Annotated in this window: 99 protein-coding genes and 6 tRNA genes (2 of these 105 running past the window's edge); 40 read left to right on the top strand and 65 right to left on the bottom strand. The window is 73.2% G+C overall.

Features of this window, described 5'->3' with window-relative positions:
* Window positions 1-253, bottom strand: partial view of a TetR/AcrR family transcriptional regulator gene (locus tag K4S16_RS34700; protein ID WP_149263293.1) — the beginning only. 347 nt of this gene lie to the left of the window's left edge; 253 of the gene's 600 nt are visible here — the first part of the coding sequence; its start codon is at window positions 251-253; the stop codon falls past the left edge of the window.
* 108 nt (window positions 254-361) lie between these two features.
* Here K4S16_RS34700 and K4S16_RS34695 point away from each other — a divergent pair, with 108 nt between their 5' ends.
* From K4S16_RS34695 to ppgK, 3 genes are read left to right on the top strand one after another with little or no spacing between them, the layout of a single operon-like run.
* The gene (locus tag K4S16_RS34695; protein WP_149263292.1) at window positions 362-1,105 is read left to right on the top strand and encodes an SDR family NAD(P)-dependent oxidoreductase; all 744 of its coding nucleotides are present in this window, start codon (window positions 362-364) and stop codon (window positions 1,103-1,105) included.
* Window positions 1,105-1,425, top strand: a complete 321-nt coding sequence (locus tag K4S16_RS34690; protein WP_149263291.1) for a multidrug efflux SMR transporter — start codon at window positions 1,105-1,107, stop codon at window positions 1,423-1,425. The genes K4S16_RS34695 and K4S16_RS34690 overlap by 1 nt, the downstream gene beginning before the upstream one ends.
* Before the next feature lie 28 nt (window positions 1,426-1,453).
* Window positions 1,454-2,218, top strand: a complete 765-nt coding sequence (ppgK, locus tag K4S16_RS34685; RefSeq protein ID WP_149263290.1) for a polyphosphate--glucose phosphotransferase — start codon at window positions 1,454-1,456, stop codon at window positions 2,216-2,218.
* Here ppgK and K4S16_RS34680 read toward each other — a convergent pair.
* The 9 genes from K4S16_RS34680 to K4S16_RS34640 form a co-directional block, all read right to left on the bottom strand.
* Window positions 2,215-4,935, bottom strand: a complete 2,721-nt coding sequence (locus tag K4S16_RS34680; protein ID WP_149263289.1) for a glycoside hydrolase family 38 C-terminal domain-containing protein — start codon at window positions 4,933-4,935, stop codon at window positions 2,215-2,217. The genes ppgK and K4S16_RS34680 overlap by 4 nt on opposite strands.
* Complete coding sequence (locus tag K4S16_RS34675; RefSeq protein WP_149263288.1) at window positions 4,926-6,122, bottom strand: CehA/McbA family metallohydrolase; 1,197 nt, start codon at window positions 6,120-6,122, stop codon at window positions 4,926-4,928. The genes K4S16_RS34680 and K4S16_RS34675 overlap by 10 nt, the downstream gene beginning before the upstream one ends.
* Window positions 6,119-7,246, bottom strand: coding sequence for an ABC transporter ATP-binding protein (locus K4S16_RS34670; RefSeq protein ID WP_149263287.1), 1,128 nt, complete (start codon window positions 7,244-7,246; stop codon window positions 6,119-6,121). The genes K4S16_RS34675 and K4S16_RS34670 overlap by 4 nt, the downstream gene beginning before the upstream one ends.
* Window positions 7,246-8,073 (bottom strand): carbohydrate ABC transporter permease, encoded by an 828-nt coding sequence (locus K4S16_RS34665; RefSeq protein ID WP_141584916.1) that lies wholly within the window; start codon window positions 8,071-8,073, stop codon window positions 7,246-7,248. Before K4S16_RS34665 ends, K4S16_RS34670 begins: the two co-directional genes overlap by 1 nt.
* The gene (locus tag K4S16_RS34660) at window positions 8,070-9,035 is read right to left on the bottom strand and encodes a carbohydrate ABC transporter permease (protein WP_149263286.1); all 966 of its coding nucleotides are present in this window, start codon (window positions 9,033-9,035) and stop codon (window positions 8,070-8,072) included. The genes K4S16_RS34665 and K4S16_RS34660 overlap by 4 nt, the downstream gene beginning before the upstream one ends.
* A complete protein-coding gene (locus tag K4S16_RS34655) occupies window positions 9,007-10,431 on the bottom strand; it encodes an extracellular solute-binding protein (RefSeq protein WP_149263285.1) in 1,425 nt (474 codons plus the stop codon). The genes K4S16_RS34660 and K4S16_RS34655 overlap by 29 nt, the downstream gene beginning before the upstream one ends.
* Before the next feature lie 81 nt (window positions 10,432-10,512).
* Complete coding sequence (locus K4S16_RS34650; protein WP_235037254.1) at window positions 10,513-11,349, bottom strand: aminotransferase class IV; 837 nt, start codon at window positions 11,347-11,349, stop codon at window positions 10,513-10,515.
* Window positions 11,300-12,292, bottom strand: a complete 993-nt coding sequence (locus K4S16_RS34645) for a chorismate-binding protein (protein ID WP_149263362.1) — start codon at window positions 12,290-12,292, stop codon at window positions 11,300-11,302. The genes K4S16_RS34650 and K4S16_RS34645 overlap by 50 nt, the downstream gene beginning before the upstream one ends.
* A 20-nt stretch (window positions 12,293-12,312) precedes the next feature.
* Window positions 12,313-13,017 (bottom strand): helix-turn-helix transcriptional regulator, encoded by a 705-nt coding sequence (locus tag K4S16_RS34640; RefSeq protein WP_149263284.1) that lies wholly within the window; start codon window positions 13,015-13,017, stop codon window positions 12,313-12,315.
* A gap of 124 nt (window positions 13,018-13,141) precedes the next feature.
* On the opposite strand from K4S16_RS34640, the gene K4S16_RS34635 reads away from it, so the two are divergent.
* The 3 genes from K4S16_RS34635 to K4S16_RS34625 all read left to right on the top strand — a co-directional run bounded on the left by K4S16_RS34635 (window position 13,142) and on the right by K4S16_RS34625 (window position 13,429).
* Window positions 13,142-13,213, top strand: a tRNA-Gly gene (locus K4S16_RS34635).
* A gap of 41 nt (window positions 13,214-13,254) precedes the next feature.
* Window positions 13,255-13,325: transfer RNA gene (locus tag K4S16_RS34630), tRNA-Cys, on the top strand.
* Window positions 13,326-13,357: 32 nt separating this feature from the next.
* A tRNA-Val gene (locus K4S16_RS34625) sits at window positions 13,358-13,429 on the top strand.
* Between the two features lie 456 nt (window positions 13,430-13,885).
* Here K4S16_RS34625 and K4S16_RS34620 read toward each other — a convergent pair.
* Together K4S16_RS34620 and K4S16_RS34615 are read right to left on the bottom strand one after the other, a co-directional pair.
* Window positions 13,886-15,235 carry a M20/M25/M40 family metallo-hydrolase gene (locus K4S16_RS34620; RefSeq protein WP_149263283.1) on the bottom strand — a complete coding sequence of 450 codons (1,350 nt, stop codon included), beginning with the start codon at window positions 15,233-15,235 and terminating at the stop codon, window positions 13,886-13,888.
* Window positions 15,232-16,398 (bottom strand): MFS transporter, encoded by a 1,167-nt coding sequence (locus K4S16_RS34615; RefSeq protein ID WP_200842286.1) that lies wholly within the window; start codon window positions 16,396-16,398, stop codon window positions 15,232-15,234. Before K4S16_RS34615 ends, K4S16_RS34620 begins: the two co-directional genes overlap by 4 nt.
* A 103-nt stretch (window positions 16,399-16,501) precedes the next feature.
* On the opposite strand from K4S16_RS34615, the gene K4S16_RS46735 reads away from it, so the two are divergent.
* From K4S16_RS46735 to K4S16_RS34600, 3 genes are all read left to right on the top strand, one after another.
* The gene (locus tag K4S16_RS46735) at window positions 16,502-19,357 is read left to right on the top strand and encodes a helix-turn-helix transcriptional regulator (protein WP_160161129.1); all 2,856 of its coding nucleotides are present in this window, start codon (window positions 16,502-16,504) and stop codon (window positions 19,355-19,357) included.
* A gap of 174 nt (window positions 19,358-19,531) precedes the next feature.
* The gene (locus tag K4S16_RS34605; RefSeq protein WP_149263360.1) at window positions 19,532-20,320 is read left to right on the top strand and encodes a metalloregulator ArsR/SmtB family transcription factor; all 789 of its coding nucleotides are present in this window, start codon (window positions 19,532-19,534) and stop codon (window positions 20,318-20,320) included.
* A gap of 40 nt (window positions 20,321-20,360) precedes the next feature.
* Window positions 20,361-21,017: a hypothetical protein gene (locus K4S16_RS34600; RefSeq protein ID WP_149263280.1), complete on the top strand. Its 657-nt coding sequence runs from the start codon at window positions 20,361-20,363 to the stop codon at window positions 21,015-21,017.
* 15 nt (window positions 21,018-21,032) lie between these two features.
* Here K4S16_RS34600 and K4S16_RS34595 read toward each other — a convergent pair whose 3' ends face one another.
* From K4S16_RS34595 to K4S16_RS34545, 11 genes are all read right to left on the bottom strand, one after another.
* Complete coding sequence (locus K4S16_RS34595) at window positions 21,033-22,667, bottom strand: TerD family protein (protein ID WP_149263279.1); 1,635 nt, start codon at window positions 22,665-22,667, stop codon at window positions 21,033-21,035.
* 6 nt (window positions 22,668-22,673) lie between these two features.
* Window positions 22,674-23,243, bottom strand: coding sequence for a TerD family protein (locus K4S16_RS34590; RefSeq protein ID WP_149263278.1), 570 nt, complete (start codon window positions 23,241-23,243; stop codon window positions 22,674-22,676).
* A 94-nt stretch (window positions 23,244-23,337) separates the two neighbouring features.
* A complete protein-coding gene (locus K4S16_RS34585) occupies window positions 23,338-23,904 on the bottom strand; it encodes a G5 domain-containing protein (protein ID WP_149263277.1) in 567 nt (188 codons plus the stop codon).
* 112 nt (window positions 23,905-24,016) lie between these two features.
* Window positions 24,017-25,153, bottom strand: coding sequence for a S1 family peptidase (locus K4S16_RS34580; protein ID WP_149263276.1), 1,137 nt, complete (start codon window positions 25,151-25,153; stop codon window positions 24,017-24,019).
* A 133-nt stretch (window positions 25,154-25,286) separates the two neighbouring features.
* Window positions 25,287-27,977, bottom strand: a complete 2,691-nt coding sequence (locus K4S16_RS34575; RefSeq protein WP_160161128.1) for a sugar-binding protein — start codon at window positions 27,975-27,977, stop codon at window positions 25,287-25,289.
* A 19-nt stretch (window positions 27,978-27,996) separates the two neighbouring features.
* The gene (locus K4S16_RS34570; RefSeq protein WP_149263274.1) at window positions 27,997-28,788 is read right to left on the bottom strand and encodes a carbohydrate ABC transporter permease; all 792 of its coding nucleotides are present in this window, start codon (window positions 28,786-28,788) and stop codon (window positions 27,997-27,999) included.
* Window positions 28,785-29,756: a carbohydrate ABC transporter permease gene (locus K4S16_RS34565; RefSeq protein WP_149263273.1), complete on the bottom strand. Its 972-nt coding sequence runs from the start codon at window positions 29,754-29,756 to the stop codon at window positions 28,785-28,787. Before K4S16_RS34565 ends, K4S16_RS34570 begins: the two co-directional genes overlap by 4 nt.
* Before the next feature lie 89 nt (window positions 29,757-29,845).
* Complete coding sequence (locus tag K4S16_RS34560; protein ID WP_149263272.1) at window positions 29,846-31,204, bottom strand: extracellular solute-binding protein; 1,359 nt, start codon at window positions 31,202-31,204, stop codon at window positions 29,846-29,848.
* 61 nt (window positions 31,205-31,265) lie between these two features.
* A complete protein-coding gene (locus K4S16_RS34555; RefSeq protein ID WP_235037252.1) occupies window positions 31,266-32,462 on the bottom strand; it encodes a carbohydrate kinase family protein in 1,197 nt (398 codons plus the stop codon).
* Complete coding sequence (locus K4S16_RS34550; RefSeq protein WP_149263271.1) at window positions 32,459-33,832, bottom strand: 6-phospho-beta-glucosidase; 1,374 nt, start codon at window positions 33,830-33,832, stop codon at window positions 32,459-32,461. The genes K4S16_RS34555 and K4S16_RS34550 overlap by 4 nt, the downstream gene beginning before the upstream one ends.
* Window positions 33,829-34,590, bottom strand: coding sequence for a DeoR/GlpR family DNA-binding transcription regulator (locus tag K4S16_RS34545; RefSeq protein ID WP_200842285.1), 762 nt, complete (start codon window positions 34,588-34,590; stop codon window positions 33,829-33,831). Before K4S16_RS34545 ends, K4S16_RS34550 begins: the two co-directional genes overlap by 4 nt.
* Window positions 34,591-34,964: 374 nt before the next feature.
* Between K4S16_RS34545 and K4S16_RS34540 the strand changes: the two genes are divergently transcribed.
* Complete coding sequence (locus K4S16_RS34540; protein WP_235037263.1) at window positions 34,965-35,378, top strand: class II fructose-bisphosphate aldolase; 414 nt, start codon at window positions 34,965-34,967, stop codon at window positions 35,376-35,378.
* On the opposite strand, the gene K4S16_RS34535 is transcribed toward K4S16_RS34540, so the two are convergent.
* Window positions 35,351-35,956, bottom strand: a complete 606-nt coding sequence (locus K4S16_RS34535; protein ID WP_149263269.1) for a dihydrofolate reductase family protein — start codon at window positions 35,954-35,956, stop codon at window positions 35,351-35,353. The two genes, K4S16_RS34540 and K4S16_RS34535, sit on opposite strands and share 28 nt — an antisense overlap.
* A 197-nt stretch (window positions 35,957-36,153) precedes the next feature.
* On the opposite strand from K4S16_RS34535, the gene K4S16_RS34530 reads away from it, so the two are divergent.
* Entirely contained in the window at window positions 36,154-37,833 is a 1,680-nt protein-coding gene (locus K4S16_RS34530) for a sulfatase (protein ID WP_200842284.1), read from the top strand.
* A gap of 74 nt (window positions 37,834-37,907) precedes the next feature.
* Complete coding sequence (locus K4S16_RS34525; RefSeq protein ID WP_200842283.1) at window positions 37,908-39,587, top strand: glycosyltransferase family 39 protein; 1,680 nt, start codon at window positions 37,908-37,910, stop codon at window positions 39,585-39,587.
* Window positions 39,588-39,602: 15 nt separating this feature from the next.
* On the opposite strand, the gene K4S16_RS34520 is transcribed toward K4S16_RS34525, so the two are convergent.
* Window positions 39,603-42,443, bottom strand: a complete 2,841-nt coding sequence (locus K4S16_RS34520) for a conjugal transfer protein TraG (protein WP_149263268.1) — start codon at window positions 42,441-42,443, stop codon at window positions 39,603-39,605.
* Window positions 42,444-42,522: 79 nt separating this feature from the next.
* Between K4S16_RS34520 and K4S16_RS34515 the strand changes: the two genes are divergently transcribed.
* Entirely contained in the window at window positions 42,523-44,004 is a 1,482-nt protein-coding gene (locus tag K4S16_RS34515; RefSeq protein ID WP_149263267.1) for an NAD(P)/FAD-dependent oxidoreductase, read from the top strand.
* Here the strand turns inward: K4S16_RS34515 and K4S16_RS34510 are convergent.
* The 3 genes from K4S16_RS34510 to polA form a co-directional block, all read right to left on the bottom strand.
* Window positions 43,998-45,548 carry an FAD-dependent monooxygenase gene (locus K4S16_RS34510; RefSeq protein WP_149263266.1) on the bottom strand — a complete coding sequence of 517 codons (1,551 nt, stop codon included), beginning with the start codon at window positions 45,546-45,548 and terminating at the stop codon, window positions 43,998-44,000. The genes K4S16_RS34515 and K4S16_RS34510 overlap by 7 nt on opposite strands.
* A 12-nt stretch (window positions 45,549-45,560) precedes the next feature.
* A complete protein-coding gene (locus K4S16_RS34505) occupies window positions 45,561-46,061 on the bottom strand; it encodes an inorganic diphosphatase (protein WP_149263265.1) in 501 nt (166 codons plus the stop codon).
* Window positions 46,062-46,170: 109 nt separating this feature from the next.
* Window positions 46,171-48,804: a DNA polymerase I gene (polA, locus tag K4S16_RS34500; RefSeq protein ID WP_149263264.1), complete on the bottom strand. Its 2,634-nt coding sequence runs from the start codon at window positions 48,802-48,804 to the stop codon at window positions 46,171-46,173.
* A gap of 62 nt (window positions 48,805-48,866) precedes the next feature.
* Here polA and K4S16_RS34495 point away from each other — a divergent pair, with 62 nt between their 5' ends.
* A complete protein-coding gene (locus K4S16_RS34495; protein ID WP_149263263.1) occupies window positions 48,867-49,697 on the top strand; it encodes an LLM class F420-dependent oxidoreductase in 831 nt (276 codons plus the stop codon).
* 98 nt (window positions 49,698-49,795) lie between these two features.
* On the opposite strand, the gene K4S16_RS34490 is transcribed toward K4S16_RS34495, so the two are convergent.
* The gene (locus tag K4S16_RS34490) at window positions 49,796-51,310 is read right to left on the bottom strand and encodes a M28 family metallopeptidase (protein WP_149263262.1); all 1,515 of its coding nucleotides are present in this window, start codon (window positions 51,308-51,310) and stop codon (window positions 49,796-49,798) included.
* A gap of 481 nt (window positions 51,311-51,791) precedes the next feature.
* Here K4S16_RS34490 and K4S16_RS34485 point away from each other — a divergent pair, with 481 nt between their 5' ends.
* From K4S16_RS34485 to K4S16_RS34470, 4 genes are read left to right on the top strand one after another with little or no spacing between them, the layout of a single operon-like run.
* A complete protein-coding gene (locus K4S16_RS34485; protein WP_149263261.1) occupies window positions 51,792-54,239 on the top strand; it encodes a nitrate- and nitrite sensing domain-containing protein in 2,448 nt (815 codons plus the stop codon).
* Window positions 54,236-54,676: a roadblock/LC7 domain-containing protein gene (locus K4S16_RS34480; protein ID WP_308800931.1), complete on the top strand. Its 441-nt coding sequence runs from the start codon at window positions 54,236-54,238 to the stop codon at window positions 54,674-54,676. Before K4S16_RS34485 ends, K4S16_RS34480 begins: the two co-directional genes overlap by 4 nt.
* An 8-nt stretch (window positions 54,677-54,684) precedes the next feature.
* Window positions 54,685-55,059, top strand: coding sequence for a DUF742 domain-containing protein (locus K4S16_RS34475; protein WP_149263260.1), 375 nt, complete (start codon window positions 54,685-54,687; stop codon window positions 55,057-55,059).
* On the top strand, window positions 55,040-55,642 hold the full coding sequence (locus K4S16_RS34470) for an ATP/GTP-binding protein (protein ID WP_149263259.1): 603 nt from the start codon (window positions 55,040-55,042) through the stop codon (window positions 55,640-55,642). The genes K4S16_RS34475 and K4S16_RS34470 overlap by 20 nt, the downstream gene beginning before the upstream one ends.
* Here K4S16_RS34470 and K4S16_RS34465 read toward each other — a convergent pair.
* On the bottom strand, window positions 55,639-56,214 hold the full coding sequence (locus tag K4S16_RS34465) for a TetR/AcrR family transcriptional regulator (protein ID WP_149263258.1): 576 nt from the start codon (window positions 56,212-56,214) through the stop codon (window positions 55,639-55,641). The two genes, K4S16_RS34470 and K4S16_RS34465, sit on opposite strands and share 4 nt — an antisense overlap.
* A gap of 73 nt (window positions 56,215-56,287) precedes the next feature.
* On the opposite strand from K4S16_RS34465, the gene K4S16_RS34460 reads away from it, so the two are divergent.
* Window positions 56,288-57,430 (top strand): acyl-CoA dehydrogenase family protein, encoded by a 1,143-nt coding sequence (locus K4S16_RS34460; RefSeq protein ID WP_149263257.1) that lies wholly within the window; start codon window positions 56,288-56,290, stop codon window positions 57,428-57,430.
* Here the strand turns inward: K4S16_RS34460 and K4S16_RS34455 are convergent.
* A complete protein-coding gene (locus K4S16_RS34455; protein WP_149263256.1) occupies window positions 57,427-57,642 on the bottom strand; it encodes a hypothetical protein in 216 nt (71 codons plus the stop codon). The genes K4S16_RS34460 and K4S16_RS34455 overlap by 4 nt on opposite strands.
* Window positions 57,643-57,735: 93 nt before the next feature.
* On the opposite strand from K4S16_RS34455, the gene K4S16_RS34450 reads away from it, so the two are divergent.
* Together K4S16_RS34450 and K4S16_RS34445 are read left to right on the top strand one after the other, a co-directional pair.
* Entirely contained in the window at window positions 57,736-58,074 is a 339-nt protein-coding gene (locus K4S16_RS34450; RefSeq protein WP_149263255.1) for a hypothetical protein, read from the top strand.
* 12 nt (window positions 58,075-58,086) lie between these two features.
* A complete protein-coding gene (locus K4S16_RS34445) occupies window positions 58,087-59,736 on the top strand; it encodes a cyclic nucleotide-binding domain-containing protein (RefSeq protein WP_160161127.1) in 1,650 nt (549 codons plus the stop codon).
* 22 nt (window positions 59,737-59,758) lie between these two features.
* Here the strand turns inward: K4S16_RS34445 and K4S16_RS34440 are convergent, their stop codons facing one another.
* The 4 genes from K4S16_RS34440 to K4S16_RS34425 all read right to left on the bottom strand — a co-directional run bounded on the left by K4S16_RS34440 (window position 59,759) and on the right by K4S16_RS34425 (window position 64,865).
* Window positions 59,759-59,992 (bottom strand): hypothetical protein, encoded by a 234-nt coding sequence (locus K4S16_RS34440; RefSeq protein WP_149263253.1) that lies wholly within the window; start codon window positions 59,990-59,992, stop codon window positions 59,759-59,761.
* A gap of 61 nt (window positions 59,993-60,053) precedes the next feature.
* Window positions 60,054-61,469, bottom strand: coding sequence for a benzoyl-CoA 2,3-epoxidase subunit BoxB (gene boxB, locus K4S16_RS34435; RefSeq protein ID WP_149263252.1), 1,416 nt, complete (start codon window positions 61,467-61,469; stop codon window positions 60,054-60,056).
* Between the two features lie 3 nt (window positions 61,470-61,472).
* A complete protein-coding gene (boxC, locus tag K4S16_RS34430) occupies window positions 61,473-63,140 on the bottom strand; it encodes a 2,3-epoxybenzoyl-CoA dihydrolase (protein WP_149263251.1) in 1,668 nt (555 codons plus the stop codon).
* 120 nt (window positions 63,141-63,260) lie between these two features.
* A complete protein-coding gene (locus K4S16_RS34425; protein WP_149263250.1) occupies window positions 63,261-64,865 on the bottom strand; it encodes a benzoate-CoA ligase family protein in 1,605 nt (534 codons plus the stop codon).
* A gap of 181 nt (window positions 64,866-65,046) precedes the next feature.
* Between K4S16_RS34425 and K4S16_RS34420 the strand changes: the two genes are divergently transcribed.
* From K4S16_RS34420 to K4S16_RS34405, 4 genes are all read left to right on the top strand, one after another.
* On the top strand, window positions 65,047-65,904 hold the full coding sequence (locus K4S16_RS34420) for a PaaX family transcriptional regulator C-terminal domain-containing protein (RefSeq protein ID WP_149263249.1): 858 nt from the start codon (window positions 65,047-65,049) through the stop codon (window positions 65,902-65,904).
* A 172-nt stretch (window positions 65,905-66,076) separates the two neighbouring features.
* The gene (locus K4S16_RS34415) at window positions 66,077-66,913 is read left to right on the top strand and encodes a 4Fe-4S dicluster domain-containing protein (protein WP_235037262.1); all 837 of its coding nucleotides are present in this window, start codon (window positions 66,077-66,079) and stop codon (window positions 66,911-66,913) included.
* Window positions 66,910-67,950 carry an NrfD/PsrC family molybdoenzyme membrane anchor subunit gene (nrfD, locus tag K4S16_RS34410; RefSeq protein ID WP_149263247.1) on the top strand — a complete coding sequence of 347 codons (1,041 nt, stop codon included), beginning with the start codon at window positions 66,910-66,912 and terminating at the stop codon, window positions 67,948-67,950. Before K4S16_RS34415 ends, nrfD begins: the two co-directional genes overlap by 4 nt.
* Window positions 67,951-68,099: 149 nt before the next feature.
* Window positions 68,100-69,971, top strand: coding sequence for a carbohydrate-binding module family 20 domain-containing protein (locus tag K4S16_RS34405; RefSeq protein ID WP_149263246.1), 1,872 nt, complete (start codon window positions 68,100-68,102; stop codon window positions 69,969-69,971).
* Window positions 69,972-70,022: 51 nt separating this feature from the next.
* On the opposite strand, the gene K4S16_RS34400 is transcribed toward K4S16_RS34405, so the two are convergent.
* Window positions 70,023-70,841: an acyl-CoA thioesterase II gene (locus tag K4S16_RS34400; protein ID WP_200842282.1), complete on the bottom strand. Its 819-nt coding sequence runs from the start codon at window positions 70,839-70,841 to the stop codon at window positions 70,023-70,025.
* Between the two features lie 259 nt (window positions 70,842-71,100).
* Between K4S16_RS34400 and K4S16_RS34395 the strand changes: the two genes are divergently transcribed.
* On the top strand, window positions 71,101-71,736 hold the full coding sequence (locus K4S16_RS34395) for a hypothetical protein (protein ID WP_149263245.1): 636 nt from the start codon (window positions 71,101-71,103) through the stop codon (window positions 71,734-71,736).
* A gap of 134 nt (window positions 71,737-71,870) precedes the next feature.
* On the top strand, window positions 71,871-73,556 hold the full coding sequence (locus tag K4S16_RS34390) for a ubiquinol-cytochrome c reductase cytochrome b subunit (protein ID WP_149263244.1): 1,686 nt from the start codon (window positions 71,871-71,873) through the stop codon (window positions 73,554-73,556).
* Here the strand turns inward: K4S16_RS34390 and K4S16_RS34385 are convergent.
* The 6 genes from K4S16_RS34385 to K4S16_RS34360 all read right to left on the bottom strand — a co-directional run bounded on the left by K4S16_RS34385 (window position 73,548) and on the right by K4S16_RS34360 (window position 78,833).
* Complete coding sequence (locus K4S16_RS34385) at window positions 73,548-74,111, bottom strand: TetR/AcrR family transcriptional regulator (protein ID WP_149263243.1); 564 nt, start codon at window positions 74,109-74,111, stop codon at window positions 73,548-73,550. The genes K4S16_RS34390 and K4S16_RS34385 overlap by 9 nt on opposite strands.
* Window positions 74,112-74,115: 4 nt before the next feature.
* Window positions 74,116-74,820, bottom strand: a complete 705-nt coding sequence (locus K4S16_RS34380; RefSeq protein ID WP_149263242.1) for a Crp/Fnr family transcriptional regulator — start codon at window positions 74,818-74,820, stop codon at window positions 74,116-74,118.
* A gap of 49 nt (window positions 74,821-74,869) precedes the next feature.
* On the bottom strand, window positions 74,870-75,496 hold the full coding sequence (locus K4S16_RS34375; RefSeq protein WP_149263241.1) for a LysE family translocator: 627 nt from the start codon (window positions 75,494-75,496) through the stop codon (window positions 74,870-74,872).
* Between the two features lie 87 nt (window positions 75,497-75,583).
* Window positions 75,584-76,372: a DUF427 domain-containing protein gene (locus K4S16_RS34370; protein ID WP_149263240.1), complete on the bottom strand. Its 789-nt coding sequence runs from the start codon at window positions 76,370-76,372 to the stop codon at window positions 75,584-75,586.
* Window positions 76,373-76,390: 18 nt separating this feature from the next.
* The gene (locus K4S16_RS34365; protein WP_149263239.1) at window positions 76,391-77,701 is read right to left on the bottom strand and encodes an erythromycin esterase family protein; all 1,311 of its coding nucleotides are present in this window, start codon (window positions 77,699-77,701) and stop codon (window positions 76,391-76,393) included.
* A gap of 121 nt (window positions 77,702-77,822) precedes the next feature.
* On the bottom strand, window positions 77,823-78,833 hold the full coding sequence (locus tag K4S16_RS34360; RefSeq protein ID WP_149263238.1) for a helix-turn-helix domain-containing protein: 1,011 nt from the start codon (window positions 78,831-78,833) through the stop codon (window positions 77,823-77,825).
* A 235-nt stretch (window positions 78,834-79,068) separates the two neighbouring features.
* Here K4S16_RS34360 and K4S16_RS34355 point away from each other — a divergent pair, with 235 nt between their 5' ends.
* Together K4S16_RS34355 and K4S16_RS34345 are read left to right on the top strand one after the other, a co-directional pair.
* Window positions 79,069-79,767 (top strand): dioxygenase, encoded by a 699-nt coding sequence (locus K4S16_RS34355; RefSeq protein ID WP_149263237.1) that lies wholly within the window; start codon window positions 79,069-79,071, stop codon window positions 79,765-79,767.
* Between the two features lie 368 nt (window positions 79,768-80,135).
* Window positions 80,136-81,245, top strand: a complete 1,110-nt coding sequence (locus K4S16_RS34345; RefSeq protein ID WP_149263235.1) for a DUF2637 domain-containing protein — start codon at window positions 80,136-80,138, stop codon at window positions 81,243-81,245.
* Between the two features lie 92 nt (window positions 81,246-81,337).
* On the opposite strand, the gene K4S16_RS34340 is transcribed toward K4S16_RS34345, so the two are convergent.
* The 7 genes from K4S16_RS34340 to K4S16_RS34310 all read right to left on the bottom strand — a co-directional run bounded on the left by K4S16_RS34340 (window position 81,338) and on the right by K4S16_RS34310 (window position 89,154).
* The gene (locus K4S16_RS34340; protein WP_149263234.1) at window positions 81,338-82,093 is read right to left on the bottom strand and encodes an SDR family NAD(P)-dependent oxidoreductase; all 756 of its coding nucleotides are present in this window, start codon (window positions 82,091-82,093) and stop codon (window positions 81,338-81,340) included.
* A complete protein-coding gene (locus tag K4S16_RS34335) occupies window positions 82,090-82,944 on the bottom strand; it encodes an ABC transporter permease (protein ID WP_149263233.1) in 855 nt (284 codons plus the stop codon). Before K4S16_RS34335 ends, K4S16_RS34340 begins: the two co-directional genes overlap by 4 nt.
* The gene (locus tag K4S16_RS34330; RefSeq protein WP_149263232.1) at window positions 82,941-83,867 is read right to left on the bottom strand and encodes an ABC transporter permease; all 927 of its coding nucleotides are present in this window, start codon (window positions 83,865-83,867) and stop codon (window positions 82,941-82,943) included. Before K4S16_RS34330 ends, K4S16_RS34335 begins: the two co-directional genes overlap by 4 nt.
* A complete protein-coding gene (locus K4S16_RS34325; RefSeq protein ID WP_149263231.1) occupies window positions 83,857-85,038 on the bottom strand; it encodes an ABC transporter ATP-binding protein in 1,182 nt (393 codons plus the stop codon). Before K4S16_RS34325 ends, K4S16_RS34330 begins: the two co-directional genes overlap by 11 nt.
* Complete coding sequence (locus tag K4S16_RS34320; protein WP_149263230.1) at window positions 85,035-86,255, bottom strand: extracellular solute-binding protein; 1,221 nt, start codon at window positions 86,253-86,255, stop codon at window positions 85,035-85,037. Before K4S16_RS34320 ends, K4S16_RS34325 begins: the two co-directional genes overlap by 4 nt.
* Window positions 86,256-86,300: 45 nt before the next feature.
* Window positions 86,301-87,344 (bottom strand): LacI family DNA-binding transcriptional regulator, encoded by a 1,044-nt coding sequence (locus K4S16_RS34315; RefSeq protein ID WP_149263229.1) that lies wholly within the window; start codon window positions 87,342-87,344, stop codon window positions 86,301-86,303.
* Between the two features lie 97 nt (window positions 87,345-87,441).
* Window positions 87,442-89,154, bottom strand: coding sequence for an MFS transporter (locus K4S16_RS34310; RefSeq protein WP_235037251.1), 1,713 nt, complete (start codon window positions 89,152-89,154; stop codon window positions 87,442-87,444).
* Window positions 89,155-89,240: 86 nt separating this feature from the next.
* Here K4S16_RS34310 and K4S16_RS34305 point away from each other — a divergent pair, with 86 nt between their 5' ends.
* Window positions 89,241-89,642 (top strand): PPOX class F420-dependent oxidoreductase, encoded by a 402-nt coding sequence (locus K4S16_RS34305; RefSeq protein ID WP_149263228.1) that lies wholly within the window; start codon window positions 89,241-89,243, stop codon window positions 89,640-89,642.
* A 13-nt stretch (window positions 89,643-89,655) separates the two neighbouring features.
* Here the strand turns inward: K4S16_RS34305 and K4S16_RS34300 are convergent, their stop codons facing one another.
* The 8 genes from K4S16_RS34300 to K4S16_RS34265 form a co-directional block, all read right to left on the bottom strand.
* Window positions 89,656-90,084 carry a MerR family transcriptional regulator gene (locus K4S16_RS34300; protein WP_149263227.1) on the bottom strand — a complete coding sequence of 143 codons (429 nt, stop codon included), beginning with the start codon at window positions 90,082-90,084 and terminating at the stop codon, window positions 89,656-89,658.
* A 49-nt stretch (window positions 90,085-90,133) separates the two neighbouring features.
* Complete coding sequence (locus tag K4S16_RS34295; protein WP_149263226.1) at window positions 90,134-91,234, bottom strand: hypothetical protein; 1,101 nt, start codon at window positions 91,232-91,234, stop codon at window positions 90,134-90,136.
* A 61-nt stretch (window positions 91,235-91,295) separates the two neighbouring features.
* Window positions 91,296-93,494: a carbamoyltransferase HypF gene (gene hypF / locus K4S16_RS34290; protein WP_149263225.1), complete on the bottom strand. Its 2,199-nt coding sequence runs from the start codon at window positions 93,492-93,494 to the stop codon at window positions 91,296-91,298.
* Between the two features lie 94 nt (window positions 93,495-93,588).
* Window positions 93,589-94,218, bottom strand: coding sequence for an SRPBCC family protein (locus tag K4S16_RS34285; RefSeq protein WP_149263224.1), 630 nt, complete (start codon window positions 94,216-94,218; stop codon window positions 93,589-93,591).
* On the bottom strand, window positions 94,215-94,571 hold the full coding sequence (locus K4S16_RS34280; RefSeq protein WP_149263223.1) for a helix-turn-helix transcriptional regulator: 357 nt from the start codon (window positions 94,569-94,571) through the stop codon (window positions 94,215-94,217). Before K4S16_RS34280 ends, K4S16_RS34285 begins: the two co-directional genes overlap by 4 nt.
* A gap of 45 nt (window positions 94,572-94,616) precedes the next feature.
* On the bottom strand, window positions 94,617-95,210 hold the full coding sequence (locus K4S16_RS34275; RefSeq protein ID WP_149263222.1) for a CE1759 family FMN reductase: 594 nt from the start codon (window positions 95,208-95,210) through the stop codon (window positions 94,617-94,619).
* The gene (locus K4S16_RS34270) at window positions 95,207-96,286 is read right to left on the bottom strand and encodes an LLM class flavin-dependent oxidoreductase (protein WP_149263221.1); all 1,080 of its coding nucleotides are present in this window, start codon (window positions 96,284-96,286) and stop codon (window positions 95,207-95,209) included. Before K4S16_RS34270 ends, K4S16_RS34275 begins: the two co-directional genes overlap by 4 nt.
* Window positions 96,287-96,373: 87 nt before the next feature.
* Entirely contained in the window at window positions 96,374-97,525 is a 1,152-nt protein-coding gene (locus K4S16_RS34265; protein ID WP_149263220.1) for a TDT family transporter, read from the bottom strand.
* Window positions 97,526-97,618: 93 nt separating this feature from the next.
* On the opposite strand from K4S16_RS34265, the gene K4S16_RS34260 reads away from it, so the two are divergent.
* Entirely contained in the window at window positions 97,619-98,533 is a 915-nt protein-coding gene (locus K4S16_RS34260) for a LysR family transcriptional regulator (protein WP_149263219.1), read from the top strand.
* Window positions 98,534-98,565: 32 nt separating this feature from the next.
* Here K4S16_RS34260 and K4S16_RS34255 read toward each other — a convergent pair whose 3' ends face one another.
* Window positions 98,566-99,147 (bottom strand): YceI family protein, encoded by a 582-nt coding sequence (locus K4S16_RS34255; RefSeq protein ID WP_149263218.1) that lies wholly within the window; start codon window positions 99,145-99,147, stop codon window positions 98,566-98,568.
* A gap of 86 nt (window positions 99,148-99,233) precedes the next feature.
* Here K4S16_RS34255 and K4S16_RS34250 point away from each other — a divergent pair, with 86 nt between their 5' ends.
* The 5 genes from K4S16_RS34250 (at window position 99,234) to K4S16_RS34230 (ending at window position 101,468) form a co-directional block, all read left to right on the top strand.
* Window positions 99,234-100,037 (top strand): universal stress protein, encoded by an 804-nt coding sequence (locus tag K4S16_RS34250; protein ID WP_149263217.1) that lies wholly within the window; start codon window positions 99,234-99,236, stop codon window positions 100,035-100,037.
* 156 nt (window positions 100,038-100,193) lie between these two features.
* The gene (locus tag K4S16_RS34245) at window positions 100,194-101,168 is read left to right on the top strand and encodes a CHAP domain-containing protein (protein WP_149263216.1); all 975 of its coding nucleotides are present in this window, start codon (window positions 100,194-100,196) and stop codon (window positions 101,166-101,168) included.
* 42 nt (window positions 101,169-101,210) lie between these two features.
* Window positions 101,211-101,283 (top strand) — tRNA-Gly (locus tag K4S16_RS34240).
* Window positions 101,284-101,311: 28 nt separating this feature from the next.
* A tRNA-Cys gene (locus tag K4S16_RS34235) sits at window positions 101,312-101,382 on the top strand.
* Window positions 101,383-101,396: 14 nt separating this feature from the next.
* Window positions 101,397-101,468 (top strand) — tRNA-Val (locus tag K4S16_RS34230).
* Between the two features lie 416 nt (window positions 101,469-101,884).
* Here the strand turns inward: K4S16_RS34230 and K4S16_RS34225 are convergent.
* Complete coding sequence (locus K4S16_RS34225; RefSeq protein ID WP_149263215.1) at window positions 101,885-102,295, bottom strand: RidA family protein; 411 nt, start codon at window positions 102,293-102,295, stop codon at window positions 101,885-101,887.
* A gap of 206 nt (window positions 102,296-102,501) precedes the next feature.
* On the opposite strand from K4S16_RS34225, the gene K4S16_RS34220 reads away from it, so the two are divergent.
* Window positions 102,502-103,947 carry a serine hydrolase gene (locus tag K4S16_RS34220; protein WP_160161126.1) on the top strand — a complete coding sequence of 482 codons (1,446 nt, stop codon included), beginning with the start codon at window positions 102,502-102,504 and terminating at the stop codon, window positions 103,945-103,947.
* Window positions 103,948-103,967: 20 nt separating this feature from the next.
* Here K4S16_RS34220 and K4S16_RS34215 read toward each other — a convergent pair whose 3' ends face one another.
* The gene (locus K4S16_RS34215; RefSeq protein WP_149263213.1) at window positions 103,968-106,013 is read right to left on the bottom strand and encodes a right-handed parallel beta-helix repeat-containing protein; all 2,046 of its coding nucleotides are present in this window, start codon (window positions 106,011-106,013) and stop codon (window positions 103,968-103,970) included.
* 178 nt (window positions 106,014-106,191) lie between these two features.
* Between K4S16_RS34215 and K4S16_RS34210 the strand changes: the two genes are divergently transcribed.
* On the top strand, window positions 106,192-107,064 hold the full coding sequence (locus tag K4S16_RS34210; RefSeq protein ID WP_149263212.1) for a DMT family transporter: 873 nt from the start codon (window positions 106,192-106,194) through the stop codon (window positions 107,062-107,064).
* Window positions 107,065-107,086: 22 nt separating this feature from the next.
* Here the strand turns inward: K4S16_RS34210 and K4S16_RS34205 are convergent, their stop codons facing one another.
* The 3 genes from K4S16_RS34205 to K4S16_RS34195 all read right to left on the bottom strand — a co-directional run bounded on the left by K4S16_RS34205 (window position 107,087) and on the right by K4S16_RS34195 (window position 110,187).
* Window positions 107,087-108,067, bottom strand: a complete 981-nt coding sequence (locus K4S16_RS34205; protein ID WP_149263211.1) for an NAD(P)-dependent alcohol dehydrogenase — start codon at window positions 108,065-108,067, stop codon at window positions 107,087-107,089.
* Between the two features lie 177 nt (window positions 108,068-108,244).
* A complete protein-coding gene (locus K4S16_RS34200) occupies window positions 108,245-108,952 on the bottom strand; it encodes a TetR/AcrR family transcriptional regulator (protein ID WP_149263210.1) in 708 nt (235 codons plus the stop codon).
* Window positions 108,953-109,044: 92 nt separating this feature from the next.
* Window positions 109,045-110,187, bottom strand: a complete 1,143-nt coding sequence (locus tag K4S16_RS34195) for an FAD-binding oxidoreductase (RefSeq protein WP_160161125.1) — start codon at window positions 110,185-110,187, stop codon at window positions 109,045-109,047.
* A 114-nt stretch (window positions 110,188-110,301) separates the two neighbouring features.
* Here K4S16_RS34195 and K4S16_RS34190 point away from each other — a divergent pair, with 114 nt between their 5' ends.
* Window positions 110,302-110,688: a helix-turn-helix domain-containing protein gene (locus K4S16_RS34190; RefSeq protein ID WP_149263208.1), complete on the top strand. Its 387-nt coding sequence runs from the start codon at window positions 110,302-110,304 to the stop codon at window positions 110,686-110,688.
* Window positions 110,689-110,697: 9 nt separating this feature from the next.
* Here K4S16_RS34190 and K4S16_RS34185 read toward each other — a convergent pair whose 3' ends face one another.
* Window positions 110,698-111,300: a ClpP family protease gene (locus K4S16_RS34185; protein ID WP_149263207.1), complete on the bottom strand. Its 603-nt coding sequence runs from the start codon at window positions 111,298-111,300 to the stop codon at window positions 110,698-110,700.
* Window positions 111,297-111,926 carry a ClpP family protease gene (locus tag K4S16_RS34180; protein ID WP_149263206.1) on the bottom strand — a complete coding sequence of 210 codons (630 nt, stop codon included), beginning with the start codon at window positions 111,924-111,926 and terminating at the stop codon, window positions 111,297-111,299. Before K4S16_RS34180 ends, K4S16_RS34185 begins: the two co-directional genes overlap by 4 nt.
* 183 nt (window positions 111,927-112,109) lie before the next feature.
* Here K4S16_RS34180 and K4S16_RS34175 point away from each other — a divergent pair, with 183 nt between their 5' ends.
* Window positions 112,110-112,156: the 5' portion of a hypothetical protein gene (locus tag K4S16_RS34175; RefSeq protein ID WP_149263205.1), read on the top strand. Its footprint extends 337 nt past the window's final position; the window shows 47 of its 384 coding nt (coding positions 1-47); it begins with the start codon at window positions 112,110-112,112; the stop codon falls past the right edge of the window.

Genomic DNA, 112,156 nt, shown 5'->3' with positions numbered 1-112,156 from the left:
CCTGGATGAAGGCGGCCTGGAAGTCGCGCTCGCGGTCGTCGATCACGGCGTAGACGAGCCGGGCCCGGTCGCCGAAGCGGCGGTAGACGGTGCCGACGCCGACCCCGGCGGCCCGCGCGACCTCGTCCATGGAGACGGCCTCGGGCCCGCGGGTGGCGATCACCTCAGCGGCGGCGCGCAGGATGCGGCGGCGGTTGTGCGCCGCGTCCGCGCGCTCGGCGGGCGGCCGCCCGACCACGGGCAACTCCCGCATCCAGCCCCCTCTAGGCACGGCACACCAGCGTAACGGGTTTGTATCCGGAAAGTTCTCCGGTTAAGCTCGCTAACCGGAACTTTCTCCGTTTAGTGGACGGGAGTCGGGATGACAGCGGATCTGGCGGGACGGGCGGCGCTGGTGACGGGAGGCGGGCGCGGGATCGGGGCGGCGATCGCGCGGCGGCTGGCCCGGCACGGCGCCGACGTCGCGGTGACCTACGTGCGGGCCCCGGAACGGGCCGCGGATGTCGTCCGCGACATCGAGGCGGCGGGCGGGCGCGGGCTGGCGATCGCCGCCGACGCGGCGGATCCGGAGGCGGTCTCCGCGGCCGTCGACCGGGCGGCGGCGGAACTCGGCCGGCTCGACATCCTGGTCAACAACGCCGGGATCGCGCCCTACGGGCCGCTGGAGGACGTGTCGGTCGACGAACTCGACCGGACCCTGGCGATCCACGTCCGGGCGGCGTTCGTCGCGGCGCAGGCTGCGGCCCGCCACCTCGGGCCGGGCGGGCGCATCATCAGCATCGGCAGCAGCCTCGCCGAGCGCGTCCCCTATGCCGGCTGGACGCTGTACGCGACGAGCAAGTCGGCGCTCACCGGGCTCACCCGGGGCCTGGCCCGCGATCTCGGGCCGCGCGGGATCACCGCGAACGTGGTGCAGCCGGGCTCGACCGACACCGAGATGAACCCCGCCGACTCCCCCGACGCCGAGTTCGAGCGCGGGTTCACGGCGCTCGGCCGGTACGGGCGCGCGGAGGAGATCGCCGCGATGGTCGCGCATCTGGCGGGCCCGGGCGGGGACTATGTCACCGGTGCGGCGATCGCCGTGGACGGGGGGTATGCGGCCTGATGGCGTGGGTGTTCCTGCTGATCGCGGGGTTGACGGAGCTGGTGTGGGCGACGGCGCTGAAGCAGTCGGACGGCCTGACGCGGCTCTGGCCGACCGTGATCGGGCTGTCGGTGGCGCTTCTCAGCGTCGTGGTGCTGTCGCTGTCGCTGCGGACCCTGCCGGTCGGGACGGCGTACGCGGTCTTCGTCGGCCTGGGGGCGCTCGGCGTCGCGCTCGTCGGCATGGTCGCGTTCGGTGAGAGCGCGTCGCCGGCGCGGCTGGCGTTCCTCGCCCTGATCGTCGTCGGCGTGGTCGGGCTGCAGGTCCTGGAGGGCTCTTAGCCGGGGCAAGATCGGGCAGAGTGGGGGCATGGCGAGGGAGATGCTGGGGATCGACATCGGCGGCTCGGGGATCAAGGGGGCCGCGGTCGACCTGTCGGACGGCTCGTTCACGCGGGAGCGGTTCCGGGTGGACACGCCGCGGCCGTCCAGGCCCAAGGCGGTCGCGAAGGTGCTCGCGGAGGTCGTGGACCACTTCGGATGGGAGGGGCCCGTCGGGGTCACCTATCCCGGCGTGGTGATCGACGGCGTGACGATGTCGGCGGCGAACGTGTCCAAGCGCTGGCTCGGGCTGGAGGCGCGGGCGCTGATCGCGGACGCCACCGGGCGCGAGATCACGCTGCTCAACGACGCGGACGCGGCCGGGATCGCGGAGATGCGGCTCGGCGCGGGACGCGGCCGGCACGGCACGGTCGTCGTGCTCACGCTGGGGACGGGCATCGGCAGCGCGCTGTTCACCGACGGGGTCCTCGTCCCCAACACCGAGTTCGGGCACCTCCAGATCGACGGGGAGGACGCGGAGATCCGCGCGTCGGCGAAGGCGCGGGACGAGCAGGGCCTCGGCTGGAAGAAGTGGGCGAAGCGGCTCAGCGTGTACATGCGGCACCTGGAGGCGTTGATCTCCCCGTCGCTGATCATCGTGGGCGGCGGGGTGAGCAAGAGGTCCGAGCACTTCATCCCGCTGATCGAGGGCGTCCGGGCGGAGATCGTCCCGGCGCGGCTGGTGAACAACGCGGGGATCGTGGGGGCGGCGATGGCGGCGGAGGCAGCGCATCCCCTGGAGGCCGCACGCTAGGACCTCCTGAGCCGGACGGTCGCGATCTCCCAGGGCCGCAGCGCCAGCGCGACCGTCCCCTCGTGGACGTCGAGCGGGATGCCGGGGCGTCCGCGCAGGTCGACGCGGGTCGCCTCGACGAGGTCGCCCCGCAGGACGGCGGTGGTGGGGTGGGCGCACTGGGCGACCATCCGGGTCTCGATCCAGCCGTCGCGGAGGCGCATGGAGGTCATGGCCACGCCGTCGCCCGTGATCGAGACGCCCTCCCGGGAGGCCGGGAGAGGCGTGGCGGCCCGTCCGTAACCGGCGGCGGTGAGCAGGTCGTGGCGGTATGCCTCGGCCGCCTGGAGTACCTCGGTTCCTGGCGCTTCGCCGGAGTAGGGCATGACCGCGAGGCCGACCGTGCGCTCGCCCCGGCACTGGGCCTGCGGCGTCGGGAGCTGCGGCCCGGCGGGCTGGTCGCGGTAGGCGTTGCGGTCGCGCGACAGGTAGCCGATCGAGCGCAGCAGCGTGAGCGCCATCTCCCGCCCGCCGAGGACCTCGTACTCGGTGGCGTGCTCCAGCAGGACGGCGAGGCCGCCCGCGGCGACGAAGCCGGACGCGGGGAACGTCGGCACGGGGCGCTCCCCGAAGCCGCCCTCGGCGGTGAGCCCCCGCTCGACGATCGCGAACTGGCCCTCGGCGAAGGACGAGCCGGCCTGGCGCGGCAGTGACATGTGGAGCCGGACGCGATGGTCGTCGCACCGGTTGTCGAACGTGACGCGCAGCCGCAGGAAGGGCTCCCCGGCGCGCAGTTCGGCGCGGGTGGTGACGGTCACGTCCTCCTCGGCGGTGGACCGGGCGTCGCCGGGGACGTCCCCGGAGGCGGGCCACCGGTAGGTCCGGACGATGTCGAGCGCGGCGACGAGCGGCCCCTCCCACACGGGCCGGACGTCCACCGTCCGGGGGTCGCCGACGATCCGGTCCTCGGCGGGCGGCGCGTAGTTGTAGGAGTCGCCCAGATCGCCGCCGTCCACGATGCGGCCGACCCCCTCGACGACGTGGCCGGACGGGGTGCGCAGCTGGAGCGTGCCGTCGTCGCGGACGTCGGCGCGCAGCAGCCCGTTGTCCAGGACGCTCCCCTCGGCCCTCACCGGCGCTTCCGGGGCCCCGCCCGGGGCGGCGGGCCAGACGGCGGTCAGCCCGAGGGCCGGCACCTCCACAAGCGCGGCGACGGTGCGGCGCGGGTCGGCCAGGATCCGGACGCGCCAGTCGCCGTCCGCGCCGCGCAGCGCCTCCCGCACCTCGCCGATGTCGAACGGGACGTCGGCGCGGGCCGTCACATGGAAGGTGAGGGTGCGCTCCTCCCGGGACACCGACCAGTCGCGGATCTCCTGCCCGAACAGCACCCGCCCGTACACCCGCTCCAGCAGGACGGGCAGCTCGGAGGCCGGGTGGACGGCGTCGTCCAGCACGGTGGGGGCGGTGTCGAGCGTCTGGACGGGGACCGGCCGCCCGTCCCCCGTCTCCAGCCCGGGCTCCCCTTCGCAGGGGATGTCCAGGGTGACGAGGCCGGTCCGCGTGGCGGGGGTCGGGTTGAACACCAGGTGCGAACCGAGCGGCACCTTCCCGGCGCGTTCGGCGGTGACGAGGTCGCAGACCGCGCGGCCGAGCTGCTCGGCCTCGGCCATGCGCGCCGCGACCTGCTCGGCGGTCTCGTCGCTGCCGCAGCCGGTGACCGAGTCGTGGCAGCTCACCTCGATGAGGTTCCGCCACGCCAGGTCGAGGAAGCGCTGCGCGTCGCCGGTGTACCAGAGCGCGGTCAGCGGCTCGGCGTACCGCTCCACAAGCCGCTCGGCGCGTCCCATCAGCTGCTTGAGCCGGACGCGGGCCGACAGCACGCCGGGCAGGATGTTGGCGCGCGCGTGGGAGCGCAACTCGCCCCGCACGCGCGGCAGGCCGTCCACGGACGTGTCCTCCCCCGCGAAGTACCCGGCGAGGGTGTCGAGGCGCATCGCGAGCCCGGCCGAGGCGACCCGGTCGGCGAGGTCGGCGGCGGGCGCGGTGTGGTCGGCCCCGTACATGGCCAGCAGGGCGCCGCCGCCCGGGTACCAGCGGCCCATCGACTCGGCGAACCCGGCGACGCGGCCGGTCAGCAGCGACGCGCCGTCCTCGAACTCCTCGAACATCGACGCGGCGTTGCCGTAGCCGCCCTCGGGGAGGTACTGGGTGCGGATCGCGGTCCCGTCCGGCGCCTCCCAGGCGAACGCGCGGGTGCGGACGCGGTCCGGGACGCCGCGCCACACGCAGGCGTGCTCGATCCCCGCGAGCCTGAGGATCTGCGGCGTCTGCGCGCAGTGCCCGAACTGGTCGGGCAGGTAGCCGACCATCATGGCGGCGCCCAGCTCCTCCGCGCGGCGCAGCCCGAGCTCCAGGTTCCGGACGATGTTCTCCCCGGAGCACAGGAACTCGTCGTGCAGGATCTGCCAGGGACCGACGGCGAGCCGGCCCTCCCGGACGAGCGCGGCCACCCGGTCCCGCCGCTCGGGACGGATCTCCAGGTAGTCGTCGACGGCGGCCATCTGCCCGTCCAGCGTGAAGTGCCAGCGGGGATCGGCCTCCATGCCGTCGATGACGCCGTCCAGCAGCGACACCAGGCGGAGCCGGAAGCGCTGGAACGGCAGGTACCACTCGCGGTCCCAGTGGGTGTGCGGCACGACGACGATCTCGGAGTCCTCGGCCCGGCGTTCTACCCGCACAGTGCGATCACCTCGTTCTCGTGGGTCTCCAGGCGGTGCATGCCCGCCGTGTCCGCGGGCATCCGGACGCGGTCGCCCCGGACGGCGGCCCGCCGCCCGTCCGGCCGGACCAGCACGGTCCCGTCCGCGCCGATGGCGGCGAGCTCGTCGCCGAGCCGCAGCAGGACCGGCGCGTCCGGGCCGGCGGACACCGACGTCCGCCCGGCGGCGAGCCCGCCCATCACGTCCTCCCCCTCGGCGAGGACCCAGGTGACGGGCTCGCCGAGGGTCTTCTCCTGCGCCGGGTCGTGGAAGTCGCTGCCGCCCAGGGGGACGACGCCCTCGGGCCGCCACACGTCCGCCCAGGCCAGCGGGGCGCCCCAGCGGCGGTCCCACCAGGACGAGTGCCAGATCTCGGCGAAGCGCGGCCGGTGCTCGGCGGGCAGCGGGCGGCGCCAGGCGCAGTCGCCGCTCAGCGGGTGGTTGACGGACATGAGGCCGCCGCGCGCGGCGGCGGTGGCGGCCCAGTCGGCGCTCGGCCTCCGGAAGTCGATCCAGCCGGTGCCGCCGAAGACGTTCGCGTGGCCGAGGTCGGTGGTGACCTCCTGGCCGGGCAGCAGCAGGATCCCGGCGTGCGCGCCGGCGGCGGGCAGCTCGGGATGGTGGCTGACGGTGTTGTGGTCGGTCACGGCGAGGAAGTCGAGGCCGCGGGAGGCGGCGAGGCAGGCCAGCTCGGGGACGGTGAGCGTGCCGTCGCTGTGGACGGTGTGCGAGTGCAGGTCGCCGGCGAGCCACCGCATCCCGGGCGGGGCGGGGAGGTCCCGGCGGGGCGGCCGTTCCGGTCGTGGGGGCGCTGGATGGTCCGGACGGTCTGGGATCGACCCCGAGGTGGTGACGGTGACCTCGTACGGGACGCCGTCGGGCGGGATGCGGTGCAGCCCGAGCCAGACGTGCCAGACGCCGGGTTCGAGCTCACCGGGGAGGTATCCGGGCGTCGCCCGGTCGGCCGCGATCGTGAACCGGCGGCGCGCCCCGCCGGACCAGCCGCGGAACCCGTCCGGCCCGTGGCAGCCCAGGTCGATCACCCCGCCGTCGAAGGAGAGCCCGACCGTGACCGACGCGGTGCCCGGCGGCACCTCGAAGGGGAGTTCGCGCAGGCCCTGCTCCAGACGGTCTTCCAAGGTCCACCGCCCGCTGTGCACGGTCATCCACGCCTCCCCTCCCCGGCCAAGGGCTTCGCCGCCGGCCCGGCCTCGCCGCCTCCGCCGGTCACCAGCTCGCCGTCGCGGTAGAGCAGGACGCGGCCCGGACGCGGCAGCGCCCATCCCTCCGCGTGGAAGTGGGCCTCGAAGTCCTCGCCCACCACGGCCCGCACCGTTTCGCCGCCGACGTCCAGGGTCACGAGGGAGGCCCCGCCGAGGTTCTCCACGACCGAGACCCTCCCGCCGAACGCCCCGTCCACCGGCTCGGTACTGAAATCCATGTACTCGGGACGTACCCCGCACACGACCTCCTGCCCGTCCAGCACGAGGCCGCGCGCCTCCTCCGGGACGGGCAGCTCGACGCCGCCGACCGCGACCGCCCCGCCCCGGACCGTGCCGGGCAGCAGGTTCATGGGGGTCGAGCCTATGAACGAGGCCACGAACAGGTTCGCCGGGCGCCGGAACACCTCCGCGGGCGTCCCGATCTGCCGGATCCGACCCGACTCCATGACCGCGATCCGGTCGGCGAGCGCCAGGGCCTCCGCCTGGTCGTGCGTGACGAACACCGTCGTGACCGCGACGCGCTGCTGGAACCTCTTCAGGAAGGTGCGGGCCTCCAGGCGGAGCCGCGCGTCCAGGTTGGACAGCGGCTCGTCCAGCAGGAGGACCCGCGGGTCGGCCACCACGGCGCGGGCGAGCGCGACCCGCTGCTGCTGGCCGCCCGACAGCTCCCCGGGGCGCCGCCCCTCCATCCCCGTGAGACCGAGCTCCCGGACGGCCTCGGCCGCGCGCTTGTACCGGACGGCGCGGCTCTGCTTCCTGACGCGCAGCGGGTAGGCGATGTTGTCCATGACGGTCATGTGCGGGAACAGCGCGTAGTCCTGGAACACCATGCCGACGTCGCGCCGGCCCGGCTGGATCCGCGTCACGTCCTTCTCGTCGAGGCTGATCGTCCCGCCCGTGGCCGCCTCCAGCCCGGCGATCGTGCGCAGCAGCGTCGTCTTCCCGCAGCCGGACGGGCCCAGCAGCGCGAAGAACTCGCCCGTCCCGACGTCCAGGTCGAGCGCGTCCAGGGCCCGGACGCCGCCCGGATAGACCTTCGCCAGCTCCCGAATGGTGATGGACGCCATCAGCGCTTGATCCCTCCGTGGAAGCGGAAGCCGTACCGGCGGCTGACGAACAGGTACATGAGCACGACCGGCAGGGAGTACAGCAGCGAGAACGTGGAGATCAGCGGCAGGTCCGGCTGGCCGCCCTCGGTGTAGAACGTGTACATGATCACCGAGGCGGGGGCCTTGTCCGGATTGCGCAGCAGCAGGAACGGCATGAGGAAGTCGCCCCACACCTGCGCGACCGTCCAGACCGCCACGGTGGCCAGGCCGGGACGGATCACCGGGACGACCACGTGCCGCAGGACCTGAAGCGGCGAGGCCCCGAACACCCGCGCGGCCTCCTCGTAGGACGTGGGCGTGGCGTCGGTGAAGTCCTTCAGCAGGAAGATCGCCGCCGGCAGCAGCCCGCCGGTCAGCACCAGGACCACGCCGAGCCGCGAGTCGATCAGGTGCAGGTTGAAGGCGAGCAGGAAGACCGGCACCATCGCGGCCGTCCCGGTGATGATCGACGACAGCAGGAGCAGGACGTAGAGCAGCAGGTCCCGGCCGGGCACCCGGACCCGGCTCAGCGCGTAGGCGGCCAGCGACGCGGTCGTGACGACGAGCGCGGCCGTCCCGGCGGCCAGCAGCACCGAGTTGCGCAGCGAGGCGAGCGCGTACGGGTTGTCCATCAGGACCCGGAAGTTGTGCAGGGTGAACTCGGGCAGCGACGCCGCGATGCCCGGGTTCGCGTCGAACGGCGCGAAGGCGAGCCAGAGCAGCGGCAGCGCGAAGAACCCGAGGACGGCCGAGACGAACACGGCCAGGCCGATGCGGCGCAGCAGCTCGCGGACGGTGTCGTTCACGCGGCCGCCCCCGCCGCCGAACGGGCCTCCCCCTTGCGGGCGCGGTCGCGCAGCGCCCGCAGGTAGAGCAGCGCGATCACCAGGTTGACCAGGATCATGACCAGCGAGATGGCGGCGCCGAAGCCGAGCCGGCCGTCGCCGAGCGCCGTCCGGTACACGTACACCGACATGATCTCCGAGCGCCCGTCCGGGCCGCCGGCGGTGATCAGGAAGGGGGTGAAGTCGTTGAACGTCCACAGGCTGACCAGCAGCAGGCTCGTCAGCACGTGCCCCCTGATGCGCGGGAGCACCGCGTCGCGGAGCGTCTGCCACGTGGAGGCGCCCGCGAGCCGCGCCGTCTCCAGATGGGACGGTGGAACGTTCCCGATCGCCGCGCCGTAGAGCATCATCGAGAACGCGGTCCCGCGCCACACGTTGAAGACCACGATGCACGCCATCGGATGGTCGAGCAGCCACGCCGTGCCCGGCGTGCCGAGCACGGCGTTGAGCGTGCCGCCGTCGCGGTCGAGCAGCGCGATCCACAGGAACGCGATGACCGAGGACGGCAGGATCCAGGCCAGCAGCACCAGCCCCTCCACCAGGCGCCTGACCGGGCCGGACCGGTCGCGCATCACCCACGCGATCGCGAAGCCGAGCACGGTCTGCCCGATCACCGCCGACCCGAGGACGAACTGGAGCGTCAGCCACAGCGATCGGTGGAAGTCCCCGTCGCCGAGCACGTCCCGGTAGTTGTCCGCCCCGACGAACCGCGGCTCGCTGGCGGCGATGCCGGTGAGCCGGTAGTCGGTCGTGCCCAGGTAGAGCGTCCAGAGCGCGGGGAACACCAGGAACACCGCGACGAGGACCAGCGCGGGCGCGACGAAGGCGGCGGCGCGCCCCCGGCCCAGCCCGGCCGCGTCGTCCCCGGGGGACGGCGCGGCCGCGGGCGGGGCGTCAGCGCGGGGTGACGTGGGCGGCGCCACCGACGATCCCCTCCAGCTTCTTGGTGTACTCGGCGGCCGCCTGGTCCGGGCTCTTGCCCGACACCACGCTCGCGGTGGCCTCCTGCAAAGCCGTCGACACCTGCGGATAGGCCGAGAGCCCCGGACGGTAGGACGTGACGGGCAGGACCTTCTCCGACACGAACGTCAGGAACGGGTCGCCCGCGAGGATCTCCTTGTTCACGTCCGTCCTGGAGGTGATCTCGGGAGTGCCGGCCGTCCGCGCCTTGACCATCTCCGGGGAGTTCATGAAGGCCAGCAACTCGAACGCCTGCTGCGGGTACTTGGTGTTGGGGTTGAGGACGGTCACCGCGCCGCCCGACATGCTCACGAACGACTGCCCGCGCAGGCCCCGCCCCGGGGAGAGCGCGGGGATGAGCGCGTAGCCGACGTCCTGGTCGCGCGTCTTCATCTTCGCGACGCCGGTCTTCGGGTTGAGGACGTCCCGCCAGAAGTAGTCGCCCTCGAACAGGATCCCGATCTTGCCCGCGGCGAACTCCTCGAACGACTTGTCGCGCCCCTTGGCCTCCTGCTGGAGCTTGGGGTCGCCGAGGCCCTCGCGGCCGTAGACCTGCGCGTACAGGCCGAGGACCTGCTTGAGCGCCTCGCCGCCGCCCGTCCACTTGCCGTCCGCGTAGATCTCGGCGCCGGCTCCGGCCAGCAGCGGGAGCGCCCCCTGCATGCTGGTGGCCTCGCCCATCGCGGTGCCCGCGTTCAGCTGGATCGGCGTCACGCCGGGGAGCCTCTTCAGGGCGCGCCCGGCCGCGAGGACGTCCTGCCAGCTCTTCGGCTGCCAGTCGGCGGGCAGCCCCGCCTGCCCGAACAGCTCCTTGTTGAAGAAGATGACCCGGCCGTCGGTCGCGGGCGGGACGCCGTAGCGCTCGCCGTCGAACATCGCCAGCCGTTGGACCGATCCAGGGATCTTCGACCAGCCGTCCCACGCGTCGGCGGGGGCCCCGACCGCCTTCTTGAGGGGCAGCAGGTAGCCGGCCTGGGCGAACTCGCCCACCCAGATGCCGTCGATGTCCATGATGTCGGCACCCGAGCGCGACTTCAGGTCGAGCGCCAGCTTCGTCTTGTACGCCTCGTCGTCGACGCCCTGCCCGCGGAACGTCACCTTCGCGGTGACGCCCTTGGCCTTCTGCGCCGCGACGAACTTCGGGATCACCGTCCTGGTGATCCACTCGGCCTCTTCGGTGTTCTTGCCGCCCTCGATGGCGTTGCGGGTGATCGTCAGAGAGAAGCTCTTGGCGTCCTTGCCGCGGTCCGGGTCCGCCGAGGATCCGCCGCCGCACCCGGCGAGCGCCGCGCCCGCCAGCACGAGCGCGGCCGCCGCGCCGATCCGCCTCCTGGAGAAGTCCCTACTGGAGAAGACCATGGGTGACCTCCTACAAGCGTCACCACATAACGTGACCGAAGAATTCGATCACGTAAAGACTCCGGAGATCGTTTTCTTGGTTCAGGGGTCCATCAGCTCGGCGGAGCGGGCCGCGAACGCCTCCATGGCCTTCGCGGTGATGGGGCCGGGGGCCGCCGGGAGCACCGTTCCGTCCACGGCCCGGATCGGCTGGACGTCCCGGGTCGTGGACGTCAGGAACGCCTCGTCCGCCCGGTACAGGTCCTCCAGCGCGACGTCCTCCTCCTCGCCGCCGCACCACTCCAGCGTCAGCGCGCGCGTCACCCCGGCCAGGCAGCCGGACGACAGCGGCGGCGTCACGAGCCGCCCGCCGAACACGACGAAGATGTTGCTCCCCGTCCCCTCGCACAGGTTCCCGGCGAGGTTGCCGAAGATCGCCTCACCGCCGCCGCGCTCCTGGGCGTAGGAGAGCGCCAAAGCGTTCTCCGCGTAGGACGTGGTCTTGAGGCCCGCCAGCGCGCCCCGCTCGTTGCGCGGCCACGGCACGACCGTCACGTCGGTCGTCGGCGGGAACGGGTCCTGCGGGCCGACGATGATCGACACCGTCGGGCCCACGTCGCCGCGCGCGGAGCCGAGCGGGCCAGGGCCGCTGGTGTAGGTGATGCGGATGCGGGCCAGCGGCCACTTCGGGGCGGCGGCGAGCACCTCCAGGGTGCCCTGCGCGAGCGCGTCGTGGTCGGGCTCGGGCAGGCCCAGGCCGGCCGCCGAACGGGCCAGCCTGCGCAGATGCCGGGTCAGCGCGAACGGCTCCCCGTGCGCCGCCTTCACGGTCTCGAAGATCCCGTCCCCGACGAGCATGCCGTGGTCGAAGACCGACACCGTCGCCCGCTCAGGGTCGAGCAGTTCCCCGTTCAGCCAGATCCTGGCCCGCTCCGTCACCTGCCGCCACCTCCAAAAGCCGAGCCGCCTTCAGCTCGGTCTCGCGCCACTCGCGGTGTGGGTCGGACCCCCAGGTGATGCCGGCGCCGGTACCGAACCGCAGGAGGCCGTCCTCCGCCCAGAAGGTCCGGATGCCCACGGCGAGGGCGCCGCGCCGGGAGTCCGCGTCCACCCAGCCGATGGCCCCACAGTACGGCCCCCGGGGGACGGGTTCGAGCTCTTCCAGCAGCCCCAGCGCGCTCGACTTCGGGGCGCCGGTCACCGAACCGGGAGGAAACGTCGCGGCGACCAGCTCCGGCCAGCCGCCCCCCGCGAGCCGCGCCCGGACGGACGACACCAGGTGGACGAGCCCCGGATGCTCCTCCAGCGCGCACAGCTCCGGCACGCTCACCGAGCCGGTCTCCGCGACCCGTCCGAGGTCGTTGCGGACCAGGTCGACGATCATGACGTTCTCGGCGCGGTCCTTGGGCAGGAGGTCGTCCGCCGTCCGTCCCGTCCCCTTGATCGGACGTGACTCGACCACCTCGCCGTCCCGCCGCAGGTACAGCTCGGGCGACGCGGAGGCGACCTCCAGGCCCGGGATCTTCAGCGTCATCGCGTGGGGCGCCGGATGCCGCTTGGCGAGCCTCTCCCCCAGCCCCGCGATGTCGGCCCCGGCGGGCAGCTCCGCGGACAGCACGCGGCAGAGGTTCGCCTGGTAGACCACACCGTCCGCGATCGCGGCGCGGATGCGCTCGACGCCCGCGACGTATGCGGCCTCGTCCAGGGAACTCGCCCACTCCCCCGGCGCGGCCCACGCCCCCTCCGGATGCGGCGCGGGCCTCACCGACTCGAACCGGGCGCACGTGGCCTTGCCCTCGTAGGTCACCACGACCGCCCACCAGCCGCGCGAATCCAGCGCCCCCAGGTCGGAGGTCACATCGGCGAGACCGGTGGCCAGCATCCCCCCGGCATAGGCGAAGCTCACCCCAGCACGCACCCGAACGAGTCGGCCAGGCCCGCCAGCCCGGTGTCGGTCACCACGAGCGCCCGCCGCGTGCTTCCCCGCTCGAACCAGCCGAGCTCGATCATCCGGGTGGTCAGCGCCGCGCCCAGCGCCCCGTTCAGGTGCGGCCGCCGCTCCGTCCAGTCGAGGCATTGCCATGCGAACCTGCGCCGCGTCCTCCGCAGCTCCTCAAGATCCAGGCCCAGGCCCTGCAGCCGCTCCTCGCCCTTCTCCGTCACCTCGTAGGCGTCGCCGTCCGCCGCCTCGATCAGACCGCCGTCCACCAGCGCCGCGAACAGCGTCACCCCGGCGATGCCGGCGAGATGGTCGTAGCACGTCCGCGCCTCGTGCAGGCGCCGCGCGTCCCGCGACTGCCGCAGGCTGTTCACCCGCACCGGCGGGCTGATCCGCGACAGCGCCTCGATCACCTGCGCGACCTCGCTCCCGCGCAGCCGGTAGTACCGGTGGCGCCCCTGCTTCACGACCGTCACGAACCCGCCGTCCAGCAGCCGCGACAGATGCGCGCTCGCCGTCTGGGCGCTCACCCCGGCCGTCCTCGCCAGCTCCCCCGCCGCCAGCGGACGCCCGTCCAGCAGCGCCGTCAGCATCGCGGCCCGCGCCCGGTCGGCCAGCAGAGCCGCGATCGGCGCGAAGTCCACACTCACGACCTGTTCCGAGCCCATGCACCGAGCCTAGGCGACCCGCCCTTCGACCAGCGTCGAAGCGTCCGCCCACCGCCCCGCGGGAAACCGGTTCGCGGAACCGTCCCGGACGCGCTAATCTTTTCCCCGTCGCCGCAGGGCGCAAGCGGAAGTGGCTCAGGGGTAGAGCATCACCTTGCCAAGGTGAGGGTCGCGGGTTCAAATCCCGTCTTCCGCTCTGAGGGGCCTTTCAGGCTATGACCCAGAAGGTCTCCTTCTGGTGGAGTGGCCGAGAGGCGAGGCAACGGCCTGCAAAGCCGTGTACACGGGTTCAAATCCCGTCTCCACCTCAACCCCGTACCTCCCCGGAGGTCACGGACAAGGGCGATTAGCTCAGTGGGAGAGCGCTACCTTGACACGGTAGAGGCCACTGGTTCAATCCCAGTATCGCCCACGCAGCGGGTCGGCATGCTCGGCGAGCTTCGCTCGCCTTCGCCGAGGCCCGCAATGCCTTCCTGGGGAGCGACCCCCAGACCCCCGAGTCGGGCCATCATGGTCGGCGCAGCTGCGCCTTCCCGGTGGCCCGCAATGCCTTCCTGGGGAGCGACCCCCAGACCCCCGAGTCGGGCCATCATGGTCGGCGCAGCTGCGCCTTCCCGGTGGCCCGCAATGCTTTCCTGGGGGGCGACCCCCAGACCCCCGATGTGGGGGACTCCGTCCCCCACGCCCCCTGCGGTGCGGGCTGGGCTTTGAGGTCACCGTCGGGAACTCCATCTGGCGGGACACTTCATGCACGTTGCTCGTGGCTCGCGGTGCTTTTCTCAGGGCCACCTGGGGCCCCGATGCGGGAGGCTCCGGTCGCCGTGCGTGAAGGGTCGGGCGGCCTTTCCCTCGTCGCGTCATGGCCGGTTCACGGCGGCAGCATTGAGAGTTCGTTGAGCAGGAGCGCCTCGGCCAGGCAGGCGTGTTCGAAGTCGGCGAGGTGCAGGCTCTCGTCGGTGCTGTGCGCTCGGCAGGCGGGGTCGCCGCCGGGGCTCGTCACCAGGATCGCAGCCTCGGGATAGGCCGCGGCGAACTCCGCCACGAGGGGGATCGCGCCGCCGCCGCCGATGTCGACGACATCGCGGCCGTAGGCGGCGCGGTAGGCGCGGCGCGCGGCGTCGAAGACGGGGCCGTGCGGTTCGACGACGTGCGGCTGCGCGAGGTCGGCCTCGGTGATGTCCACTTTCACGCCCCAGGGCGCGTGGTCGCGGAGGTGACGCGCCAGCGCGGCCCGCGCCCGGTACGCGTCGTCCCCCGGCGCGAGGCGGAGGCTCACCTTGGCCCGGGCGGTCGGGGCCAGGGCGTTGGACGCTCCGGCGACCGCCGGAGCGTCGATCGCCAGCACGGTCGCCGCCGGCCTGGCCCATATCCGGTCGGCGACGCCGCCGGTGCCGAGCAGCGGGACGCCGTCCAGTACGGCGGCTTCCGCGCGGAACCGCTCTTCGGGGTACTCGACCTCCGGCCGCCGGGCGGTGGTGAGGCCGCGCACCGCCACATCGCCGCGGTCGTCGTGGAGGGTGGCGAGCAGCCGGCAGAGCGCGGTCAACGCGTCGGGAGCGGCGCCGCCGTAGGTACCCGAGTGCACTTCCTGCTCGAGGGCCCGCACCTCGACGACGCAGGCGGCCAACCCGCGCAGCGTCGTGGTGAACGCCGGGACGCCCACCGCGAAGTTCTCCGAGTCGGCCAGCACGACGGCGTCCGCGGCGAGGGCGTCGCGTTCGCGGTCGAGCAGCTCGCCCAGCGTCGGAGAGCCGATCTCCTCCTCGCCCTCGACGAGGACCGTGACCCCCACCGGAGGCCGACCGCCGTGGGCCCGGATCGCCGCCAGATGCGCGGCGATCCCGGCCTTGTCGTCGGCGGTTCCACGGCCGTACAGCCGTCCGCCGGCCACCCGGGGCTCGAAGGGCGGGCTCGTCCACGCGGAGGGGTCGCCGGCGGGCTGAACGTCGTGGTGCGCGTAGAGCAGGACGGTGGGCCTGTCCGCGGGTGGCGGGAAATGGGCGAGCACCGCAGGACGTCCGGTCCCCGCGTGGTCCACGATCTCGGTGCGTTGCGCGCCGGCCGCCTCGAAGAGGCCGGCCGTCATTTCCGCGCTGCGGGCCAGCTCCGGCGCGGCGCCCGGGTCGGCGCTCACCGAGGGAATGCGCACCAGGTCGTTCAGGTCGGCCAGCACACCGGGCATGTTCCGGCGCACGGCCTGTCGAAGATGGTCGGTCACTGGGTTCTCCTCCGGTCGGTCCAGGCGGGGACGAGCGCGATGAACAGGACTGCGGCGGCCAGCAGGAACCCCGCCGGGTACCCCACCGGTCCGGCCACCAGGCCGAAGCCGACGGCGCCGACCCCCATGCCGCCGTCGTAGGCGAGGTTCCACAGCGCGCTGACCTGGCCGAACCTCGACCTGGACGTGCGCTGGAACATCAGGGTCAAGGTGACGTTCTGGGCTGCTCCGAACCCGGCTCCGAAGACCGCCGCGCTCGCCACCAGCAGCCACGGGTTGTCCGGCCGGACGAGTCCGGCGCCGCCGAGGGCGGCCGCCAGCACCGCGGGGACGAGCAGGCGCCCCGGGTCGCGGCCGTCGCCGTACCGGCCCGCGAACCAGCGGGCGAGCGGCATGGCCGCGGCCTGCGCCAGCAGCGCCAGCGCGGCCGTGCTTCGCGCATCGGCCGGCACGGCGAGGGGCAGGAAGGTCAGCAGGATCCCCGCCACCAGCGTGACGGCAGCGAAGATCACCGTGGGGCGGCGGAGTCCGCCGGTGCGGAGTCCGCCGAGGACCCCCCTGTGCTGCTCGGCCGGTCCCCGCGCGGAGGGCAGGCCGGCCGCCGCGGCCAGCGTGCCGAGCGAGACGACGGCCCCGGCGGTGAACACGAACCCGTAGCCGACGTGCGCGCTCAGCCACAGGCCCAGCGGCAGGGCCACGACGGCGGGGATCCCGACGGCGACGCCGTACACGCCCAGCGCATGACCGCGCCGACGGCCCGGTACCAGTTCGGCGACCAGCGCAGGACCGGCCACGACGACGATCCCGAGCCCCGCCCCGCGTGCCGCGCACGCGGCCAGCACCAGCGGCAGCGCGGGCGACACCGCCAGCAGGGCCGACGGCACACCGAGCAGGAGCAGACCCAGCGCCATGCCCATCCGGTAGCCGCAGCGGCTCAGGACGGCCGGTACGGCGAGTTCCATCAGCACCGTGGCGGCCATCATCACGCCGGTCGACAGCCCCGCTCCCGTGTCGCCCGAACCGCCCGTCGCCGTGTACAGCGGGACGACGGGGACCAGCAGGTAGAAGCCGGTGAGCGCGCCCAGCGACGCGGCCAGCAGGAAGATCATTTGGCGTTTCGGCGCAGCCTCGCGCCGGTCCGCCTCCACGTCCAGATCGGTCACCGCAGGATCGTCGCGGGGCGGCGGGCCCCGGCGCATCGGGCGGATGCCCTGTCCGGCATCCCGAGGTTTCCGCTTCGGGATCCCCATCTGGAAGTCTGGGGACGTGTACGCGCGTCCGGTGAGCCCCGTGTTCGTGGGCCGAGACCAGGAGCTGGCGCTGCTCGGCGAGATCTTCGCCGGGGTCTCGCAGGGGTCTCCGGGCGCGGTGCTCATCGGCGGGGAGGCCGGTGCCGGCAAGTCCCGGCTCGTGGCCGAGTTCACCGCGGGGCTCGGGGGCCGGGCGCTCGTCCTCCATGGAGGGTGCGTGGAACTCGGTGCGGACGGGCTCGCGTTCGCGCCGTTCACGGCCGTCCTGCGCGGCCTGGTGCGCGAGCTCGGCAGGGACGGGGTCGCCGGCCTGCTGCCCCAGGGCGAGGCGAGGGAGCTGGGGCGCCTGCTCCCCGTGCTGGGCCCCTGCGGCGACGACGGCCTCGGCATGGCCCGAGCCCGCCTCTTCGAGGAGTTCCTCGGACTCCTCGCCGGCCTGGCCGAGCACCGCCCCGTGGTGCTGGTCCTGGAGGACGTGCACTGGGCGGACGGATCGAGCCGGGAGCTCCTTGGCTTCCTCGTCCGCAACCAGCACACCGTTCCGGGCCTGCTGCTGATCGCCGTCCACCGCAGCGACCAGCTCCCGCGGTCCCACCCGCTGCGCCGCCTGCTGGCCGAGCTGGACCGGCTGGCATGGGTGACCAGGTTCGAGCTCGACCGGCTCGCCGCCGAGGCCGTCGTCGCGCAGTTGCGCGGCATCCTCGGCCGCCGGCCGGACACGGCGCTCGCCGACGAGGTGATCCGGCGCAGCGCCGGCAACCCGCTGTTCGTGGAGGTCCTGTCGTCCGGTATCGGCGCGCCGGTACCGGAGTCCGTCCGCGACCTGCTGGTCGCGCCGCTCGAACCGCTGCCCGACCGCACCAAGGGGGCCGTGCGCGCCGCTGCGGCGGGCGGTGTCCACGTCGACCACGCGCTGCTCTGCGCCGTCACCGGCCTCGACGACGCGTCGCTGACGGACGCGCTGCGTCCCGCGGTGCGGTCGAATCTCATGCTGGTCAGAGAGGACGCGTACGCGTTCCGGCACGCGCTGGTGCAGGAGGCCGTCTACGACGACATCCTGCCCGGCGAGCGGACCCTGCTGCACGTGCGCTACGCCGACGCGATCGAGGCGGATCCGGCCCTCGCACCGGACGGCCGCGCGGCGGTCGAGTCGGCCCACCACTGGTACGCCTCCAGGCGCCGCCCGGTCCAGGCGCTCGCGGCCTCCTGGCGCGCCGCCGTCGAGGCCCGGACGTCGCCGGCCCACGCCGAGCGGCTGCACATGCTCGGCCGGGTCCTGGAGTTGTGGGATCGCGTCCCGGACGCCGCCGACCGGATCGGGGCCCGCCGCGCCGAGGTGGTCGACGAGGCGGTCCGGGCGGGCATGGCGGCCGGAGAGGCCGTCCGCGCCATGGAACTGGTCGACACGGCGCTCGCGCAGAACCCGGACGCGGTCCGCACCGGCCACCTGCTCCTGTGCCGCGGCGAACTGCGCTTCGCCCTCGGCCGGCCGGGCGACCTGGCCGATCTCCGGGAAGCCGCGAGGCTCATGCCGCCGCACGACGGGGCCCGCGCGGCCGTCCTCAACACGCTGACCGACCGCCTCCTCGCCGTCCCGCGCGACGAGGAGGCCCGCGCGACCGCACGTGAGGCGCTGGCGGCGGCGCGGGCCGGCGACGAGCGCGGCCCCCAGATCACGGCCGCCGTCAACCTCGCCTACGCCGAGGCCCGGGCAGGCGACATCGACGGGCGGCTGCCGCGCATCACCGCCGCTCGGGCCGAGGCCGGCGACCTCGGCGACCACGGCTCCCTCATGCACGCCCTTCGCTGCGAAGCGGACCTGCTCCAGGGCTTCGGACGGTACGAGGAGGCCGCCGCGGTGGCCCGGCGGGGTCTGCGCGCCGCGGCCGAGGCCGGGCTGTCCCGGACGTCCGGCCCCGCGCACGCCGGCAACCTCGCCGAGGCGCTCACGGCGCTGGGCCGCTGGGACGAGGCGAACGAGACGATCGAGCACGCGCTCGGACACGCGCCGAGCCCCGGCCTGCACGCCTACCTGCTGGTCCTCCGCGGGACGATCGCCCTGGCCCGGGGCGACACGCCACTGGCCGTGACCTGCTCCGAGTACGCGCGCGAGGTCTTCACCCGGGGCACCGCCTACGCCCAGGACCGCCTACTGCTGACGCACCTGGAGGTGGAGCTGCATCTCGCCCTGGGGCGGCCGCCGGAGGCCGGACGCCTCGTCGAGCGGGCGCTGGAGGCGACGGAGATCGAAGGCGGCTCGCGCTATCTCTGGCCGCTGGTCGAGGCCGGGGCCCGCGCGGGCGTCCCCGGCCTGGACGGGACGGCGTCCCGACTGCCGGTCATCGGCCCGGTCCAGCGGGCCCACCGGCTCGCCTTCACCGCGGAGACACGGCGCCCGGACCTGTGGGGCCGCGTCGCGGCCGCCTGGGCCGACCTAGGCCGGCCCCACGCCGAGGCCCTGGCGCTGCTCCGGGCCGCCGAGGCGGCGGCGGAGACCGGAGCGCGAGCCTCGGTCGCCGAACACCTGCTCCGGGCCGCCTCCCTGGAGGACCGGCTGTCCGCACCCCCGCTGCGCGCCCGCATCGAACGGCTCGCCCGACTGGCCCGCGTCTCCCCCGGCCCCCCTGCCGGCGAACCGGACACCGGGGGCGCGGCGCGGGACTTCGGCCTGACTCCCCGCGAGCGGCAGGTGCTCGACCTGCTCGCCGCGGGCCGTACCAACCGCCAGATCGCCGAGGAGCTGTTCATCTCGGTCAAGACCGCGGGAACCCACGTCTCCAGCATCCTCGCCAAACTCGGTGTCACCGGCCGCCTCCAGGCCGCCACCGCCGCCCACCGCCACGGCCTCGTCCGGACGGACGAGCGGGCCTGACGGCGGCCCGTCCCGGCCACGCCATCGATCGGCACCGGCTCCCCGGCCCTGTTGCCCGGCAGGGTCGGCGACCTCACCCACGTCTTCACAGGTCAACCCCGCGTTCGGGGGCACGCTTGACGATATGCAGGTGAATGCCTGCATAATGAGCGTGTGGATGGTGATGCGGGAGCGATGGACTCGGTGTTCAGGGCGTTGGCGGACCCTACGCGGCGGCTGCTGCTCGACCGGTTGCGGGAGCGGAACGGGCAGACGCTGCGGGAGTTGTGCGAGCGGTTGGACATGGCGCGGCAGTCGGCGACGCAGCATCTGGACGTGCTGGTGGGGGCCGGGCTCGTGACCGTCGTGCGGCGGGGGCGGGAACGGCTCCACTACCTCAATCCGGCACCGATCCACGAGATCGAGGAGCGCTGGATATCCGAGTTCGACAGGCCGCGCCTGCGAGCGCTCAGCGCCATCAGAGACCGAGCAGAGGAGTACGCCATGACTGTTGAGACCACTGCCGTGCCCACCTACGTCTACGTCACCTACATCCGCGCCGGGGCGGAGCAGGTGTGGCGAGCCCTCACCGACGCGGACCTGACGGCGCGCTACTGGGGGCACGCCAACGTCTCGGACTGGCAGCCGGGCTCTGACTGGGAGCACCGGCGCACGGACGGGTCGGGCGCGGTCGACGTCGTCGGGCGCGTGCTCGAGGCGGAGCCGCCGACGCGCCTGGTCATCACCTTCGAGGACTCCGCCGGCGTCGAGCCGCCCCGGGACCCTTCGGTCGTCACCTTCCTCGTCGAGCCGCACCACGACATCGTCCGTCTCACCGTGACCCACGAGAACCTCCCCAACACGGAGATGCTCAAGGGCATCTCGGAGGGGTGGCCGGCCGTCCTGGCGAACCTCAAGTCGCTGCTGGAGACCGGTGACGTCCTGCCGCAGGCGCCCTGGGAGATGTCCGGCACGCACGCCTGAGCCGGCGGGCCCGGGCGGTGAAAGGTCTACATTGCCGGGGGTGATCATCACCCCGGGACGCTCACACCCTCGGCGATGGCTCGTCGCCACCGCCGCCCTCTACACGGTCGTCCATCACCAGGGGTTCGCTCTCGCGCCGCTCGGCGGCGTCGGGCACACCCGCTGGGCCGACTGGATCGACATCCTCACGCCCTACACCGTGCTGCTCGCCGCTGCGGCCACCCTTCACTGCGCCCACGCGCGCCCCCGCGCGTGGGCGCTCTATCTCGTGGGCGCCATCACCTATACCGAAGGCCACGGCATCCATCTCGCGGCCAATTCCGTCTACAACGCCGACCCCGGGCCCACCGCCCATCTCTGGGACGAGACCGTCGGCCACTATCTCTGGTACGCCGGAACTGCCCTCGTCTTCGCGACCCTTGCCATCGGGCTCGCTCGCATGCCTCCGCCGAGCAGCCCGCTCTATCTCCCGCTCGCCCTCGGGGTCTCCCTCACGTGGACGACCAATTCCATCGAAGGAACCACCGGCTTAATGGGCATCGTCGTTGCCGCCGCCTTCACCGTCTACGGCTGGCGGACTCGGCACTGCCTCGGCCGCGTCCTGCTCCCCGCCTTCGCGCCTGCCTTCGCCATGCTCACCGCCTACGGCGTCCTTTACCGTGGCTTCCCCCAGCCGTCCGAGATGGGCTGGATCTGAGCGGCCTGGTTCGGACTAGGGCGTGGTGCTGGCGCGGGCGTGGACGCCGAGGACGTGGGTGAAGAGGGCCGGGGGTCTGGTGCCGCCTTGGGTGTCCGGGAGCACGTCGGGGGTCAGCGTCCATTCGGCGCCCACCCACGAGTCGGCGATGGAGTTCGCGCTCGACGGGAGGTCGTTGCAGGACTGCCGGACGCGCATCGCGCGCACGGACTCCGTCGCGGGCGTGTCGGTCTCCACCAGGATCACCGGGACGCCGGCCAGCGGGCCGTCCTCGACCAGGCGCAGGAGGTGGTGCGACTGCTCGCCGTCGAGCGCGGCGCCCGCGTCGAGGACGACGACCAGCCGCAGCGGCGGGCCGGCGGCCGGGCCGTCGTCGCCGCCGATCCGGCGCAGGTCGACCAGGTCGAGGAGGCGGCGCATGCGCTCGGCGGCGCCCGTGCCGATCGCCACGCCGCCGCCCAGCAGGCGGGCGGTCGTGGCGGGGTCGAAGCCGTGCAGCCAGCCGGCGCCCGACAGGCCCGCGGCGTCGATGACCTCCAGGCCCACGACGCCCGGCGGGACGGCCGCCAGGAACCGCGTCACGAGCGACCACGCGTAGGCGGCCGAGTCGCCCGGCATGACGCCCTGCGAGATCCACATGGCGCGCCGCCACGGCAGCCGCAGGACGAGCGGCACCTGGAGGCCGGGCAGCTCGGCGGCGGACAGGCGGCCCAGCAGCATGCCCTCGGCCAGGTCGGCGCGGGGCTGCCAGGTGAGCCAGGACGGCGCGTCGAAGGGCGCGACCTCGGGGGTGACCTGCGGCTCCACCCGGGCCAGCTCGTCGCGGAGCTGCGCGGTGTCGGCGCGGAGCCGCTCGTTGGCCGCCTCCATGAGCCGCTGGAAGCCGCCGGGCGGCTTGCGTCCGGCGATCTCCTCGTTGCGGAGGACGAGCGCGTGCTCGGTGGACGAGTGGAAGGCCGCCAGCGACCGGCTGGCGTCCTCCCAGACGAGCCAGCAGCGCTCGACGTAGCCGACCTCGCTGGCGGGCGGCGGGGCCGGGGGGCTCGAAGCCGCCGGGGGCGGGCCTGCGGGCGGCGGCACCGTGGAGGGCGGTGTCGGGGGCGGCGGGCCCGCGTGCTGCTGGGGCGGGCCGACGGCGGGGGCGGGCTCCGGTTCGCCGGGGTCGTCGACCTCGATGCCGTGCGCCTCCAGCAGCTCCGCCAGGCCGCCGGCGTAGCCCTGGCCGACGGCCCGCACCTTCCAGCGGCCGTCGCGGCGGTAGAGCTCGAGCCCGATGATGGCCCGCTCCGGGCCCAGGCCCGGGACGGTGAACGCGACGAGCGGCTCGCCGGTGCCGGTGGTGAGGTCGAGCCGGGGCGGCGGCATCGTGCCGAAGGTGGTCGCGCCGGTCAGGCTGACCGCGATCAGCACCGCCGCGGCGTCGGCGGCGACCGCGTCGAGGTCGACGTCGACGCGCTGGCGGCCGTCGCCGGTCCAGCGCACGCCCGGCGCCTCGGGCGCGTTGTAGAACACCAGGTCGGCGTCGGAGCGCACCCGCAGGTCGGGCCCCACGACGAGGGCGCTGACGTCGACGGGGACGGCGCAGGACGCGGTGGCGACCACGCGGCGGGCGGGCAGCGCGGCGTTGGCGCCGGGCGAGAGTTCGGCCATCGGCGGTCAGGCGAGACCGATGATCGTCGGCAGCATGTCCTGGAAGGTGCGGCCGTGGCACGGCTCGCCGATCGCGTTCATCTTCCAGGCGTCGCCGTGCCGGTAGAGGCGGGCCATCACCATGGCGGTGTGCGCGCCGCCGCCGGTCAGCGTGTAGCGGGCCAGCTCACTGCCGTCCATCTCGTTGACCAGCCGGCAGAAGGCGTTCTCCACCTCGTTGAACGTCTGCCCGTTGAAGGAGCTGACGGTGAACACCAGCGAGGTGACGTGCACGGGCAGCCTGGCCAGGTCGACGATGACCGACTCGTCGTCTCCGTCGCCCGCCCCGGTGAGGTTGTCGCCGGTGTGCCGGACCGAGCCGTCGTCGCTGACGAGCTTGCCGAAGTAGACGACGTCGGCGAGGTTCCCGTCGGCGAACAGGACGCAGGACGCGTCGAGGTCGATCTCCCGCTCACGGGAGCCGAAGAAGCCCTTCTTCTTCACCGCGTCCCATCCGAGGCCCATGCGGACCATGCTGAGCGCACCGCCGGGCTTCTCCAGCGATATCCGCTGGCCTTTCACCATTGAGACGGTCACGTACCGTCGCCTCCTCGCTGTCCCTGAAGGCACCCCGAAAACGGTGCGCGCTCAGCCTTTCAGCCGATCCGCTCGTTGTCATCCGATTCAGGGCTCAGGTGTCGCAGGCGATGCCGTCGCCGTCACGGTCGAGGTCGTAGATGTCGCTGCCCACGACGCGGACGGGACCTGCCACGTAGCCGGGGCCGTCGCCGCTGCCGCCCGCGCAGTCGACGTCGCTCGCGATCGGCACGCACGCGCCGGTGTAGTTGGGGTCGCACCGCCGCGCCCGCTTCGTGCCCACGGCGACGACGCGGGTGACCGCGCGCCTGGTGACCACCGCGCGAATCAGTTTCCGGTCCGTCTCGGCGCCATTGGCGATGGTGACCTCATAGGTGAGGGTCCTGATACCGGCGACCCCGCGAGTACGCACCTTGACGGTCCCTTTGGCCAGGGTCGCGTCGTTCACCTTTCTCGTCTTGAACGGGATCTTCCGTCTTTCCGTGACCGTGCGTTTCGTCGCCGTCGGAGTGGCCGCGGCGCCCGCGCTCGCGCCGGTGGACGGGGGCGCGCTCGCCGCGGCTTTCGACGGGCTCGCCTCGACCGGGGCGTCCTTCGCCTCGCAGGCGCCGAGCGGCAGGAGCGCGACGGATGTCAGCACAACAAGAAAGGCGCGCTTCATGAATTCCCCCCATACGTAGGGAGAAATCGTGCGCCTTGCGGTTAATCCCCGTCAACTGCACCCCGTCAAGAATCCCAGGCCGGATCCGGCCCGGGATTCTTCGACGCGGCTGTCAACCGATTTGGGCACCGAAGACTTGGAGGGCCTCGGTGACGGGCTGGAAGAAGGTCACGCCGCCGCTCTGGCAGTCGCCCGACCCGCCCGAGGTGAGGCCGAGGGCGGTGCTCCCGGCGAAGAGGGGGCCGCCGCTGTCGCCCGGCTCCGCGCACACCGTCGTCTGGATCATGCCGGTCACGGTGCCCTCGGCGAAGTTCACGGTGGCGTTCGTGGCGGTGACGCTGCCGGAGTGGACGCCGGTCGTGCTGCCGCTGCGGAACACGCGCTGGCCGACCACGGCCTCGCCGGCCTCGGTGATCTGCTGGGCCTGGCCGTTGTAGAGGTTCACCGCGCTCTGCCCCGCGGCGCCCTGCTCGGTCTGGACGAGCGCGAAGTCGTTGCCGGGGAAGTCGCTCTCCACGGTCGTGCCGAGGGCCTCGGCGCCCTGCTGGTCAGCGGCCCAGTTCTGGATCTCGTTGCCGCAGTGCCCGGCGGTGATGAAGAAGTCCTGCTGGGCGCGCTTGACGTTGAAGCCGAGCGAGCAGCGCGCGCCCTGGCCGAAGATGGCGTCGCCGCCGAGGGCGAACGTCTGCAGCCTGCCCGGGATGCGGACCATCCGGACCGCCGCCCCCATCCGGCCGGTGGTGCGCTGGACGGCGGCCATCCGCGCGCCGGTGACCGTGTCGTCGGTCCACACCGTGACCTTGGACGTCGCGGGGTCGACGGCCCAGCCGGTGCCGGGGATGTCCGCCACCGCGCGCTGCAGGGCGCCGGTCATCCGCCTGAGCGTCGCCGGGCTGCGCCGCGTCATCTTCGGGACGGCGCCGGCCGCGCGCACGGCGGCGGCGTCGGTGGCGTTGGTGACCGTGACGACGGGGCGTCCCGAGGAGTCGACGTAGGCGCCGGTCGTGCGGTCGCCGAGCCGGTCGGCGATCCTGGCGGCCCGCGCGGCCGCCTGCCCTGTGGCGGGCGCGGCGGTCCTGCGGCCCGCCTGGGCGTCGCCCGCGAGTCTCGCCTCCTGCCCGCCGGACCGTCCCTGGGCGTGCACGACGTACAGCGAGCCGGCCAGGAGGCCGGCGGATCCGGCCGCCACCGCGGTCGTGGTGACCGCGGTGCGCAGCCGACTGTTCCTCACGCTCTTCCGGCGCCTCATGAACCCTCCCGGTTCCGGGGTGTCAATCTACGCGTGGGGGTACGCGCCCCGGCGGGACGGAGTTCAACGCGGCCCGGTGGAAATGCCGCCGGGCCGGGGGGCGGATCCGCTCCCCCGGCCCGGCGGTGTCACCTCAGCCCGTCAGGCGGACGGCGCCGCTCGCCGTCCCTCCCTTCGCGGCCTCGAAGGCCATCGTGAGGGTGCCGGATGCGCCCGGCACGGTCACGGTGGTGAGCCCGGCCTTGCGGATCTCGACCTCCTTCGTGCCGAGCAGCTTGCCGTCCCACACGTGGACGTGCGCGGTGCCGGGCCCCGTCGCGAACAGCTTGACGGTGGTCGAGCCGCCGGAGACCGACGGCCGCCCGGCGATGCTCGCGGTGTCCGAGCGCGGCGCCGCGGGCCCCGCGGCCAGCGGGACGCCCGTGCGCACCGCCTGGATGATCGACTCGGGGGCGTTCACCGACCGGGTCGCGTCCGTCGGCATGACCGGCGGCGGAGGCGTGGTCGGCATCCCCGCCGGCGGGGTGTGGCCGGGCAGGGACACGAGGCCCCACCGGTACGGGTCGCCCTGGACGCCGTTCCAGGTCGACCAGCCGATCCGGGTCTGGCCGGTCTTGTCCTGGGTGTCAGAGTCGTAGACGAAGACGTTCAGGCCCATGCGCCGCGGGTCCACCGCGGTCGGCAGCGCCGTGAAGGGGATCTCCGCCTCGATGACGTACCCGTCGTAGGGGTCGGCGACCGTGGAGGCGACCCGCATGCCGGGCGCGGTCTCCTCACCCGGGCCCTGGCGCGCGTCCGCGTCGCGCTCGAAGCACGGCTTCCCGTCCGACATCTTGGGGAAGATGCCGGTCTTGAACGTGGTGGAGGTGTTCTCCGAGTCGCCGCGCGGGTCGATTCCGATCTCGACCGAGTCGGTGCGCCAGTGCCGCTTGCAGTCGTCGGCGCCGAGGACCGTGCCCTGCTTGTCGTCGCGGACCTTGACCAGCACGTGAAGCGCCTTGTCGGTCCAGGTGACCTTGCCGGTGGCCGAGCAGTCGTCGGCGGACTCGCACGCCGACCCCTCCCAGCGCCGGGACAGGTTCAGCTCGGGCCCCGGGTACTCGCCGGGCGACTCCTTGCCGTCGACCGCGGGAGCGGTCGCCGCCTTCGGGAGCTCGGCCGTGGGGACCAGCTCCAGGGCTCCGTTCTGGACGTCGTCCTCGCCCGAGGAGGAGGTCGTGGTGATGGTCAGGTCGTAGTCGCCGCCGTTGCCGCCCTCGTTGGAGGTGGGCAGCGACGTGTCGGTGTTGGTGACGGTGAAGACGGCCGAACCGGTCTTGCCCGCGTCGAGGGTGTAGGGCTTGGACGCGGCGTCGGCGGTGAAGCCCGCGGGGAGCCCCAGCTTGACCGTGCCGGTCTGCGCCGAGGCGGTCGTGTTGGACAGGTCCACGCGCACCTGGCGGGACGCGCCGGACGCCAGCGTGAGCACCCGCTTCACCTGCCCGGTCAATGCCGGGACGCCCGTCTTGTCCGCCCAGGTGTCGAAGTCCGACACGCGGGGCAGCGGCTCCAGCACGCCGGTGACGGCGGGCCGGACCTCCACCGACGTGGCGGTCTGGCCCTTGGCGGCCCCGGCGGACAGTGTCGCCGAGAGCTGCGCGCGGCCGGCCTTGACGCCGGACGGCGGCGTGACGGTGAAGGTCGCCGTCCGCTCGTCCTGGCCGACCGACCCCAGGTCACCGGAGCCTGTCACGTTCCAACCGGCCGGCACCGAGAGCGTCGCCTTCGCCGCCCCCAGCCGCTTCGGCGAGCTCGCGTGCGCGGTCACCTTGAAGGACCGCCCCGCGGTGACGCCGAACGCGTCCGTCGTCAGCGAGAAGCGGCTGCCGAGCGGGAGGCCGCCCTTGGCGGGCATCAGCGCGCCCTCCAGCATCGCGGCCGGGTCGGTGTTCCCGAGCGTGAACGGGACCCGGCTGTGGATCTGCCGGTAGTAGTCGCACCCGATCTGGGCCGGGTCGGACGGGACGTCCGGGAAGCCGCCCCAGCCCTGGCTGACGTACGTCCGCTGGGCCTCGCGCTCCACCTGCGCCCACGTCCTGCCCCCGTTGCGCGCGGACGCGCGGCCTCCCCACACCCCGTAGGTGAGCGACGCCGCGGCGGACGGCGTCCCCTGGGCAGCGCAGCCGGAGCCGGCGGGCCCCGACGCTCCGCCGGTCTGGAACAGGCGTCCCGGCGCCCAGGTGCTCAGCCCCTCGCGGCTCAGCTGCGCGGGGTAGGCCTTCGGGTCGGCGGCGGCGAAGTAGGCCTCGGTCGCGAGCCGCGCGGCCTGCTGGTGGTTGCCGTGCTGGCCCGGGAGGGGCGCGGGGACCATGGTGACGATCACCTTGGGCCGCGTTTCGCGGACGAGCCGGACGACCTTCTCCAGGCTCTTGTCGTGGTCCCAGGTCTCGGCGGTGAGCGGGGTGCTCACCGTGTAGTAGAAGTCGACCTTGTCCAGGTAGTGGATGTCGGTGACGCCGGCCTTGCCGACGGCGCGGCGCTCCTCGTTCTCGCGGAGCAGCCCGAGCGCCGGGCCCTCCTCGGTGCCGGAGGCGTTGCCGCCGCCCTCGCCGCGGGTGACGGTGAGGACGCCGACCTTCGCCTTGTCGTACTCGTTCCACTGGCCGAGGGTCGACAGCGCGCCGGCCTCGTCGTCGGGGTGCGCCCCGACGAACAGGACGTCGAGCCGGCCATCGGACGAATCGGTGCCGCCGGGGCCGGCCGCCTGTGCGGGCGGGGCCGTGAAGGCGACGGACATGGCCGCGAGTGCGGCGGACAGGACTGCGGGTAGGGCGAGTCTTCGCATGAACTCTCCTGTTCTTTCCCTACTCCTTGATGGCCCCCGAGAGCATTCCTGCGATGAACTGGCGCTGCAGGAAGACATAGACGATCACGATGGGCGCGGCGATGATCAGCGCGCCCGCCATGAGCAGCGAGTAGTCGGTCTTGTGGGTGCCCTGGAAGAAGGACAGCCCGAGCGGTGCGGTGCGCAGCGCCTCGTCGGAGTTGACGATCACCAGCGGGAGCAGGAACTCGTTCCAGGTCCACATGGTGGTGAGCAGCAGCATGGTGAGGATGGCCGGGCGGCCGACCGGCACCAGCACGCGCCACAGCGTCGTCCAGCTGGACGCGCCGTCGATGCGCGCGGCCTCCAGCAGCGAGCGCGGGACGCTGCGGAAGTAGGCGCGCATCCAGAACGTGCCGAAGGCCACCGACATGGCCACCTGCGGGAGGATGAGGCCGGCGTAGGTGTTGTCGAGCCCGGCCGAGCGCAGGTCGAAGTACAGCGGCACGACGATGGCCTCGGTCGGGATGGTCAGCCCGGCGACGAACACCAGGAACAGCGCGCCGGAGCCGCGGAACCGCATGGTGCCGAGCGCGTACCCCGCCATGATCGACAGCACCCCGGCCGCGACGACGGTGACGGCGGTGACGATGACACTGTTCCGCAGGTAGGTCGCGAAGTGCCCCTCGCGCCACGCGGTGCCGAAGGTGGACAGGTCCGCGTGCGGCAGCTGGAGCGCCTGCGCGACGATCCCGATCATGGGGAACACCGCGATGACCGAGAAGAGGACCAGGATCGCGTGGTTGGCGAACCGTTCCGCCCGGACGTTCATGCGCCCTTCCCTTCCACGAGGCGGCGGACGCCGGCCGTGACGGCGAACGCCAGCACCGCCAGCGTGACGCCGATCGCGCAGCCGAGGCCGACCTCACCGGTGTTGAACGTGCGGTTGTAGACCTCGTAGGCGGGGACCTTCGTCGCGTCGCCGGGCCCGCCCGAGGTGGCCATGTAGATGAGGTCGAAGTTGCGGACCGCCATGATGGTGGTCAGGGTGAGGGCCACCGCCAGCTCGCGCCGCAGCCCCGGCAGGGTGACGGCGAGGAACTCCCGGACGGCCCCGGCGCCGTCGATCCGCGCGGCCTCGTACAGCTCCCGCGGGATCTTCTGCACCCCGGCGAGGAACAGCACCATCGCCAGGCCGATCCCGACCCACGTCCCGACGACCCCGATCGCGGGCAGCGCGAAGGTGAAGTCGCCGAGCCAGCCGTGCCGCCAGTCCGGGAGGCCGAGGGCGTGCAGCCAGCCGAGGACGGTGTTGACCGGCCCGTCGGTGGAGTACACCCACCGCCATGCCACGGCCACCGCCACCATCGCGACGACCTGCGGCAGGAACAGCACCGTCCGGAAGAACGTCAGGCCGCGGATCTTCGTCCGCGACATGGCGCCGACCAGCACGAACGCGATGCAGCACGGCAGCACGGAGTAGAAGAGCACGAGGACGAGCAGGTGCCCGAACGCACCGCGCAGCGACGGGTCCGACCAGGTGGCGGTGTAGTTGGAGAACCCCGCCCACGTCGCCTCGCCCAGGCCGTCCCAGTGGTAGAGGGAGAACTGCGCTCCCCGCGCCAGCGGCCAGAGCAGGAACATCCCGTAGACCAGCAGGGCCGGGAGGGCGTACAGCCAGCCGATCCGGCCGGGCTCCCCCGGAGGGACGGAGGCGGACCGGCCCTCCGGCCGCGCCGCCCGGGAGGCGGAGGCCTCGCGCCCGGTCTTCGAGGTCTTTCGCCGCGCGACGGTCGTCATGTGCGGGCTCCTTGGTCGTGCGTCACGGCGCCGCCCGCCTCCGGCCGCGCCGCGGGTGAGGCGCGGCCGGAGGCGTGCGTGCCCGGCGCCTACTTCTTCTTCTGGAAGGCGGAGTAGTCGTCCTGCGCCGCCTTCATGACCTCGTCGGCGGGCTTGCGTCCGGCGACGAGCTCCTGGAGCGGCCCCCCGAACGCGTCGGCGAAGGTCGGCGTCGCGTAGTCGATGTAGGGGGTGATGCCGTCGTTCTTGCTCAGCTCGGCCCAGGCCGCCGACACCTCCTTCAGCAGCGGCTCGGCCGGCTGCTTGGAGGGCGCCGCGAGCGCCGGGAGGTTGCCGGTCTCGACGGAGACGTCCATCGCCTCGGGGGAGGTGATGAAGTTGATGTAGGCGGCGGCGACGTCCGGGTTCTTGCTCTTCGAGGTGATCGACCAGGGCAGGCTCTCGCCGCCCATCGTGGCCGTCGGCGCGCCGGCCTGCGCCGCGGGCGGCAGCATGAAGCCGACCTTGTCCTTCATCTTGTCGTTCAGCTCGGACGCCCACCACGTGCCGCCGAACATGAACACGCCGTCGCCCTTGGCGAAGTTCACCGGGGTGTCGTCCCACTTGACGGCGTTGGCGTCCTTGGTGAGGTAGCCCTTCTTCGACCAGTCGGCGAGCTTCTGCGCCGCCTGGACGTTCGGGGCGTCCGTCCAGGAGCCGCCGCTGCCGAACACGAGCTTGCGGACGGCCTCCTTGTCGGTCGCGCCGTCCTGGAGGATGCCGTAGAGCTGCATCGCGGGCAGCTTCTCCAGGTTGCCGAACGCGATCGGGACCTCGCCCTTGCCCTTGGCCGTGGCGAGCGCCTGGTCGAACTCCGCCCAGGTCTTCGGCGGCTGGACGCCGAGCTTCGCCAGCTTTTCCTTGTTGTAGTAGAGGCCGACGATCTCACCGTTCAGCGAGATGCCGTACAGGTTGCCGGACCCGATGAGCTTGCCGTCCTTGGTGACGCTGTTCAGGTCCGTCAGGCCCTTCGGATAGCGCTTGCGCCACCCGTAGACCTGGTCGTAGGAGTCGAGCGGGAGGAGCATCCCGGCCTTGACGTACTGCGCCATGGACCCGTAGCCCTGGTTGGCCTCGACGACGTCGGGCGGGTTGCTTCCCGACAGCGCGAGCCGGAGCGTCTTCTGCAGGTCGCTGAACGACCGCGACACCCGGTTGATCTTCACGTTGGGGTACTTGGCCTGGAACCGCTTGTTCAGTTCCTCGATCTGCTTCTTCTGACCGCCCTGGACCTCCTGGTCCCAGACGGTCAGGGTCACGTTCCCGGCCTTGGCCACGTCGGTGTTCACCGCGGCGGGCGCCTTGCTCTCCGGCTCGTCGCCGGACGAGCCCGGTGCGCACGCCGCGGCGAGCACGGTCGCGAGGGCCGCGACCGCCGCGGCCGCCCCTCGCCTCGTCAGTGTCAGCATTCCTGCGGCTCCCTTACTCGTTCCTGGACTGCTGTGTGCGCGCCGGTCGGGGGACGGCGCGCTAGAGGTCGGCCCGGAGGGTGGGCTCGGCCCTGACGACGGTGTCGGTCGCCGAGTCGGGGATGAAGTCCACGACGAAGGCGTACGGTTCGAGGACGGACTCGGGCACCTCGCCGGACTCGCCGAACGCGGCGATCTCCCCCCAGCACGGCGCGCCGAGCGATCCGCTGCGGTGCCGGACCGACAGGCCCGCGCACAGGTTGGCGAAGCGCAGCCGCTCCGGCAGCGGAAGCCCGGCGAGCGTGCCGAACAGGAACCCGGCGCCGAACACGTCGCCGGCGCCGGTCGCGTCGAGCGGCCGCACCGGCAGCGCGTCGGTCTCGGCGACCTCCCCCGTCGCGGAGTCGATCGCGATGGCGCCCGCGCCGCCGCGCTTCACGACGACGACGGGGACCCGCTCGGACAGGACGCGGGCCGCGTCCTCCGGCGTGCTCGTGCGGGTGTAGGCCATGGCCTCCACCGCGTTCGGCAGGAACACGTCCACGTGCTCCAGCCGGTCGAGGACCTCGCTGGACCACGTCTCGGTGGCGTCCCAGCCGATGTCGGCGAACACCGCGGCGCCCGACCGCCGCATCTCCTTCGCCCAGCCCGGCACCGGATGCTCGATGTCGATGAAGCAGGCGCGCGCGGCCGGCGGCGGGGAGCCGAGCACCGCCTCCGCGTCGCCCGTCTCGCCCGGATCGAGGTCCGGCAGGGGCATGGCGTAGGTGACCATGCTGCGGTCGGAGTCGTAGGCCAGCGACACCGTCACCGGGGTCGGCCAACCTTTGATCCGGCGGGAGTGCCCGAGGTCGATGCCCTCCTGCTCGGCGAGCGTCCGCCACAGGTAGGAGCCGAACATGTCGTCGCCGAACGGGGCCGCGAGCCCGACCCGCAGGCCGAGCCGGCTCATCGCCACCGCGATGTTGGCGGCGCCGCCTGGCGCCGAGCCGAGCCCCTCGGTGAACACCTCGGTCCCGGGCGGCGGCAGCCCCGGCAGCCCGGTGAAGATCATGTCCATGAAGACCTGGCCGCTCAGGAAGACGTCCAGCTCGGGGGCGGGGCCGGGTGCCTCGCCGCCGCGCAGCAGCGCGCCCGCCGGGACGCGCTCGGTGCAGGGGTCGGCCATGGACGGCTCGGGCGGCTGCCCCGGGGCCGCGGCGCCGCCGGGCGCCGGACGGTCCACCGGCGGGCTGCCGTCCAGGGTTTCCACTGTCATGACGACGACTCCTCACGGGAGAAGACGGCGGCGACCTCGGGGATCCGGTCGATGTAGCCGTCGAGCAGCTGCCGGCCGATCCGCGCCGAGTCGACCAGGGGGTGCAGGGCGAAGGCCTTGGCGGCGTCGGTCCGCGAGCCGGTCACGGCCGCGCCGATGGTCAGCCGCTCGACGGCCTTGACCTGCTGCATCAGTCCGGCCTGGTGCAGGTCGGGCTGATCGAGGGGGTGCGGGTGGACGCCGCCGGCGTCGACGGTGACGGGCACCTCGACGACCGCGTCCGGAGGGAGCGCGGCGACGGTCGAGCCGTTCCGCACGTTGAGGATCATGCTGGCGGGCTCGTCGCGGCTGATCGCGGCCATCACGTTCAGCGCGACCCTGGCGTAGCCCTCGTCGGCCGGGTCGATCCCGGAGTGGTCGTCGAGCGCCTCGCCGGTCGGCGCGCCCTTCATCTCGGCCATGTAGCTCGCGCTGCGGGAGGCGACGGTCTCGCGCCACATCTCCATGGCCGCGCCGCCGGAGGCCGCCGCGATCCGCTCGTAGAACGCCTCCTGCTGCTTGAGCAGGAACTCGCCGCGCGTCTGCGGCGCGTCCAGGGTGGCGCGGACCGCCTCCCGGTTGAAGTAGTAGTAGTAGAGATACTCGTTGGGGATCAGACCGAGGTCGCGCAGCCACTCGCGGCCGAAGACCACGCCCTCCTCCAGCGATCCGAGCAGGTCGTCGTCGGCGAGCAGGCGGGGCAGGACGTCCACGCCGTCGTGCAGGACGCGGCGCATCCAGCCGAGGTGGTTCAGGCCGACGTAGTCCATCTGGACGCGGTCCGGGTCGAGGCCGAGCGCGGCGGCGACCCGCATGCCGAGGCCCGAGGGGGTGTCGCAGATGCCGAGCACCCGGTCGCCGAGCACGCCCTGCATCGCCTCGGTGATCATCCCGGCGGGGTTGGTGAAGTTGATGACGTAGGCGTCCGGCGCGAGGGCCTTCACGCGATGCGCGATGTCGAGCATCACGGGGATGGTGCGCAGCCCGTAGGCGATCCCGCCGGGGCCGGTGGTCTCCTGGCCGAGGACGTTCAGGTCCAGCGCGACGCGCTCGTCGCACACCCGCCCCCGCAGGCCGCCCACCCGGACGGCGGAGAAGACGAAGTCGGCCCCCTCCAGCGCCTCGTCCGGCCCGGTGCTGGTGAACACGCGGGGAGCGTCCTCGAAGCCGTCCGCGAGCGCCGCGAGGACCGCGGCCATGCCCGCGAGGCGGCCGGGATCGGAGTCCTGGAGCCAGACCTCCTCGATGCGCGGGGAGCCGGGGTCGCGCAGCAGGGCCTGGTACACGTACGGCACCCGGAACCCGCCACCGCCGAGAATGGCCAGCTTCATGCGATGTACACCTTCCCGCCCGCCTCGCGGCAGACCTCCAGAGTCCGGGGGTCGGCCCCCGCCGTCGTGACCAGCGCGTCGATCCGGTCGAGCGAGCACACCCGCAGCGAGCCGGTGCCGGGGAACTTGGCCTCGGAGGCGACCAGCACCACCCGGTCCGCGGACTCCAGCATCGCCTGCTTGATCGGCGTCTCGACCTCCATGTCGTCCATGACGTGGCCGTCCGGCCGCACCCCCGTGCAGCTCAGGAACACCAGGTCCGCGCGGACCTGGCGGAGCGCGGTCTCGGTGAGCGACCCGACGAGCGAGAGGTAGTTGCGCCGCAGGACGCCGCCGAGCAGGCACAGCCGGACGGCCTCGTCGTCGCGCAGCTCGTCGAGCACGGCCATGTTGGCGGTGATGACGGTGACGGGCCGGCCGCGCAGGTGCCGGGCGAGGAGCCGGGTGCTGGTGCCGATGTCGAGCACCACGACCATGTCGTCCTCGACCAGCGCGGCCGCCCGCTCGGCGACCGCCGCCTTCTCGGCGCTGTCGTGCTCGGCCGACGCGGCGAAGGAGATCTCCGGCGCGGCCGGGCGCGGGGACAGCGCCGCTCCCCCGTAGGTGCGCAGCAGCTCGCCGTTGCGGTCGAGCACGTCGAGATCGCGGCGGATCGTGGACTCGCTGACCTGCAGCGTCTCGGCCAGTTCCCGGACCGAGGCGGCCCCCTTGGCGCGCAGGGACGAAACGATCTGCGCCCGTCGCATGCTCGATGTCACGCGGTGGAACGTAACACCCCTGCTCGACATCCGTCATCACCCTGGCGGAAACCTGCTCGAAGTCCGTCATTCGCTTCTCTGACGTGCGCGGATCCAGTCAGGACGGCGGTGAAGTCAGCCCCCGCTGTCGAGAGATCGGAACGTTCCACAGGCATCGGGGCCGGAGCGGCCGGAGCGGTTCGGGCACTGTCAGGAAGCGCGGTCAATCCGGCGCTCGCACGGCCCTCGAACGCGAATATTTTCGTCCTTGAACCATGGCGTGAAATAAGCGCCGCGCCCCAAGAGCCCCACCCGGTACACCCCACGGGGGGTCCTGCGCGTCGTCGAGGACGCCGGGTCGGGGGCTGAGCGGGCACCCTTACCTGGGCGTGCGAATGGCGCTGCCGGCCCTGGTCGATCCGGACGAGGCGGCCGGATACGTGGCCGCCACGGGCGTGGACGCCCTGGGGGTCGCGGTCGGCACGTCCCACGCGATGCTGGCCCGCGACACCGTCCTCGATCTCGCGCTCATCGCGCGGCTGCGGGCGGCGGTGCCGGTGCCGCTGGTCCTGCACGGCTCGTCGGGGGTACCGGACGAGGGGCTCGCCGCCGCCGTCGAGCACGGCATGACGAAGATCAACGTGGCGACGCGGCTGAACAAGGCGTTCACCGCCGCCGTGCGCGCGCGGCTCGCCGCGGACCCCCCCTCCGGTCGACCCGCGCCGCTACGTCTCCGCCGGCCGCGACGCGGTCGCCGCCGAGGTCGCCCGCCTGCTGGAGGTCATCGGCGCGGGCCGCCGACGCGGTAGGTCACGTGGGTGACGAGAGGCGTCCGGGACGTCTCGACGGGCTCCAGCGCCAGGTCGCCGACGCGCTCGAACAGCCGCTCGCCCTCCCCGAGGACGAGGGGCGCGATGTGCAGGCGGAGCTCGTCGATCAGGCCCGCCGCGAGGTACTGGTTCACGGTGCTCGCTCCCCCGGCGACCGAGACGTCCCTGTCCCCCGCGGCCTGCCGGGCCTGGGCCATCGCCGACTCGATCCCGTCGGCGACGAAGTGGAACGTCGTGCCGCCCTTCATCGGAATGCTCTCGCGCGGGTGGTGGGTCAGCACGAACACCGGCGCGTGGTAGGGCGGCTCCTCGCCCCACCAGCCGCTCCAGTCCGGGTTCCACGTCGGGCCGCGGTCGGGGCCGAACATGTTGCGCCCCATGATGTAGGCCCCGGCCGAGGTGATCTTCTCGATCACCTCGGCGTTGGCCTCCGGCTCCTCGAACATCCAGCGGTGCAGCCGCTCGGCGCCGTCGCCGAGCGGCTCCTCCAGGCGCTGGTTCGGACCGGCGACGAAGCCGTCGACGGAGATTCCGATGTCACAGGTGACCTTGCTCATGGCCGGTGCCTCCTCTGGCGGGCGCCCCTGCGGCGCCTTTCACCAGTGGATCGGAGCCGGATCCGCGTCCTCGACATCCCGGGGCACGAAGATGGAATCTTTTTGAACCCGTGGGCACGGGATGGACGTGCTTTGGGGTGTCGCGTGCGCGGCCGAGGGACCGGACCTGGGAGGACGAGCTGACCGTTGACAGCCGCTTGGAGCGGAGCACAGACGAGGACGTGCCGGCCGGCGCCCCGGAGGCGGGCGGCGCCCCGGAGGCGGGCGGGCGGCCGCGGTGGCGGCGGGTCGCGGCGCGGGCGGTGACCGGCGCGGCGTTCCTGCTCGTGCTGGTCGCGCTGGTCACGCCGGCCGAGTTCGCCCGCCTGACCCCCGGGGCGTTCGCGCGCGTCCCGATCGAGGGCGTGGTCGGCGTGGCGCTGATCCTCGTGCTCCCGGCCCGGGCCAGGCGGTACGCGGCGGGGGCGGGCGGAGCCGTCCTCGGGCTGCTGCTCGTGCTGAAGGTGCTGGACATCGGGTTCGACGCGGTCCTCGTCCGGCCGTTCGACCTGGTGCTCGACTGGCCGCTGCTGGGGCCGGGGGTGGAGTTCGTCAAGGAGTCGTCCGGGCAGGCGGGGGCGGTCGCGGCCGTGGTCCTCGCGGTGGCGCTCGCGGTCGGCGTGGTCGTGCTGACGGCGCTGTCGACGCTGCGCCTGAGCCGGGTGGCCGTCCGGCACCGCCGTCCGGCGTCGTGGACCGCCGTGGTGCTGGGGACGGTCTGGATCGCCTGCGCCGCGCTCGGCGCGCAGCTCGTCCACGGCCTGCCCGTGGCCTCCAGGAGCGCGGCCGTCCTCGCCTACGACCACGCGCGGCAGGTGCGGACGAGCCTGAACGACCGGAAGGAGTTCGCGAAGGCCGCCGCCGTGGACGGGTTCCGGGACACGCCGCCCGACAGGCTGCTGACCGGGCTGCGCGGCAAGGACGTCGTCCTGGCGTTCGTGGAGAGCTACGGGCGGTCGGCGGTGGAGAGCCCGCAGTACGCGCCGCAGGTCGGCGCGGTCCTCGACCAGGGGTCGCGGCGGCTCCGCGAGGCGGGGTTCTCCGCGCGCAGCGGGTGGCTCACGTCCTCGACGGCGGGCGGCGGCAGCTGGCTGGCGCACGCGACCCTGCTGTCCGGCTTGTGGGTCAACAACCAGCAGCGGTACCGCGCGCTGGTGAACAGCGACCGGCTGACGCTGAACGGGGCCTTCCACCGCGCGGACTCCCGGACGGTCGCGCTCATGCCGGCGATCACCCGGGCCTGGCCCGAGGCTTCCTTCTACGGCTACGACAAGGTCTACGACGACCGGAACCTCGGCTACCGCGGCCCGCGCTTCAGCTTCGCCACCATGCCCGACCAGTACACCCTGTCGACGCTCCAGCGCACCGAGCTGGCGAAGAAGGACCGGGCGCCGGTGATGGCGGAGACGGCGCTGGTGTCGAGCCACGCCCCGTGGGCGTCCATCCCGCGGCCCGTCCCGTGGGACCGGGTCGGGGACGGTTCGGTCTTCAACGGGATGGGCAAGGGCTACGACGCGCCCTGGCCGCCGGCCGGCCGGATCCGCGACGAGTACCGCAAGTCCATCGAGTACACGCTGAACACGCTCGTCTCCTTCCTGGAGACCTACGGAGACGACGACACCGTGCTGGTCTTCCTCGGCGACCACCAGCCCGCGCCGCTCATCACCGGGCCGGGCGCTAGCCGGGACGTCCCGATCACCATCGTGGCGAAGGACCGCGCCGTCATGGACAGGATCTCCGGCTGGGGCTGGCAGGACGGCCTGCGTCCGGGCCGAGGCACGCCGGTGTGGCCGATGAGCGCGTTCCGCGACCGTTTCTTGACCGCGTTCGGAGGCTGACGGCGGATCGGGGAGGCGGTCTCCGGGGAGGGGAGGAGGATGACCGACGTCCTGCGCGGCCCGAAGGCGGCGGCGTGACCTCGCTGTCCGCGGAGCCCGGACGGCCCGCGGAGTCCGCGGCCGAGAAGGAGCCGGGCCGGTTCCGCGCGGTGCACCGGCGATGGCTGCTCGCGGCGGTCGTGGCGGCGCTGCTGGCCCAGATGGGCGCCGCGATGGCCGTCACCGCGGTCCGGCAGAGCCCGACCGTCGACGAGCCCGTCTACATCAGTGCGGGCGTCGCCTACCTGCGCGCCCATGACCTGAGTCGCAACCCCGAGCATCCGCCGCTGGGCAAGCTGGTCATCGGGGCCGGGGCGGTGCTCGCCGCTCCGCACCTCCGCCCGTCCTTCACTGGGAGCGACTACAGGTTCGGCAGGCAGTTCCTGTACCGGTGGGGCAACGACCCTCAGCGGGTGCTGCTCGCCGGGCGCCTGCCCGTCATCGCGCTGACCCTGCTGTTCGGGCTGGTCGTCTTCGCGTTCGCCCGCGACCTCGCCGGCCCCGCCGGCGGCCTCGCGGCCCTGGCCCTGTACGCCTTCTCCCCCGACGTCATCGCGCACGGGTCGCTGGCCACGCTCGACGTCCCGACGGCCGGCCTCCTGCTGACGTCGGTGTGGCTGCTCTGGCGGGCGAGGCTGAAGCCGCGGCCGTACCTGCCGCTCGCCGGAGTCGCGCTCGGGGCGGCGGTGGCGACCAAGATGAGCGCGCTGCCCGCCGTGCCGGTGCTCGTGGTCCTGGCGGCGGTGTCGGTCTGGACGTTCCGCCCGTCGCGCCGCCCCGTGCTGACGGCCGTCCTGTCGGCGGCCGGGGTCGGGGTCCTGGCCGTCGCGGTGGTGTGGGCGAGCTACCTCGCGGTGGACCCGCGGCTGCGCTGGGCGGCGCCCGCCGACCTGCCGACCGCCGGCGGTCTGCGCGGGCTCGCCGCCGGCTGGCTGCCGTTCCCCCGGCCCTTCCAGGACGGGATGCGGGCCCAGTTCGGATTCGAGGAGATGCGCTGGACGGGCTTCCTGTTCGGCGACGTCTACCACGGCTCCCGCTGGTACTACCTGCCGGCCGCGCTCCTGGTGAAGACGCCGCTGGGCATGCTGGCGCTGTGGGCGGCGGGCGTCGCCGCCATGGCGGCGCTGCCCCGGCTGCGCCCGGCCGCGCCGTACCTTCTCGCGCCGACGGCCGTGCTGCTGGCGGCGGCGATGACGGGGTCGCGCGACCTCGGCGCCCGCTACGCGATCTTCGTCCCGATCTTTCTGGCGGTGGCGGCGGGCGGGGCGGTCCTCGTCCGGTGGCGGTGGGCCAGGGCCGCGACGGTCGCGCTGCTGCTGTTCGTCGCGGTCAGCTCGCTGCGGACCTTCCCGTACTACCTGCCGTACTCCAATGAGGCGTTCGGCGGGCCATCGAAGACCCACCTGCGCCTGCACGACTCCAACGTCGACTGGGGCCAGGACCTCGGGCGGCTCGCCGACCGGCTGCGGGAGCGGTATCCGGGCGAGCCGGTCTGGCTCGTCTACAAGGGCAGCGGCGTCCCGTCCTACTACGGCATCCGCGCGGGCGACCCGCTCACGGCGCCGCCCGGCAGGGTGCACGGCCTGCTCGTCGTCTCCGACAGCTGGCTCGTGAAGAACGACCCCCGGCTGATGCCGCTGGTCCGCTCCAGCGAGCCGATCGACGAGGTCGGGCACTCCATCACGATCTTCCGCCGGTCCGCCCAGGGGCCGTAGCCCGCGGCCCGCCGGTCAGCGGCGGCGGGTGTGGGCGCGCGACCAGAGCGCCGCCCAGCCGCCGTGCGCGAGCCAGGACGCCGGGACGCGGAGGCCGTGCTCGGCGATCTCGTCCCAGAACACGGTGGTGTCGGCGCCCAGTTCGCGCGCCGCGGGCATGGCCCGCTGCCAGGGCCCCTCCTCGTCCTCAAGGGCCGTGGCCGGGTATCCGGGGACGCTCGTGGTACGCGGCGGCATCACGGGGACGAGGCCGGCGTCCGGTGCGGCGCAGGTGACGGCGACGGCGAGCGCGCACAGGATCGGCTCGGTCGTCGGCTTGGCGAGCGCGCGGGCGATGACCGGATCGTCCTGGAGGGCGAGCACGCCGAGCGCGCGGCGGATGCGGCGCGCGACCAGGTCGAGGGAGTAGGCGTCGGCGACGGCGGGGAGCTTGACGAGCCTGCGCAGCACCTTCGGCAGCGGGGGCTCGCCGAGCAGGAGCGGAAGCTGGTCGTAGCGGTCGCGCAGTGCCGGGTCGAGGGCGTCGAGCGCGGAGCGCAGGGGGCGGTGGCCCGAGGCCGTCCAGAGCCCGGCGAGATCGACGGCGCCCTCGTCCAGCGCGCGGCGGACGGCCCCGGTCAGCTGCGGACCGCCGCCGAAGCGGCGCAGCCGGACGAGCGCGGCGTCCGGCCCGGTGCCGGCCACGGCGGCGACGGCGCCGAGCGCCGGGACGGCCCGCGTCCACGACCGGCCCGCGAGCTCGCCGAGGGCTGGGCCGACCTCCTCGACGAGGCGGGGCGCGGCGCGCCGCCGGGCGGGACGCACCGGCGGGAGCTCGTCCGGCAGCGGCGCGGCCTCGTCCTCGACGGCGCCGGGGATCGCGGCCGTCCACTCGCCGAAGCGCTGTTCGAGCTCCTCGTCCGGCGTGTCGTTGAACCTCGCGGCGATCTCGCTGACCCGCCAGCCCCGGGACGCGGGCCGGAGCGGAGCGAGCTCCGCGTTGGCGACCAGCAGACCGTCGGCGTCGTAGAGGCCCGCGAGCGCGATCCGGCCCGTCCTGGCCTCCTCGACGTAGACCGGCCCGGCGATGCAGTTGCCCATGTAGTCCGCCCATTCGGCGACATCGCGGGCGCTACGGGCGATCTTGAGCCGGACGCCGGTCCCGGGGACGGCCGCGCCGTCCAGCGCGGCGAGCGGCGCCGGGACGGCGAAGTCGCCGGTGAGCGCCTCGGCGATCGCGGTGGCCGACATCAGGCCCGCAGTGAAGGCCGCCCACGTTCGGGGCGCCCGGGGCGGGACGCCGCCGAGGGCGACCAGCTGCGCCGCGCCGGAGACGGCACCGGTGATCGAGTCGAGGCGCGGGGTCAGCGGCTCGGCCACCGGCGGCGGGTCGTGGTCGAACCACGGCTCGCCGGTGCCGGGCGTGGGCTGCGCGAACTCGTGCCCGTACAGGCGGGCGAGGGCGTCGAGCAGGTCGGCGTACCAGAGGAGGTCGGCACCGGTCTCCACGTCCGCCGGGTCGTCCCCGGGCGCGAGCCTGCGGTGGAGCTGCTCCGCGTCCCCGAGCATCGGCGCCGTCCACCGCGGGATTCCGGCCCACTCGGCCGGCGGGCGCCCGTACCCGGCCGCCTCCCGCCAGCTCCGCAGGCTGGGCGACCACTCGCGCAGCACGTCGTCGCGCGCTCCGATCGTCTGGCGCATCAGCCGTCCGAGGTCATCGCCGACGACGAGCGCGAAGTCGCGTGCACAGGCCAGGCGCGGCCTGACGTAGCCGGCGAACCTGGTGTCCTTCGGTCCGTCCACGTCGAGCTTGCGCACGAGGTCGCGGACGTAGGCGGCGGGACGCACCGGGAGGCCGGTCAGCCCGGGGACCCGCCGCGCGGCCTGCCCGGCGGCCCCGTCGGTCGTCAGGGCTGCGGCCGCGCGCAGCACCGGAGCCGACCGCTCAAGGCCGTCCTCCAGCCCGTGGTCGGCGACGGCCGCGGCGGTCCGGAGCAGCGCGGTGGCGCCGAGAGCGTCCTGCAGGAGGTGGGCGAGCCTCTCGTGCCAGTACCACTTGTCGGGGATCCAGCGCGCGGCGTCGGCGAGGGAGGGCTCCGCGACCCCGAGGTAGGTTCGCAGCCGCGCCACGATCCGCTCGTCCTCGTCGTGGCGGCGGCGGTCGCGCAGGTCGCCGAACCGGTCGCGGCGGCTCTGCGTCGCCAGGCGCGCGTCCCGCCGGGCGAGCCCGATCCGGCGCTCGGCGACCCGCTCCCACAGGTCCAGGAGCAGCGCGAGCCTGCGCGGCGGGGGCAGTTCTTCGAACACCTGCCGCAAATACCGCGCCAGCACGGACGGCGGCCCGCCGGGGGTGAGGTCGACGCCTTCGGGCGCCTCCAGGGCGAGCACCCGTTCGAGCTGCTCGGGGCCGAGGACGTCGCTGGCGGCCGACGCCAGGTGCAGCGCCGCCCACCGCCCGTCCTCGATGGCGCGCGCCGCCGCCGCGCCGACCCGCTTGGTGACCGCGAAGCCGAAGAGCGCGACCAGCACCCCGGCCCGGTCGCCGAGGCGGTGCGCGCCGCCGAGGCCGACCGCGCGGAGCGCGGCCAGGACCGCGTCCCGCTGGTCCCCGCGCGCCCCCTCCAGGCGCGCGGAACGGAACCCGGCGCCGAGGTCGACGCCCGCGCCGGCCGCGGCGGCGCCCCCGTCCGCGACCAGCAGCGAGAGCGCCCGGACGGCGTCCGCCACGTCCTCGGCCGGGGCGTCCTCGGGGCCGAGCGCGACGGGGGTCCCCGGTCGCGCGTCCGCCCCGTCCGGCAGCCGGACCGGGCCGGCGGGACGGGCGATCCAGGCATGGCGCCCGGACGCCACCACTCCCCCAGAAAGCCGGATCTTCACCCGCCCCATGATCCTCCCGGCGGCCGCACCCGCCAACGGATTTCCGCGCGTCCGGCGATCGGTGTGGTTTTCTGTGGTCATGTACGACGTGGTCATCGCGGGCGGCGGGCACAACGGGCTGGTCGCGGCCGCCTACCTGGCACGCGCCGGGAAGCGCGTGCTGGTGCTGGAACGGCTCGGGCACTTCGGCGGGCTGGCGGTCTCGGCGCGGATCTTCCCCGGCGTGGACGCCCGCGTCTCGCGGTACTCCTACCTGGTGAGCCTGCTGCCGTCGCGGATCGTCCGCGACCTCGGCCTGGGCGTCGAGCTGCGCGGGCGGCGGTTCTCCTCGTACACGCCGGTCGGCAGAGGCGGGCTGCTGGTCGACAACGGGGACCCCGCGCGGACGGCGGCGTCCCTGGGGGCCGACGCCGACGCCTGGCGCCGCTTCTACGCGATGGCCGGACACGTCGCCGAACGCGTCGCGCCGACCCTGCTGGAACCGCTGCGCGACCGCGCGGAGCTGCGGAAGGCGGTGGACGACGAGGAGGCCTGGCGCGACCTGTTCGAGCGGCCCATCGGCGACGTCGTGGACGAGCGCTTCGCGGCCGACACCGTGCGCGGCGTCGTCCTCACCGACGCGCTGATCGGCACGTTCGCGGACACCTCGGACCCGGCGCTCCTGGCCAACCGCTGCTTCCTCTACCACGTCATCGGCGACGGGACCGGCGACTGGAACGTGCCGGTCGGCGGCATGGGCGCGGTCACCGGGGCCCTCGCCGACGCCGCCCGCGCGGCCGGGGCGGAGCTGCGGTCCGGGATGGAGGTCCTGCACGTCGACCCGGCCGGGGAGGTGGCGTTCCGGGACGCCGAAGGCGCCGAGCACGCCGTCTCGGCCCGATGGGTGCTGGTCAACATGCCCCGGGAGCGCTCGGCCGAGGGGTCGCAGCTGAAGGTGAACATGGTGCTCTCGCGGCTCCCGCGACTGCGCGACCCGTCCGTCCGGCCGGAGGAGGCGTTCGCCGGCACCTTCCACATCAACGAGAGCCGGCGGCAGCTCGACGCGGCCTACCGGGACGCCCGCGAGGGCCGCGTCCCGGCCGTTCCGCCCGCCGAGGTGTACTGCCACTCGCTGACCGACCCGTCCATCCTCGGCCCGGACCTGCGGGAGGCCGGGGCGCACACGCTGACGCTGTTCGGCCTGCACATGCCGGCGCGGCTGTTCCGGGCGGATCCCGAAGGCGCGCGCGCCGCGGCGCTGCGCGCGACGCTGGCGTCCTTCGACTCGGTGCTCGCCGAGCCGATCGAGGACTGCCTCCTGCGCGCGCCGGACGGCACGCCGTGCCTGGAGGCGAAGACGCCCGTCGACCTGGAGGACGAGGTCGGCCTCCCCGGCGGCCACATCTTCCACCGCGACCTGTCGTGGCCGTTCGCCGAGGCGGCGGAGGAACGCGGGCGGTGGGGCGTCGAGACCGAGCACCCGCGCGTGCTGCTGTGCGGGGCGGGCGCCCGGCGGGGCGGCGGCGTCAGCGGCATCCCAGGCCACAACGCGGCCCGCGCCGTCCTGGGCGCCGGTCAGTAGCGCCCGCAGGCCCGGTGCAGGGCCGCGGCCACGGCCTCCGGGTCGTAGGACGGCAGCACGGCGGCCAGGTGGCCGTCCGGGCGCACGATGTGCACGGTGTCGGGGCCGGCGCGCAGGGCCGTCCGCAGCACCCCGCCGGTGTCGATGCCGTCCAGCGCGTGGACCCGGTGCGGGATGTCGGTCGGCAGCCCCCCGGCGCGCTCGCCCTGGGTGAGGACCACGAACCGCGTGCCGAACAGGCGGCGCAGGCGGGTCGGCTCGCCGTCCACGACGCAGCGGCCGTCCGGGCAGAGGACGCCCGGCACCGGCGGCCGGACGGCCCCGGGGCCGCGCGGGAAGTCCTCCCCCGGCCCGGCGGGCGTGGTCAGCGGCGAGTCCAGGTACCAGAACGGCTCGGCGAGCCTGCCCGAGTCGATGATCGTGCGGGGGTCCGGGTGCGTCCGGGCCGCCTCCAGGGCCGCCAGGCGGCGGGCCCGCTGGTCCGGGGTCTGCGGGACGAGGAACTCCATCGTCCGCGTCGTCACCCGCAGGTTCTCCTCGGCCGCCGCCCGGCGCTCGGTGTCGTAGCTGTGCAGGAGCCCGTGCGGGGCCAGGCCGCGACGGACCAACGCGAGCTTCCAGGCGAGGTTCTCCGCGTCCTGGATGCCGGAGTTCAGGCCGCGGGCGCCGAACGGCGCGTAGAGGTGGGCCGCGTCCCCGGCCAGGAACGCGCGCCCGGACGTGAACGCCGCCGCGCACCGCTCGTGGAACCGGTACACGGTCGCCCACACGATCTCGTACGGGGCGCCGCCGGTGATCCTCCGGATGCGGGCGTCCAGCGCGCCCGACCTCCGCTCGGCGTCGAGGTCGAGGTCGGCGGGGACCTGCCAGTCGATGCGCCACGTCCGGTCCGGGCACTGGTGGACCAGGACCTGGCGCCCCGGGTTCCACTCCGGGTCGAAGTAGAACCGCCGCTCGCTCGGGAACGGCAGGTCGGCCCGGATGTCGCAGATGAGGAACCGGTCGGCGAAGGTGCGGCCGGGGAATCCGATGCCGAGCAGCTCCCGGACGGCGCTGCGCCCGCCGTCCGCGCCGACGAGGTGGGTGCCGCGCACCGCGCCCCCGCCTTCGGCTCGGACCTCGACGCCCTCCTCGTCCTGGCGCACGCCGCCGACGCGGTGTCCGTACCGGACGTCGACGAGCGGTTCCGCGGCCGCGAGGTCACGGAGCCGCGCCTCGACCTCCGCCTGGGAGATGTTGATCCAGGGCGGCACGGCGCCGCGCCCGGCGCCGGGGAAGGTGACGGCGAACAGCTCGTCGCCGCGGTGGTAGGTGCGGCCGGTCGTCCAGGTCACGCCGCGCGCGATCATCGGCTCGGCGCACCCGACGCGGTCGAGCACGTCGAGGACGTCGCGCTGGAAGCAGATCGCCCGGGATCCGGACGGGTCGCGGCGGGCGGCGGCCTCCAGCACCACGGCCGGCACGCCGTGCCGGGCCAGCAGCAGCGCCGTGACCAGGCCCACGGGCCCCGCACCCACGACGACGACCGGTTCGCTGTCGCTCACGGCTCCACCCGATCACGTCGCGGCGTTCCCGGCCACCTCCCGCGCGTTCTCGGCGGCCCGCTCGATCGTCCGGTCGGCGACGCGCCGGTCCTGCCAGCCGCGCACGTCGGTGCCCTTGCCGGGCTCCAGGCTCTTGTAGATGTCGAAGAAGTGCGCGATCTCGTCGAGGATGTGCTCGTGGACGTCCCGCAGGTCGCGGATCCCGGCGTAGCGGACGTCCCCGGCGGGCACGGTGAGGATCTTGGCGTCGGGACCGCCCTCGTCGTGCATCCAGAACACCCCGACGCTGCGCACCCTGACCACGCAGCCGGGGAAGGTGGGCTCCTCCAGCAGCACCATCGCGTCCAGCGGGTCGCCGTCCTCCGCGAGCGTGTCCGGGATGTAGCCGTAGTCCAGCGGGTACTGCGTCGAGGTGAACAGCATCCGGTCGAGCCGGATGCGGCCGAGCCGGTGGTCCATCTCGTACTTGTTGCGCGATCCCCGGGGGATCTCGACGATCATGTCGATCTCCATGAATCCCTCCCCAAGGGGAGCACTACCCCACAAGCCGGGCGGCCACCTCGGGCCGGCAGCAGGTTTCGGCGGTCGGGTGTCGGGAGGCGGGCGCCGGGAGGCGGCGGTCTCAGTGCGCGGCGGCGTTCCAGTCGGCGCCGGAGCCGATGGCGACCTCCAGGCCGACCGTGAGCGGGTAGGCGGTCGTCATCCCGGTCCGGACGATCTCCCGCACCGCGCCCTCCTCGCCGGGCGCCACCTCCAGGACGATCTCGTCGTGCACCTGGAGCAGCAGGCGGCTGGCGAGCCCGGCCGCGGTGAGCGCGTCGTCCACCCGCAGCATCGCGATCTTGACGATGTCGGCGGCGGAGCCCTGCACCGGGGCGTTCAGCGCCATCCGCTCGGCGGTCTCGCGGCGCTGCCGGTTCTCGCTGTTCAGGTGGGGCAGGTAGCGGCGGCGGCCGAGGATCGTGCGGGTGTAGCCGGTGGCCCTGGCCTCGGCGACGACGTGGTCGAGGTAGTCGCGGACGCCGCCGAGCCGCTCGAAGTAGGCGTCCATCAGCGGGCGCGCCTCGGCCACCGCGATGCCGAGCTGCTTGGCCAGGCCGAACGCCGACAGCCCGTACGCCAGCCCGTACGACATCGCCTTGATCCTGCGGCGCATGTCCGGGGTGACGGCCCCCGGGGCGGCCCCGAAGACCTGCGCGGCCATCGTGGTGTGCAGGTCCTCGCCGGACGCGAACGCCGCCAGCAGGGTCGGGTCCTGCGACAGGTGCGCCATGACGCGCAGTTCGAGCTGCCCGTAGTCGGCTGTCATCAGCGACTCGTGGCCCTCGCCGGGGGTGAAGGCGCGGCGGATGCGCCGCCCGTCCTCCGTCCGGACGGGGATGACCTGCAGGTTCGGCTCGGTGGAGCTGAGCCGGCCGGTCGCGGCGACGGTCTGCTGGAAGCTCGTGTGGATGCGGCCGTCCGCGCCGATCTCCCGGATGAGCCCGGCGACCGTGGAGCGCAGCCGCGCCTGGTCGCGGTGGCGCAGCAGGACCTGCGGCAGGCCGTTGTCGGTCCGGGTGGCGAGCCAGGTCAGCGCGTCCAGGTCGGTGGAGTACCCCGACTTGATCTTCTTGGTCCGGGGCAGGTCGAGCTCGCCGAACAGCACCTCCTGGAGCTGCTTGGTCGAGCCGGGGTTGAAGCGGCGCCCGGCGATCCCGGCGGCCTCGTCGGCGGCCCGCTCCATGGCGTCCGCGAAGTGCCGTTCCAGCTCGTGCAGGAGGCCGGCGTCCACGTGCACCCCGGCGCGCTCGGCGCGGGCGAGCAGGCGCGACAGCGGCAGCTCGACGTCCCGCAGGACCTCGTCCATGCCCGTGGACGCCAGGTCCGCGGCGAACACCCCGGCCAGGTCGAGGACGGCGCGGGCGCTCTGCATCAGCCCGGCCGCGCCCTCCCCGGACGGGCGCCGCCCGAGGTGGCGGCCCGCCAGGTCGGCGATCGCGTAGGCGGCGAGGCCGGGCAGCAGGAGGTAGGCGGCCATCGCGGTGTCGGTGGCGATCCCGTCGAGGCGCAGGCCGTGCTCGCCGAGGACGCGCAGCAGCGACTTCACGTCGTGCAGCGCCTTGGGCCGGTCCGCGTCGGCCAGCCAGGCGGCGAAGGCCCGCTCGTCCTCCGCGGCAAGGGCGGCGGGCTCGAACGACGCCGCGTGCCCGTCGCCGGCGGCCAGCGCGATCCGGTCGATGCCGCCCGCGCCGCGCGCCCACGTGTAGTCGGCGGCGAGCCCGGTCAGGCGGGTCGCGTGAGCGTCCAGCCAGCCGGGCAGCTCGCCCGGCTCCAGCTCCCGCCCCAGGATCGGCTCCGGCCCGTCCTCCTCCGGGGGACGTCCGCCGCCGGGGTCGGCGGCGAACAGGCGCTGGCGGAGGCTGGCGTTGCGGAACTCCAGCTCGTCGAGCAGGGAGGTGAAGGCGGCCAGGTCGTACGGGCGCCGCCGCAGGTCGGCGGGCGCCACCGGGAGGTCGAGGTCGCGGACGAGCTCGGTCAGCCGCCGGTTCAGCCGAACCGTTCCGGCGGCGGCGCGCAGCTTCTCCCCCGCCTTGCCCTTCACCTCGCCGGCGCGCTCCAGCAGGGCGTCGAGCGACCCGAACTCGCGGACCCACCTGGCGGCCGTCTTCTCCCCGATCCCGGGGATGCTCGGAAGGTTGTCGGACGGGTCGCCGCGCAGCGCCGCGAAGTCGGGGTACTGGGCCGGGGTCAGCCCGTACCTCTCCTGGACCGCGCCGGGCGTGTACCGGATCATCTCCGACGCCGTCCGGTAGTAGTACAGGACGGTGACGCGGTCGCTGACGAGCTGGAGCACGTCCCGGTCGCCGGTGACGATCAGCACGTCCATGCCGCCGGCCTCCGCGGCCGCCGCCAGCGTCGCGATGACGTCGTCGGCCTCGTAGCCGGGGGCGCGCAGCACCGGCACGCTCATCGCGGCGAGCAGCCGGTCCAGGATCGGGAGCTGGCTGCCGAACTCGCTCGGCGACCGCGCCCGGGTCGCCTTGTACTCGGGGAACGCCTCGGTGCGGAACGTCTGCCGGGAGACGTCGAACGCGACGGCCGCGTGCGTGGGGCGCTCGTCCCGCAGGACGTTGGCGAGCATGTTGGCGAACCCGTACACGACGTTGGTCGGCTGCCCGGAGGCGGTGCTGAAGTTCTCGACCGGCAGCGCGTAGAAGGCTCGGTAGGCCAGCGAGTGGCCGTCCAGGAGCAGCAGGCGGGGCCGGTCGGTCATGCGTCACATCCTGGCACCGGGGGCCGGGGCATGAAACCGCCCGCGGGGGTGTTGGCACCGGCATGACCAAGATCGAACTGGGCCGGCTCGGGATCTGGTGCCCCTGGCCGCTCCTGGACCCGGAACTGGCCAGAGACGTCGAGGAGCTCGGGTACGGCGCGATCTGGATCGGGGCCTCGCCCGGCGATCCGGACATCGCCGGGCGCGTCCTCGCCGCGACCGACCGCATCGTGGTCGCCACCGGCATCGTGAACATGTGGAGCACGCCGGCCGAGGAGGCCGCCGCGGGCTACCACCGGCTGAACGACGCGCACGGCGGCCGCTTCCTGCTCGGCGCCGGCATCGGCCACCGGGAGCGGGACCAGGAGTACCGCAGCCCGTACGAGACGATCGTGGACTACCTCGACCGGCTGGACGCCGGGAACGTCCCGGCGGAAGGGCGGGTCCTCGCCGCGCTGGGGCCGAAGGTGCTGCGGCTGGCGGCAGAGCGCGCCGCAGGCGCCCACCCGTACCTGACCACGCCCGAGCACACCAGGTCGGCGCGGGAGGTCCTGGGGGCCGGCCCGCTGCTCGCGCCGGAGCAGAAGGTCGTGCTCGAACCCGATCCGGTACGCGCCCGCGCGATCGCCCGGGAGACCCTGGGCCGCTACCTCGGCCTGCGCAACTACGTCGCCAGCTTCGAGCGGCTGGGGTTCACCGGCGACGACTTCGCCGGCGGCGGCAGCGACGCGCTCGTGGACGCCCTGGTCGCGCACGGCGACGCGGCGGCGGTGACCGAGCGGCTGACCGCCCATCTGGACGCGGGGGCGGACAGCGTCGCCGTCCAGGTGCTGACCGAGCCGGGCGGCGACCCCCGTCCCGCGCTGCGGGCGATCGCCGACGTGATGCTCTGACCTTGTTTCCGACCAGGGGCCGTGGCGGGGGCCGCACAAGGTGAGGGACGCGCCCTGTGCGGGGCGCGTCCCTCGGGGTGAGCGGTCCTGCCGGAGTCCTACCGGGTCGCGTGGTTGCCGATCTCGTCGGGCACCATGCGCTTCCTGGGCTGCGCCTGCCGGCGGGCGAGCTCATTGCCGTTGACCGTCAGGGTGCTGTGCGCGAACAGCTCGGTGACGGCGGAGGTGGCGTCGATCATCTGGTCGAAGCCCTTCAGGTCCACGTTGTCGTAGGTGTCGCAGGCCTGGTGGTAGCACGGGTCGTAGGCGAGGCCCGCGGTTCCGCCGTACACCTTCGCCTGCTCGGGGGTCTTGATGCCCTCGGCGCCGGTGAACAGGCCGCCGGCGGGGATGCCGACGGAGATGAAGGCGTCGTAGTCGGAGCGCCCGTTGAACGGCGTCGGGTCGGTGGCGAGCTTGCGCTTGGCGAAGTAGTCGGTGAACGCCTTCTCGATCGCGCCGGAGCCCGCGGGGGCCTCCACGTTGTTCTCGCCCGCGCTGTTGTCGCCGTCGTAGACGAAGTTCACGTAGTTGGGCGAGGCGAGCATGTCGAAGTCGAGCATCAGGGCGACCTTGGCGCGCTCGGCCTCCGGGAGGTTGTCGACGTAGTACTGCGAGCCGAGCAGGCCCTCCTCCTCGGCGCCCCAGAAGGCGAACCGCACCTTGTTGTGCACCTTGGAGCCGAGCTTGTTGATCTGCTTGGCCATCTCCAGCAGCGTCGCGGTGCCCGAGCCGTCGTCGTTGATGCCCGGTCCGGCGGTGACGCTGTCGTTGTGCGCGCCCACCACCACGACGTTGTCGGCCCTGCCGCGCTTGGTGTCGGCGATGACGTTGGCGGCCTTGCGCCGGTCGTTCAGGGTGTCGGTCTTCACCCGGAGCGTGACGCCGCCGTTCTGCGCCTGCTGGACGAGGGCCTTGCCGACCGCGTTCGTCGGGCCGACCACCGGGATGCCGTACGGCTTGGTCAGCGTCCCGCCGACCGGGCCCGGCTGGTCGGGCAGCTGGTAGATGACGACGGCGGCCGCGCCGGCGGCGATGGCGTTGTCGGTCTTCAGGGAGAAGAAGCAGCCGCCGCGCTGGATCAGCGCGATGTGGCCCTTCGGGAACCCGGCGAAGTCGCCGGCCTCGCAGCCGCTGCCGTCCCCGGTCGCCTCCGGGTCGACGGGCGTGGCCGCGGCGGTGACGTCGCCCGACCCGGAGTACTGGAGCGTCTCGAAGTCGCTGTGCGGCGCGAAGGTCTTCGGAGTGGGCGCGGTCTCGGCGAGGACCGGCTCCGACCGCTCCTCCCAGTAGTCGAACTCGAACTCCTGGACCGTCGGGGTGTATCCGGCCCGCTTGAGCTGGTCCGCGATGTACTTGATGGTGATCTTGTTACCGGGGAGCCCCGCGGCCCGGTTGCCGCCGTTGGCATCCGAGATCTTCTGCAGGTTCAGCTGGTGGTGCCGGACGTTCTTCAGCGTGACCAGCTTGGCCAGCTTGGACTGGGCCGGCCCGGCGGCTTGGGAGGGCACCGCGGCCACGGTGGTGGCGGCGAGCGACAACCCGGCGAGGACGGCTAGCGCGGCTCTGCGCATGCTCGGTCTCCGTTGGTGGGGGGACAAAGTAAACCGAAGCCTGACATGCGTCATTTTTTACAACAAGACACGACTCTGCATCGAAACGGCCAATATTGGCCTCGTTTTTCACGGCGGTCCCACGTCCGCCGCACCCCGGCCGGTTTCTCCGGGACCGGTCCACGAACCTCCGCCGAGTTGATCATTAAGCCCCGGAAAACATCCGGAAAACAAGATCATCTATTTCCGGATCTGGCCGCTGACCTGCGACGACATCGCGGAGGAGACGAGCGTTGCGCAGGCGCCGCGGGCCCGGGCGGCGCGTGCGCGCGGCGTCGGCCGCGGGGACGCTCGGGGGCCCCGGTTCACGCGGTGCACGCGAGAGGTCACAAGTCGCCGCAGGTGAGGCCACTGGTACCCGGCAAATCGAACTAAGTATGCTCCGGTGCCGCCAGGTCGGTCGGGGACGACCGGGATCGAGGACGATCAGGAGTGTGGGCCGGTGACGAAGCCCGAGCAGGTTCATGGCTCCCATGAGCGGGCGCGTACGCGGCCGGTCGGGCGGCGGATCGCGATGCTGCTCGCCATCCCGCTCGCCGCGCTGGTGGCGCTGTGGGCGTTCTCGGCCGGGACGACGCTGTCCGCCGCGCTGCAGCGGACCGACTTCACGCGGATGTACAAGGACATCGGGCTGCCCGCCGGCGCCGTCATCGGGACGCTCCAGCGCGAGCGCGCCGCCGCCGTCGTCGTGCTGAAGGCGCGGACCGGCGCCAGCGCCCGGGCCTACGAGGGCGTCGCGGGCAGGACCGACGCCGCCGTGGCGGCCTTCCGCTCGTCGGCCTTCAAGCCCGACCTCAGGGACGCGATGAGCCCGGAGATCTGGGAGCGCATGAAGGCGCTGAGCGCCAGCCTCGACCAGCTCGAGCCGCTGCGGACCCAGATCACCCAGGGCGCGGCCAGCACGGTGCAGGCCATCGACGCCTACAGCGGCTTCTCCGACACGACGTTCCGGCTGCTGACGACGTTCGTCAGCGTCGACGACACCTCCGTCTACCGGCAGAGCTCCGGGATCATGCACTTCTCGTGGGCGAGCGACTTCATGCTGCGCGAGGACGCCCTGCTGTCCGCGGTCGGCGCGCACCGGCTGAACGCGGCCGAGCGCATGGCCTTCGCGGGCTGGGCCGGCAACCGGGAGGAGTTCCTCTCGCTCGCCCGCGCCGAGGTGACCGGCGAGATCTCCCGGGTCATGGAGGGGGTCGCCACGTCCTCCGCCTACGGCAGCTTCACCTCGATGGAGAGCCAGATCCGCTGGCAGGGCCTCAGCCCGGGCGTCCGGGAGTGGCGGGCGGTCACGCAGGAGCTGACGCCGCTGTGGCAGAAGGCCTCCTCCCGCGCCGGCGACGTCCTGAACGACGAGCTCGTCGGGCCCGCCGGACGGCAGATCATGCTGCGCTTCTTCCTGGCCTGCGTCGTGGGCCTGCTGATCGTGGCCGCCTCGGTCGCGGTGCCGGTGCTGTTCGCCCGGCGGCTCGCGCAGGAGCTGCGCGACCTGCAGGCGTCGGCGCAGCGGCTCGCGCACGAGCGGCTGCCCGCGGTCGTGGCCCGGCTGCGGCGCGGCGAGAAGGTCGACGTCGACGCGGAGGCGCCGCGCCCGGAGCCTGGGCGCACGCGGGAGATCGCCCTGGTCGCCGACGCGTTCGACGCCGTCCAGCGGACGGCCGTGAGCACCGCGGTCGGCGAGGCCGAGCTGCGCGCCAGCATCAACCGGGTCTTCGTCAACCTGTCGTGGCGCAGCCAGTCGCTGCTGCACCGGCAGCTGCGGCTGCTGGACCAGATGGAGCGGCGCGCGTCCAGCCCCGAGGAGCTGGACGACCTGTTCCGCCTCGACCACCTCACCACCCGCATGCGGCGGCACGCCGAGGGCCTGGTCATCCTGTCCGGGTCGCCGACCGTCCGCGCCTGGGACCATCCGGTCGCCGCGGAGGACGTGGTGCGGGCCGCGATCGCCGAGGTGGAGGACTACACGCGGGTGGAGGTGACCGGCGCGTCGTCGGCCGCGGTCACCGGCGACGTCGTCGCCGACGTCATCCACCTGCTCGCCGAGCTGATCGAGAACGCGGCGTCGTTCTCCCCGCCGGCCACCGAGGTCACCGTCAAGATCGAGTCCGTGGCCAACGGGCTGGCCGTGGAGGTCGTCGACCGCGGCGTCGGACTGGAGGCCGACGAGCTGGAGGAGCTGAACCGGCGGCTCGCCAGCGCCGTGGAGTTCGACCTGGTCGACACCGAGCGGCTCGGCCTCTTCGTCGTCGCGCGCCTCGCCGCCCGGCACGGGATCCAGGTGTCGCTGCAGCCGTCCCCGTACGGAGGGACGACCGCGATCGTCCTCGTGCCGCACGCGCTGGTCGTCTTCGACGACGACTGGCACATGGGCCGCGGCCACGCCGGTGCGCCGCAGCCGGTCGGGTCGGCGGCGTCCGCGGGCATGGGCCCGGCACGGCTCGGCCGCCCGTCGCGTCCGGCGCTGCCCGGCCGGATCGTCCAGGACCGGACGTCCGGCGAGCCCGCCGGGCTGCCCGCCGGGCGGGGCCCCGTGCCGCCGCCGGCGCCGCCGCCCGAGCCGCTCCTCGACCCGCCCCTCGACCAGGCACGGCCGTTCGCGGACCGTGAGCCGCCGAACGGCGCCGGACCGGAGCCGGGCGGGGTGGAGGACAGCGAGGTCACGGGACGGCTCCCGCGCCGGGTCCGGCAGGGCTCCCTGGCCCCGCAGCTGCGCGGGCGGTCCGCGCCGCGGCACGCCCAGCCCGCCCCGGCGGGCGAGGACGACTTCGAAGAACCGAGCCCGGAGCTCAGCCGCGACCTGATGGCGTCGCTGCAGTCGGGATGGCTGCGCGGCAGGGTCGACGACGAGCCGGGCGAACTGGATCCACGCGATGAATGGGGGGAGTCATGATGCGGCAGGGCAACGCCGGCGGTGAACTCGACTGGCTGCTCGACGATCTGGTGCAGCGGGTCGGGGAGGTCCGCCAAGCCGTCCTGCTGTCCAGGGACGGGCTGGTCATGGGCGCCTCCGGGGACGTCACCCGCAAGGACGCCGAGTTCCTCGCGGCGCTGTCGTCGGGCTTCCACAGCCTGGCCAACGGCGCCCGCGAGCACTTCCAGGCCAAGCAGGTGCGGCAGACCGTCGTCGAACTGGACGGCCTGCTGTTCTTCGTCATGCCCGCGGGCAACGGGAGCTGCCTCGCCGTGCTGAGCGACGCGGGCGGCAACGCGGGGCTGGTCGCCTACGAGACGACCATGCTGATCAAGCGGGTGCGGCGCACGCTGTCGACCCAGCCGCGCGGCGCCGAGGCGCAGGATCCGCCGGTCCGCTCGGGCGCGTCAGGCTAGAGCCGGCCGTGGAGAGCCCGAGAGAGCGCTGGGTCGGGTCGGACGCCGGCCCGGTCGTCCGGCCCTACGCGGTGACCCGCGGGCGCACCCGCCCCCGCGGGCTCGTCCTGGACCTGGTGGCCATCCTCGTCGCGACCGGCCGGACCCCGGCCGACCGCGTCTGGCTGTCGCGCGAGCAGCGGCGGCTGCTGGAGCTGTGCCGGCGGCCCTCCACGCCCGCCGACCTCGCCTCGGAGACCGACCTGCCGCTGCGGGTCGTGCAGATCCTGCTGGAGGACCTGTACCAGTACGGCCTGATCGAGGAGATGCCGCAGGCCGCGCAGACCGAACGTCCCGACCCCCGCATCCTCATGAGAGTGCTCGATGAACTCCGCCGCCTTTGACCCGACCGCCGGCGCGCACGGGCGCGACGACGACGTCCCGCTCCACACCCTGAAGGTCCTGGTGGCCGGCGGCTTCGGCGTCGGCAAGACCACGCTGGTGAGCGCGGTGAGCGAGGTCCGCCCGCTGCGCACCGAGGAGGTCCTCACCGACGCCTCCGTGGGCGTCGACGACCTCGGCGGCGTGGAGGGCAAGACCACCACGACCGTGGCGATGGACTTCGGCCGGCTGACGTTCTCCGGCGGCGTCCGGCTGTACCTGTTCGGCACGCCGGGCCAGGAGCGCTTCTGGTTCATGTGGGACCAGATCGCCTACGGCGCGGTCGGCGCGATCGTCCTGGTCGACACGCGGCGGCTCAGCACGAGCTTCGCCGCCATCGACTTCTTCGAGCAGCGGGGGCTCCCGTTCGTCATCGCGGCGAACCGCTTCGAGGGCGCCCGCCGCTACACCGTGGAGGAGATCCGCGACGCGCTCGACGTCGACCGGGAGGTCCCGGTCATGATGTGCGACGTGCGGAGCCGGGAGGTGGCGCGCGGCGTCCTGGTGGCCCTCGTCGAGCACGCCCTGCAGTCGGCCCAGAACTAACCGGCCGCCATGCGGGCCACGATGAGGGACGCTAGCGCGGCGTAGGCGGCCGAGTCGTCCAGGCCGGTCTGCGCCTTGATCTCGCCGCGGTGGATGGACTCCATCACCTGCCCCGCGACGGCGCCGACGAACGCGGCGTCGCCGCCGGGGGCCGCCTCCCGGACGAGGCCCTGCACGCGCCGCACGGCGTACCGCGTGTTGCGCTTGTAGATCTCCCGCGCGGGGGCGAACGCGTCCAGGTCGGCGAAGAACGCGGCGGACGCGGGGGCCAGCTCGTCGGAGATCGCCCGCAGGTAGGCGCCGACGCGCTCACGCGGGTCGGCGCTGCCGTCGAGCACGGCCTCCACGCGCTCGGTGGCCCGGCGGAAGAAGGCCCGCACCACGGCCACGATGATCTGCTCCCGGCTCGCCGCGACCGAGTAGAGCGTGCTCTTGGAGCAGTGCAGCCGCGCGGCCAGGTCCGCGACGCCCAGCTCGGCGAAGCCGTGCTCCAGGAAGAGCTCCATGAGCCGGTCGATCAGCACCTCGCGCCGCCGCGTCGCCCGGGTCGCCCGCTCGTCCACCGAGGTCATGACGGCGAGAGTACCAAATCGGGTTCGCCAGTACTGCCTTTGGTACTGTTGGCCTGCCGAAAGGAGACCGCCCATGCCCGCCACCCGGCACCTGCCGACCTCCGAGTCCGAGGACCTGATCGCGCTCACCCGCGAGATCGCGGCCAAGGAGCTCGCGCCGCGCGTCGACGACGCCGAGCGGACCGGGGCGTTCCCCCGCGAGGTGTTCGCGACGCTGGGCCGGGCGGGCCTGCTGACGCTGCCGTACCCGGAGGAGTTCGGCGGCGGCGGCCAGCCCTACGAGATCTACCTCCAGGTCCTGGAGGAGATCGGGGCGGCCTGGGCGAGCGTCGGCGTCGGCGTCAGCGTGCACGCCCTGTCCTGCTTCCCCCTCTTCGCCTACGGCACCGACGAGCAGCGCGCCCGGTGGCTGCCCGACATGCTCTCCGGCGAGCGCCTCGGCGCGTACTGCCTGTCGGAGGCGCACGCGGGCTCCGACCCGGCCGCGATGCGCGCCAAGGCCGTCCGCGACGGCGACTCCTACGTCCTCAACGGCGCCAAGGCCTGGACGACCCACGGCGGCAAGGCCGACTTCTACACCGTCATGGCCCGCACGTCGGCGGAGAAGTCGCGCGGCATCTCCTGCTTCCACGTCCCCGCCGGCACGCCCGGCCTGGAGTTCGACGCGCCCGAGGACAAGATGGGCCTGATGGGCTCCACCACCGCGACCGTCCGGCTGGTGGACGCCCGCGTCCCCGCCGACCACCTGATCGGCCACGAGGGCCAGGGCCTGTCCATCGCCCTCGCCGGCCTGGACGCGGGCCGCCTCGGCATCGCGGCCGTCGCCACCGGCCTCGCCCAGGGCGCGCTCGACACCGCCGTCGCCTACGCCAAGGAGCGCGAGGCGTTCGGCAAGGCGATCATCGACCACCAGGGGCTCGCCTTCGTCTTGGCCGACATGGCCGCCGCCGTCGAGTCGTCCCGCGCCACCTACCTGGCGGCCGCCCGCCTCAAGGACGCGGACCGCCCGTACGGCCGCGAGGCGTCCATCGCCAAGCTGGTCGCCACCGACAACGCCATGAAGGTCACCACCGACGCCGTCCAGGTCCTGGGCGGCGCCGGCTACACCCGCGACTTCCCGGTCGAGCGCTTCATGCGCGAGGCCAAGGTCATGCAGATCTTCGAGGGCACCAACCAGATCCAGCGCCTGGTGATCTCCCGCCACCTCGCCCGCTAGCCGGATTCGACGCCGCGCTCGCGTAGTTCGCGGCGGATGTCGGCGGCGGTGAACGGGGAGCCGTCGGCCAGTTCCTCGGGGGCGACGCCCTCGCGGGCCGCGTCCGCGTAGGCGTTCAGCAGGTCGTCCCTCGCGGCTTCGACCTGTTCCGCGAGGTCGCAGTACCGGGTGGTGGCGAGCTTGACCTTCGCGCCGGCTTCTTCAGGACCCATGCGGCACACCTACCCGAACCGGAGCGCATCGTTCATGGGTGGTTTGTGCGGCGTGTCACGGTCTGCCGTCGGCCGGGGACCTACCGTCGGGTCATGTGGCAGTTCGTCGTGTGGGGGCTCATGGGGGCGGCGGCCAACCGCACGCTGGCCTTCCTCGAGGCGAACCGGCGCGTGAAGGGGCCGCCGTGGCGGTACCCGAAGGGGCCGGGCGGCCGGTACTACCTGTTCGCGTGCGCCCTGCACTGCATGCTCGCCGCGATGGTGACCTCGGCGGCCGCGGCGAGCGATCTGATCGACGCGCCGTGGGCGGCGTTCGCGTGCGGTGCGAGCGCCCCGGCCGTCATGGCGAAGCTCGGGCGGTACGCGCTCTGGGCGCTCCCGCCGGGCCCGGACGGCGACGTTGAGGACGACGGGCCTGGCCAGGCCGGATGAATGGGGGATGCGATGCCGAGTCCTGAGCACGGCTGGAAGAGGCTGCTGGTGGCGTTCTCCGACGCGCCGGCCGCGGGCGGGCCGGGTTCGGCGGCGCCCGGCGGAGCGGGCCGGGCGCGGCGGCTGCTGGAGGCGTTCTCGGACGCCTCCCCCGCGTTCGCCGCCGGCGGCCTCGCTCCCGCGCCCTCGGCCGCGGCCGATCTCGGACGGGCGCTCGCGCGGGGGGTCGTGGCGTTCGGCGTCCTCGGCGCGGCGTGCACCGCGTGGGCGGCCGCGGCCACGGGGACGCCGGCCGCGGCGCTGGTCGCCGCGTTCACGTTCGCCGTGCTGGCCCTGTTCGTCGCGCCGCTGCTGGAGTTCGCGCGCGCCAGGGCCGCGGCGGCCCGGGCGCAGGTCGTCCGCGCGCGGTCCGCCGGCCGGGGCGAGCGGTTCAGGGAGAGCTTCTGGCACGCGCTCGGCTCCGACGAGCGCGACGCCGTCCGCGGCGTCGCGCGCCCGCGCACCTTCGGGCCGGGCGCGCCGGTCCTGCGGCAGGGATACCCGGCCGAATACGTCGTCGTCATCCACTCGGGCTGGACGAAGGTCCGCGTCGACCGGGCGGGCGAGGAGCTGATCGTGGCCGTCCGCGGCCCCGGCGACCTCATCGGCGAGCGCGCGCTGTTCGAGGGGGACGACTGGTCGGCCACCGTCATCGCGCTCGACACCGTCGAGGCGCTCGTCGTCGGCGCGGCGGACTTCCGGCGCGTCGTGGAGCGGTACCCGGGCGTGCAGTCGGTGCTGGAGAAGCAGGCGCACGACCGCACCGTCGAGGCGGCGGCCCGCACTTCGGGCACCGAGCTCGCCGACACCGAGCGCCGGCTGGCCGCGCTGTTCACCACGCTGTCGCCGGCGCGGGACGGGGTGCTCCCGCTGACGGGCACCGAGCTGGCGGGCTGGACGTCGTCGTCGCCGGCGGCGGTGGCCAGCGTGCTCCGCGAGTGGGACGGCGCGGGGCTCGTCCGCGCCGAGGACGGGACGATCAGCGTCCTGGACCCGGCCCGGCTGGAGCGGCTCACCGCGGCCGGCGGGCCGCGTCCGGAGGCCGTGTCCGGGACCCTCTTCCTCACGGGGCAGGACTGCACGGTCCTGTTCGCCGACGTGGTGGGGTTCGACTCCCCGGCCTGGACCGAGGCGGACCGCGCGGCCGTCCGGCGGGTGCTGTTCCGGTCGCTGGAGGAGTCGTTCGCCGCCGCCGGGGTGCCCTGGGCCGCCTGCCACCGCGAGGACCGCGGGGACGGGCTGCTGCTCGTTGTCCCGCCCGGGGTCCCGGTGAGCGCGGCGGCGGACCCGCTGGTGCGGGCGCTCGCCGAGCGCATCGCCCGGCACAACGGGGGCGCGGCCGAGGGCCTGCGCTTCCAGGTGCGGGTCGCGCTCGACACGGGCCCGGTCCTCGCCGGGCCGGACGGGATCAGCGGGGACGCGCTCTCCCGCGCCACCCGGCTGCTGGACGCGGACGTGCTTCGCCGGCGGATGGCGTCCGGCGCGGGCGTCCTCGGGCTCATCGCCTCCCCCGCGGTCCACCGGACGGTCGCCGGAAGCGCACCGGGCTTCGAGCCTGTCGAGCTGGACGGGCCCGGCACCGCGTGGCTGCGGATCCATCCGGCGGCGACGACGGAGGGATGACGCGGGAATCCGTGCTGACGGGTCAGTCCTCGTGACGGCGCAGGTGGTCTTCGAAGGTGGGCCGGCGGTCCTTCCGGAGCGACCAAAGGCGCACGGCCACGTACACGACCGGAGCCAAGACCACCCGTGCCGCTCGCCTGCACACGCCCTTGAGCAACCGCAGCGGGTGTCTCAGAGCTGCGGCGACGATGAGAACCGCCACGGCGGTGCGTCCGATCCCCGAAAAGTCATCAGAGTCCCGCTCCGCTTTCTCCACGCCACCTCCGTACGCCCACCACAACCGTACGGCGGCCTAGGTCCGGTCACCGGTCTCCTGACTAGAGGCGGACGTACTCGTAGTCGAAGGGGCGGCCGTTGATGCCGTTGCGGGGCGGGGCGATCCAGGCGGCGATCCTGCCGCGCTCGTGGACGGGCCGCATCAGCGAGCGGACATGGGTCTTGTCGACCTCCGTCGGGAGCCAGGCGCCCTTGCGCCGCTCCCACTCGGCGGCGTCGAGCACCTCGCCGTCCGGCGCGGCCTCGATGCCGGCGAACGCGCCGACCTTGCGGTTGAACGCGATGCTCGGCAGGCGGAGGCGCTGCGGGAGGCCCGCCTCGGACAGGATGCGGTTCCAGCGGTTGACGCCGCTCTGGCAGTCGGCGATGTACGCGCGGCGCAGGTCGGTGTTCAGGCCGACGAGCGCGGCGACCTCGGTCTCCCCGATGGCGCCGTCGACGAGGGCGTCCACCATGACGGCGTCGTCGGTGAGGCGGTGGTCGTCCTTGCGGCGGTCCTCCATCCAGCGCCCCTTGAGCCCGGCCGTGTAGTAGTTCGCGACGTTGCTGGACGTCTCGGAGCCGAACAGGTCGAGCGAGACGGAGTAGTGGAAGTTCAGGTACTTCTGGACGACGTCGAGGGAGATCCCGCCGTGCGGGGCGACGTCGTCGGTGTCGTGCTCCTTCATCAGCTCGACGGTCCGCTCGACGACCCGGTCGATGCCCGTGGTGCCGACCATCATGTGGTGGGCCTCCTCCTTGAGCATGAACTCGCAGGTGCGCGACAGCGGGTCGAAGCCGGACTCCTTCAGCGTGCCGAGCTGGTACTTGCCGTCCCGGTCGGTGAAGTAGGTGAACATGAAGAACGAGAGCCAGTCGGGGGTCTCCTCGTTGAAGGCGCCGAGGATGCGGGGCGACTCCTCGCTGCCGGAGTTGCGGTGCAGGAGCTCCTCGGCCTCCTCGCGGCCCTCGCGCCCGAAGTGGGCGTGCAGGAGGTAGACCATCGCCCACAGGTGGCGGCCCTCCTCGACGTTCACCTGGAACAGGTTGCGCAGGTCGTAGAGGCTGGGCGCGGTGGCGCCGAGGTTGCGCTGCTGCTCCACGGACGCGGGCTCGGTGTCGCCCTGGATGACGATGAGGCGCTGCAGGTCGGCGCGGTACTCGCCGGGGACCTTCTGCCAGGCGGGCTCGCCCTTGTGCGCACCGAACCCGATGCGGCGGTCGCCGTCGCGCTCGGCCAGGAAGATGCCCCACCGGTAGTCCTTCATGGCGACGTGCCCGAAGTGCGCCCAGCCCTCGCGCCCGACGTTCACCGCCGTGCGCAGGTAGACCTCCCGCGTCGGCAGCGCCGGGCCCATCGACTCCCACCAGGACAGGAAGTTCGGCTGCCAGGACTCCAGCGCCCGCTGGAGGCGCCGGTCCTCGTGCAGGTCGACATTGTTGGGGATCTTCTCGGTGTAGTCGGCGGTGGTCGCCATCGGTCAGACTCGCTTTCGGTCGAAGTCGGCGCGCCGGCCGGTGCCGTAGCGGCGCAGCGCGCCCTCGGGGCCCGAGGCGTTGGGACGGTTGAAGATCCAGTTCTGCCAGGCGGTGAGCCGGCCGAAGATCTTGGTCTCCAGGGTCTCGGGACCGGGGAAGCGGTAGTTGGCCTCCAGGCCGGTCAGCGCGTCCGGGCTGAAGCTCGCCCGCTCCTCGACGGCGATGCGGACCTCCTCGTCCCAGTCGATGTCGTCGGGCGCGAACGTGACGAGGCCGAGGCGCTCGGCGTCGGCGGCCTCCAGCGGCTTGCCGGCGGCGTCCCGGACGGCGGCGAGGCCCTCGCCGTCGCCGAGGAACCGGGTCTCCAGCCGGGTCAGCCCGTTGCCCATCGGCAGCGGCCCGAGGTTCATCGCATCCACGGTGACGGCGGCGGGGTCGGCGTCCGGGTCGACGTCCTCGAAGACGCCGTCGAGCTGGTACACGCGGTCGGCGGCGAGCGCGAACTCCAGCAGCGACCCGGCGAAGCAGCTGCCCGGCTCGGCGAGCGCGATCAGGCTGCGGCTCGTCACGTCGAGGCGCTTGAGGGTCCGCTTGAGGTAGAGGACGATCTCGTTCGCCAGCCAGTCGTCGCGGGCGTCCAGCAGGAGCCGGTCGTGGTCCAGGACGCGCCGCGCGTCTCCGCTGGTCCGGATGACCCACGTGCCGAGCTCCGGCTCGTTCGCGCGCAGGTCGAGGATCAGGTCGTCCAGTTCGCGGGTGACGGCGAGCGTCCAGAAGGCGGCGCCCTGCCGGTGGACGCCCGCGATGTCGGCGGGCGCGTCGGCCGCAGGGCCGGCGACGGTGATCTCGGCGGCGCCCGCGTCCCGGTCGAGCTCGGCGGTCACGTGCTCGTAGGCGACGGACGTGCCGGTCCGGGTCTTCTCCAGCGGCGTCAGGGCGATGCCCTCGGCACCCTCGGGGCGAGACGACCGGGCGGCCAATTCCCTCGCGCGCGCGGCGACGGTCTCGGCCCACGCCGTCCGGGGCACCGCCTCGTCGACCAGCCGCCACGCGACGGCCTTCTTGCCGCCCAGCCCTTCGGCCCTGGTGGAGAAGTAGTCGGCGCGGTCGCGGCGCACGTGCCGCTTGTCGGTCACCCGGGTCAGGCCGCCCGTCCCGGGGAGGACGCCCAGCAGCGGCAGCTCCGGCAGCGACACCGTGGACGACCGGTCGTCGACGAGCATGATGTGCTCGCAGGCGAGGGCCAGCTCGTAACCGCCGCCGGAGGCGGTGCCGTTGAGGGCGGCCAGGTAGGTCTGCCCGGAGTGGGCCGTCGCGTCCTCGATGCCGTTGCGGGTCTCGTTGGTGAACTTGCAGAAGTTCACCTTCCACGCGTGCGCGGACGCCGCCAGCATCCGGATGTTGGCCCCGGCGCAGAAGATCTTCTCCTTGCCGCTGGTGACGACCACCGCCCGCACCTCGGGGTGCTCGAACCGCAGCCGCTGGACGGCGTCGTACAACTCGACGTCCACGCCCAGGTCGTAGGAGTTGAGCTTCAGCTCGTATCCCGGGACGAGGCCGCCGTCCTCGTCCACGTCCATCGTCAGCGTCGCCACCGGGCCGTCGACGTCCAGCCTCCAATGCCGGTAGCCGGACGGGTCCACCCGGAACTCCACGTGGGGGCCGCTCATGCGATGTCCTTCCGCCGGTGCCGTCTCCACCATGCTCCACAAATTCCATTCAATACGTCAAGAGTTTGTAGCACATCGACCCGTGCGGCCGCCCCGGGCGGAGCGGTCCGCGCGGACCCGTCAGGGCGTGCCGAGCAGGGTCGAGGCGAGTTCCCGGACGGCGAAGCGCCGCAGCTTGCCGGTGGGCGTCGTGGGGAGCTTGTCCACGACCAACACCTCGCGGGGGCGCTTGAAGGACGCGAGGCCCGCCCGGCAGAACGCGATCAGCTCGGTCGGCTCGGCGGCCGCCCCCTCCTTGAGGACGACGCAGGCGACGGGCTTGTCCAGGCCGTCGGCGTCCGGCAGCCCGACGACGGCGGCCATCGACACCGCGGGGTGCTCCAGCAGCCGGCCCTCCACCTCCGCCGGCGAGACCCAGATGCCGCCGGCCTTGAGCATGTCGCCCGTCCGGCCGAGGCAGGTGTAGTAGCCGTCCTCGTCCACCACGTAGGTGTCGCCCGTGCGCAGCCACTCCCCCTGGAAGACCTGCCGGGTCGTGTCGGTGCGGCACCAGTAGCCCGTCGCGATCGACGCGCCCTTCACCAGCAGCGAGCCGGGCGTCCCCGGCGGGACGTCGGCTCCGTCGGCGTCCACGACCCGCAGTTCGTAGCCGGGCACGGCCGTCCCGGTGGTGCCGGGCCGCACCTGCCCCGGGCGGTTGGACAGGAAGATGTGCAGGCACTCCGTGGAGCCGATCCCGTCGATGATCTCCACGCCGTACCGCGCGGTGAAGCACCGGCACAGCTCGGCGGGCAGCGGCTCCCCCGCCGACACCGCCAGCCGGACGGACGCGAACGCCTCCACCGGGACCTCGGCGTTGAGGATCGCGGCGTAGAAGGTCGGGACGGCGAAGAACAGGGTCGGCCGGTACTCGGCCAGCCGCGCGGCCACCGAGGCCGGGGTCGGGCGGTCCGGGTCCAGGACCGCCGTCGCGCCGGCGGCTAGGGGGAAGAACAGCGAGTTGCCGATCCCGTAGGCGAAGAAGAGCTTGGCGACCGAGTAGCAGCGGTCGTCCGGCCGGATGCCGAGGACCTGGCGGCCGTAGGTCTCCACGACGTGGCGGATGTTGGCGTGCCGGTGCATCGCGCCCTTCGGCCGGCCCGTCGTCCCGGACGTGTAGAGCCACAGGGCGCTGGAGTCGTCCGACGTCGCGTAAGGCTCGGCCGGTTCGCCTCCATGGGCCCGCCCCTCGCGGACCAGGTCCTCGAAGGCGTCCACCCGCACGCCCGCCGGGGCGCGGAACGGCGCGTCGCCCTCCACCGCGACGCGCCGGACGCCGGGCGCGTGCGCGAGGGCCGACTCGGCGGCGACCGCGAACCGGCCGCTGACCAGCAGCACCCTGGCGCGCGCGTCGGCCAGCAGGGCGCCCAGCTCGGCGCCCGTCAGCATCGTCGACACCGGGACCGGGACGGCGCCGAGCCGCATCGCGCCCAGGATCGCGGCGGCCATGGACGGGCCGTCGGCCATGAACAGCACGACCCGCTCCTCGGCGCGCAGACCCCACCGTTCGAGGCCGGCGGCGATGCTCCCGGCCAGCTCGCCCAGCTCGGCGTAGCCGAGGTCGCCGCCCGGACCGGTCAGCGCCGTCCGGGCCGCGGCGCCCGGCTCGGACGCCGCCCGGAGCAGGTAGTCGGATGCGTTGAACGTGTCGGGCGGGACCGGTGCGGTCGCCGTTTCAGCGGTCATCGGGGTCTCCCCTCGCCGGGAACCGTGGCCCCAATGCTCTACATGGACGAAACGCTAGTCAATAGACTTGTGGAACGATGAGGGTTCACGCGGGTCCCGGCCGGAGCCCGGCCGCGCCCGCGCGATACTGGTCAGCGTTCCATGGACGGGCGCGCCCGAGAAGGGCCACGAGGAGGAGCACATGGCCCCAACCGGCGAGGACGCGGCGCATCCGGAGCCGAGGTTCCGGCGACGGCGCGAACTCGGCGCGGCGAGCGCGCGGTCGCTGCTGCTGACCCTGCTGGGCGAGTTCGTCCTGCCCGGCGGCGAGCCGGTGTGGACGGCGGCGTTCCTGCGCGCGCTCGGACTGCTCGGCGTCGAGGAGAAGGCCGTCCGGCAGGCACTCGCCCGCAGTGCCGCCGAGGGCTGGCTCGCCGGAGAGCGGCACGGCCGGCGCACCGCCTGGCGGCTCACCCCCGCCGGGGAGCGGCTCCTCACCGACGGCACCGAGCGCATCTACGGTTTCGGCCGCCCGGTCGGCGCGTGGGACGGGCAATGGCTCCTGGTGCTGGCCACCGTCCCGGAGACGAGCCGGCGCCTGCGCCACCTGCTGCGGACCCGGCTCGCCTGGAGCGGTCTCGGCAACCTCTCCCCCGGCGTGTGGGTCAGCCCGCACCCGGAGCGCGAGGCCGAGGTCCGGGAGGTCCTCGCCGAGATCGGCGTCGCCGACGGCTCCACCCTGTTCGTCGGGCGGCTCGGCGACCTGGCCGAGGCGCGGCGCGTGGCCCGCCGCGCATGGGACCTGGAGGAGATCGAGCTCGCCTACGAGGACTTCCTCGACGCCGTCCGCGCGCTGCGTCCCGCCGACGACCCGGGGACGTTCGCCGCGCACACCAGGCTCGTCCAGGAATGGCGCCGGTTCCCGTTCCTCGACCCCGGCCTGCCTGCGGCGCTCCTCCCGGACGACTGGAGCGGCTCGCAGGCGTTCGCGCTCTTCCACGAGCGGCACGACACCTGGCGCCCCATCGCCGACCGCCAGTGGAAGGCCATGAGCGCCTGAGGGCGGCCGGTCCGCGGCTCGGCGTGTAGGCGGCGCGTCCCCGGGAAGTCGGGTAGGGGCCGGCGTCGTCGATGGGAGTCGTGGAATGGCCAGCTTGATAGGACGGAACCTGCTCGCCGGAGCGGAGCCCGACGTCGCCGCCGACTCCGGCTACACCGACCACCCGCCCCGCATGGGGTTCTTCACCGACACGTCCGTGTGCATCGGCTGCAAGGCGTGCGAGGTGGCGTGCAAGGAGTGGAACGCCGTACCCGAGGACGGCCTCGAGTTCACCGGGATGTCCTACGACAACACGCAGGGGCTTGGCGCCGACACCTGGCGGCATGTCGCGTTCATCGAGCAGAACAAGCCGATCGGCCAGAACGAGACCGGCGTCGACCACGGCGACGGGCAGGCCGCCGCACAGGACACCGCGCAGGGCGCCGGGGGCATGCGCTGGCTGATGGCCTCCGACGTGTGCAAGCACTGCACGCACGCCGCCTGCCTGGACGTGTGCCCCACCGGCTCGCTGTTCCGCACCGAGTTCGGCACGGTGGTCGTCCAGGAGGACATCTGCAACGGCTGCGGGTACTGCGTGCCCGCCTGCCCCTACGGGGTCATCGACCAGCGCAAGGGCGACGGGCGGGTGTGGAAGTGCACCCTGTGCTACGACCGGATCGGGGTGGGGCAGGAGCCCGCCTGCGCGAAGGCGTGCCCGACCGACTCGATCCAGTACGGGCCGCTGGACGAGCTGCGCGAGCGGGCCGCGATGCGCGTCGACCAGCTCCACGGCCTCGGCGTCGAGGACGCGCGCCTCTACGGGCACGACCCGGACGACGGCGTCGGCGGCGACGGCGCCTTCTTCCTGCTGCTGGACGAGCCGGAGGTGTACGGGCTCCCACCGGACCCGGTCGTCACCACGCGCGACCTGCCGTCCATGTGGCGGCACGCCGGTGTGGCCGCCGCCGCGCTGCTCGGCGGGCTCGCCGCCGTCTTCGCCGTCCACGGCAGCAGGGGAGGCGTCCGATGAGCTCGTCGGAGGTCGGCAAGGAAGGTGTTCGGGGCGAGCGGCCCGGCCGTGAGGCCGAGATCGGCAAGGGCCTGCGCCCGCAGGGGCGGCGCGGGAGGCGCCGGGGCCGGCGCGGCGAGAAGGCGATGGTGCCGGAGGCCGAGTTCACCTCGTACTACGGCAAGCCCGTCCTGAACCCGCCGGTGTGGAAGCCCCTCGACGTAGCCGGGTACTTCTTCTTCGGCGGCCTGGCCGGAGCGGGCTCGGTGCTCGCCGCCGGCGCCGAGCTCACCGGGCGCCCGGCCGCCGCGCGGGCCCTGAAGATCTCCTCGCTGGCCGCCATCGGCGCGTCGACGGCCGCACTGGTCCACGACCTCGGGCGACCGGAGCGGTTCTACAACATGCTGCGCGTCATGAAGCCGACGTCGCCGATGAGCGTCGGCTCGTGGCTGCTGGCCGTCTACGGCCCCGCCGTCGGCGCCGCCGCCGCGTCGGAGGTGACCGGGCTGCTCCCGCGCCTCGGCCGGGCCGCCACCGCCGGAGCCGCCGTGCTCGGCCCCGCCGTCGCCGCCTACACCGCCGTGCTCGCCGCCGACACCGCCGTCCCCGCCTGGCACGAGGCGCACCGCGAGCTGCCGTTCGTCTTCGTCGGCTCGGCGGCGGCCGCCGCCTCCGGGATGGCGCTGGTCGCCGCGCCCGTCCGGGAGAACGGCCCGATGCGCAGTGCCGCCGTGTTCGGCGCCGGGCTGGAACTGGCCGCGGCGAAACTGCTGGAGCGCCGGGCCGGGCTGGCGGCCGAGCCGTACAAACGGGGCAAAGGCGGGGCCTTCATGCGCGCGGGCGAGATCCTCTCGGCGGCGGGAACCGCGGGCTGCGTCCTGTTCGGCGGGCGCAACCGGGCCGCGGCGGCGCTGAGCGGGGCGGCCCTCCTGGCGAGTTCCGCGTGCACGCGTTTCGGTGTCTTCCACGCCGGCGTGCAGTCGGCCGTGGACCCCAAGTACACCGTCGTTCTCCAGCGGGAACGCCTCGCCGCGCGCGGTCCCGCGTCCGCCTCCTGAGAGGTGCCGCCTTTCTGCAAGTTCATTGAAATCTTGCGCAAGCTCTTGACCTGACTGCAAGAAGAGAGCATTCTCGCGTTGCTCGCGGACGGCCGTCCCCCACCCCCTCAGGCGCCCGCCAGGCGCCCTGTGACAGGAGTTCGCCGAACATGTCTGCCAACGACGCGCCACGCGCAAGAGTCCCCCGCGCAAGAGCCCCCCGCCGCCGGTCGCTGCTCGCCGCCGGCCTCCTCGTCCTCGCCGGGACGGCGCCCGCCGCCGTCCTGCTCCCCGACCGCCCCGCCAGAGCCGCCGCCTCCCTCAACGCGAGCGACGTCACCGCCAACCTCTGGGAGTGGAACTGGCCGTCCGTCGCGGCCGCGTGCACCGACCACCTCGGGCCCGCCGGGTACGGGGCCGTCCAGGTCGCGCCGCCCGCCGAGTCGGTCAGCCTCGCCTCCACCAGCGACGGCGCCCACCCGTGGTGGGAGGTGTACCAGCCGGTCTCCTACGGCCTGACCAGCAGGCTCGGGACCCGGGCCCAGTTCTCCGCCATGGTCAACGCGTGCCACGCCGCGGGCGTCCGCGTCTACGTGGACGCGGTGGTCAACCACATGGCGGGCCGCAACAACACGGTGAACACCACCTACGGCGGCTCGACCTTCGATCCCGGCGGATTCGCCTACCCCGCCGTCCCGTACGGGTACAACGACTTCCACCACGCCAACGACGGGTACTGCAACGACGACGACGCCGGCATCGACGACTGGAACAACACCTCCGAGGTGCAGAACTGCGAGCTGGTCTCGTTGTCGGACCTCAAGACCCAGTCGGAGTACGTGCGCGACAAGATCACCGGATACCTCAACGACCTGATCGGCCTCGGCGTGGACGGGTTCCGGGTCGACGCCGCCAAACACGTCGCGCAGAGCGACTTCGCCGCCATCAAGAGCGGCCTGCACGCCACCACCGCCGAGGGTAAGGCGCCCTACATCGCACAGGAGGTCGTCCCAGGGGCGACCACGGCCGAGCTGAAGCCGTCGGCGTTCACCGGGAACGGCGACGTCCTCGGGTTCTCCTACGCGCGGGGCCTGAAGACCCAGTTCCAGAACGGGACGCTGTCGAACCTGTCGGGCATCCCCTCCTGGTCGCTGGACGCGGACGGCTCCCGCACCTTCGCGATGGTCACCAACCACGACACCGAGCGGGACGGGTCCACGCTCAGCTACAAGAACGGCTCCGACTACACGCTGGCGACCTACTTCCTGCTGGCCTACCCGTACGGCAAGCCCTCGGTGTACGACGGGTTCGCCTGGTCGTCGGCCGGGCAGTCGCCGCCCGCCGACTCCAGCGGGTTCGTCACCGCCGCGAACTGCTCGAACGGCTGGCAGTGCCTCTCCCGCTCCACCGGCGTGAAGGGCATGGTCGGCTGGCACAACGCGACCGCGTCCGCCGCATCGGTCGGCAACTTCACGGCGACCGCGTCCAACGTCATCGGGTTCAGCCGCGGCTCCAAGGGCTGGATCGGCCTCAACGACTCCTCCGCGCCGTCCACGGCGTCCTACCGGACGGGGCTCGCCGACGGCGTCTACTGCGACGTCATCACCGGCGGCCTCGGATCGGGCGGCTGCCAGGGCACCGCCGTCACCGTGTCGGGCGGGACGGCGACCGTGACGATCCCCGCGAACGGCGCCGTGGCCATCCACGCGGACGCCCGGTCAGGAGGAACCGCGCCGCCCACCTCGGACCCCGGGACCGTCTCCGACACCTTCAACGTCAACGCCACCACGACCTGGGGGACGAGCGTCTACCTCGTCGGCGACGTCCCCGCGCTCGGCTCGTGGGACCCCGCCAAGGCGGTCAAGCTGTCCCCGTCCGGCTACCCGATCTGGAACGGCACGGTGACGCTGCCCTCCAACACCAGGATCGAGTACAAGTACATCAAGAAGACCGACGCCGGGGCCGTGACGTGGGAGAGCGGCGCCAACCGCACCTACACGACCGGCACGTCCGGCCACACCGCGAACGACACCTGGAGATGAGCACCGCCGGGGCCGGTCTCCACGTGTGCGGGAGGCCGGCCCCGGCGCGTGTCAGGCGCGCGGCGTGCGGAAGAGGGTCTCCTGGGTGAGGCTGGCGACGAGCACGCCGTCCCGGCTGTGGATCGTTCCCGTGTACCAGCCGCGCCCGGCGGCGACCGTCTGCGGGACGAGGTCCATCAGCACCCAGTCGTCCATCCGGACGGGCCGGTGGAACCAGACGGCGTGGTCGAGGCTGGAACCCGACCGGGCGGTACCGTCGTGCAGCGCGATCACACCGCTGGAGATGTCGGACAGGTACGTCAGCACGCAGGCGTGCAGCAGGTGGTCGTCCGGCAGCGGAGCAGTGCAGCGCGACCACAGCCGCGTCGGGAAGTCGGCCGCCTCGTAGGGCTGCGGCGGCACCCGGCTCTCCATGGAGAACAGCCGCGGGACCGGCGAGGCCGGAAGGCTCTCCGGGGCCGGCGTCTCCGGCGCCGGATGGACCTGCCGGTCCACGTCGTCGGCGGGCTGCTGGAACGACACCGACATGTTGAAGATGACCTCGCCGCCCTGGAGCGCCACCACCCGGCGCGCGGAGAACGACCGGCCGTCGCGGTCCCGGTCCACCCGGAAGATCGTCGGCCGGGCCGCGTCGCCGCCGCGCAGGAAGTACCCGTGCAGCGAGTGCGGCAGCCGCCCCTCCGGGACGGTGCCCCCCGCGGCGCGCAGCGCCTGCGCCGCCACCTGCCCGCCGTACAGCGGGTACGGGTCGTCGAACACGAGCGTGCCCCGGTAGAGGTCCCGGTCGAGCTCTTCCAGATCCAGCAGGTCGAGGACGGAGTGGAGGGCTTCCAACCGCGTTTCGGGCTCTTCGGAGATGGAGGGTCGCACGCCCGTGACGTTATCCGACCCGCACGGACCCCGACCGCGCGGGCATGGGCGGGGCCGGCGGTGACCTGACAAGCGGGCCGGCCGGGCGGCGAACGGCGCCCCGCCGCCCGGCCGGCCTCACCCCTTCTCCCCCCGCATATCCCGCCGCCCGTGGGGCAGATCACAAAAAGTCAGGCCCCACATCGCGTCACATTCAGGCGCGTCCGATCCATCTATCTCTGTGAGCGGCGGTACGGGCGCGGAGAGCTTGGGAGGCGGCATGGACAGTGTGGCGAGGAACTTCGACCTGACGATGCTGTACGCCGCCTACGACGCCTTCCGCCGCGACGCGGCGCGCTTGGAGGCGGCCGCCGGGTCGGAGCGCGGCTGGGCCCCGGTCGTGAACGGCTGGCCCCTGTTCACCGCCCACTGGCGGCTCCAGGACCACGCCGAGAAGAACGCCCTCTGGACGGTCATGTACGCCAAGGACGCCGACGCGCCCGGGCGGGTCGGCGTCGTCCTCGACGCCATGGCGGCGCAGGCGCTGAAGGTCGTCCCGATGATCGACGGCCTCGACGCGGCGCTGGAGCACCGCGACCGCGGCACGTTCGCCCGGTACGCGCGCGACCTCAGGGCGTCGGTGGAGGCGCTGCTCGACTTCAAGGAGTCGAACGTCCTGCCGCTGATCCAGGAGACCCTCACCCCGTTCGAGTGGGGCACCTTCGACGTGGAGTTCCGCCGTGAACTGGGCCTGCGCGGGCTCGGCGTGTTCCTGCCCTGGCTGCTGGACGGCGCCTCCGACGGCACTCGCCGCGCCGTGCTGCGGCTCCTCCCGCCGCCGGTCCGGCTCTGCTACCGGGCGCGCTGGCGCCCCCGCTACCGGCGCCGCGGCGGGCTCACCGCCCCGGCGTGCTGACCCCGTCCCGCTGACGCCCGCCGGGCCGCTCCCGGTGTGACGCAGTCCACATTCCGAGATGTCACATTTGCCCGCCGGGGTGAGTCTCATTCCCAGATGCGCCACTGCCACAGTGCGACGGAGGGATGCGGACCATGGCGGGAACGAGGACGCCCGGCGGAGCGGGGGTCGGCACGCGGAAGCCGCCCGGAGGAGTGGACGCCGCGGCGCGGGCACTGGACGAGCGGTTCGGCACCACCGGCTTCGCCCGCAAGGCGATGCGCAAGGCCTTCCCGGACCAGTGGACCTTCCTGCTCGGCGAGATCGCGATGTACTCCTTCGTGGTCATCCTGCTGACCGGGGTGTACCTGACGCTGTTCTTCAAGCCGAGCATGAACGAGGTCGTCTACAACGGCTCGTACACGAGGCTGCAGGGCGTGGAGATGAGCGAGGCCTACGCCTCCGCCCTCAGGATCAGCTTCGATGTGCGGGGCGGCCTGCTCGTCCGGCAGATCCACCACTGGTCGACGCTCATCTTCATGGGCGCGATCCTCGTGCACCTGCTGCGCAACTTCTTCACCGGCGCGTTCCGCAAGCCCCGCGAACTGAACTGGCTCATCGGCATCCTCATGTTCATGCTGGTGATGCTGAACGGCCTGTTCGGCTACTCGCTGCCGGACGACCTGCTCTCCGGCACGGGCCTGCGCATCCTGGAAGGCGTGCTCGCCTCGCTCCCGCTGGTCGGCTCGTACGCGGTGATGTTCCTGTTCGGCGGCGAGTACCCGGGCACCGACATCATCCCGCGCCTGTACGTCATCCACGTGCTGCTGATCCCCGGCATCCTGGCCGCGCTGATCCCGCTGCACGCCGTCGTGCTGACCTGGCGGCAGACGCACACGCAGTTCCCGGGCAAGGGCAGCTCGAACACGACCGTGCGCGGCTACCCGTTCTTCCCCGTCTTCATCGCGAAGACGACGGCGTTCTTCCTCTGGGTGGCGGGCGTGACGACGCTGCTGGCCGCGTTCTTCCAGATCAACCCGATCTGGCTGTTCGGCCCCTACGACCCGGGCGCGATCAGCTCCGGGTCGCAGCCCGACTGGTACATGGGCTGGCTGGAGGGCGCGCTGCGGATCATGCCGTCCTGGGAGATCAGCGCCTGGGGCCACACCGTCGCGATGAGCGTGGTCGTCCCGGCCCTCGTGGTGCCCGGGCTGCTGTTCACCGGCCTCGCCGTCTACCCGTTCCTGGAGCGCTGGGTGACCGGCGACGACCGGATCCACCACCTGCTGGACCGGCCGCGCGACGTCCCGGCGCGCACCGGTGTCGGCGTCGGCGGCGTCGTCTTCTACGGGACGCTGTGGATCGCGGGCGGCAACGACGTCCTCGCCCACAGCTTCGACATCCCGCTGTTCTGGACGACCTGGTTCTTCCGCGTCCTCATCATCCTCGGCCCGGTGCTGGCCTACGTCGTCACCTACCGCCTCTGCGTCGGCCTCCAGCGCCGCGATCTCGGCCTGGCCCAGCATGGGCTGGAGACAGGCGTGATCCGCCAGTCGCCGGAGGGCGGGTTCAGCGAGGTCGAGCGCCCGCTGCCGGACGAGGCCATCGCCGCGATCACCGATCCGCGCCCGGCGCCCGCCGTCGACCTGGACGTCCCGCCGCCCCGGAACGGCGTCGACAGCCCGCGCGGCCGCACCGCCGGAGGGCGTCTGCGCGCCGCCCTCAACCGCCGCTTCCGCGCCGACCTGGCCACCGTGCCCGAGCGCCCCGCTCCCGCTGCGGGCGCGCTCGAGGCGGGCGAGGAGCGGCCGGCCGCCGGGGAGAAGGCGTCCTCACGCTGACGCGGAGCGCTCGAAGAGGAGGCGGATGACCGGGTCGGCGGCCCTCACAGGGTCGTCGCCGAGGTCGCGCAGTGCACCGCTCAGCCACAGGTGGGCGAAGCCGTGCACGATCGACCAGGCGGCGATCCCGGCCGTCCGGTCGTCCGCGGGACGGCCGGGCGCGGCCCCGCGGACCCCCTCGGCCAGGACCCGGGCGGCGCGGTCGCGGGCGGCGGCCACCTCCGGGTCGTCGGGGCGGTAGAGCGCGGGCGTGAACATGACCTCGAAGTGGACCCGGTGCTCGACCGCGAACCGCACGTAGGCGAGCCCGACGGCGTGCAGGTCGCTCCCGGCGGCCTCCAGGGCGTCCGCGAACAGCGTGTACCCGTCGGCGGCGACGGCCGTCAGCACGCCGGTCTTGTCGCCGAAGTGGTGCGCGGGCGCGGCGTGCGACACCCCGGCGCGTCGCGCGAGCTCGCGCAGGCTCCACGCCGCCGGGCCCGCCTCGGCGATCGCCTCGACCGCGGCGCCGAGCACGGCGCGCCTCAGGTCGCCGTGGTGGTAGCCGTCGCCCATGCCGTCAGTCCTGCTCCTTGGCGAACTCGCGGAGGCGGGCGAGGTCGACCACGGTGATCCTGCGCCAGCCGGTGCGGATCAGGCCCTCGCGGCGCAGCCCGCTGAGCGCGCGGGCGACGGTCTCCCGCGAGGCGTCCATCCAGCTGCCGAGCTCCTCCTGCGACAGCGGCGGCCCGATCTCGATCGACCCGTCCGGCGCGGGCGGCGCGTGGTGCACCGAGCGTTCGGCCAGGTCGGCCAGCAGGGCCGCGAGGCGTTGCGGGCCCCGGCTCGTGATGTGCGCGGTCAGCCGCCGGTCGGAGTCGTCCATGCGCCGGACGAAGGTGCCGGTGACGAGCATCCACACGTCGGGGTGCGCGTCCAGGAACCCGGTGAACCGGGCCGCGGGCACGACCAGGGCGCGGATCGGGGACAGCGCGGTGACCGTCGCGGCGCGCGGGCGCCCGCCGAGCACCGCGCTCTCGGCGAGCAGGTCGCCGGGGCCGCGGACGGCCAGCACCACGTCGTGGCCGTCCTCGGTGGAGGAGGTCACCTTCGCCCAGCCCCGCTCGATCACGATCACGTGGTCGGACTCGTCGCCCTGGTACACCAGCGGCGCCTTGACGGGGAACGTCCGGGGGCGCGCGGCGGCGCGCAGCGCGGTCCGCTGCGCGGGGTCGAGCGCCGCCCAGAACGCGGGAGGCGGAGAGGACGCCGCGTACGGTGCCAACTGCCGCCTCCTTTTCCCGGGGTCATCTGAACTGTAAACCCGCGGGACCTCACTTGGGGACGGCGAGCAGCCGCACGGCGAGCCCCGTGAAGACCGTCCCGCTGAAGATGTTCAGGCCGCGGGCGACGCGGCGGCTGCGCCGCAGCAGGGCCGCGAGGCGGCCGGAGAGCAGGCCGACGGAGGCGTCCACTGCCAGGCCGATCAGGACCAGGGTGACGCCGAGGAGGAGCAGCTGCACCATCGGGTGCCCCATGGAGGGGTTCACGAACTGCGGCAGGAAGGCGATGTTGAAGAGGATCACCTTGGGGTTCAGCAGGTTCGTGACGACGCCCTGCCAGAACGCGCGGAGCCGCCCGGGGCCGACGGGAGCCGCCTCCTCGCCGGGTTCGCCGCGGTCCCGGAACGACTTGACCGCGAGGTACAGCAGGTAGGCGGCGCCCGCCCAGCGCAGCACGTGGTACAGGGCCGGCAGCGCGGTGAACAGGGCGGAGAGCCCGAGCGTCGCGGCGACGGCGTGCGTCAGGGCGCCGGTGGCGACGCCCACCGCGGCCATCACGCCCGTCAGCGGGCCGCCGCGGCCGCCCATCGCGACGATGAACATCATGTCGGGTCCGGGCGTGACGCAGAGCGCGAAGGCGGCGACGACGAACGCCGCGTACAGGGATGGGTCCACCATGCCGAAATCATGCGGTACGAGGACCCCGCCCCGCGAGCCCATTACCGCCCGCCGCGCTCGCGCCGCCCGCCCCCGCGACCTCGGGCGTCAGCCCGCCAGAGGCGGCTGGGCCTCGATCGTCAGGGCCTCGTGGTCGAAGGACAGGTATCCGCCGATCTTCGCCGCGTCCTCCAGGGGCTCCTCGTACGACCAGGCGGCGTCCTCGGCCCCCTCCAGCGACCAGTACGTCGCCTGGCCCTTGTACGGGCAGAAGGTCCGCTTCTCGCTGCGGGTCAGCAGGTCGCGGCGGACGTCCTCGGCCGGGATGTAGAAGCGGTTGGGCAGCCCCGTCTCCGACAGCAGCTTCGGCCGCGCGGTCTCCGCGACGACCTCGCCGTCCAGCAGCACCCGGACGCGCCGGGACGTGGCGCGGGCGTCGACGCGGTGGAACGGGTCGCGCAGATGGCCGTGGACCTCCTCGTCCTCGTCGAACCAGGCGTCCATCCGGTTCCAGTAGAAGGCCATGTGGCCGCGCAGCCACGCCGCCTCCGGCTTCGGGTCCGGATAGCCCCAGACCGCGTTCTCGGCCGCCCGGTCGCCCACCCGCACCGTCCAGTACACGGCGTCGCCCTTGAACGGGCAGTGCGTGGTGTGGACGGTCTTCTCCAGCAGGTCGGCCCGCACGTCCTCCTCGGGGACGTACAGGACGGGCAGCAGCCCGGTCTCGTGCAGGAACTTCCCGCGCTCGGTGTCCAGCACCGTCTGCCCCGCGAACCGGGCGCGGACCCGGCGGGGGAAGTCGTGCATGAACAACCGGTGCGCGGGTCCGTCGATCGTGAAGTTGACCTCGTCGCCGGGCGAGCCGGCGAGGGGGCCCGGCTGCATGGTCAGGGACATGGCGCGGCTCCTCGATTACTAGACGCCGGTCGGCATCGTCTCCAGTTCACCACGGCGCGCCGCCTCCAGGTGCAGCGGCAGGAGGGCAGAGGTGATGCGGAACCAGCACAGCGCGTCGTAGCGTTCGGCGAGCCTCGTCGGGACGTACTGGCGCCGGTCCAGGTCCGGGTCGTACACGACGCCGATGGCGCGGTGCCCGAGCGTCCCGGTGAGGAAGGCGGGCTTGTCCGGCTCCGGAGGCACGATGAACATCCCCCGGTGCAGCTCCGACTCCGCCAGCACCTCCTCCAGCGAGCCGCGCTCGGGCGGCGGGACGTGCATGACCTCCATCGGGGCGCCCCAGGCCGGCGCGGCGACGACCTCGCCGGGACCGCCCGCGAACCCGACCAGCACGACGCCGTCCGCCCCGTGCCGCTCCCTGGCGAGCTGGCCGAGGTTGACCATCCCGGCGGCGGCCATGTCGGTCGCCCGCGCGTCGCCCACATGGGTGTTGTGCGCCCACACGACGGCCTTTCCGCCGCGGTGGAAGTCCACCAGCCGGTCCAGCGTGTCGGCCATGTGGACGTCCCTGATGTTCCACGACTCCGGCCCGCCGTCGATCATGGTGCGGTAGTAGCGTTCGGCGCCCACCGCCACCTCGGCGTTCTGCCGGGCGTCGAACTCCTCCTCCGGGTCGCCGGCGTGCCCGGTCGGCGCCGGACGGCGCAGGTCGCCCAGCAGCGCGAGGACCTCGGCCGCGCAGCCGTCCGGGACCAGGGCCGTGTTCCACCCGTAGGAGCGCGGGTCGCGGCCGTGCGGCTCGAAGCAGCGGTAGGCCTCCAGCGCCGTCTCCAGGTACTCGGGGCGGTGGCTCGCCAGGTAGTCGACGACCGCCCGCAGCGACTCCCACAGGCTGTAGACGTCCAGGCCGTAGAAGCCGACCCGCTCGCCCGGGGGGAGGCCGGCGTTGCGGTCGCGCAGCCACCGGCAGAACTTCACGGTCTCCTCGTTGGCCCACATCCACGTCGGCCAGCGCTCGTAGGCGTCCAGGACGCTGCGCGGGTCCTCCGGCGCCCCGGGCGCGAGCGTCACGCTGCGGCCGACCCGGCGGCAGTCGGGCCAGTCGCCCTCGACGGCGACGAACGAGAAGCCGCGCTCGGCGACCAGCCGCCGGGTCAGCGCGGCCCGCCACGCGTAGTACTCGTGGGTGCCGTGGCTGGCCTCGCCGATCAGCACGTACCGGGCGTCCCCGATCCGGTCGAGCAGCGGGTCCAGGTCCTCGGCGTACTCCAGCGGCAGCGCCGCTCCGAGCACGTCTTCGGCGGCGGCGTGGCTTCCCGGGCGTTGCATGGCGGCGTCCCCCTCGTGTCCTCCGGCGTTTTCGGCTCGTCTTACTCGCGTTCCCGGGATCGGCCGGTTCGATTCGCCCCCGCCGCGGATCGGCGGCGAAGGGCCGCGGCGGGCGGTACGGCTACACCTCGCGCCGGATGCCGGTCGTGCGGGCGCGGTAGTCGCTCGGGCTCAGCCCGTAGGCGGCGCGGAACGCGCGGCTGAACGCGGCCGGGTCCGGCAGGCCCCAGCGGTTCGCGATCGCGCCGATCCGCTGCGTGCCGAGGAACGGGTCGCCGAGCTCGCGGCGGCAGTGCTCCAGGCGGCGGGTGCGGATGTAGCGGGCGACGGTCGTGCCGGTCGGCTGGAACACCCGGTACAGCTGGCGGACGGAGATGTGGTGCGCGGCGGCGACCGCGGCCGGGCTCAGCGACGGGTCGTGCAGGCGCGCCTCGATCCACTCCTCGATCGTCCGCAGCATCTCCGCTCCCTCCGGCGACCGGGACGGCGGCGCGCCCAGCCACTCGCTCGCCGCGCCGGTGACCAGCTCGACCAGCGCTCCGCCGAGGTGGTGGGCGTAGATCTCGTCGGCCGCGCCGCCGGGCGGGCCGCCCGCCGCGGGGCCGCCCCGGCCGGCGTCCTCGGCGCCGCTCTCGGCCAGGGCGCCGAGGAAGGACGAGACGAGCCGCCCCGTCCGGGCCCGCCCGCCCAGCAGGGTGCCGCCGAACGCGGCGAGGCGCTCCGGCGGCAGCGGGACGGCGCTGTGCGGGATCACGACCGTGAAGATGTGGTGGGCGTCGAACGAGATCTCGACCGGCCGGGTGAGGTCGTAGAACACCACGTCCCCCGCCCCCACCACGGCGCGGCGGCCGTTCTGGCGGAGGACGCACGAGCCCCGCAGCACCAGCCCGAGCTTGTAGCACTCGCGGGTGTCGCGGGCGATCTGCCGGGCGCTGCGCCGCACCGCGTGCGCGGGCGCGTGCACGTCGCCGGCCTCGACCGGGCCCAGCGCCCGGCCGCTCAGCCGGGCGGCGAACCCGCCGGGCAGGCGCGGCTGGACGTGGAACGGCCCGAAGGCCGAGCTGATCAGGTGGCGCCAGTAGTCCGCCTGGTCGCGGGCAGGGCGGTCCGAGGTGTCGACGAGCGTGGGCATGGCGCTCCTCCGGTCGGGGGTCTCGGACGCCACCCGCAAGGCTTCTACGGCCCGTCAGGAAGGTCAATGAGCGAGTCAGCACGACGCTCCGGCCCGGCTTTGGCACTCGCCGCCAAAGTCGCGGCACGCAGCGCCAAGACCGCCCCTCTCCCGGCGGCTTATACATGTCCCGGACCGACTCCCAGGGAGCCCCGCCAACCGGAAGATCCCGGAACGACCCCCGAGAGGAACCCCCATGCCAGCAGGCGAGCAGGAAACCGGCACCGGCCACGAGCACGGCACCGGCCACGGCTCCGGCGACGGCCAGGAGCACGGCATCAGCCGCAAGAACTTCATCGTCGCCGCGGGCGCGGCGGGGGTCGGCGCGCTCGCGCTGCCCACCGCCGTGTCGGCGGTGGCCGCGCCCGCGCAGGCCCGCGCGGAGCAGCGGCCGCTCACCCCGACGCCCAAGTGCGACGACGGGGACGACTCCCCCACCCACTCCCAGATGGAGGGCCCCTACTTCAAGCCCGGCTCCCCCGAGCGCTCGTCGATCGTGACGCCCGGCATGCCGGGGACGCCGCTCACCGTGTCCGGGATCGTCTACTCGATGTCGTGCACGCCGGTGGCCCACGCCCTGCTGGACTTCTGGCAGGCGGACTATTACGGCAATTACGACAACTACGGCTATACGCTACGTGGGCATCAATACACGGATGCATCGGGACGATTCACCCTCAGGACGATCGTGCCCGGCCTCTACCCCGGCCGCACCCGGCACATCCACGTGAAGGCGCAGGCCCCCTACCAGCCGATCCTGACGACGCAGCTGTACTTCCCGAACGAGCCGCGGAACGCCTCCGACATGCTCTACGACCCCGCGCTGCTCATGCAGGTCCAGACGGTCCCCGGCGGGCGCACCGCGAAGTTCGACTTCGTCCTCCAGGTGCCCTGACCCGGGTCCGCGGCCCGATTCCGTCACCGCTCCCGCGGAATCCCGCCCCCGCCAAGGCACCGGCGCGCCTCGGCGGGGGCTCCCGCATGTGACGCTGCGGGGGCTCCCGCATGTGACGCTGCGGGGGCTCCCGCGTCTGATACTGCGGGGGCTCCCGCTTTGTCGCGGCGGAGTTCCCCGCCGTCACTGCATGGCCCTCGCCTGCGGTGTCCTGCGGCGTCTCCCGGCGGTCCTATCCAGGCGCCTCCGCCGATTCGCCGGGGAACGGGACCGAGACGTGATGCGAATCGGCCGCGAAACGGCAAAGGAATGGATAGTCTCCCACCGATCACTTTTGGTTGTGTAAGGAATCTGGGAGCACACGCCGCATGAGCGCTGCCAACCGGGCACAGGTCATCACACGGTGGGGGGCCATCGCCTTCATGGCGGCCGCGGTCCTGACCGCCACCGCCGGTGGCTTCGCCCAGTCCTATGCCGGTCTCTACCACTGGGCCCTGGAACACGGCCTCCGGGGCTGGAAGGCCGAGTCGTTCCCCCTGCTGGTCGACCTGTTCATCATCGTCGGCGAGCTCGGGCTCTTCCTGCTGGCGATCGACGCCTTCGTCATCAAGCGCCGGGCCCTGATGAGCTGGCTCGACTTCTGCCTGCCGCTGACCATCGCCCTCGCGGGCTGGACGGCCAGCCTCATCTTCAACGTCGGCCACGTCGGCCACAAGACCTTCTCCTTCCAGGCGACGGCGGCGGTCCCGCCGATCGTGTCGATGCTCGGCCTGTTCGTCCTGCTGCGGACGCTGCACCGGTACGTGTCGCAGAAGACCGAGGAGGAGGAGACCAAGCAGCCCGAGCCGCAGACGCGCGCGATCGCCGGACCGGTCACGCTGAACCAGATCACGCTGATGCCGCTGCGCAACACCGGCCCGTTCCCGCAGATCCAGGTCCCCGGGTACTCCGGCAAGGCCATCGAGTCCGGGACCTCGGGCCGGGCCGAGGCCAAGGCCGCGCCCGCGGCGGAGCCCGCCCAGGCCCCGGCCGCCTCGGCTCCGGCCGCGGCCCCCGCCGCCCCGAAGGCGCCCGAGCCCGCGCCCGCCCCGGCCCCCGAGCCGGAGCCCGAGCTGGCCGTGGTCAGCGCCGCGTCGCGCGGCAGCCTCAACGGACGCAGCTCCTACGGCACCACCGCCGAGGAGGAGGCGCCCGCCGGGCCCTCGCCTGAGAACCTGCGGTCCCTCGTCATCGACATCCTGGAGCGCCGCCACGGGGACGTCGCCGCGACGCTCGCCGAGGTCCGGGCCCAGGGCTACCGCTGCGACGAGACCGAGATCCAGCGGATCAGCGACAACCACTGGTTCCCGTACGCGGTGTACCGGCTGCTGGCCAAGCACCACGGCGACGGCGAACTGGTCGCCCAGGAGCTGAACGCCCAGGGCATCGTCTACGACCAGGCGACGCTGGACGCGCTCGTCCAGTCCTGGCGCGTCTGACCCCGCGCCCTTCCGCGCGTCACGGCCCGGCCGCCCGCCACCGCGGGCGACCGGGCCGCGCCGTCTCCCAGGACGCGCCGCCTCGGGCCGGACTAGGAATCGCCGTGCCGCTCCTGGGGCGGGCCGGTCCGCAGCCGCGCGTGCAGGCCGCCGTCCACGCGCAGGACGTGCCCGTTGAGCCGCGCCGCCGCCGGGGACGCCAGGAACAGGGCCGCGTCCGCGACCTCCTCCGGCGCGGTGGTGCGTCCGGCCGGGATGTCGGTCGCGGGCCGGACCTCCTCGCCGACGCTGGCGGGCGCGATGCAGTTCGCGCGGATGCCGAGGCCGCCCAGCTCCACCGCGATCGCCCGGCTGAGCGCCTCGATCCCCGCCTTGGTCACGTCGTAGGCGCTCTGGTTCTCGTGCGCGCGCGACCCGCCCGGCGAGGACAGGCTCACGATCGTCCCGCCGCGCCCGGCGTCCCGCCAGTGGCGGACCGCCCGCACCGACAGCAGGTACGCCGAGCGCAGGTTCGCGGCCATCACGGCGTCCCACACGGCGGCGTCGATGTCGATGAACGGGGTGCGCACCCCGGTCATCGCCGCGTTGTTGACGAGCACGTCCAGGCCGCCGTCCTCCAGGATCCTGGCGAAGACGGCGTCGGCGACGTCCTCGCGGGCGAGGTCGCCGGCCATCGTCGCGACCCGCGGATCGCCGCGGTAGAGCTTGAGGCCGTCGGCGTCCACGTCCACGGCGAGGACGTCGGCGCCCGCGCCCGCGAAGCGCCGCACCAGCGCGCGGCCGATCAGCCCCGCCGCGCCGGTGACCAGCACCCGCTCCCCCGTGCAGTCGAACCGGACAGCGCTCATTCCGCCGGAGCCTCCCTCACCTGCGCGACGATCTGCGTCGGGTTGACGAACACCAGGGCGATGACCAGCAGCACCGCCGACAGCGCCATGTAGATCACGGCCATCGCGTCGATGGCCTGGGCGGCGCGGATCCCGGGCGTGAACGCCGCGCTGTAGAGCGCGACGACCAGCGTCTGGCTGTCGGCGTCCGCCACCAGGAACGTCAGCTCGAACATGGCGACGGTCCGCACGAGCACCAGGATCCCGGCCGCCAGGATCCCCGGCAGCAGGAGCGGCACCAGCACCCGTGCGAACACCTGCCGGGTGCGGGCGCCGCACATCCGCGCCGCCGACTCCACGTTCGCGTCGATCTGCTCCACGAACGGCGTCATCACCAGGACGACGAACGGCAGCGCCGGGACGAGGTTCGCGGCGACCACACCCGTCATCGTCCCCGCCAGATGCACCTTGTAGAGCACGGTCGCGAGCGGGATCCCGTAGGTGATCGGCGGGAGCACCACCGGGAGCAGCAGCAGGACCATCACGATCCGCTTGCCGGGGAAGTCGCGCCGCGCCAGCGCGTACCCGGCGGGGACCCCGACCAGCAGCGACAGCGCGACCACGATCAGCGTGATCTCCAGGGTCGCGGTCAGCACCTCGCCGAGCGCGAACTCCGCCCACGCGTCGGAGTACCACGCGCCGGTGAAGCCCTGCGGCAGCCACCCGGCGAGCCACCGGGTGCCGAACGAGTTCACGACCACCGACAGGATCAGGGCGGCCAGGTTCACCAGGAAGAACGCGACGCAGAGCCAGACGGTCCAGCCGCTCAGCCTGCCTCTGCGCAGCCCGCGGGGGCGCGTGCCGGCGGTCATGATCCCTTACCTCCCGTCGCGGGCCCGGTGTAGAGGCGGCCGCGCAGCAGCAGCGTGGCCGCGATGACGAGCAGTTCGAACACGCCCATCAGCACGGCGATGGTGGAGGCCATCGAGTAGTCGTACTTCTCGAACGCCGCCTGGTAGGCCGCGATCGCCATGACCCGCGTCTCCCCCGCCGGCTCGCCGACGAGGTTCGCGGACGGGAACACCGAGAACGCCAGCACGAACGCGAGTACGAACGTCGTCGCGAGCCCCGGCGCGAGGAGAGGCAGCACGATCCGCCGCATCCGCTGCCAGGGCCCGGCGCCGAGCGTGGCCGCGGCCCGCTCCAGCGTCGGGTCGATCCCGGACATGTAGGCCAGCACCAGCAGGAACGCGAACGGGAACCCGGTGATGAGCAGTGAGAACAGCACGCCCCAGTAGTTGTAGACGAGCCGGACGGGCTCGTCCACGACGCCGAGGTCGAGCAGGACCCGGTTGAACCATCCCTTGGGGCCGAGGTAGCGCAGCAGGCCGTCCGCGACCAGGACCGTGCCGAGCGTCACCGGCAGGACGAGCAGGGCCGTCAGCACCCGCCGGCCGCGGAACGCCCCGCGCAGCCGGTAGGCGATCGGCACCGACGCACCGACGTTGATCAGCGCGGCGGGCAGCGCGAGCTTGAGCGTCTTCCCGATGGTGCCGCGCTGGTAGGGGTCTCGGAAGAAGTCGGCGTAGTTGCCGAACGGCCCGCCGCCGTTCTTCGGCTGGAGCGACAGCCCCACCCCGTACAGCATCGGGTAGAGGAACAGCAGCCCGACGACGAGCACGGCGGGCAGCAGCAGGAGCAGCACCCGGTCGACGCCGCGCTCGGCGAGCCGGTGCCGCAGGCGGCCGCGCCCTGGTGTGCGCGTCCCGGCGCGGGCGGGGGCCTCAACCGCCATCGCGGACCCCCGTCCCGCCGAGGGCCTCGGCGGTGGGCCCGTCGAGCGCCTCCGCCGCCTCCCGCACGCTCTCCCCGAACACGAGCACGCGTTCGGGCGGGACGGTCAGCGCTACCCGCTCGCCGGGCGCGACCCGTTCCGGCGACCGGAAGTGGATGACGCGTCCTCCGTCGGTCACGCCCTCGGCGGCGACCTCGCGCCCGTGGAACTCCGACACCTCGACCCTGACGGTCACGAGGTTCTCGCCGGTCGCGGTGCCGGGCGGCCCCGCGACCCGGAAGTCCTCCGGCCGGACGGCCGCCACCGCGCGCGGCCCGGCGATCGGCTGCCGGCTCCGGCCGGTCAGGGTCGGGCCGTCGCCGCCGCCGAGCCGGACCCTCCCGTCGCCGGACGCCAGGACCGGCAGCTCCAGCAGGTTCCGGTAGCCCATGAACCCGGCGATGTAGGTGCTGACCGGGTGGGTGTAGACCTCCTCGGGGGTGCCGATCTGCTCCACCTTCCCCGACCGCAGGACCACGACCCGGTCGGCGAGCGCGAGCGCCTCCTCCTGGTCGTGCGTCACGTACACGGTGGTCAGCCCGAGGTCCTGGTGGATGCGCCGGATCTCGGTGCGCATCTGCACGCGGAGCTTGGCGTCCAGGTTGGACAGCGGCTCGTCCATCAGCACGAGCCTCGGCCGGAGCACGATCGCGCGGGCGATCGCGACGCGCTGCTGCTGGCCGCCCGACAGCTGCCCGGGCAGCTTGTCCGCGTGCTCGGTCAGCTCGACGGTGCGCAGGGCCTCGTCCACCCGCCGCGCGGTCTCCGCCTTGCCGACGCGCCGCACCGAGAGCCCGAACGCCACGTTCTTGCGGACGGACAGGTGCGGGAACAGCGCGTAGTTCTGGAACACCATCCCGAACCCGCGCCGCTCGGGCGGCAGCGCGTCGATGCGCTCGTCGTCGAGCCAGATCGCGCCGCCGGACAGCGGCAGGAGCCCGGCCAGGCAGTTCAGCGCGGTCGACTTCCCGCAGCCGGACGGCCCGAGCAGCGCGATGAACTCGCCGCCCTCGATCCGCAGGTCGAACCCGCTCAGCGCGGTCGTCCTCCCGAACCGCCGCGTGACGCCGTCCAGCCGGAGGCGCCCGAAGCCGGCCCCCGCGTCCCTGTCCGCCGCGGTGCCCGCCGTCATGACTTCTTGACCTTCTGCCCGCCGACCTCGCGGTCCCAGCGGTCGAACGCGGCGACGAGCGCCTTGGCGTCGAGCGGCGGGGCCGTGGGGTGGCCGGCGATGAGCGCGTCGTACTCCGGGCGGCCGTATTCCTTGATCGCCTTCTGGCTCTCGGGCGGGGCCATGTCGAGCGTCACGCCCTTCACGGCCGGGCCCGGGTAGAAGTAGCCCTTGTCATAGGTGATCGCCTGCTGCTTCGGCTGGAGCGCGAACTTCATGAGGTCGAGCAGGACGGCGAGCTTCTCGCCGGACACGCCCTTCGGGACGACCATGTAGTGGGCGTCGGTGACCCAGGTGAACCCGTCCAGCGGCTGGATCCGCACGTCCTTCGGCACCTGGCCGAGGACGCGCGGGTTGATGTCCCAGCCGGTGGTGCTGAGGATGATGTCGCGGGTGCCCTCGCCCAGCTCCTTCATCGTCTGCGTGGTGCCGGTCGGGTAGTACTCGATGTACCGGTCGAGGTCCTTCAGGTACGTCCAGGTCTTGGACCAGCCGTTCGCGGGGTCCTTGGGGTCGGAGTCCTTGAGGATGTAGGGCAGGCCCATGAGCCAGGTCCGTCCGGGGCCGGAGTTGGACGGGCGGGCGTACTCCACCTTGTTCGGGTGTGCCTTCGCCCAGGCCAGCAGTTCCTCGGCCGTCTTCGGCGGGTCCGGGACCTTCTTCGGGTCGTACTCCAGCAGGGGGCCTGACGGGTAGTAGGTCACGACGACGCCGCGCCCCTGCGCGAGGTCCTGCATCCGGGAGGCGGGCTCCAGGTACTGCGCTTTCAGGTCCGGCAGCTTGGCGGAGTACTTCCCGACGAGGTCGACCCAAAGGTTCTGCTCCAGGCCGGCCGAGAGGCCGTCCGTGCCGGTCAGCACGAGGTCGATGTCGAGGCGTCCGGCGTCCTGCTGCGCCTTGACCTTGCCGGCCAGCTCGGGCGCGGTGGCCTTGGTGTAGGTGATCCTGCCGAGGAGATCCGGGTGCTCCTTCTTGTAGTTCTCGAAGATCTGCTGGGTGAGCTGGAGGTTTCCGGCGACGTCGATGATGTTGAGGGTGACGGGCTTGGACGGGAGGCGGACGTCGGAGGCGGCGGGCTCGGAGGCGGCCTTGCCGCCCGCGTCGGGCGCCCCGCAGGCGGTCAGCAGCAGGCCGGCGGCGGTGGCGAGGGTGAGGAGTGCGGACCGAGGAGTTCTCATGGGGGTCCTCCAGGCAGGACGGGGGGTCCTACGGGCCGGGCGGGGTCACGCCGGCCCGGTGGTGCCTCTGATCAGCAGTCGGGTCGCCAGCTCCGCGGCCGGCGGCAGGGGCGGCGCCTTCGGCGCCCCGGAGTCGAGCATCGAGTGCATGGTGGCGGCCGCCGCCCGCGACAGCGCGTTGACGGGCATCGCCACGCTGGTGAGCGGCGGATTGGTCATCGACGCCATCGGGACGTCGTCGAACCCGACGATGCTGAGCTCGCCGGGCACCGGTACGCCGCGCGCCGCCAGCCGGGACAGCACGCCGAGCGCGACCAGGTCGTTGTAGGCGAACACGGCGGTGGCGCCGGCGGCGAGCACCTCGTCCGCCGCCCGGTACCCGCCGGTGAAGCGCGGCTCGTACGGGCCGAGGTCCACCAGTTCGATGCCGCGCTCCGCGCAGGCGGCGCCGAGGAACCTGCGCCGCTGCCGGTTGGACCAGGAGTTGGCGGGGCCTGCCAGGTACGCGCAGCGGCGGTGGCCGAGCGCGTGGACGTGCGCGACCGCCTGTTCCATGCCGGGCCGGAAGTCCAGCAGGACCGACGGCGCAACCCGGCTGGTCCGGTTCGCCAGGACCACGGCGGTCCTGGCGGCGACGGCGCGCAGCCGGGCCCCGGTCATGCGCGGAGCGCACAGGATCAGCCCGTCCACCCGCTCGACCATGGCCTCGGCCAGCCTGACCTCCGTCGCCGCGTCCTCGTCGGTGTCGGCCAGGAACACCGCGTACTCGGTGTCCCGGAAGTAGGCCTCGACGCCCTTGATGAACGGCGCGAAGAACGGGTTGGCGATGTCGGGGACGATCAGCCCGACGTTGCGGGTCCGCCCGAGGACCAGCGACTGCGCCGCCCGGTTCGGCTGGTAGCCCAGCCGTTCGGCGCATTCGAGCACGCGCCGCCGGGTCTCGGCGTTGACGAGCTCGGGGCTGTTCAGTGCGCGCGACACGGTGGAGGGCGACACCCCGGCGAGGTTCGCCACGGCCCGGATCGAGGCCCGGGAGCCCCCGGCGCGCCGGCGGCCGGTCCCGCCCGCGCCGGTGCCGCTGCCCTCCATGCCGTGGATTATGAAAACGTTTGCGGAACAGTGTCAATAGCGGGCGGAGAAAAGCCCCCGGCCGGGCGGGGAGGGCCGGGGGCTGTCGGAGGGCGGGTCAGGCGGCGCCGCGGCCCGCCTTCTGCAGGGCGGGCTCGCCGGCGGTGTCGTCCTCGTGCACGTACCGGCTTCCGCGCAGCAGCGACACCACGGCCGCCACCAGCGACATCGCGATCGCCATGCCGAACACGATGACCAGGCCGTGGTGGAACGGCTCGGAGATCAGGTGCGGGAAGTACGAGCGGCCGGTGAGGGTGGCCACGTCGTCCGGCGCGAGCCGGCCGAGCACGTGGAACGGGGCGAGCAGGTTCTGGATGGGGTTGTAGCCGAGGAACGCCGCGAACAGCGTGCCGACCGGCGGCAGCTCGCCCACCCGCGCGGCCGGCCCGGCCGGGACGCCGTGCTCGGTCAGCCCCCGCGTCAGCGTCCTCGGCAGCGTGTCGGCCAGGCCCGCGATCATCAGCGAGAAGAACACGCCGATCGACAGCACCATGCCGGCGTTCATGAAGGTGGCGCGCATCCCGGAGGCCACGCCGCGCTGGTCCGCCGGGACCGAGTTCATGATCGCGGTGGTGTTGGGGGCGGCGAACAGCCCGGAGCCGATCCCGTTGAGGAAGATCAGCAGCGCGAAGGTCGGGTACCCGAAGTCGGTCGGGATGACCAGCAGCCCCGCGAACGCCAGCGCCGACAGCACCAGCCCGCCGGAGGCGAACGCCCGGGCGCCGTGCCGGTCGGACAGGTGCCCCGAGATCGGCCCGGCGACCAGGAAGCCCGCGGTGAGCGGCAGCAGGTAGATGCCCGCCCACAGCGGCGTGTCCTCGTAGTCGTAGCCGTGCAGCGGCAGCCAGATGCCCTGCAGCCAGATGATCAGCATGAACTGCATCCCGCCGCGGGAGATCGCGGCGAGCAGCCCGGCCAGGTTGCCGGCCGCGAACGCCCGGATGCGGAACAGGCGCAGGTGGAACATCGGCTGCTCGACCCTGGTCTCGATCCAGCAGAACAGGGCGAGCACGGCGGCGCCGCCGATCATCCCGGTGAGCACCCACGGGTTCGTCCAGCCCATGTCGTGCCCGCCGTAGGGCTGGATGCCGTAGGTGATCGCGGCGAGCAGCGCGGTCAGCCCCACCGCGAACGTCACGTTGCCGAGCCAGTCGATCCTCGCGGCGACCGCCCGCTTCGCGGTCTCGACCAGGCTCCGGTACGCCCAGAGCGTCCCGATGATCCCGATGGGCGCCGAGGCGAAGAACACCAGCCGCCAGTTGATCTCGCTCAGCAGCCCGCCGGCGACCAGGCCGATGAACGTCCCGGCGATGCCCGCGACCTGGTTGACGCCCATCGCCATGCCGCGCCGGTGGGCGGGGAACGCGTCGGTGAGGATCGCGGCCGAGTTCGCCATCAGCATGGCGCCGCCGATCCCCTGGAACACCCGCCAGCCGATGAGCCAGAGCGCCCCGGCTCCCCCGTGCAGCGGGTCCAGCGCCAGCACGAGCGTCCCGACCGTGAAGACCGCGAACCCGGCGTTGTACATCCGGACGCGCCCGAACATGTCCCCGAGCCGCCCGAGCGTCACCACCAGCACCGCCGAGACGAGCATGTAGCCCATCAGCATCCACAGCAGGTAGCTGACATTGCCCGGTTCGAGGGGGTTCAGATGGATGCCGCGGAAGATCGCCGGCAGCGAGATGATCACGATCGAGGAGTTGACCGTGGCCAGCAGCATGCCGAGCGTCGTGTTGCTCAGCGCGATCCACGGATAGTGCTTGGACGGCACGCCGCATCCTCCCCGGTTCAGATAGTTTCTTCCGCTAACTAATCATAAACCCGTCGATTCCGACCAGTGCGGATAGGCTTACTCCGGTGGACGGACGACACCGGCTGGACGTGACCGACGAGCGCCTCATCGCCTTCTGGCGGGAACGCCACCTGTGCACCCTCGTCACCCTCCGCCCGGACGGCACCCCGCACTCGGTCCCCGTCGGCGCGACGCTGGACGGCGGCACCGTCCGCGTGATCACCTCCGCGTCCTCGGCGAAGGCCCGCCACGTCCGCGCCGCCGGCGCCGCCGGCCTCCCCGTCGCCGTCACGCAGGTGGACGGCCGCCGCTGGTCGACCGTCGAGGGCCGCGCCGTCCTGCGGACCGACCCGGCCTCCGTGGCGCACGCGGAAGACCTCTACACCGCCCGCTACAAGCCCCCGCGCCCGAACCCGAAGCGCGTCGTCATAGAGATCACCGCGACCCGCGTCCTCGGCAGCCTCTGACGCTCCCCGGCGGTCAGTGCTTGTGCGCCTCGCTGAGCGACAGACCGGTCAGGCGAGCTTGGACGAGGCTCCGCGCGTTCGGGCAGTCGCGGAAGTCGGGGTGGGAGCAGCGCAGGCCGTGCTCGATGGCGTCCCGAGCCGCCTGGGCCTTGGCGATCTGCTCGTCGAGTTCGGCCTGCTTGCGCCGGGCGAGCCGCCGCCACTCCTGCATGTCACCGGCACGCGAGGCCAGGAGCGCCTTCTGGTCGGCGAGCGAGAAGCCGGCGTCCCGCAGCAGGAGGATGAGCCCGACCTTCGCGACCGCCTCCTCCGGATACCGCCGCTGCCCCGACACCCTGGCCGGCGCGGGAAGCAGCCCCTGCCCCTCCCAGTACCGCAGCGCGGACGCGGCGACACCGGTACGGCGCGCCAGCTCCCCAATGCTCAGCGACGGCTCGGCCATGGTGCCGCCAACGTTAGTCGAAGGCGCCGAGCGCCCGCCGCCGAAACGATCAGTAGGCATAGGCGACCGAGCAGCCGAGGCCGCTTCCCTGCGTCGTCCTGAAGCCGCCGTCGACCACCCTGCCGAAGGAGTCGATGCCTCCGAGGCAGGCGTACCTGGGTTCGCCGCCTGAGGAGAGGATGACACCGACTCCGGTGTTCGGCTTGAGGTCGAGGGTCCCGGTGACCTTCATCGGCTTTCCGGCGGTGAAGGAGAAGAAGACCATGCTCGCGGGACGGGCCCTCTTCATGACGCCGTAGCCCCTTCGCCCGTCCGGGTTCATGACGGCGGTGGTGACCGGCGCGGAGCCGTCCGGCTGCCTGAACAGGACGCGGCCGGCCCGCAGGTCGGATCCTCCCTCGTCCGTGTCGAGTGCGTGCACGGTGACGTTCTCGACTCTGCGTTCGGGAGGGAAGCCGGGACCGCTGCCGCCCCTGAGGGGCCAGGTGCGCATGTCGGCGATGGTGTAGCCGAGTCTGCGGTTGTCGCGCGCCCAGACGATCTCCCCGACGACGGACGGGGCGGCGGTGCTCCAGTTCCGGCGGCGGCCCGAGGCGACGTCGAGGACGGTCACCGCCGCCTGGGGCTGCGCCGCGTCCGCGCAGGGGGCCGTCGCGTAGGCGAGCCGGTCGCCGTCCGGGCTCATCGCCAGTCCCGCTACACGGGTGGGGACGGTGCCTCCTGGGAGCGGTGCGAGTTCTTTCACCTGGCCGTCGACGGAGAGGCGGAATCTGAAGAGTCGGGTCGTGCAGGTCTCCTCCCGGAAGGCGGAGAGCACGAACGTTCCCTTCGGGCCCGCGATGATCGACTGCGCCGCACCGGCCGAGGGCGGGGCGGGCACCGAGTCCACAGGCCGTCTCATGGCCTCTCCTGGGGCTCCGACCTGGATCCACGGCACCGGCGCTCCCTGGGTGGAGGTACCGATCTCTCCGGTCGTGACGATGAAGCGCGGCACGCGGTCCTCGCCGGTCGCCACCGGCCCGGGCGCCCACAGGTGGACCGCGCCGATGGACGCGGCGACGGACGCGGCCAGTGCCGCCGGCGCCGCCCATCGCCGGATTAACCACGATCTCGGCGCGCGCTCCTGTGACTCGTCGCCTTCGTCCGTCATGTAATGATCATGCACGGTGGTCGGTGCGCCGCGTCGGCGTTTCGCGCCGAACGGGTGCCGATCAGCCGCGGGCGGTGGCGACGGCCGCCTGGCCGAGGCTGATGCCGCCGTCGTTGGGCGGGACCCGGTGGTGGGTCAGCACCTTGAAGCCCGCATCGGTGAGGCCCGAGACGGCGCGGTCGAGCAGGAGCATGTTCTGGAACACCCCACCAGAGAGGGCAACCGTGCCGATCCCGGTCTCCGATCTGATGCGCATGGCCGCGGCGACGGTGAGGGCGGCCACGCCGTTGTGGAACCGTGCGGCGATCGTCGCGACGGGGACGCCCGCCTTGAGGTCGGCCACCACCGCGTCCACGAGGTCGGCGCCCGCGACGGTGAAACCGGCGGTGCCGTTCAGGGCCGCCGGATAGGCGCCGCGTTCGGCGGTGTCGGCGCGCTGCTCCAGCTCGATGGCGGCCTGTCCTTCGTAGTTGACGCGGTCGCGGACGCCGAGGACGGCGGCGACCGCGTCGAAGAGGCGGCCCATGCTGGAGGTCGGCGGGGCGTTGACGCGCCGCCGGGCCATGGCCGTCACCGCCGCCCAGCCGGGGCGGCGGGCCACCGGCAGGTCGTCCGGGACCCCGTAGGCCGCCGCCATGCGCCACGGCTCCCGGATCGCGGCGGCGCCGCCCGGCAGCGGAACCGGTTCCAGATGCCCGGCGCGCTCGAAGCCGCGCAGGTCGGCGACCAGGAACTCGCCGCCCCACAGCGTGCCGTCGGCGCCGTATCCCGTGCCGTCGAACGCGACGCCGATGACCGGGCCGTCCGCGCCGTTGTCGGCGAGGCAGGACGCGATGTGCGCGTGGTGGTGCTGGACGGCGACCACCGGCAGGTCCTGGTCGAGCGCGTACTTCGTGGACAGGTACTCCGGGTGGGGGTCGTAGGCGACGAGTTCGGGGGCGATGTCGAACAGGCGCGTGAAGTGCTCGATCCCCTCTTCGAAGGCGCGGAGCGTCTCGTGGTTCTCCAGGTCGCCGATGTGGTGGGAGACGAACGCGCGGCCGTCGCGGGTCAGGCAGAACGTGTTCTTCGCCTCCGCGCCGCACGCCAGCACCGGGCGGCCCGCGGGGACGGGGATCGGCTCCGGCGCGTACCCGCGCGACCGGCGGACGGGCAGCGGCCGCCCGCGGAACGTCCGCATCACCGAGTCGTCGGTGCGGGTGTGGATGGGCCGGTCGTGCAGGAGGAAGGCGTCGGCGATGCCGGAGAGCCGCTCAAGGGCGTCCTCGTCACGGTAGGCGATGGGCTCGTCCGAGACGTTCGCGCTGGTCATGACGGTCGGCTCGGTGACGAGCAGGTGGTGCAGCGGGGTGTAGGGCAGCATGAGCCCGAGGTGCCGGTTGCCGGGTGCGACCGCGTCGGCGAGGTCGGCGCCGGGGCGGTGGCGGGCCAGGACGATCGGGCGCCGGGGCCCGGTGAGCAGGCTCTCCTCCGCCTCCGAGAGGACGCAGAGGGCCCGGGCCGTGGCCAGGTCGGGGACCATCACGGCGAACGGCTTGTCCTCGCGGTGCTTGCGGGAGCGGAGCGCGGCGACCGCGCCGGCGTCCGCCGCCCTGGCCGCGAGGTGGTAGCCGCCGAGTCCCTTGACCGCGAGGACGGCGCCGTCCGCGAGCACCGCACGCGCGGCGTCCAAGGGCTCGTCGGCGTGGGGACGCGAGACCAGGGACGGGCCGCAGGACGGGCAGCACACCGGCTGGGCGTGGAACCTGCGGTCGGCAGGGTCCGCGTACTCGGCGGCGCACGGCCCGCACATCGCGAAGCCCGCCATCGTGGTGTTGGGGCGGTCGTACGGGACGTCCTTGGCGATCGTGAAGCGCGGCCCGCAGTCGGTGCAGTTGATGAACGGGTACCGGTAGCGCCGGTCCGCCGGATCGCGCATCTCGCGCAGGCAGGCGTCGCAGGTGGCCGAATCCCAGGAGACGAGGGCGCGGCGCTCCCCCGACGCGGCACTGCCCACGATGGCGAAGCCGCCGCGCCCCTCGGCGTCCAGTTCGCGGGTGGTGACGCGCTCGACGACGGCGAGCCGCGGCGGGCGCGCGCGGAGCCCGTCCAGGAAGCGCCCGACCACGTCGGGAGCGCCCTCGACCTCGATGAACACGCCGCCCGCGTCGTTGCCGACGAGCCCCGACAGCCCGAGGCCGGTCGCGAGGCCGTGCACGAACGGCCGGAACCCGACGCCCTGCACGACCCCCTCGACGCGGACACCGACCCTGACGTCCACCCCGTCATTCTGCCCCGCCGGTCACCTCCGGCGGCTAAAGCCCGTCACAACGCGTGTCCAGGCGATCACTCCGGACAGGAGGCTCGCGCGGAGGTCATCCCGCCCCGGTGTAGGCGGCGATGGTGCGGTCGGCCGCGGCGCGGGCGGCGGCCTCGTCGACTCCGGACGCCACGTGGGCGGCGAACCAGGCTTCCCCGGCCTGCCGCGCGAACTCGCGGCCCTCGTCCGACATGGCCCAGGCCTGGCCGAACTCGGCGCGGATGTCGCCACCCGTCTCCAGGTGGAGGGTCAGGCCGAGGATTCCCATGTCCCAGCCGATGCCGACGGCGCCCGGACCGAACTCGACCCAGTGGTCGCTGACGTGGGCGATGTGCTCCAGCTCGAACCGGGTCCGGCCGTCCGGCTCGGGCGTCAGCCGGACCTCGATCCAGCTGGTCTGGCCGGCGAACTCCCACGTGGCCGAGAAGCCCTTCGGCGGGTCGCAGCGCTCGACCGTCCCGGAGGCGTTGCCCTCCAGGTGGTAGCGGCCGCCCGGCCGCAGGTCGCCGGAGACCGGCAGGAACCAGCGGGTGATCCGCTCGGGGTCGGTGACGGCGTCCCACAGGTCCTCGGCATCGGTGTCGTAGACCCGGCTGACCACGGCGGTCTTCGCGGTGCCGGCCTCCAGCACCCGCTCACCCACCGTGCGGGCGACCGCGTTGATGTGCCCCGTGACGTCGATCATGTATCGCTCCCTGGGTCGTCGCGTTCAGTGCGGCGTGCGCGCCTGCCGCGGGCGACCTCGGTCGCCAGGGCGTCCAGATGCGGCGTCCAGTACCGGCGGAAGCGGTCGAGCCATGCGTCGATCTCCCGCAGCGGCGCGGAGTCGACGGCGTAGAGCCGGCGCGTCCCCTCCGCCCGCACGACCGCGAACCCGCCGTCGCGCAGCACCTTCAGATGCTGCGAGACCGCGGGCTGCGAGATCCCGAACTCCTCCCGGATGACCGCCGTCACCTCGCCGGACGAGCGCTCGCCGTCGGCGAGCAGCTCGAGGATCCGGCGTCGTACGGGGTCGCCCAGCACATCGAATGCGTGCACGGCGACCAAGTTACAGGCTCTGCTTATATAAGTCGAGCCTTAAATTTACTGTCCGGCGAGAAGCCGCTCGAAGGGCACGGGCGCGTCGTACGGGTCGTCCTTCGCCGGGGCCGGACGGGCCTCCACCAGCGCGGCCAACTCGGCGCCCGCGCGGGCGACGCGGTCCGGCAGGGCGGTGTCCGCCTTCCCCCAGTCCTCGGACGCCGCGAAGACGCCGGTCGGGACGACGCTCGCGCGCAGGTACGCGAACAGGGGCCGCATCGCGTGGTCGATGGCGAGGGAGTGCCGGGCGGTGCCGCCGGTCGCGCCGAGCAGCACCGGCTTGCCGTCCAGGGAACCGTTCTCCAGTACGTCGAAGAACGTCTTGAACAGGCCGCTGTAGGAGGCGTTGAAGATCGGCGTCACGGCGATGAGGCCGTCGGCGTTCACCACGGTCTCGACGGCGGTGCGGAACGCCCCGGACGGGAAGCCGGTGAGGGTCGCGTCGACCATGGCGTGCGCATGGTCGCGCAGCTCGATCGTCTCGACGGCGGTGTCCCCGCGCAGGGCCTCGGCCGCCGCGGCGGCGAGCCGGTCGGCCAGGAGCCGGCTGGACGACGGCTGCCCGAGCCCTGCGGAGACGACGGCGATGGCGGTCATCGCACCCCCTCGGTGAGTCGGGACGCGTGGGTCGGGGCGGTCGCCGGGACGTGCGCCGGGCGCAGGGACTCGAACTCCTTGCGCAGCACGGGGACGACCTCCTCCCCCAGCATGTCGATCTGCTCCAGGACGGTCTTCAGCGGCAGCCCGGCGTGGTCCATCAGGAACAACTGGCGCTGGTAGTCGCCGAAGTGGTCGCGGAAGGTCAGCGTCTTGTCGATGACCTGCTGCGGGCTGCCGACGGTGAGGGGCGTCTCGGCGGTGAACTCCTCCAGCGACGGCCCGTGCCCGTAGACGGGCGCGTTGTCGAAGTACGGGCGGAACTCGCGGACGGCGTCCTGGGAGTTCCTGCGCATGAACACCTGCCCGCCGAGGCCGACGATCGCCTGGTCGGCGGAGCCGTGCCCGTAGTGCTCGTAGCGCCGCCGGTACAGGCCGATGAGGCGCTGGAAGTGGTCCGTCGGCCAGAAGATGTGGTTGGCGAAGAAGCCGTCGCCGTAGAAGGCGGCCTGCTCGGCGATCTCGGGGCTGCGGATCGAGCCGTGCCAGACGAACGGCGGGACGCCGTCCAGCGGCCGCGGCGTCGAGGTGAACGACTGGAGCGGCGTGCGGTACTTGCCCTCCCAGTCGACGACGTCCTCGCGCCACAGGCGGTGCAGGAGGTGGTAGTTCTCGATCGCGAGCGGGATCCCGTCGCGAATGTCCTTGCCGAACCACGGGTAGACGGGGCCGGTGTTGCCGCGCCCCATCATCAGGTCCACCCGGCCGTCGGCGAGGTGCTGGAGCATCGCGAAGTCCTCGGCGATCTTCACCGGGTCGTTCGTGGTGATCAGCGTGGTCGCGGTGGACAGGATCAGCCGCTCGGTGCGCGCGGCGATGTAGCCGAGCATCGTCGTCGGGGACGACGGCACGAACGGGGGGTTGTGGTGCTCGCCGGTCGCGAAGACGTCGAGGCCGGCCTCCTCGGCCTTGAGCGCGATCGCGACCATGGCCTTGATCCGCTCGGCCTCGGTCGGGACGCGCCCGTCGGTCGGGTCCGGGGTGACGTCGCCGACCGTGAATATCCCGAACTGCATGCCGGCCTCCAGGTTAGTAGAACTTTCAATTATCCTACCGAACCCCGGCCCACGTGCCCGTATTCCTGCCCGCCCGCGCCCCCGCGCCTAGGCGGCGGGGACCGGGCGCAGGGGCGCCGGGCGCGGCGCGGCGGGCAGGAAGAGGTGCCCGCTGAGCGCGCCCCGGATCGTCCGTACGCCGGCGACCGCCCAGGCCGTGACGAGGAGGAGGTAGAGGAGGACGGCCACGCCTGCCAGCGTGTCCAGGCCGGTGAGCCGGGACAGGCCGGACGCGCCGGTCACGCACGTCCCGACCGGGAAGGTGAACGCCCACCACGTCATCGCGAACGGCATGCCGCCGCGCAGCGCCCGCAGGTTCGCGGTCCCGGCGAGGGCCAGCCAGAGCAGCGCGAAGCCCATGACCGGCGCGCCGTAGAGGACGGCGAAGGCGCGCGCCGCCGCCGCGTACCCGGGGGCGGCCTGCCCCGCCGCGTCCGCGATCTGCACGACGGCCGTGGTGGACTGCCCGAGCGGCCCGAGCACCAGGAACAGCGTCGGGGTCAGGGCGACCGGCGACGGCGGGCCGCCGGCGAGCCGCGTCCAGATGCCGGGCAGCAGGACGAGCGTGGCCAGCAGGCTCGCGCCGAACATGCCGTAGCAGCCGAACAGCAGCGTGGCGCGGGCCTGCCCCTCCGGCAGGTGCGGGACGAGCGCGGGCCCGAGCGCCGCGGCGACCATCGGGGCGACCACGGGCAGCAGCCAGGTGGGGTTCGCCGACCCCGGCTCGAGCCGGTGCCTGGTGATCATGAGGTAGGGGACGCCGGCGGCGGCCAGCAGGGCGTAGAGCGTCCCGGCCGTCCAGAGGACGGCGTCCAGGGCGACCGCCGCCCGCGTGCCGATCACGCCAGGGCCGAGCACGAGTGTCCCGTAGCCGACGGCGAGCAGCGCCATCGGCGGGCAGCCGTAGAAGACGGCCGTGGCGGGGTTGTCCAGGAGCTGGAACCGCGCCACGTCCGTGTGCCGGGTGAAGTGGACGGCGCGCGCCGCCATGAGCGCCATGAGCATCACCAACGAGACCGCCCACACGGCCATCGCGAAGGCGTGCAGGCCCGGGACGTCCACCGGCAGCGCGTTCGCCCCGTTCGCGACGATGGCCGTGCCCATGACGGCCGCGTACCAGTTGGGGCCGAGATGCCGGAACACCTCGGCGGGGCGGTCCAGCGCGCCCAGCAGGACGCCGTTCGGGGTGGGGAGGGTCATGCCGTCCAGGTTCCGCCGTCCGCGGCCGCATCAGTAGAGGTCATGGCCCTATGTCCTCATAAGGCACCCTTATGGGTTCGTAGAATTGCGGTCATGGCCGTCTCGCACCGCGTCCCCGATCTCGGCGCCCTCGAACTGCTGCTCGCCGTCGTCCGGCTGGGCAGCGTCGGGCGCGCGGCGGCCGAGCTCGGCGTCACCCAGCCCGCCGCCAGCGCCCGGATCCGCTCGATGGAGCGGCAGATCGGCGTGGCGCTGCTCGAACGGTCGCCGCGCGGCTCCCGCCCCACGGAGGAGGGCGCGCTGGTCGCCGAGTGGGCCCGGCAGGTGGTCGCGGCGGCGGAGGCGCTCGACGCCGGGATCGGCGCGCTCCGCGAGCGGCGGGACGGGCGGCTGCGCGTCGTGGCGAGCCTCACGGTCGCCGAGTACCTGATGCCCGGCTGGCTGGTGACGCTCAAGACCGTCCATCCCGGCGTGGCGGTGACGCTGCGCACCGCCAACTCGACCGTGGTCGCCGAGCAGGTCCGCGGCGGCGCCGCCGACCTCGGGTTCGTGGAGGGTGCCCGAACGCCCGCCGGCCTGAACGGCACCGTCGTCGCCACCGACCGGCTCGTCGTCGTGGTCGGCACGCGGCACGCCTGGGCGCGGCGGCGCTCGGGCATCGCGGCGGCCGAGCTGGCCGCGACGCCGCTCGTCCTGCGCGAGGAGGGGTCGGGGACGCGCGAGGTCCTGGACCGGGCCCTGGCCGCGCACGGCGGGACGGCGCCGCCGCTGCTCCAGCTCGCGTCCACCACCGCGCTCAAGGCGGCGGCCGTCTCCGGCGCCGGCCCGGTCGTGGTGAGCGACCTGGCCGTCGCCGACGAGATCGCCTCAGGGCGGCTGGTCCGGGTCCCCGTCCCCGAACTGGACCTCTCGCGGCCGCTGCGCGCGGTCTGGCCGGCCGGCCGGCGCCCCGCCGGCCCCGCCCGCGACCTGCTCGGCCTGACCCGAACCTCCCGCTCAGCCGATTAGCCGCCCACGGGGTCAGGCTCGGGGCTCGGCGGTCAGGCGCGGGCCTTCGCGGGGGCGAAGACGGCCTGGATCTCCAGGGCGATCGCGATCTCGTCGCCGAGCATGACCCGGTCGCCCTGCAGCGGGATGTTGAACTCGATGCCGAAGTCGCGGCGGCTGATGGACGCGGTCGCGGTGAAGCCCGCGCGGACGCCGCCCCACGGGTCGGGGCCCACGCCGTGGAACTCCGTCAGGAGCCGGACCGGCCGGGTCACGTTCTTGATCGTCAGCTCGCCGTCCAGGTGGTAGCGGGGCGTGCGGGCGCGGCGACCGATCCTGGCACGTTCCACGCCCGAGCCGGCGAAGCTCATCACCGGGTGGCGGCGCACGTCGAGGAAGTCGGCGGAGCGGACGTGCTCGTCGCGCTCGGCGCTGCGGGTGTCGATCGAGCCCATCCGGATCTCCGCGCGGGCGGCGGAGTCGAACGGATCCTCCCCGATCACGACCTCGCCCTCGAAGTCGGGGAACGAGCCGCGCACCGTCGTCATCAGGTGCCGGACCGAGAAGGTGATCTCGGAGTGGACCGGGTCGATGGTCCAGCGGCCGGCTTCGAGGTCGGGCACCTCGCCACCCATCAATCCCCCAATAACTCGACAATCCGGCCAAAGTACACCAAACATCACCCTGGTCTGTCCGGACCCTCAGGGGGAATGCTTTCGGCATGATCGGTGAACACGTGCTGGCCGGATACGTCCCCGACGCGGGCGGCCGGGAGGCACTCGACCTCGCGCGCGCCATCGTCGCGCTGACCGGCGGCCGGCTGAGCGTGGCGACCGTCCATCCGCCCGACCTCCCCGCCGCGGCCGGGGAGGCGCGCACCACGATGGACCAGCTGGCGGACGTCCTGGCCGGGGAGCCGGCGGACCTGCTCGTCCATGAGGGCCGCAGCGTCGGCCGCGGCCTGACCGTGCTCGCCAGCCGGATCGGCGCCGACCTGATCGTCGTGGGCTCCCCGGAGGGCGGCGCCCACGGCCGCATCGGCGTCGGCGCCGCCGCCGACCACCTGCTCCACTCGGCGAGCGAGGCCGTGATGCTCGCCCCGTCCGGCTACCGGCCGCCGGACGAGCTGGGCCGGATCACGGTCATGTACGTGCGGCGGCCCCAGTGCGACGAGGCGGTCATCCGCGCCGCCCAGGCCGCCGACCGCCTGGAGGTCCCGCTCCGGCTCGTCACCCTGGCCATCGGCGACGTCAACCCCGAACCGCTCCGCGACGACCTGGCCCTCGCCATCCGGCTCGCAGTGGACTCCGCGGACCTGCTTCCCGAGGACGTCACCGCCGAGGTCGCCGAAGGCGACGACGTCGCGGACGCCTTGGACGACGTTGACTGGCCCGAGGACGAGCTCCTCGTCGCCGCGTCCAGCGAGGACGCCGCCGCCCACCGCGTCTTCCTCGGCGAGGTCGCCCTCAAGGTGCTGCGCGCCGCACCCTGCCCGGTCACGGTCCTCCCGCGTGGCTACTACTGAGTAGTCCCTTATGACCGTTTCAATGGAACCGCTTGCCGCCTGCTGTTTACCTCGGCTAAATTCCGTCGAGATCGGAACGTGACCTTGAACCGGGGCACGTTCCGTTCCCCGGTCGGGCGTCACCCTGCCCGAACGAGCGAGGGGGCAGGGAGCGAGATGGACCCGATCGGCAAGAAGCTGCTCGACATCGCCACGAAGGAGCTCGGCTACACCGAGAAGGGCGACGGCTACACCAAGTTCGGCGAGTGGTACCGCAAGAACATCGACGGCGACCACGACGAGTACTTCTCGACGGCGCCCTGGTGCGACATGTTCCTCGCCTGGGCCGCCGACAAGGCCGACGTCACCGGCCAGGCCGGGCAGTTCGCCTCCACCGTCGACCACGCCAAGTGGTTCAAGAAGAACGACGCCTGGGGCCACGACCCCGAACCGGGCGCCATCGTCTTCTACGACTGGAACGGCTCCGGCGACATCGACCAGATCGACCACGTCGGCATCGTCGAGAAGGTCGACGGCCACACCCTCCACACCATCGAGGGCAACGCCGACGGCTACAAGCTCATGCGCAAGACCCGCGACATGGACTCCGTCGTCGGCTTCGGCTACCCGTCCAAGATCAAGGTCGAGGCCAAGTACACCCCCAGGCACGCCGCGCCCGCCCCCACCGTCGACAAGGTCGGCGACCCCGCCTCGACGACGCGCACCCACGAGCTGGAGCACTCCCCCTCCCACTCCCCCGAGCAGGTCCCCGCCCAGGAGGTCGTCCTCGGCGGCATCCTCGCCTTCGTCCTGTGCGGCACCGTGGCCCTCGCCGCCGGCCGCGCCGCCGCCGCCAAGGCCCCCACCTCGCCGCCCATCCGCGTCCGCAAGCGCGGCAAGCACCACCGCCCGTCCTCCCCCGTCGCCCTCCCGGCCGACGTCACCCCCGCCGACCTCGACGCCGCGGACGCCGGCACCACCGTGATGCCCGCCCTCTCCCTCGCCGCCGCCCACGAGGCCGAGGACCGCGAGTTCTGGGGCCGCATCGCCCACCTCGAAGAGGACAAGGAGCTCGACTTCTGGAACACCCTGCACGCCGAGCTCACCGACTCGGCGTCCGACCGGTACGCAACCACTCCAGGATTCCGCTAGAGTTGTCCATGCGAGCCCGGGGGGCGACCCCCGGACCGGAACGCGGACGTGGCTCAGTTGGTAGAGCATCACCTTGCCAAGGTGAGGGTCGCGGGTTCGAATCCCGTCGTCCGCTCTGAGAGGCCCCCGTCAGGCCTCGCTCTGGTGGAGTGGCCGAGAGGCGAGGCAACGGCCTGCAAAGCCGTGTACACGGGTTCAAATCCCGTCTCCACCTCGCAGCACGCACAAGGGCGATTAGCTCAGTGGGAGAGCGCTACCTTGACACGGTAGAGGCCACTGGTTCAATCCCAGTATCGCCCACGAGTGGGTCGGCATGCTCAGTGAGCTTCGCTCACTTTCGCCAGACCCGCAGTGTCTTCCCGGGGGGCGACCCCCGGACCCCCGATGTGGGGGACTCCGTCCCCCACGCCCCCTGCGTGCGGGGCTGGGGTTCTCGGAGATCCTCAGGTCCCACGTGGCGGGCGTTCAGACCAGTCCCCGGGACGTGTTGCGCCGAGAGCGCCGTCGGCTGTCCACATTTCTGCGAGCGGTCAGGTGAGCGACCGCCTTAATGCGCGATCTGCCGGGCGATTGCCGCACCGACGCCCCGCATCTGCAATCAGCGCTACCACATCACTTGGGCCGCGGCCGCGCTCGCGATGGCGGTCTCCTCCCTGGCTGCCGAACCGGCGGCGGGTCGCGGTTGAGGCGCTGGGGGATGCCGCCGGGGACGCGCTTCAGTGGTCGAGTACGGCGGCGGTGGCTTCCAGCTCTACTAGTTGGTCGGTGTAACCGAGGACGGTGACGCCCAGGAGGGTGCTGGGGACGTCGTGGGCGCCGAAGGCGTCGCGGACCACCTGCCATGCCGTCACCAGGTCTTCTCGGCGGTTCGAGGCGACCAGTACTCGGGTGTTGATGACGTCTTGCAGCGACGCGCCTGCGTCCGCCAAGGCGGATCGCAGGTTCTCCAGCGCTTTGGCCGCCTGGCCGGCGTAGTCCCCGATCGCGGCGGTCGTGCCGTCCTCGTTCAGCGGGCACGCCCCGGCCAGGAAGATGAGCCGGGCCTCCGCCGGGGCAGTCGCCGCGTAGGCGTACTCGGCCACGGCGGACAGGGACGCGGAGCGGATCAGCGTGACGGCACGGGGCATGGACGTTCCTCCGGGCTTCGGGTGCGGGCCTCCACGAGGCTGTCAAAGATCTTGTTCGCAGTCGACGCTTTCACGCTCGGGGCCTCTGTTGGAAACTCCACCGTCACCGGCGCATCATGGGCATCCTGGTTCATCGACGGCGCGCTGGAGGGTCGGGCTTGGCTGGATCGTCTCATCGGGCCGTTCTGCGGGCCGCGGTCCTGGTCGTGCTTCTCGGGTTGATCGCCGCGCCGCTCGGGCGCGGGCGGGCGGCCGGTGGCTCTGACGTCGCGGACCTCGACCGGTTCGTACGTGGGCGGCTCGCGGCCGCTCGGCTGCCGGGGATGGGGTTGGCGATCACGCGCGGGAGCGAGACCGTTCTCGTGCGGGGGTACGGGAAGGACGCGGGGGGCGCGCCGATCACGCCGGAGACCCGGTTCCGTGTCGCGTCGCTGAGCAAGTCCTTCACCGCGTTCGCCGTCATGCGGCGGGTCGAGGCCGGGCAGATCGGGCTCGACCAGCCCGTCCGCCGCTACCTGCCCGGCTTCCGGCTCGCCGACCCGGCCGGAGCGCGGATCACCGTCCGGGAGCTGCTCAACCAGACCAGTGGACTCGGGGACGGCGGCTTCCTCAGGATCGCCCGTGATCAGCAGACGAGTCTCGCGGGGCGGGTCGCCGACCTGCGGCAGGCGCATCTGGTCGACGCGCCTGGGCGTGCCTTCCACTACTGCGATCTGAACTACCAGGTCCTCGGGAGGGTCTTGGAGGTCGTCTCCGGGCGGCCGCTGTCCGACGAGTTGCGCCGGTCGGTCTTCGAGCCGCTCGGTATGCGCGACACCGTTTCCGTTCCCACCGCGCAGGAGGGACCACGTGTCGCACCGCGTCTTGCGCGGGGCGGGATCGTGGTTTACGGCCTGCCCGTCGGGCGGGCGGAACTGCACGGGCTGGTGGGCGGCTCCGGCGGGGTGATCACCAGTGCCCGGGACATGACCCGGTGGCTGAGGCTGCACGCGGGTGACCCCTCGGGCCTGCTCAGCGCGGCCGGGATGCGGACGCTGCACACGCCGCCGCCCGGGGTGGACGGTGGCTACGCGATGGGCTGGTTCAGTCCGGAGGGCGCCCCGCCGCGGCTGGAGCACAACGGCGTCCTGTCGACGTTCTACGCCGACCAGGTCGTCCTGCCCGGAAGCCGCGTCGGCATCGCTCTGCTCTACCCGGTGAACGACGCGCTCGCCGACACCAGCGGGATCAAGGAGGGCGTGATCGCGCTCATGACCGGCCGCCGTCCCGCCGCGGCCCGGATCCCGGACGGCCGGGTCACGGCGGTGCTGCTCGGCATCCTCACCCTCGGCTCCGTCGTCCTGCGGACGAGGGCGCTGGTGCGCCTCCGCCGCTGGACGGACCGGGCCCGCGCCCGGGACCGGTGGCGGACGCTCGTCCTGACGGTGCCGCAGATCGCCTGGCCGGTGCTGCCCGCCGTCCTCGTGCTCGCGCTCCCCCGGCTCATGCTGCTCCTGACCGGGCGCGCCTTCTCCTACACGCAGCTGTTCCTGTCCATGCCCGCCGTCGAGACCTGGCTGGTCTCCGCCGGGGCACTCGGGCTCGCCCTCGGTACCGCGCGGATCGTCGCGCTGCCGCGCCGGCCCGCCCGCACGTCACCGAAGGACCGGTAGCGTGCGGGCGGCGGCTCGGGTCAGCGTTGGAGCTGCGGGGTGAACGCCGCCGCGCGGGCGTAGAGCTTGTACAGCTTGAACTGGCCGGCGAAGGACAGCCCGCAGGCGTTGTCGAGGACGCTGGTCGCCTTCTTGTTGCTGAGCGTGGTGCCGCGCGCTCCCGGGTGGTCGATCTGGCCGCCCATGAACACCCCCATCCTGTCGAGCATGTGCTCGCGCTGGCCGGTGTTCATCCCCTGCCAGGAATGGCACGTCACGGCCGCGAGCAGCGCGTCGTTGAGCTCTCCCGACGCGCCGTGGTCGTGGTCGTCGGCGGGCGCCGCCTTCGCGGCGGCCGGGGACTTGAACCAGGGGCACGGGCCGCCCGGCTTCAGGTCGGTCATGCAGACGAACAGCTCGGCCTCGTTCTCCAGGTTGCCGAGGCCGATGCTCAGCCAGGGGACCTTGCCGTTCAGGCAGTCGGGCAGGTTCTTCGGAGCGCTGGTCGCGTTGCCGTTGGAGTACCAGCAGTTGCCCACGTTGCCGGGGAAGGCGTCCCACCAGAAGTCCACGCCGTTGCCGGTCATCGTGTTGCCGTGGAACGAGTTGCGGTGCGAGGTGGACAGCTTCAGCGGATCGCAGCCGGTGATGGGCGAGTTCCCCGGACCGCAGACGAAGGCGTCGGGGACGGCGAACAGCATCGCCCCGCGCCTGCGGTTGTCGTGGAAGCGGTTGTTGCGGACGACGTTGTCGTCGCCGCCCGCGATCCACATGCCGGTGCCGACGGGGACCGGCACCGACGGCACCACGTCGCTGCCGGGCAGGTACGGGTTGAAGTTGTTGGAGGAGAAGACGTTGTTCTCGATCAGGTCGCCCTGCTGCGGAAAGCCGGGGTGGCCCGCCGCGGTGAACACGTCGGTCGTGAAGCCGAGGGCGTTGCCGTAGAAGTTGTTGTGGTGCAGCCAGGTGGCGCTGCCGTCGGTGCCGGAGTAGCCGCTGGTGTTGTGGTGGGAGTCGCAGTAGCGGATCTCCTGGCTGTAGCGCGCCTTCGGATAGACCTTCGGGTCTCGGCCCGCCGAGGTCTTGGCGCCCGACCCCGGATAGAGCCCGGAGTCGCCGCTGCCCGCCGCCTCGCAGTTCTGTATCAGGCCGTGGTCCTCGACGAAGGTGAGGACGCCGTACTCGCCCGCGTAGAAGGTCTTGAAGCGGTCGAGCATGTAGCCGTTGGTCTCCAGCACGTAGATGGCGTGCTCCTCGGCATGCCGGACCGTGACGTTCCGCAGGACGAAGCCGTCGGCCCGGTCGGCGCGGATGCCCACGTCCTTCGCCGAGCGGCGCGGGCCGCCGTTGCCGGACGCGGGGTCGCCGGCCTCGACGACCACGTCGTCCGCGCTCACGCCCGACCCCTCCATCTGGAGGTTGCAGCGCACGCACTTGCCGAGGTTGGGGACGCCGTGCCGGTCGACCAGCGGCGGGTCCGGGTCCTTGCCGGAGCCGGGCGAACGGCCCAGCACGGCGATCAGGTTGGCGTCGTTCGGGCACATGTACTCGCCGAGGTAGGAGTACGCGCCGGTGCTCAGCTTGTACGGGTCGCACGCCTTGTCGTGGGTGGGCTTCTGGCGCGCGGTGGGCTCGGTGTAGACGCCCGGCAGGACCACGACCCGGTCGTTGTTCCTCGAGTCGTTCACCGCGGGCTGGATCTCGTTGTACCGGCACCGCGAGGCCAGGGCCTTGTTGACGCGCGTGAGCTCCCGCGCCTCCGCGGCGCTGAAGCTCCGGTGGTCGTTCGGCCGGATGTCGTAGCCCGACTTCCGAGCCCGCTTGATCGAGGCCTCCAGGCGCTTGAGCGAGTCGGGCCGGCACACCACGCGGGTCGTGCTGCCCTTGGTCGTCTCGATCGACGACGCCAGGGTCCTGGCCTTGGGGACCGCGCCGCCCGCGCACGGGCTGACCGAGCAGTCCGGGCCGGGCAGCGGCCAGTACGAGGGGCGCTCGATGTGCGCGCCCGCGCTCGCCGTCAGCCCGAGGACCAGCCCGAACGCGGTGGCAACGATCAGCCAGAGCCTGCCGGGGAACCGTCTGCCCATAAGTCGCCCTCGTCTCCGAGGCCCCTGTCCGGCACTGCCGGGACCGCGGCCCGCAGATCACAGAATTTGAGTGAGTTTCACGTTCAATGTAACTTCGGACACACTGAAAGATCCCGTCACACGTCCACAACCGGCCACGCCGCTCCCCCGGCTCGACCGGGCGGAGAAAGGCCTCCTCGTGAACGGCTTGGCCCTCTCGCTCGTCCTCGCCGCCGCCGTCGTGCACGCGTTCTGGAACTTCTCCGCGAAGCGGGTCGGAGACGGCGGGGCGCCGTTCGTCTTCCTCTACTACACCGTTGGGGCCGTCGTTTTCGCCCCGGCGGCGGCGGTCTTCCTGGTCCTCTCCCCTCAGCGTCCTGAATGGACGTGGCTCCTCGCGGCGCTGGGGACCGCGCTCCTGCACGTGGCGTATGGAATCGTGCTCCAGCGCGGGTATGCGGTCGGTGACCTGTCGGTGGTGTACCCCCTGGCCAGGGGGACGGGGCCGCTGCTGTCGGTGCTGGCGGCGGTCCTCTTCCTCGGTGAGGACCCCGGCGCGGCGGGGCTGGCCGGCGCACTCCTGGTGATCGCCGGTGTCCTGGTCGTCAGCAGCGGCGGACCGGCGGCGGACGGCGCCTCGCCCGCGCGGCGCCGCGCGGGCGTCTTCTACGGCGTGCTGACGGGGGTCGTGATCGCGGGCTACACGCTGTGGGACGCCCACTCGGTCACCGGGCTCGGCGTCCCGCCGCTGGTCTACTTCGGCGTCGGCACCCTCGTCCAGAGCCTGCTCCTCGCGCCGCACGCCCTGCGGAACCGGACGCGGGTCGCCCGGCTGTGGCGCGGCCACCGCCGCGAGGCGCTGACCATCGGCCTGCTGTCGCCGGTGGCGTACCTGCTCGTGCTCTTCGCGCTCCGGATGGCGCCGGTCAGCCTGGTCGCCCCGGCCCGCGAGCTGAGCATCGTGCTCGGCGGGCTGGCCGCGTGGCGGGTCCTGGGCGAGGCGCACGCCGTCCGGCGGCTGGCGGGTTCGGCCGTGGTGCTGGCCGGGATAGCCGCCATCGCGATGGCCTGACTCCGCCGAGGCTCGACCGCCGTCAGAAGGCGACGGCGACCTTGCCTCGGGCGTGGCCGCGCTCGACGTGGCGGAGGGCCTCGGGGAGTTCGGTGAACGGGTAGGTCCGGTCGATGACGGGGGTGACCCGTTCCTTCTCCATCAGCTCCGCCAGGAACCGCAGGTCCGTGGAGTTGGGCTTCCATCCGACGTTGGCGATGCGCTGTCTGACGAAAGGGGAGGCCAGGGCGCCGCGGACGATCTGCCCCGCGGGTCCGAGCAGCCCGCCGCGGGGCGAGGCGATGCCGCCGACGATCACGAGGGTCCCGCGGGAGGTCAGGCAGCGCCGCAGCCGGGTCAGCGACCGGTCGCCGACGATGTCCAGGAGCAGGTCGTAGTGCCCCTTCCGTTCGGTGAAGTCCTCCCGGGTGTAGTCCACGACATGGTCCGCGCCCAGGGAGCGGACCAGTTCGAGGTTGCGGGTGCTGCACACTCCGGTGACCTCGGCCCCGAACGCCTTGGCGAGCTGGACGGCGAACGTGCCGACGCCGCCCGAGGCCCCGTGGACGAGGACCCGCTGCCCGGCGGAGATCCGGCCCGTGTCCCGCAGCCCCTGCAGCGCGGTGTGCCCGGCCATCGACACCGACGCCGCCTGCTCGAAGGTGAGGCGGGCGGGCTTGACGGCCAGCCGGTCCTGCGGGACGGCGACGGCCTCGGCGAACGAGCCCAGGCGGACCTCCCCGAAGACCTCGTCGCCGGGACGCAGCCCGGTCACCGCGTCGCCCGTCCGTTCCACGACGCCGGCGAGGTCGGCGCCGAGGACCAGGCCGGGCCTCGGCCTCCGCAGGCCGTAGGTGAGCCGCACCAGCTTCGGGTCGGCCCGAAGGTGGCGCCAGTCGTAGGGGTTGACGGACGCCGCCCGCGTGCGGACGAGCACCTCGTCCGGGCCGATGTCCGGTTCCCCGACGTCCTTGAGGGCCAGCGCGTCCGGCGGGCCGTAGCGGTCCCAGGTCCAGGCCTTCATGGCGGCTTCCTTCCGTTGGGCGTGCTCACCGGGATGGGCGTTGGACCGATCGGCCGTCGTACGTCGTAAGGTTGTCATACGTCGTAAGGTAATCGTACGCCGTAAGGCGGTCAAGAGGGAGGAAGCGGATACCGCTCGGAGACGACGGACGGCGCGCTCAGGTGCGGCCGGAGAGGATCACGAAGCGGCGGCGCGGCGCCGCTCCAGCCCTTCGAGGATCAGGTCGAGGGCGAACTCGAACTCGAACTGGTCGTCGCAGAAGCCCAGGGTGCCGTCCGGGTCGTCGTGGACGGCGTCCGCGAGCATCCCCGCGAGGTTCGGGAACCGGTCGGCCATCTGCTCCATCGCCGCGGCGTCGTCGGCCGGTGCGTCGCCGGGCTGGAACAGCTCCTGGGCGAACCCGAGGGCTCGGCTGCCCAGGACGTGCAGCGCGCGGTGCGCCAGGTCGAAGGAGAAACCGCCCGCCCGGAGAAGGCCCACGACGTGGTCGTAGTAGGCGATGACGGCGGGGCTCATGGTGGGGCGGGTGGCGATCAGTTGCGGTGCCCAACGGTGACGGAGGAGAACCTCCCGGGCGGCGAGGATCCGCGCGCGCAGAGCCGCCCGCCAGTCGCGCTCGGGGGGCGGGGCGTCGGCCTCCTCCACCGCCGCCATGATCTCGTCCAGGACCACCTCGACGAGACCGTCGAAGACGGCCTCCTTGTTGGCGACGTGGTGGTACAGCGACATCGCCTCGACGCCGACCTCCTGCGCGAGCCGGCGCATCGTGAGCGAGTCGAGCCCGTCGCGGTCGGCGAGGCCGGCGGCCGCGCGCAGCACCCGCCTGCGGCTCAGCGGGATGCGCGGCCGCTCGGCCACCTCGTCGGCGTCGGTCCGTGGAGTCATCGATCTTCCTCCCGGCGCACTCTACCCGTACACGGTAAGCCTCCCGGAGACCTTCCCGCGCTGGGCGAGGGAACCCTGATCGCCCGGTTCGTCTAAGGGCGCGGGAGGGGGTCCGCGCGATCCGGGCGGTACGGGGCGAGGAGTGGGGACGGGCCGCCGTCGATCTCCTGGGCCACCAGGGCGGCCAGGTGGGGGGCGAGGGTGATGCCGCTGTGGGTGACGACCGTGTACAGGCCGGGGGCCTGGAAGCCGATGAGGGGGTAGCCGTCCACAGGCAGGGGGCGGACGCACCTTCGTACTTCGGCGACCTCCGCGTTCAGGTGCGGGATGAGCGCGCGGGCGCGGGCGTGCAGTTCGCCGCCCACCGCCCGGATCAGTTCCGGGGAGGCGGACTCGTCCACGCCGGCGTCCAGGTCGTCGGCCTCCAGGTTCAGTCCCCCGGCCTCGGACTGCCTGACGGACAGGCCGGGGGCGTGGACGAGGCCGTTGACGACGGTCTGCGACGCGGACGTGATGGCGACGAGGCACGGGGCGGCCGAGCCCGGCTCGGAGGGGTCCACCAGCGGGAGGGTGACCCCGGCCGTGGCGAGGAGCTTGGGGCTGCGCCAGCCCGCGGCGCAGATCGTGAGGTCGGCGTCCAGGTCGCGGCCGTCGTCCAGCCGCACGCCGGTCACGCGGTCGCCGTCGGTGGTGAGGCGCATCGCGCGGTGGCCCGTCACGAGGGCGGCGCCCGATTCCCGGGCGCGGCCGGCCAGCGCCCGCGCGGCGGGGCCTCCGTGCACGTGGCCCTCGTCGGGGTAGTGCACGATGAGCGCGTCCCCTGGCACGCGGATGTGCGGTTCCAGCTCGCCCACCTGGCCGGGGCCGATCAGGTCGGCGGCGTAGCCGAGGGCGGTGAGGCGGGCGACCCGGTCGGCCAGCCGCTCCTTGGCGTCGTCGGTGGTCGCCCACGTGACGTTGCCCGGCGGGCGGTACCAGTCCGGGTCGCCGAACCCGGCCGCCAGGTCGCGCCAGGCGGACATCGCCGCGGTCCGGAACCGGTGGTAGGACGGGTCGGAGGGGTCGTTGGCGTTGATCCAGGCGTAGCTCGTGCCGGACGTCCCGGCGCCGGGCTCCTCCCCTTCGACCACCGTGACCTCGTGCGCCGGAAGCGCGGGGCCTCCGGCCGCCGGACGGGTGAGGCGGTCCGCGAGGGCGGCCCCGACGATCCCCGCACCCACGACCAGTACGCGCATGCCCTCAGAATGACATCCGCCCCCCGAGAGAGCGAGGGCCCTTCGTCCCCGGCCCCGTTCTGCGGTCGGCGGAATCGCTGGGGCCCCGCGGGGATGCCGATCTACGATGTGCGCATGGCCGAGACCGCGCGACCGCTCACGCCCGCCGACGACATCGAGAAGCCGCACGAGCATGCGCCGCACCGGCCCGCCGCGGCGCGCCCGCCGGCCGAGCCGCTGTGGCGCGACGCGCTCGGCCAGTGCCTGCGGCGCGCACGGCTCGAACGCGGCGAGATCCTGGTGGAGACCGCCCGCCGGGCGGGGGTCTCACCGCAGTACCTCTCCGAGATCGAGCGCGGCGTGAAGGAGCCGTCGAGCGAGATGATCGCCGCCGTCGCCGGCGCCCTCGACATGACGCTCGGCGACCTGACGCTGGCGATCGCGACGGGCCTGCTGGCCGTGCCGGCCGGAGCGGCTCCGGCCGGCCCGACCTGCCAGGCGGCGTACGCCCTCGCCGCGTAGCCGGTCGCGCTACGCGGGCATCGGCTGCCGCTCCTCCAGGACGTGGTCGATGAGGCCGTACTCCAGCGCCGCGTTCGCGGTGAAGACGCGGTCCCGGTCGGTGTCGGCGCGCAGGGTCGCGACGTCCTGCCCGGTGTGCCGGGCGAGGATGCCCTCGATGTCCGCGCGGACGCGGACGACCTCGTCGGCCTGGAGGATGAGGTCCGGGATCGCCCCGCGGCCCTGCCCGATCGGCTGGTGCAGGACGACCCGGGTGTGGGGCAGGGCCGCGCGCTTGCCGGGGTCGCCGGCCGCCAGGAGCACGGCGCCGACGGCGACCGCCTGGCCCACGCACGTCGTCGCCACCGGCGCGCGGATGTAGCGCAGCGTGTCGTACACGGCGAGCATCGCGCTCGGGTCTCCGCCCTCGCAGTTGATGTACAGCTGGATGTCGCGCTCGGGGTTGTCGGACTCCAGGTACAGCAGCTGCGCGACGAGGGCGTTCGCCACGCCCGCGTCGATGGCGGTGCCGAGGTAGATGATCCGCTCGGTCAGCAGATGCGAGTAGACGTCCATGATCCGTTCACCGCGGGGGTGCTGCGCGATGACGTTCGGGATCGTGTAGGTGCTCATCGCGCGTCTCCTCCGGACGGTGCGCCGAGCCCGACGGGGCGGCGGCGGGTGGGCATGACCTCGTCGAACGTGCTGACGATCGCGTCGATGAACCCGTAGTCGAGCGCCTCCTGCGCGGTGTACCAGCGGTCGTGCAGCGAGTCCTCGAAGACGCGCTCGATGGGCTGGCCGGTGTCCTCTGCGATGAGGCCGAGCACCGTGTCCCGGGTGTGGCGCAGGTCGTTGGCCTGCAGTTCGATGTCGACGGCGGCGCCCGCGATCCCGGCGGAGCCCTGGTGCATCAGCACGCGGGCGTGCGGCATCGCGCGGCGCTTGCCGGGCGTGCCGGACGACAGCAGGAACTGCCCGGCGCTGTAGGCGATGCCGAGCACCAGCGTGGACACGTCGCACGGGATGAGCCGCATGACGTCGCGGATCGCCAGCATCGACGGCACCGACCCGCCGGGCGAATGGATCCACAGCGCGATGTCGGTCGAGGAGTCCTCCCTCGCCAGGGTCATCAGCTGCGTCGCCAGCAGCGTGCCGTTGTCGTCGTCCAGCGGGCCGTCGAGCACGAGGACGCGCTGCTGGTAGAGCTCGCTCCGCACGCGTTCGTTGAACAACGGGATTGACTGTTCCTCGCTCATGCCCTTCACTCTGCGCCCGCCCGCGGACCGGTGACAGCCTGATCTGCCCTCGGCGGATCCGCTCAGAGCAGCGCGCCCCACAGGCGCGAGGACATGTTCCCTGGTCAGAGCGGGTATCAGCAGGATTCCGGACGTGGGGCCGAGACGGACTCGGGGGGAGTTTTGCGCGAGGAGAGCAGCGGCATGGACGCCGAGAGGGACGTCGAGCGGCGCGTCCAGCGCGTCGGCAC

The sequence above is a fragment of the Actinomadura sp. K4S16 genome (assembly GCF_008327685.1).
Classification (GTDB): Bacteria; Actinomycetota; Actinomycetes; order Streptosporangiales; family Streptosporangiaceae; genus Spirillospora.
This window is presented reverse-complemented; position numbering and strand designations above follow the sequence as displayed.

What these genes read in the sequence shown, in the direction of transcription:
- K4S16_RS34695 (WP_149263292.1), top strand. Translation starts at nt 362, where the DNA reads ATGACAGCGGATCTGGCGGGACGGGCGGCGCTGGTGACGGGAGGCGGG.
- K4S16_RS34690 (WP_149263291.1), top strand. Translation starts at nt 1,105, where the DNA reads ATGGCGTGGGTGTTCCTGCTGATCGCGGGGTTGACGGAGCTGGTGTGG.
- ppgK (WP_149263290.1), top strand. Translation starts at nt 1,454, where the DNA reads ATGGCGAGGGAGATGCTGGGGATCGACATCGGCGGCTCGGGGATCAAG.
- K4S16_RS34675 (WP_149263288.1), bottom strand. Translation starts at nt 6,122, where the DNA reads ATGACCGTGCACAGCGGGCGGTGGACCTTGGAAGACCGTCTGGAGCAG.
- K4S16_RS34670 (WP_149263287.1), bottom strand. Translation starts at nt 7,246, where the DNA reads ATGGCGTCCATCACCATTCGGGAGCTGGCGAAGGTCTATCCGGGCGGC.
- K4S16_RS34655 (WP_149263285.1), bottom strand. Translation starts at nt 10,431, where the DNA reads ATGGTCTTCTCCAGTAGGGACTTCTCCAGGAGGCGGATCGGCGCGGCG.
- K4S16_RS34645 (WP_149263362.1), bottom strand. Translation starts at nt 12,292, where the DNA reads ATGCTGGCCACCGGTCTCGCCGATGTGACCTCCGACCTGGGGGCGCTG.
- K4S16_RS34640 (WP_149263284.1), bottom strand. Translation starts at nt 13,017, where the DNA reads ATGGGCTCGGAACAGGTCGTGAGTGTGGACTTCGCGCCGATCGCGGCT.
- K4S16_RS34605 (WP_149263360.1), top strand. Translation starts at nt 19,532, where the DNA reads ATGGACTCGGTGTTCAGGGCGTTGGCGGACCCTACGCGGCGGCTGCTG.
- K4S16_RS34595 (WP_149263279.1), bottom strand. Translation starts at nt 22,667, where the DNA reads ATGGCCGAACTCTCGCCCGGCGCCAACGCCGCGCTGCCCGCCCGCCGC.
- K4S16_RS34585 (WP_149263277.1), bottom strand. Translation starts at nt 23,904, where the DNA reads ATGAAGCGCGCCTTTCTTGTTGTGCTGACATCCGTCGCGCTCCTGCCG.
- K4S16_RS34580 (WP_149263276.1), bottom strand. Translation starts at nt 25,153, where the DNA reads ATGAGGCGCCGGAAGAGCGTGAGGAACAGTCGGCTGCGCACCGCGGTC.
- K4S16_RS34575 (WP_160161128.1), bottom strand. Translation starts at nt 27,977, where the DNA reads ATGCGAAGACTCGCCCTACCCGCAGTCCTGTCCGCCGCACTCGCGGCC.
- K4S16_RS34570 (WP_149263274.1), bottom strand. Translation starts at nt 28,788, where the DNA reads ATGAACGTCCGGGCGGAACGGTTCGCCAACCACGCGATCCTGGTCCTC.
- K4S16_RS34565 (WP_149263273.1), bottom strand. Translation starts at nt 29,756, where the DNA reads ATGACGACCGTCGCGCGGCGAAAGACCTCGAAGACCGGGCGCGAGGCC.
- K4S16_RS34560 (WP_149263272.1), bottom strand. Translation starts at nt 31,204, where the DNA reads ATGCTGACACTGACGAGGCGAGGGGCGGCCGCGGCGGTCGCGGCCCTC.
- K4S16_RS34555 (WP_235037252.1), bottom strand. Translation starts at nt 32,462, where the DNA reads ATGACAGTGGAAACCCTGGACGGCAGCCCGCCGGTGGACCGTCCGGCG.
- K4S16_RS34550 (WP_149263271.1), bottom strand. Translation starts at nt 33,832, where the DNA reads ATGAAGCTGGCCATTCTCGGCGGTGGCGGGTTCCGGGTGCCGTACGTG.
- K4S16_RS34540 (WP_235037263.1), top strand. Translation starts at nt 34,965, where the DNA reads ATGGCGCTGCCGGCCCTGGTCGATCCGGACGAGGCGGCCGGATACGTG.
- K4S16_RS34535 (WP_149263269.1), bottom strand. Translation starts at nt 35,956, where the DNA reads ATGAGCAAGGTCACCTGTGACATCGGAATCTCCGTCGACGGCTTCGTC.
- K4S16_RS34515 (WP_149263267.1), top strand. Translation starts at nt 42,523, where the DNA reads ATGTACGACGTGGTCATCGCGGGCGGCGGGCACAACGGGCTGGTCGCG.
- K4S16_RS34505 (WP_149263265.1), bottom strand. Translation starts at nt 46,061, where the DNA reads ATGGAGATCGACATGATCGTCGAGATCCCCCGGGGATCGCGCAACAAG.
- polA (WP_149263264.1), bottom strand. Translation starts at nt 48,804, where the DNA reads ATGACCGACCGGCCCCGCCTGCTGCTCCTGGACGGCCACTCGCTGGCC.
- K4S16_RS34495 (WP_149263263.1), top strand. Translation starts at nt 48,867, where the DNA reads ATGACCAAGATCGAACTGGGCCGGCTCGGGATCTGGTGCCCCTGGCCG.
- K4S16_RS34490 (WP_149263262.1), bottom strand. Translation starts at nt 51,310, where the DNA reads ATGCGCAGAGCCGCGCTAGCCGTCCTCGCCGGGTTGTCGCTCGCCGCC.
- K4S16_RS34480 (WP_308800931.1), top strand. Translation starts at nt 54,236, where the DNA reads ATGATGCGGCAGGGCAACGCCGGCGGTGAACTCGACTGGCTGCTCGAC.
- K4S16_RS34470 (WP_149263259.1), top strand. Translation starts at nt 55,040, where the DNA reads ATGAACTCCGCCGCCTTTGACCCGACCGCCGGCGCGCACGGGCGCGAC.
- K4S16_RS34465 (WP_149263258.1), bottom strand. Translation starts at nt 56,214, where the DNA reads ATGACCTCGGTGGACGAGCGGGCGACCCGGGCGACGCGGCGGCGCGAG.
- K4S16_RS34460 (WP_149263257.1), top strand. Translation starts at nt 56,288, where the DNA reads ATGCCCGCCACCCGGCACCTGCCGACCTCCGAGTCCGAGGACCTGATC.
- K4S16_RS34455 (WP_149263256.1), bottom strand. Translation starts at nt 57,642, where the DNA reads ATGGGTCCTGAAGAAGCCGGCGCGAAGGTCAAGCTCGCCACCACCCGG.
- K4S16_RS34450 (WP_149263255.1), top strand. Translation starts at nt 57,736, where the DNA reads ATGTGGCAGTTCGTCGTGTGGGGGCTCATGGGGGCGGCGGCCAACCGC.
- K4S16_RS34445 (WP_160161127.1), top strand. Translation starts at nt 58,087, where the DNA reads ATGCCGAGTCCTGAGCACGGCTGGAAGAGGCTGCTGGTGGCGTTCTCC.
- boxB (WP_149263252.1), bottom strand. Translation starts at nt 61,469, where the DNA reads ATGGCGACCACCGCCGACTACACCGAGAAGATCCCCAACAATGTCGAC.
- boxC (WP_149263251.1), bottom strand. Translation starts at nt 63,140, where the DNA reads ATGAGCGGCCCCCACGTGGAGTTCCGGGTGGACCCGTCCGGCTACCGG.
- K4S16_RS34425 (WP_149263250.1), bottom strand. Translation starts at nt 64,865, where the DNA reads ATGACCGCTGAAACGGCGACCGCACCGGTCCCGCCCGACACGTTCAAC.
- K4S16_RS34420 (WP_149263249.1), top strand. Translation starts at nt 65,047, where the DNA reads ATGGCCCCAACCGGCGAGGACGCGGCGCATCCGGAGCCGAGGTTCCGG.
- K4S16_RS34415 (WP_235037262.1), top strand. Translation starts at nt 66,077, where the DNA reads ATGGGGTTCTTCACCGACACGTCCGTGTGCATCGGCTGCAAGGCGTGC.
- nrfD (WP_149263247.1), top strand. Translation starts at nt 66,910, where the DNA reads ATGAGCTCGTCGGAGGTCGGCAAGGAAGGTGTTCGGGGCGAGCGGCCC.
- K4S16_RS34405 (WP_149263246.1), top strand. Translation starts at nt 68,100, where the DNA reads ATGTCTGCCAACGACGCGCCACGCGCAAGAGTCCCCCGCGCAAGAGCC.
- K4S16_RS34395 (WP_149263245.1), top strand. Translation starts at nt 71,101, where the DNA reads ATGGACAGTGTGGCGAGGAACTTCGACCTGACGATGCTGTACGCCGCC.
- K4S16_RS34390 (WP_149263244.1), top strand. Translation starts at nt 71,871, where the DNA reads ATGGCGGGAACGAGGACGCCCGGCGGAGCGGGGGTCGGCACGCGGAAG.
- K4S16_RS34385 (WP_149263243.1), bottom strand. Translation starts at nt 74,111, where the DNA reads ATGGGCGACGGCTACCACCACGGCGACCTGAGGCGCGCCGTGCTCGGC.
- K4S16_RS34375 (WP_149263241.1), bottom strand. Translation starts at nt 75,496, where the DNA reads ATGGTGGACCCATCCCTGTACGCGGCGTTCGTCGTCGCCGCCTTCGCG.
- K4S16_RS34370 (WP_149263240.1), bottom strand. Translation starts at nt 76,372, where the DNA reads ATGTCCCTGACCATGCAGCCGGGCCCCCTCGCCGGCTCGCCCGGCGAC.
- K4S16_RS34365 (WP_149263239.1), bottom strand. Translation starts at nt 77,701, where the DNA reads ATGCAACGCCCGGGAAGCCACGCCGCCGCCGAAGACGTGCTCGGAGCG.
- K4S16_RS34360 (WP_149263238.1), bottom strand. Translation starts at nt 78,833, where the DNA reads ATGCCCACGCTCGTCGACACCTCGGACCGCCCTGCCCGCGACCAGGCG.
- K4S16_RS34355 (WP_149263237.1), top strand. Translation starts at nt 79,069, where the DNA reads ATGCCAGCAGGCGAGCAGGAAACCGGCACCGGCCACGAGCACGGCACC.
- K4S16_RS34345 (WP_149263235.1), top strand. Translation starts at nt 80,136, where the DNA reads ATGAGCGCTGCCAACCGGGCACAGGTCATCACACGGTGGGGGGCCATC.
- K4S16_RS34340 (WP_149263234.1), bottom strand. Translation starts at nt 82,093, where the DNA reads ATGAGCGCTGTCCGGTTCGACTGCACGGGGGAGCGGGTGCTGGTCACC.
- K4S16_RS34335 (WP_149263233.1), bottom strand. Translation starts at nt 82,944, where the DNA reads ATGACCGCCGGCACGCGCCCCCGCGGGCTGCGCAGAGGCAGGCTGAGC.
- K4S16_RS34330 (WP_149263232.1), bottom strand. Translation starts at nt 83,867, where the DNA reads ATGGCGGTTGAGGCCCCCGCCCGCGCCGGGACGCGCACACCAGGGCGC.
- K4S16_RS34325 (WP_149263231.1), bottom strand. Translation starts at nt 85,038, where the DNA reads ATGACGGCGGGCACCGCGGCGGACAGGGACGCGGGGGCCGGCTTCGGG.
- K4S16_RS34320 (WP_149263230.1), bottom strand. Translation starts at nt 86,255, where the DNA reads ATGAGAACTCCTCGGTCCGCACTCCTCACCCTCGCCACCGCCGCCGGC.
- K4S16_RS34315 (WP_149263229.1), bottom strand. Translation starts at nt 87,344, where the DNA reads ATGGAGGGCAGCGGCACCGGCGCGGGCGGGACCGGCCGCCGGCGCGCC.
- K4S16_RS34300 (WP_149263227.1), bottom strand. Translation starts at nt 90,084, where the DNA reads ATGGCCGAGCCGTCGCTGAGCATTGGGGAGCTGGCGCGCCGTACCGGT.
- K4S16_RS34295 (WP_149263226.1), bottom strand. Translation starts at nt 91,234, where the DNA reads ATGACGGACGAAGGCGACGAGTCACAGGAGCGCGCGCCGAGATCGTGG.
- K4S16_RS34285 (WP_149263224.1), bottom strand. Translation starts at nt 94,218, where the DNA reads ATGATCGACGTCACGGGGCACATCAACGCGGTCGCCCGCACGGTGGGT.
- K4S16_RS34275 (WP_149263222.1), bottom strand. Translation starts at nt 95,210, where the DNA reads ATGACCGCCATCGCCGTCGTCTCCGCAGGGCTCGGGCAGCCGTCGTCC.
- K4S16_RS34270 (WP_149263221.1), bottom strand. Translation starts at nt 96,286, where the DNA reads ATGCAGTTCGGGATATTCACGGTCGGCGACGTCACCCCGGACCCGACC.
- K4S16_RS34265 (WP_149263220.1), bottom strand. Translation starts at nt 97,525, where the DNA reads ATGACCCTCCCCACCCCGAACGGCGTCCTGCTGGGCGCGCTGGACCGC.
- K4S16_RS34260 (WP_149263219.1), top strand. Translation starts at nt 97,619, where the DNA reads ATGGCCGTCTCGCACCGCGTCCCCGATCTCGGCGCCCTCGAACTGCTG.
- K4S16_RS34255 (WP_149263218.1), bottom strand. Translation starts at nt 99,147, where the DNA reads ATGGGTGGCGAGGTGCCCGACCTCGAAGCCGGCCGCTGGACCATCGAC.
- K4S16_RS34250 (WP_149263217.1), top strand. Translation starts at nt 99,234, where the DNA reads ATGATCGGTGAACACGTGCTGGCCGGATACGTCCCCGACGCGGGCGGC.
- K4S16_RS34245 (WP_149263216.1), top strand. Translation starts at nt 100,194, where the DNA reads ATGGACCCGATCGGCAAGAAGCTGCTCGACATCGCCACGAAGGAGCTC.
- K4S16_RS34225 (WP_149263215.1), bottom strand. Translation starts at nt 102,295, where the DNA reads ATGCCCCGTGCCGTCACGCTGATCCGCTCCGCGTCCCTGTCCGCCGTG.
- K4S16_RS34215 (WP_149263213.1), bottom strand. Translation starts at nt 106,013, where the DNA reads ATGGGCAGACGGTTCCCCGGCAGGCTCTGGCTGATCGTTGCCACCGCG.
- K4S16_RS34205 (WP_149263211.1), bottom strand. Translation starts at nt 108,067, where the DNA reads ATGAAGGCCTGGACCTGGGACCGCTACGGCCCGCCGGACGCGCTGGCC.
- K4S16_RS34200 (WP_149263210.1), bottom strand. Translation starts at nt 108,952, where the DNA reads ATGACTCCACGGACCGACGCCGACGAGGTGGCCGAGCGGCCGCGCATC.
- K4S16_RS34195 (WP_160161125.1), bottom strand. Translation starts at nt 110,187, where the DNA reads ATGCGCGTACTGGTCGTGGGTGCGGGGATCGTCGGGGCCGCCCTCGCG.
- K4S16_RS34190 (WP_149263208.1), top strand. Translation starts at nt 110,302, where the DNA reads ATGGCCGAGACCGCGCGACCGCTCACGCCCGCCGACGACATCGAGAAG.
- K4S16_RS34185 (WP_149263207.1), bottom strand. Translation starts at nt 111,300, where the DNA reads ATGAGCACCTACACGATCCCGAACGTCATCGCGCAGCACCCCCGCGGT.
- K4S16_RS34180 (WP_149263206.1), bottom strand. Translation starts at nt 111,926, where the DNA reads ATGAGCGAGGAACAGTCAATCCCGTTGTTCAACGAACGCGTGCGGAGC.